This is a genomic window from Mucilaginibacter paludis DSM 18603 (assembly GCF_000166195.2).
GTDB lineage: Bacteria > Bacteroidota > Bacteroidia > Sphingobacteriales > Sphingobacteriaceae > Mucilaginibacter > Mucilaginibacter paludis.
This window is the reverse complement of the sequence record NZ_CM001403.1, coordinates 1,993,775-2,109,117: the sequence shown is the minus strand read 5'-3', so window position 1 is coordinate 2,109,117 and position 115,343 is coordinate 1,993,775. Positions and strand designations below refer to the sequence as shown.

The 115,343-nt window shown below is 43.0% G+C and carries 85 protein-coding genes (1 of these 85 cut by a window edge); 40 read left to right on the top strand and 45 right to left on the bottom strand.

Annotated features, from left to right (window positions below):
• The first annotated feature begins 4 nt into the window (after window positions 1–4).
• The 22 genes from MUCPA_RS35835 (at window position 5) to galA (ending at window position 39,378) form a co-directional block, all read left to right on the top strand.
• Window positions 5–1,261, top strand: a complete 1,257-nt coding sequence (locus MUCPA_RS35835; RefSeq protein ID WP_008505823.1) for a TlpA family protein disulfide reductase — start codon at window positions 5–7, stop codon at window positions 1,259–1,261.
• A 54-nt stretch (window positions 1,262–1,315) separates the two neighbouring features.
• On the top strand, window positions 1,316–2,812 hold the full coding sequence (locus tag MUCPA_RS08785; protein ID WP_008505822.1) for a redoxin domain-containing protein: 1,497 nt from the start codon (window positions 1,316–1,318) through the stop codon (window positions 2,810–2,812).
• A gap of 257 nt (window positions 2,813–3,069) precedes the next feature.
• Window positions 3,070–3,666: an RNA polymerase sigma factor gene (locus MUCPA_RS08780; protein ID WP_008505820.1), complete on the top strand. Its 597-nt coding sequence runs from the start codon at window positions 3,070–3,072 to the stop codon at window positions 3,664–3,666.
• Between the two features lie 220 nt (window positions 3,667–3,886).
• Window positions 3,887–5,080 (top strand): FecR family protein, encoded by a 1,194-nt coding sequence (locus MUCPA_RS08775; RefSeq protein ID WP_008505816.1) that lies wholly within the window; start codon window positions 3,887–3,889, stop codon window positions 5,078–5,080.
• A 268-nt stretch (window positions 5,081–5,348) separates the two neighbouring features.
• Window positions 5,349–8,756, top strand: a complete 3,408-nt coding sequence (locus MUCPA_RS08770; protein ID WP_008505815.1) for a TonB-dependent receptor — start codon at window positions 5,349–5,351, stop codon at window positions 8,754–8,756.
• A 12-nt stretch (window positions 8,757–8,768) separates the two neighbouring features.
• Entirely contained in the window at window positions 8,769–10,175 is a 1,407-nt protein-coding gene (locus tag MUCPA_RS08765) for a RagB/SusD family nutrient uptake outer membrane protein (protein WP_008505813.1), read from the top strand.
• Window positions 10,176–10,301: 126 nt separating this feature from the next.
• The gene (locus tag MUCPA_RS08760) at window positions 10,302–12,371 is read left to right on the top strand and encodes a beta-L-arabinofuranosidase domain-containing protein (RefSeq protein ID WP_008505811.1); all 2,070 of its coding nucleotides are present in this window, start codon (window positions 10,302–10,304) and stop codon (window positions 12,369–12,371) included.
• A 59-nt stretch (window positions 12,372–12,430) separates the two neighbouring features.
• On the top strand, window positions 12,431–13,708 hold the full coding sequence (locus MUCPA_RS08755) for a ComEC/Rec2 family competence protein (RefSeq protein ID WP_008505810.1): 1,278 nt from the start codon (window positions 12,431–12,433) through the stop codon (window positions 13,706–13,708).
• A 13-nt stretch (window positions 13,709–13,721) separates the two neighbouring features.
• Window positions 13,722–14,636 carry a glycerophosphodiester phosphodiesterase family protein gene (locus MUCPA_RS08750; RefSeq protein WP_008505809.1) on the top strand — a complete coding sequence of 305 codons (915 nt, stop codon included), beginning with the start codon at window positions 13,722–13,724 and terminating at the stop codon, window positions 14,634–14,636.
• Window positions 14,637–14,924: 288 nt separating this feature from the next.
• Entirely contained in the window at window positions 14,925–16,532 is a 1,608-nt protein-coding gene (locus tag MUCPA_RS08745; protein ID WP_008505808.1) for a glycoside hydrolase, read from the top strand.
• A gap of 161 nt (window positions 16,533–16,693) precedes the next feature.
• Window positions 16,694–20,749, top strand: a complete 4,056-nt coding sequence (locus MUCPA_RS08740; RefSeq protein ID WP_008505807.1) for a hybrid sensor histidine kinase/response regulator transcription factor — start codon at window positions 16,694–16,696, stop codon at window positions 20,747–20,749.
• A 248-nt stretch (window positions 20,750–20,997) separates the two neighbouring features.
• Window positions 20,998–24,015: a SusC/RagA family TonB-linked outer membrane protein gene (locus MUCPA_RS08735; RefSeq protein ID WP_008505806.1), complete on the top strand. Its 3,018-nt coding sequence runs from the start codon at window positions 20,998–21,000 to the stop codon at window positions 24,013–24,015.
• Between the two features lie 16 nt (window positions 24,016–24,031).
• The gene (locus MUCPA_RS08730; RefSeq protein ID WP_008505805.1) at window positions 24,032–25,663 is read left to right on the top strand and encodes a RagB/SusD family nutrient uptake outer membrane protein; all 1,632 of its coding nucleotides are present in this window, start codon (window positions 24,032–24,034) and stop codon (window positions 25,661–25,663) included.
• Window positions 25,664–25,835: 172 nt separating this feature from the next.
• Complete coding sequence (locus tag MUCPA_RS08725) at window positions 25,836–26,678, top strand: glycoside hydrolase family 16 protein (RefSeq protein WP_008505804.1); 843 nt, start codon at window positions 25,836–25,838, stop codon at window positions 26,676–26,678.
• Between the two features lie 43 nt (window positions 26,679–26,721).
• Window positions 26,722–28,038 carry a BNR repeat-containing protein gene (locus MUCPA_RS08720; RefSeq protein ID WP_040625799.1) on the top strand — a complete coding sequence of 439 codons (1,317 nt, stop codon included), beginning with the start codon at window positions 26,722–26,724 and terminating at the stop codon, window positions 28,036–28,038.
• Between the two features lie 26 nt (window positions 28,039–28,064).
• Window positions 28,065–29,552 carry a glycoside hydrolase family 88 protein gene (locus MUCPA_RS08715; RefSeq protein WP_008505802.1) on the top strand — a complete coding sequence of 496 codons (1,488 nt, stop codon included), beginning with the start codon at window positions 28,065–28,067 and terminating at the stop codon, window positions 29,550–29,552.
• Entirely contained in the window at window positions 29,549–30,562 is a 1,014-nt protein-coding gene (locus MUCPA_RS08710) for a family 43 glycosylhydrolase (protein WP_008505801.1), read from the top strand. Before MUCPA_RS08715 ends, MUCPA_RS08710 begins: the two co-directional genes overlap by 4 nt.
• A 5-nt stretch (window positions 30,563–30,567) precedes the next feature.
• A complete protein-coding gene (locus MUCPA_RS08705) occupies window positions 30,568–31,803 on the top strand; it encodes a DUF2264 domain-containing protein (protein ID WP_008505800.1) in 1,236 nt (411 codons plus the stop codon).
• 12 nt (window positions 31,804–31,815) lie between these two features.
• Window positions 31,816–32,949 carry a glycoside hydrolase family 43 protein gene (locus MUCPA_RS08700; RefSeq protein ID WP_008505799.1) on the top strand — a complete coding sequence of 378 codons (1,134 nt, stop codon included), beginning with the start codon at window positions 31,816–31,818 and terminating at the stop codon, window positions 32,947–32,949.
• A gap of 1 nt (window position 32,950) precedes the next feature.
• A complete protein-coding gene (locus tag MUCPA_RS08695) occupies window positions 32,951–34,807 on the top strand; it encodes a glycoside hydrolase family 2 protein (RefSeq protein ID WP_008505798.1) in 1,857 nt (618 codons plus the stop codon).
• Window positions 34,808–34,821: 14 nt separating this feature from the next.
• Window positions 34,822–36,654, top strand: a complete 1,833-nt coding sequence (locus tag MUCPA_RS08690; RefSeq protein ID WP_008505797.1) for a glycoside hydrolase family 35 protein — start codon at window positions 34,822–34,824, stop codon at window positions 36,652–36,654.
• 291 nt (window positions 36,655–36,945) lie between these two features.
• Window positions 36,946–39,378 carry a beta-galactosidase GalA gene (galA, locus tag MUCPA_RS08685; RefSeq protein WP_008505796.1) on the top strand — a complete coding sequence of 811 codons (2,433 nt, stop codon included), beginning with the start codon at window positions 36,946–36,948 and terminating at the stop codon, window positions 39,376–39,378.
• A 430-nt stretch (window positions 39,379–39,808) separates the two neighbouring features.
• On the opposite strand, the gene MUCPA_RS08680 is transcribed toward galA, so the two are convergent.
• The gene (locus tag MUCPA_RS08680; protein ID WP_008505795.1) at window positions 39,809–40,021 is read right to left on the bottom strand and encodes a hypothetical protein; all 213 of its coding nucleotides are present in this window, start codon (window positions 40,019–40,021) and stop codon (window positions 39,809–39,811) included.
• Between the two features lie 321 nt (window positions 40,022–40,342).
• On the opposite strand from MUCPA_RS08680, the gene MUCPA_RS08675 reads away from it, so the two are divergent.
• The 5 genes from MUCPA_RS08675 (at window position 40,343) to MUCPA_RS08655 (ending at window position 54,433) form a co-directional block, all read left to right on the top strand.
• Complete coding sequence (locus MUCPA_RS08675; RefSeq protein WP_008505793.1) at window positions 40,343–44,476, top strand: two-component regulator propeller domain-containing protein; 4,134 nt, start codon at window positions 40,343–40,345, stop codon at window positions 44,474–44,476.
• 585 nt (window positions 44,477–45,061) lie between these two features.
• On the top strand, window positions 45,062–48,262 hold the full coding sequence (locus MUCPA_RS08670) for a SusC/RagA family TonB-linked outer membrane protein (RefSeq protein ID WP_008505792.1): 3,201 nt from the start codon (window positions 45,062–45,064) through the stop codon (window positions 48,260–48,262).
• Between the two features lie 12 nt (window positions 48,263–48,274).
• Window positions 48,275–49,957, top strand: coding sequence for a RagB/SusD family nutrient uptake outer membrane protein (locus MUCPA_RS08665; RefSeq protein ID WP_008505791.1), 1,683 nt, complete (start codon window positions 48,275–48,277; stop codon window positions 49,955–49,957).
• Window positions 49,958–50,131: 174 nt separating this feature from the next.
• A complete protein-coding gene (locus MUCPA_RS08660) occupies window positions 50,132–52,594 on the top strand; it encodes a glycoside hydrolase family 2 TIM barrel-domain containing protein (protein WP_008505790.1) in 2,463 nt (820 codons plus the stop codon).
• Window positions 52,595–52,606: 12 nt separating this feature from the next.
• Complete coding sequence (locus tag MUCPA_RS08655) at window positions 52,607–54,433, top strand: glycoside hydrolase family 35 protein (RefSeq protein ID WP_008505789.1); 1,827 nt, start codon at window positions 52,607–52,609, stop codon at window positions 54,431–54,433.
• A gap of 221 nt (window positions 54,434–54,654) precedes the next feature.
• On the opposite strand, the gene MUCPA_RS08650 is transcribed toward MUCPA_RS08655, so the two are convergent.
• Window positions 54,655–55,401: a M17 family peptidase N-terminal domain-containing protein gene (locus tag MUCPA_RS08650; RefSeq protein ID WP_008505787.1), complete on the bottom strand. Its 747-nt coding sequence runs from the start codon at window positions 55,399–55,401 to the stop codon at window positions 54,655–54,657.
• A 267-nt stretch (window positions 55,402–55,668) separates the two neighbouring features.
• Between MUCPA_RS08650 and MUCPA_RS08645 the strand changes: the two genes are divergently transcribed.
• A complete protein-coding gene (locus tag MUCPA_RS08645; protein WP_008505786.1) occupies window positions 55,669–56,490 on the top strand; it encodes an alpha/beta fold hydrolase in 822 nt (273 codons plus the stop codon).
• 382 nt (window positions 56,491–56,872) lie between these two features.
• Here the strand turns inward: MUCPA_RS08645 and MUCPA_RS37640 are convergent, their stop codons facing one another.
• From MUCPA_RS37640 to MUCPA_RS38190, 10 genes are all read right to left on the bottom strand, one after another.
• Window positions 56,873–58,246 carry a DUF4236 domain-containing protein gene (locus MUCPA_RS37640; protein WP_008505785.1) on the bottom strand — a complete coding sequence of 458 codons (1,374 nt, stop codon included), beginning with the start codon at window positions 58,244–58,246 and terminating at the stop codon, window positions 56,873–56,875.
• Between the two features lies 1 nt (window position 58,247).
• On the bottom strand, window positions 58,248–58,526 hold the full coding sequence (locus MUCPA_RS08635; RefSeq protein WP_008505784.1) for a hypothetical protein: 279 nt from the start codon (window positions 58,524–58,526) through the stop codon (window positions 58,248–58,250).
• A 263-nt stretch (window positions 58,527–58,789) separates the two neighbouring features.
• Entirely contained in the window at window positions 58,790–59,077 is a 288-nt protein-coding gene (locus MUCPA_RS08630) for a DUF3892 domain-containing protein (RefSeq protein ID WP_008505782.1), read from the bottom strand.
• 42 nt (window positions 59,078–59,119) lie between these two features.
• Window positions 59,120–59,326, bottom strand: coding sequence for a hypothetical protein (locus MUCPA_RS08625; protein WP_008505781.1), 207 nt, complete (start codon window positions 59,324–59,326; stop codon window positions 59,120–59,122).
• A gap of 87 nt (window positions 59,327–59,413) precedes the next feature.
• Window positions 59,414–60,412 carry a DUF4407 domain-containing protein gene (locus tag MUCPA_RS08620; protein WP_008505780.1) on the bottom strand — a complete coding sequence of 333 codons (999 nt, stop codon included), beginning with the start codon at window positions 60,410–60,412 and terminating at the stop codon, window positions 59,414–59,416.
• 1 nt (window position 60,413) lies between these two features.
• Window positions 60,414–60,971, bottom strand: a complete 558-nt coding sequence (locus tag MUCPA_RS08615; protein ID WP_008505779.1) for a hypothetical protein — start codon at window positions 60,969–60,971, stop codon at window positions 60,414–60,416.
• A gap of 2 nt (window positions 60,972–60,973) precedes the next feature.
• Entirely contained in the window at window positions 60,974–61,375 is a 402-nt protein-coding gene (locus MUCPA_RS36900; protein WP_217220434.1) for an HNH endonuclease, read from the bottom strand.
• A gap of 81 nt (window positions 61,376–61,456) precedes the next feature.
• Window positions 61,457–62,122, bottom strand: coding sequence for a response regulator transcription factor (locus MUCPA_RS08610; RefSeq protein ID WP_008505777.1), 666 nt, complete (start codon window positions 62,120–62,122; stop codon window positions 61,457–61,459).
• A 10-nt stretch (window positions 62,123–62,132) separates the two neighbouring features.
• Window positions 62,133–63,794 carry a tetratricopeptide repeat-containing sensor histidine kinase gene (locus MUCPA_RS08605; protein ID WP_008505776.1) on the bottom strand — a complete coding sequence of 554 codons (1,662 nt, stop codon included), beginning with the start codon at window positions 63,792–63,794 and terminating at the stop codon, window positions 62,133–62,135.
• Between the two features lie 85 nt (window positions 63,795–63,879).
• Entirely contained in the window at window positions 63,880–64,050 is a 171-nt protein-coding gene (locus tag MUCPA_RS38190) for a hypothetical protein (RefSeq protein ID WP_008505775.1), read from the bottom strand.
• A gap of 341 nt (window positions 64,051–64,391) precedes the next feature.
• Between MUCPA_RS38190 and MUCPA_RS08600 the strand changes: the two genes are divergently transcribed.
• From MUCPA_RS08600 to MUCPA_RS08585, 4 genes are all read left to right on the top strand, one after another.
• Complete coding sequence (locus tag MUCPA_RS08600; protein ID WP_008505774.1) at window positions 64,392–65,330, top strand: hypothetical protein; 939 nt, start codon at window positions 64,392–64,394, stop codon at window positions 65,328–65,330.
• 516 nt (window positions 65,331–65,846) lie between these two features.
• Window positions 65,847–66,443 carry a Crp/Fnr family transcriptional regulator gene (locus MUCPA_RS08595; RefSeq protein WP_008505773.1) on the top strand — a complete coding sequence of 199 codons (597 nt, stop codon included), beginning with the start codon at window positions 65,847–65,849 and terminating at the stop codon, window positions 66,441–66,443.
• Window positions 66,444–66,501: 58 nt separating this feature from the next.
• Window positions 66,502–67,275: a sterol desaturase family protein gene (locus tag MUCPA_RS08590; protein WP_008505772.1), complete on the top strand. Its 774-nt coding sequence runs from the start codon at window positions 66,502–66,504 to the stop codon at window positions 67,273–67,275.
• A gap of 761 nt (window positions 67,276–68,036) precedes the next feature.
• Window positions 68,037–72,176, top strand: a complete 4,140-nt coding sequence (locus MUCPA_RS08585; protein ID WP_008505771.1) for a hybrid sensor histidine kinase/response regulator transcription factor — start codon at window positions 68,037–68,039, stop codon at window positions 72,174–72,176.
• A gap of 192 nt (window positions 72,177–72,368) precedes the next feature.
• Here the strand turns inward: MUCPA_RS08585 and MUCPA_RS35825 are convergent, their stop codons facing one another.
• From MUCPA_RS35825 to MUCPA_RS08495, 17 genes are all read right to left on the bottom strand, one after another.
• On the bottom strand, window positions 72,369–73,472 hold the full coding sequence (locus tag MUCPA_RS35825; RefSeq protein ID WP_008505769.1) for an RICIN domain-containing protein: 1,104 nt from the start codon (window positions 73,470–73,472) through the stop codon (window positions 72,369–72,371).
• A gap of 600 nt (window positions 73,473–74,072) precedes the next feature.
• Entirely contained in the window at window positions 74,073–74,732 is a 660-nt protein-coding gene (locus MUCPA_RS08570; RefSeq protein WP_008505768.1) for a hypothetical protein, read from the bottom strand.
• Window positions 74,729–75,067: a PadR family transcriptional regulator gene (locus MUCPA_RS08565; protein WP_008505767.1), complete on the bottom strand. Its 339-nt coding sequence runs from the start codon at window positions 75,065–75,067 to the stop codon at window positions 74,729–74,731. The genes MUCPA_RS08570 and MUCPA_RS08565 overlap by 4 nt, the downstream gene beginning before the upstream one ends.
• A 114-nt stretch (window positions 75,068–75,181) precedes the next feature.
• Complete coding sequence (locus MUCPA_RS08560; RefSeq protein WP_040625798.1) at window positions 75,182–75,499, bottom strand: sensor histidine kinase; 318 nt, start codon at window positions 75,497–75,499, stop codon at window positions 75,182–75,184.
• The gene (locus MUCPA_RS08555; RefSeq protein ID WP_040625797.1) at window positions 75,489–75,701 is read right to left on the bottom strand and encodes a hypothetical protein; all 213 of its coding nucleotides are present in this window, start codon (window positions 75,699–75,701) and stop codon (window positions 75,489–75,491) included. The genes MUCPA_RS08560 and MUCPA_RS08555 overlap by 11 nt, the downstream gene beginning before the upstream one ends.
• Before the next feature lie 96 nt (window positions 75,702–75,797).
• Window positions 75,798–76,190 (bottom strand): hypothetical protein, encoded by a 393-nt coding sequence (locus tag MUCPA_RS08550; protein WP_008505765.1) that lies wholly within the window; start codon window positions 76,188–76,190, stop codon window positions 75,798–75,800.
• Window positions 76,191–76,203: 13 nt separating this feature from the next.
• A complete protein-coding gene (locus tag MUCPA_RS08545; RefSeq protein ID WP_008505763.1) occupies window positions 76,204–77,145 on the bottom strand; it encodes a hypothetical protein in 942 nt (313 codons plus the stop codon).
• 37 nt (window positions 77,146–77,182) lie between these two features.
• Window positions 77,183–77,866 carry a histidine kinase dimerization/phospho-acceptor domain-containing protein gene (locus MUCPA_RS35820; RefSeq protein WP_008505761.1) on the bottom strand — a complete coding sequence of 228 codons (684 nt, stop codon included), beginning with the start codon at window positions 77,864–77,866 and terminating at the stop codon, window positions 77,183–77,185.
• Between the two features lie 259 nt (window positions 77,867–78,125).
• Window positions 78,126–79,991 (bottom strand): PAS domain-containing sensor histidine kinase, encoded by a 1,866-nt coding sequence (locus tag MUCPA_RS08535; protein WP_008505760.1) that lies wholly within the window; start codon window positions 79,989–79,991, stop codon window positions 78,126–78,128.
• A gap of 251 nt (window positions 79,992–80,242) precedes the next feature.
• The gene (locus MUCPA_RS08530) at window positions 80,243–81,124 is read right to left on the bottom strand and encodes a glycerophosphodiester phosphodiesterase family protein (RefSeq protein WP_050982049.1); all 882 of its coding nucleotides are present in this window, start codon (window positions 81,122–81,124) and stop codon (window positions 80,243–80,245) included.
• Between the two features lie 143 nt (window positions 81,125–81,267).
• Entirely contained in the window at window positions 81,268–82,176 is a 909-nt protein-coding gene (locus MUCPA_RS08525; protein ID WP_050982048.1) for a glycerophosphodiester phosphodiesterase family protein, read from the bottom strand.
• A gap of 15 nt (window positions 82,177–82,191) precedes the next feature.
• Entirely contained in the window at window positions 82,192–83,166 is a 975-nt protein-coding gene (locus MUCPA_RS08520) for a purple acid phosphatase family protein (protein ID WP_008505757.1), read from the bottom strand.
• 7 nt (window positions 83,167–83,173) lie between these two features.
• Window positions 83,174–84,487: a purple acid phosphatase family protein gene (locus MUCPA_RS08515; protein WP_008505756.1), complete on the bottom strand. Its 1,314-nt coding sequence runs from the start codon at window positions 84,485–84,487 to the stop codon at window positions 83,174–83,176.
• Window positions 84,488–84,586: 99 nt separating this feature from the next.
• Window positions 84,587–86,056 carry a SusD/RagB family nutrient-binding outer membrane lipoprotein gene (locus tag MUCPA_RS08510; protein ID WP_008505755.1) on the bottom strand — a complete coding sequence of 490 codons (1,470 nt, stop codon included), beginning with the start codon at window positions 86,054–86,056 and terminating at the stop codon, window positions 84,587–84,589.
• Between the two features lie 14 nt (window positions 86,057–86,070).
• Window positions 86,071–89,532 carry a SusC/RagA family TonB-linked outer membrane protein gene (locus MUCPA_RS08505; RefSeq protein WP_174316911.1) on the bottom strand — a complete coding sequence of 1,154 codons (3,462 nt, stop codon included), beginning with the start codon at window positions 89,530–89,532 and terminating at the stop codon, window positions 86,071–86,073.
• 142 nt (window positions 89,533–89,674) lie between these two features.
• Window positions 89,675–90,652: a FecR family protein gene (locus tag MUCPA_RS08500; protein ID WP_008505753.1), complete on the bottom strand. Its 978-nt coding sequence runs from the start codon at window positions 90,650–90,652 to the stop codon at window positions 89,675–89,677.
• A gap of 64 nt (window positions 90,653–90,716) precedes the next feature.
• Window positions 90,717–91,313, bottom strand: a complete 597-nt coding sequence (locus MUCPA_RS08495) for an RNA polymerase sigma-70 factor (RefSeq protein ID WP_008505751.1) — start codon at window positions 91,311–91,313, stop codon at window positions 90,717–90,719.
• A gap of 190 nt (window positions 91,314–91,503) precedes the next feature.
• On the opposite strand from MUCPA_RS08495, the gene MUCPA_RS08490 reads away from it, so the two are divergent.
• The 4 genes from MUCPA_RS08490 (at window position 91,504) to MUCPA_RS08475 (ending at window position 95,326) form a co-directional block, all read left to right on the top strand.
• Entirely contained in the window at window positions 91,504–91,926 is a 423-nt protein-coding gene (locus MUCPA_RS08490; protein ID WP_157543847.1) for a hypothetical protein, read from the top strand.
• Window positions 91,910–92,110 (top strand): helix-turn-helix transcriptional regulator, encoded by a 201-nt coding sequence (locus tag MUCPA_RS08485; RefSeq protein WP_008505749.1) that lies wholly within the window; start codon window positions 91,910–91,912, stop codon window positions 92,108–92,110. Before MUCPA_RS08490 ends, MUCPA_RS08485 begins: the two co-directional genes overlap by 17 nt.
• 173 nt (window positions 92,111–92,283) lie before the next feature.
• On the top strand, window positions 92,284–92,958 hold the full coding sequence (locus MUCPA_RS08480) for a class I SAM-dependent methyltransferase (protein WP_008505748.1): 675 nt from the start codon (window positions 92,284–92,286) through the stop codon (window positions 92,956–92,958).
• A 202-nt stretch (window positions 92,959–93,160) separates the two neighbouring features.
• The gene (locus MUCPA_RS08475) at window positions 93,161–95,326 is read left to right on the top strand and encodes a S46 family peptidase (RefSeq protein WP_008505747.1); all 2,166 of its coding nucleotides are present in this window, start codon (window positions 93,161–93,163) and stop codon (window positions 95,324–95,326) included.
• A gap of 105 nt (window positions 95,327–95,431) precedes the next feature.
• On the opposite strand, the gene MUCPA_RS08470 is transcribed toward MUCPA_RS08475, so the two are convergent.
• The 4 genes from MUCPA_RS08470 to MUCPA_RS08455 all read right to left on the bottom strand — a co-directional run bounded on the left by MUCPA_RS08470 (window position 95,432) and on the right by MUCPA_RS08455 (window position 99,269).
• Window positions 95,432–95,680, bottom strand: a complete 249-nt coding sequence (locus tag MUCPA_RS08470) for a hypothetical protein (protein ID WP_169316160.1) — start codon at window positions 95,678–95,680, stop codon at window positions 95,432–95,434.
• 337 nt (window positions 95,681–96,017) lie between these two features.
• On the bottom strand, window positions 96,018–96,941 hold the full coding sequence (locus MUCPA_RS08465) for a helix-turn-helix domain-containing protein (RefSeq protein WP_008505745.1): 924 nt from the start codon (window positions 96,939–96,941) through the stop codon (window positions 96,018–96,020).
• A 70-nt stretch (window positions 96,942–97,011) separates the two neighbouring features.
• Complete coding sequence (locus MUCPA_RS08460) at window positions 97,012–97,869, bottom strand: SDR family NAD(P)-dependent oxidoreductase (protein ID WP_008505744.1); 858 nt, start codon at window positions 97,867–97,869, stop codon at window positions 97,012–97,014.
• Between the two features lie 323 nt (window positions 97,870–98,192).
• Window positions 98,193–99,269, bottom strand: a complete 1,077-nt coding sequence (locus MUCPA_RS08455; RefSeq protein ID WP_008505741.1) for a serine hydrolase domain-containing protein — start codon at window positions 99,267–99,269, stop codon at window positions 98,193–98,195.
• A gap of 513 nt (window positions 99,270–99,782) precedes the next feature.
• On the opposite strand from MUCPA_RS08455, the gene MUCPA_RS08450 reads away from it, so the two are divergent.
• Entirely contained in the window at window positions 99,783–100,343 is a 561-nt protein-coding gene (locus MUCPA_RS08450) for a hypothetical protein (RefSeq protein WP_008505740.1), read from the top strand.
• Between the two features lie 464 nt (window positions 100,344–100,807).
• On the opposite strand, the gene MUCPA_RS08445 is transcribed toward MUCPA_RS08450, so the two are convergent.
• From MUCPA_RS08445 to MUCPA_RS08420, 6 genes are all read right to left on the bottom strand, one after another.
• On the bottom strand, window positions 100,808–103,009 hold the full coding sequence (locus tag MUCPA_RS08445) for an alpha-N-acetylglucosaminidase (RefSeq protein ID WP_008505739.1): 2,202 nt from the start codon (window positions 103,007–103,009) through the stop codon (window positions 100,808–100,810).
• A gap of 53 nt (window positions 103,010–103,062) precedes the next feature.
• Window positions 103,063–104,634 carry a glycoside hydrolase family 28 protein gene (locus MUCPA_RS08440; RefSeq protein ID WP_008505738.1) on the bottom strand — a complete coding sequence of 524 codons (1,572 nt, stop codon included), beginning with the start codon at window positions 104,632–104,634 and terminating at the stop codon, window positions 103,063–103,065.
• A gap of 11 nt (window positions 104,635–104,645) precedes the next feature.
• On the bottom strand, window positions 104,646–106,271 hold the full coding sequence (locus MUCPA_RS08435) for a sodium:solute symporter family transporter (RefSeq protein ID WP_008505737.1): 1,626 nt from the start codon (window positions 106,269–106,271) through the stop codon (window positions 104,646–104,648).
• 59 nt (window positions 106,272–106,330) lie between these two features.
• Window positions 106,331–107,545 carry an acyltransferase family protein gene (locus MUCPA_RS08430; RefSeq protein WP_008505736.1) on the bottom strand — a complete coding sequence of 405 codons (1,215 nt, stop codon included), beginning with the start codon at window positions 107,543–107,545 and terminating at the stop codon, window positions 106,331–106,333.
• Between the two features lie 229 nt (window positions 107,546–107,774).
• Window positions 107,775–109,454: a RagB/SusD family nutrient uptake outer membrane protein gene (locus tag MUCPA_RS08425; RefSeq protein ID WP_008505735.1), complete on the bottom strand. Its 1,680-nt coding sequence runs from the start codon at window positions 109,452–109,454 to the stop codon at window positions 107,775–107,777.
• Between the two features lie 19 nt (window positions 109,455–109,473).
• A complete protein-coding gene (locus tag MUCPA_RS08420) occupies window positions 109,474–109,911 on the bottom strand; it encodes a hypothetical protein (RefSeq protein WP_040625795.1) in 438 nt (145 codons plus the stop codon).
• A 98-nt stretch (window positions 109,912–110,009) separates the two neighbouring features.
• On the opposite strand from MUCPA_RS08420, the gene MUCPA_RS08415 reads away from it, so the two are divergent.
• Complete coding sequence (locus tag MUCPA_RS08415) at window positions 110,010–110,243, top strand: hypothetical protein (protein WP_008505734.1); 234 nt, start codon at window positions 110,010–110,012, stop codon at window positions 110,241–110,243.
• A 23-nt stretch (window positions 110,244–110,266) separates the two neighbouring features.
• On the opposite strand, the gene MUCPA_RS08410 is transcribed toward MUCPA_RS08415, so the two are convergent.
• Window positions 110,267–110,473 (bottom strand): hypothetical protein, encoded by a 207-nt coding sequence (locus MUCPA_RS08410; protein ID WP_008505733.1) that lies wholly within the window; start codon window positions 110,471–110,473, stop codon window positions 110,267–110,269.
• A gap of 181 nt (window positions 110,474–110,654) precedes the next feature.
• Between MUCPA_RS08410 and MUCPA_RS08405 the strand changes: the two genes are divergently transcribed.
• Window positions 110,655–110,945 (top strand): hypothetical protein, encoded by a 291-nt coding sequence (locus tag MUCPA_RS08405; protein ID WP_008505732.1) that lies wholly within the window; start codon window positions 110,655–110,657, stop codon window positions 110,943–110,945.
• 311 nt (window positions 110,946–111,256) lie between these two features.
• Here MUCPA_RS08405 and MUCPA_RS08400 read toward each other — a convergent pair whose 3' ends face one another.
• The 4 genes from MUCPA_RS08400 to MUCPA_RS08385 all read right to left on the bottom strand — a co-directional run bounded on the left by MUCPA_RS08400 (window position 111,257) and on the right by MUCPA_RS08385 (window position 113,989).
• Window positions 111,257–111,565 carry a hypothetical protein gene (locus MUCPA_RS08400; RefSeq protein ID WP_008505731.1) on the bottom strand — a complete coding sequence of 103 codons (309 nt, stop codon included), beginning with the start codon at window positions 111,563–111,565 and terminating at the stop codon, window positions 111,257–111,259.
• Window positions 111,566–111,774: 209 nt separating this feature from the next.
• Window positions 111,775–112,512, bottom strand: a complete 738-nt coding sequence (locus MUCPA_RS08395; RefSeq protein ID WP_008505729.1) for a uracil-DNA glycosylase family protein — start codon at window positions 112,510–112,512, stop codon at window positions 111,775–111,777.
• A 250-nt stretch (window positions 112,513–112,762) separates the two neighbouring features.
• The gene (locus tag MUCPA_RS08390) at window positions 112,763–113,707 is read right to left on the bottom strand and encodes an IS1595 family transposase (RefSeq protein ID WP_008505728.1); all 945 of its coding nucleotides are present in this window, start codon (window positions 113,705–113,707) and stop codon (window positions 112,763–112,765) included.
• Window positions 113,708–113,776: 69 nt separating this feature from the next.
• On the bottom strand, window positions 113,777–113,989 hold the full coding sequence (locus MUCPA_RS08385; RefSeq protein ID WP_040625794.1) for a hypothetical protein: 213 nt from the start codon (window positions 113,987–113,989) through the stop codon (window positions 113,777–113,779).
• Window positions 113,990–114,056: 67 nt separating this feature from the next.
• On the opposite strand from MUCPA_RS08385, the gene MUCPA_RS37635 reads away from it, so the two are divergent.
• Window positions 114,057–114,215 carry a hypothetical protein gene (locus MUCPA_RS37635; RefSeq protein WP_008505726.1) on the top strand — a complete coding sequence of 53 codons (159 nt, stop codon included), beginning with the start codon at window positions 114,057–114,059 and terminating at the stop codon, window positions 114,213–114,215.
• Between the two features lie 252 nt (window positions 114,216–114,467).
• Here the strand turns inward: MUCPA_RS37635 and MUCPA_RS08380 are convergent, their stop codons facing one another.
• On the bottom strand, window positions 114,468–115,343 hold the 3' end of the coding sequence (locus MUCPA_RS08380) for a SusC/RagA family TonB-linked outer membrane protein (RefSeq protein ID WP_050982047.1). The gene runs 1,704 nt beyond the window's last position; the window shows 876 of its 2,580 coding nt (coding positions 1,705–2,580); its start codon lies off the right edge, out of view; the stop codon is at window positions 114,468–114,470.

The following is a 115,343-nucleotide window of genomic DNA, read 5'->3' as shown; positions in this document are numbered from 1 at the left end:
AACCATGAAACTGAAATTAATCAGCATGCTAATCATGTTTATTAGCCTGGATAGCTTTGCACAACCGGTAAAGCCCGTTGTAACAGATGATTTATTACCAAATAAAGCCGCTGAGCGACACAAATATTTCCCGATGGCTAACAACGCGTATTTATTTAAAATGAATTTAATACCGCCTGATTCATTTATTAAAATGGTCAATAACTTCAAGGCGTCTTTCAATCCCGAAATCAATTCGGGGCATGATGATCAATTGAAAGAACTTCAGAAAAAAGATATCGATTACTATTGCCGTTACCTGATTTTTTACGATTATATAAATGGGTATGGTATTGACTCCGCAAAACTTGCAGAGTTTGGAAAATTCAGAGCTACTCTTCCTTCCTCCGATAATTATAAGCAGCGTATAGACTCGGCTTATAAAAATGTATATGTGAAAAAACTAACTCCGGAAGAAAGCGCCGGCCTGGAAGAATATGTTTGGGGCAATCCTGATCTGGATGATGCAGAATTATTTAAACGTTCCCTTGCTTACCGTAATTGGCTGAGTGATTACTACATGTTTAAAGTAAGAGGTACCAAATATAAAGCAATACCCGGAAGAGGTGGCTGGCTGGGCAATCCTGCGGGGATGCTCATCGTTGTCAATAACGAGGTTAAAAGCACTTTTATCAGAGAATATTATGCCTCGCGGATGGTGAACTCCATTATTAAACAAGTAAAAGACACAGCTGTGAAAGAAAAAGCATATCACGACTTTATGGCTGTAGTAACCGATCCTTATTATAAAGAGCAGGTTACCGGGATCTATAATAATTATAAAAACATGATCTCGCGGGCGCCCGCGCCTGATTTTACTTATACAGACATCAATGGCAAACAAGTGTCGCTAAAAGATTTGCGTGGGAAATACGTATATATCGATGTATGGGCCACCTGGTGCGCCCCTTGCAAAGCAGGGCTTCCGTTTCTTGCTAAAATTGAAGATGAATACCGGGGAAAGAACATTCAGTTTGTAAGCCTGGATGTGGACAAAATAGCCAATAAGCCTGAATGGGCAAGCTATGTGAAAGAACATAACTTACCGGGCATACAGTTGATGGCCGATAATGATTTTAACTCTGATTTTATCAGGAAGTTCAATGTCAATTCTATTCCTCGGTGCATCCTTATCGATCCGGCCGGGAATATCGTTTCCGGAGATGCCAGCGATCCCACCAGCCCTGAATTGCGAAAACAACTCGATGCCCTGGTAAAATAATATGGGTGATACCAAAGCAAAGTTTAAATGAATTAGGTCAATCCGATAAAAAAAATGAAAAACTATCTTACGTTATTGATGATATGGGCCATGTTTTTCCAGTCGGAAAATAGCCTTGCCCAAACCAATGGTTTAAAAGTGGATACCGCGATCACGCATTATAATTATTTAATAGCTTCAAAGAATCCGGCAGACAGGACCTTGTTAAAGCAGGAGCTTTACCAATTATTAGCATCAGATAATGAGAAGGATTGGGTAACGGCGCATCTGTTTTTTTCAATGATCAAAACCTCAACTGCCGACTCAATTTTGAGCGCCGAGGAAATGAAGTTCCCAACCGGTTTAGCGGTAAGAGACAAACAGGCTAAGGTTATTTACGATGAAACCGACGCGTTAAAGAAAGAAGAACTATATCAAAAATGGATCAAAGATTTTCCTCCTGAGAAATCCAGCATGGATAGAAACCAGTACGACTATGTGCGGACGGCGATATCGGTGGCCTTCGCGAAAGCGGATAATGTTCAAAAAGCGCTGCAATATGCCGGTATGATTGAGGCGGATTGGTACAAGGGCTCTTCGTACGCGGCTACGGCAGACGAATTATTGAAGCATGATCATTCAATAGATGCCCTTGTCTTGTATAAAAAAGCAAGGAATAACGCTTATAAATATTTAACTACCAACCGGCAGGACCGTTATGCCTCTAACGCATCCTGGGGCTTTGCAAGTTATGGCTACTCAATAGCTGAAATATTGTATAAGCAAAAGAAATACGAAGAGGCGTTAACTTATGCCAAACAGGCCCGCGATAGTTCAAAATATGAAATAGGTAATCAAAATCCTTACTATATCAAAACCTTAATGGCATTAGGCAAAAACCAGGAAGCCTTTGACGAAATTGAGGCTGCTATTAAACAGGGCAAAGCAACCGTTGAAATGAGAGAAGCCATTCAAACTTTATACGGAAAGGTAAAAGGAAGTATGGCCGGGTATGATCAATACATGGCATCGGTCAACAAAATTCTGGCAGATAAAAAAAGAGCGGAAATAGCTAAATCAATGATTAACCTGCCGGCGCCAAACTTTACATTGAAAGATGTAGACGGCAACACCGTTTCTCTGGCATCATTAAAAGGGAAGATAGTTGTAGTTGATTTTTGGGCAATTTGGTGTGTCCCTTGCAAGGCATCTATGCCGGCAATGCTTTTGGCGATAAATAAGTATAAAGACGATCCGGATGTGAAGTTTTTATTTATTCACACTTGGGAAAATCATCACCGGAATCAAAAATTTGATGATAGCCCAACTATTACCGCAAAAAAATATGTCGATGATAGTCATTACCCATTCCGGGTTCTCATGGACTTAAAAGATCCGGTAACGGGTAAAAACAATGTAGTGACAAGTTATAAGGTAACTGCCATCCCCACAAAATTTGTAATTGATAAAATGGGAAATATCAGGTTCCGTTTAACCGCTTTAACAGATGGCGATGATGCGGGGGCCGAAGAAGTTTCGGCAATGATCGATTTGACCAAAGGTGCAAAGTGAATACATTCACCACGCTAAACGGAGTTGAATTGATACCTTAGCCTCAAATAAAAAGGCCTGTTTCTTGATGAGAAAACAGGCCTTTTTATTGATTGTCTGTGGAATGTTGCATAGCTCGGCCATGCATCATATCAAGACTTTGGCTTAAATAAACACGATGGTTTGTTGATGAATTGCAAAGGCGAATTTTTGAGCTCGTTTAAAAACAAATTTTTGAATTAATGACAAGTTAACTTAAGAAGCCTAATTTCGCTGATGTGGATAATTTATCTGATTTAAGCCTGCTTGATTTAATGCAACATGATGATGAGCAGGCATTTGCGGTGGTTGTGCATCGCTATAGAAAACAATTATACCGCCAGATTTATAAAAGGTTAGGCTCAGAGGATGACACGAAAGACCTGCTCCAGGAAATTTATTTATCGCTTTGGAATAACCGCTCCACCCTTGTAATTAAAGATTCCCTGCTGCCTTATTTATCAAGAGCCGCACATTATACCATAGTAGATCAATATCTTTTCCGCAAAAAAAGAACAGCTCTTGAAGTATCACTGGCCCTGATGGATGAACCTGCTTATTCGCCTGTGGAGGATATCATTATGGCAGATGATCTCAAGAAGGAGTTTGAACGTGAGTTGGAGAAAATGCCTCTGACCGTACAACATGTTTTCCGGCTCAGCAGAAACGAAGGCCTTTCTGTCAAAGAGATTGCCGTTACACTCAACCTTTCGGAGCAAACCGTAAAAAATTACATATCAGCCGCCCTCCAGGCCCTTCGCGTCTATCTTGTTAAAGATAATCTTGCCTTTGTACTTGCCCTGGCATCTGCTTGTTTATTTAAGGAGATGAAGTAAGTTACTGGAAATTTGAGTCTTGAGCCCTGAGTCCGGAGCCGGGAGGTATGCTGGATTGGAGATGAATGACTTTTGACTTAGGCACAACCAGCATTTTATCGTTAACACGGCGGGCGGCGATAGTCATAATTCCTCAACTTATCCTGTTCATATTTACTTAACAATTAGATAGCTATTATTTAATGGTACCTGTAGCCATTTTTAAGGATTATACAGGTGAATGGCATTACAAGACGATACACTAAAGCAACTGGCTGAGAAATACAAAGCCGGTTTATGTACGGCCGATGAGATTGAACAGATCAGGGCATGGTACGATGATTTTGAAGCGAACGGATACCCCTTGCCTCCGGCGGATGAAATAGACAGGGCATCCATGGAAGCTGCCGCTAAAGTTATCCGGTTGGTAGCCGAGCAACAAAGTAGCAGGGCGGCTGCGGTGGGGCCGGTGGATGAGGAGGCGTTGAACACGCCGGTCCGCAAAATCAATAGTCAGGTTATGCGTTATGCCGCTGCGGCAGCTGTTTTAATTTTCTCTGCCATTGGCACTTACTTTTATCTCAAACCGGCACAACAACAACATGTGCTATCTCAAGCCGCAAAGAAAGATTTTACGCCCGGCGGAAATAAGGCCGTACTTACCCTGAGTAACGGCACTACAATCGTTCTAAACAATGCGCGTAACGGTAACCTTGCACAGCAGGGCTTTACGGCGGTACATAAAAAAAGCAACGGTTTGCTTGCCTACCAGGTTAACCCAGGCGACCATCAAGCCGGAGTGGTTGCCCCCAGTGGTTTTAACACCATTACTACACCGCGGGGTGGGCAGTACCAGGTAATTCTGCCCGATGGTACCAAGGTATGGCTCAACTCAGTATCTTCCATACGCTTCCCGGTTGCCTTCAACGGTAACAGCCGCCAGGTGGAAACAACAGGAGAAGTTTATTTTGAAGTAGCTAAAGATAAGCAAAAGCCGTTTATGGTGAGCTCGGGAGGGCAAATGGTAACGGTTTTAGGTACACATTTTAATATTATGGCTTATGCCGACGAGTATCATATCGTTACCACACTGCTGGAGGGCTCGGTTAAAATTAGCAAAGGCAACCTAAGCAGAATAATAAAACCGGGAGAACAAGCCTTGGTTGACGAAGGCATTACTGTAAGCGATGCGGACACCAACGACGCCGTAGCCTGGAAAAACGGTGTTACATCGTTCAACGAGGCCGATATTAAAACCATTATGCGCAAAGTTTCCCGTTGGTATGATGTGGATGTGGAATACCAGGGCCCGGTGTCTAACCGCTTGTTTACAGGTGCCATATCACGCCAGTCAAACCTCTCCGGCCTGTTAAAAATATTAGCGCTCAACCATATTCAGTTTTCCATGGATGGGAATAAACTGATTGTGAAATAATAAATAATTAACAAAAATGCTAAACACCTAATTAATTAACATGAAAAAGTAAACCACCTATTGAAAGGTAAGCCCATAAAAAAGCCGGAAGTGGTACGAACACTGCCGGCGTATGCTGGGTAAAACCTTCCCGATCAGATCGGGATAAAAAAAATCTTGTGACAGAAATTTACACATTAAACCCAAACACATCAAAAGTATGAAATTTTATACGCTTCCCGTTCTTCGGCGTGTCAATCGAAGACAATTAATTAAAACGATCCTGGTTATGAAAATCACTGTGTTTTTAATAGCTATTATGTGCCTGCGGGTATCGGCTGCTACTTATGCGCAAAACATCAGTATTTCCGAAAAAAATGCGCCTATTGAGAAAGTGATCGGCCAGATCAAAAAACAAAGTAATTACGTATTCTGGTACGAAAGCAAATTGTTAAAGCATGCGTTGCCTGTAAGCATTAACCTGCAAAATGGAACCATTCAGCAGGCCCTGGACATATTGGTCAAAGATCAGGCGCTGGTTTACAATATTGTTGATAATACAGTAGTCATCAACGAAAAAACAACGCCTTCAGGCCAGCCGCAGTTAACGTTAAATATAGAGGGAAAAGTAACCGATGATAAAGGCATGCCGTTGCCTGGCGTAAGCATTTTAATTAAGGGCACCCAAAAAGGAACCGTAACCGATAAAAATGGCAATTACAAATTAGCCGTTGAACGCGACCAGGTGCTTGTTTTTTCGTTTATCGGTTTTAAACGGAAAGAGGTTGTAGTTACCGGGCAGCAGGAAATCAATATCGCGCTCGAGGTAGGGCAATCACAATTGAATGATGTGGTCGTGATCGGCTACGGCAATCAATCGCGCGAAAAACTAACCAGTTCGATATCTAAAGTAAAGTCTGCAGACCTTAGTCGTTATTCGGGTGCCAGTTTTGCGCAGCAACTTGCCGGTAAAGCGGCGGGTGTTGTCATCAACGATGGCTCCGCTCAACCAGGTACAGATCCGCAGATCGTTATCCGCGGTATTGGTACCTTAACTGCCGGCCGCTCGCCTTTGGTAGTGGTTGATGGTTTTCCTATGTCTGAAGGGAGTAGTTTTAATTCGATCAATCCGCAGGATATCGAATCGATAGACGTACTGAAGGATGCCGCCGCAGGTGCCATCTATGGTTCGAGGGCGGCCAATGGCGTTATCCTGATCACCACTAAAAAAGGTAGTGCCGATAAAGTAAAAGTATCTTTAGATGTTTATTCGGGTTTCCAGGAAAGACATGATAACCTCAGGTACGTAGACGCTTACCAGGCTGCCGTATATTTTACCGAGGCCCGCGATAATGCTTATCTTTCTGAAGATCCTACCCACCGCAGCATTACTGATGACAGGGCTACCAGGGTATCCAAAGGTGCCAGCTTACGTGATTTGAGGTTAAATTATCTGCAACCTTACCTGGATAATCAACCCGGTTTAACCAATACCAACTGGCTCAATGAAGTTTTCCGTAAAGCGCAACTGAGCAGTTACAATTTTTCGGTATCTGGCGGAGCAGGGAAAACCACTTATTACATTTCGGCCAATTACTTTAAACAGGATGGTATCGTGATCAATAATGGTTTGGAAAGATTCAGCGGTACGGTTAAGATAGAATCCAAATTGTCTAAAATGTTCACCTATGGTATCTCCATTAATCCTTCGTATACCAAAGACAAATATTTTAACAATAACAGTAATAACTCCAATGATGTGGTAAGTGATATAACCATCAGCTATCCATTCTTCACGGCATACAACGCCGACGGCTCTCCAACGGTTAGCCAGCAAATCAAAGCCAACACACCCGAAGACGGCGCACTTGCCGAAAACCCGGTTGCCCTGGCGCTGCTGGTTAAGAACAACAGGAATGATTTCCGCACTTTTGGCAATACCTATTTAACTTTTGAACCTTTACCCGGATTGAAAATCAAAACGTTAGCAGGTGCCGATGTACGGACTAACTTTTACGATGTATACAGCCCCTCAACGGTAGGCGGCTACAGGCAGTCGGCCCCTAAGCCTGCTGTGGCTACTGAAACTGATGGTAATATATACAATTACATCAGCGAAAACACCATCAACTATTCCCAAAGTATAGGCCGTCACAACTTTGATGTATTGGCGGGGTATACTTTTCAATCAGAAACCGCATCATCAACCACCATTAACGGTTCGGGCATACCGGATGATAATATCACTAATATTGCAGGTGCAAGTGCCTTCACCGCATCTACCGACCGGTATACCTGGGCTCAGATATCGTACCTGGCACGTATACAGTACAGTTACCTGGATAAGTATTTACTCTCCGGTACATTGCGTCGCGATGGGTCATCCCGTTTTGGCGATAATAACAAATGGGGCAATTTTCCGTCCGTTACGGCGGGATATGTGATTAGTAAAGAATCATTTTTCCCTCAGAATAATATTGTAACCTTTGCTAAACTACGTGCAAGCTGGGGCGCGGCAGGTAATAACCAGGTTGGTAACTACAGTGCTAAAGCGCTGGTTGGCTCAACATCTGTTAATCCTAATAACGTAAATAATTATAATTACAACTATGTTTTTGGCAGCACCCTTGCATCTGGCTTTGCTGCAACTACTACAGCCAACAATAACCTGACCTGGGAAACCAAGACCTCGACAGACCTGGGTATTGATATAGGCCTATTTCAGAACATTAACATAGCTGCCGATTACTATAACTCAACTACAAAAAACCTGTTGCTTGATGTACCTATTCCGGAGCAGTCGGGCTTTGTGTCATCCATCCAAAATATCGGGAAGGTGAGTAACGAAGGTTTTGAGCTTGAGTTAACAGGCAATAATTTAAAAGCCGGTGCATTTGTGTTTGGCTTTAATGGCAATATAGCTACCAACCAAAATAAAGTATTGGCGCTGGCACCTGGCCAAACGCAAATTATAAAAGGGGCGGAAAGTAATTTTGTAACCAAGGTAGGTGGTCCTGTTGCCGAGTATTATGGTTATAACATTACCGGAGTATACAAAGACCAGAACTCGATCAATGCCACCCCACACCTGGCCGGTACACTGGTAGGTGATTATATGGTGGAGGATGTGAACCATGACGGTGTTATTGACAGCCGCGACCAAAAAGGTTTCGGAACCTATAACCCCAAATTTACCTATGGCTTTGGCGGTAGCGTAAACTATAAAAGGTTTGAACTGAATGTATCTTTCAACGGTGTAGCCGGACGGAAGATCTTTGATCGCGGTTTAGCCACATTAGATGATTCGGGCGAGGGCTTTTCTATGCCAAGCCAGTATTATTTTGATAACCGTTATAATCCTGTCAGCAATCCTAACGGTACTTATGCCGCGCCAAATCTGGGTAACCTGTCGGCGGCGCGCAGGCTAACCAAATCAGCAAGTTTTTCTTATGATGATGCCAGCTATTTAAGGTTGCGTAACGTTCAACTGGCCTATAACCTGCCTGATGCCTGGACATCAAAAATAAAAGTAAGCCATATCCGCTTATATACTACGGCAAATAATTTATTCACCTGGACAAAATACAGGGGCTATAACCCCGATGCCACCAGCAGCAACGTGCTCACTAACGGGCTTGCCAATACCAACTACCCCGTTGCACGCTCATTCATATTTGGTGCAAATGTTACATTCTAAGCAATCGCAAACATGAAAAAGAAATTTATCATCATCATCGCATTAATTTGTGTTAGTGCGGCATCATGCAAAAAAGAACTCTATCAAAATCCTTCTACTTCAAAAGATATCAGCAAGTTTCTGACTAATCAAACCGAAATGGAAGAATATGTTAATGCTGTTTATGGTAATCTTCAGTCCACCGGCTTGTATGGTTTATATCTGCCCGCCTTTGCCGAAATACCATCAGACAACACTTATGATCAGGTGCCATCAAATGACAACGGAAATTACGGTCAGCTTGATCAGTTTGCCATTATCCCCTCGAATGATATTGTTGAAACTACCTGGAGAGATTCATACCAGGCTATTCAAAAAGCCAATGTGGTTTTAAACCGGATAGATGCCATTGCCTACTCCACCGCGGCTTTAAAACAATCGCGTAAAGGAGAAATGCTGTTCATCCGGGCGCTGATGTATTTTAACATCGTGAGGTTATATGGTGATGTACCGTTAGTTACCACCGAGACCACCGACCCTAACCAGGCCTTTGGCCAGGGCCGCCTGGCAACCGCCAAGATTTACGATCAAATTAAAACCGACTTAACAGCCGCTATCGGCTTTCTGCCCGATGCGCCATCGCAGCCGGGCAGGGTGATCAAAACCGCAGCCGAAGCTTTATTAGGAAAAGTTTATCTGACGTTAAAAGATTATACCAATGCCGAAACACAATTGCTAACGGTAGTCAATTCAGGCAGGCATGCGTTGCTGCCAAAAGTACAGGATGTGTTTGCGGTAAGTAATGAAAACAATAAGGAGATCATCTTCTCTGTTCAGTTTACTTCCGGCGTTAACGGAAACTCCGAGGGAAGTGCTATGTACCAGCAATTTAGCCCTTCTGCTACTGTAAGCGGAGCTAAAGGCCATAATTTGCCAACCTTAAGTTTGTATAACCTGTATGCTGTCGGCGATTTGCGTAAAGGTGTTTATGTTACTTTAGCACCCACAGGCGCCCCGTTTGATAATAAGCTAAGTGCCCCTCCAAGTACAGTAATAACCGATGGACCGAGCGACTATGTGGTACTGCGCTATGCGGATGTAATACTGATGCTGGCCGAAGTTGAAAATGAATTGGGTAATTCAACCTCGTCAGCAGGTTATTTAAACATGATCAGGAACAGGGCGGGCTTAGCCAATACCGCAGCTACCGGTACTGTTGATCTGCGCGATGCTATTTCGTTAGAGCGGAGGCTTGAACTGATTGGCGAGGGTAGCCGTTGGTTTGACCTGCTCCGTACCGGAACCGCTGTAGGCATCATGAATCAGTGGTTTAAAGACAATAATATTTTGATCTCGATTGACCAGCATAACCTGCTAATGCCCGTTCCTCAATCACAGGTCAATACCGATCCTGCCATTAAGCAAAATCCGGGCTATTGATTTTATATGCGGGTTATCCTCTGATGGATAACCCGCTTTATTAAGAAAAAATAGAAACCTGACAGGTTTTTTGTATTCCGGATTTTCGGATCGTCAAACCAATCAACAGCTATATCTTCAATTCAGATGATGAAAATAAAATTTCACCAGATCATATCAATCCTCATGCCTTTGGTAATCGGGTTGATTTTTGGATCTGCTGCGGCCGTGGCTCAATCTGCTCAAGCTGTAATGGTTGCCCAAATTAGTAACCGGCCCGTTAATGCTTCATACATAAGCAACCGCTCTCCTTTGTCGCATATTTATTTTATTAAATTGCCTACGGGCAGTATCAAGGCAGGTGGCTGGTTAAAAAAAACACTTGAACTACAGCGCGACGGCCTTACCGGCAACCTGGGCGAAATTAGTATCTGGCTCTCAAAAACCAATAACGCTTGGTTAAACAAACAAGGAAAAGGCGAATATGGCTGGGAAGAGTTACCGTACTGGCTTAAAGGGTATGCAGATATAGGCTACATGCTGGGTGATCAAAAAATGATTGCCGAATCGAAATTTTGGATTGACGCTGTTCTGAATAATCAGCGCGACAACGGAGATTTTGGCCCCGACCGGAAAAAAAACGGGAACCGCGACTTATGGACCAATATGCCCATGTTATGGTGCCTGCAATCATACTATGAGTATTGCGGCGATGCCAGGGTGATCCCTTTCATGACCAGGTATTTTAAGTATGAATTAGCTGTACCCGACGATCAGTTTTTAAAAGATTACTGGGAAAAGAGCAGGGGCGGCGATAACCTGAGTAGTGTATACTGGCTTTACAACCGTACCGGAGATGCGTTTTTGCTTAACCTGGCCGCTAAAATAGACAGAAATACAGCCGATTGGCGGCAGGCCGGTAATCTGCCCAACTGGCACAACGTTAACGTGGCGCAGGGTTTCAGGGAACCGGCGGCATTTTACCAGCAGAGCCATGTTGCAAAAGACCTTGAAGCAACTTATCATGATTTTAATTTAATCAGAAGCCTTTATGGCCAAATGCCAGGTGGCATGTTTGCTGCTGATGAAAATGCCCGCCAGGGTTATAACGACCCGAGACAGGCTGTTGAAACCTGCGGTATGGTTGAGCAAATGACATCAGACCAAATGCTGCTGGGGATTACAGGAGATAGGTTTTGGGCCGAAAATTGTGAAGATGTGGCTTTCAATACGTTTCCTGCGGCTTTTATGCCCGACTACAAATCATTGCGGTATTTAACCGCCGCAAACATGGTAGTGAGCGATGGCAAAAATCATAACCCGGGTATTGATAACAGCGGTCCGTTTTTAATGATGAACCCTTTTAGTAGTCGTTGCTGCCAGCATAATCATGCGGCGGGCTGGGTTTACTATGCCGAAAATAGCTGGATGGCAACCCCCGATAACGGAATTGCTGCATTGCTATACACTGAAGGGCAGGTTAGTGCTAAAGTTGGTGATGGTACGGCCGTACAAATAACGGAAACTACCCGCTATCCTTTTACGGACCAGGTAAACTTTGTGGTGAAAACACCAAAGCCGGTAAATTTTCCTTTGTATCTGCGTGTTCCCGCCTGGTGCAAAACTGCCTCAGTACGAGTTAATGGGCTTGTTGTAAAAGTTGACACAGCCACCGGCGATTACATTAAAATTAGTAATTTATGGAAAAACGGCGATCAAATCACCCTCCATTTGCCTATGCAATTAACAGTAAGGCAGTGGGCAAATAATAAAAACAGCGTTAGCATCAATTATGGGCCGCTAACCTATTCTTTAAAAATTGAGGAGCAGTATCTTAAAAAAGAAAGCACCGCTACCGCTACGGGCGACTCGCGCTGGCAAGCAGGCGCTAACCCCGAAAAGTGGCCCTCGTACGAAATTCATCCGGCATCCGCCTGGAACTATGGCCTCATTTTAGATAAGGCACACCTGGAAAACTCTGTTGAAGTGATCAAAAGGGCATGGCCAAAAGATGATAATCCCTTCACCAACTTCAACGCGCCAATTGAGTTAAAAGTTAAAGGCAAAAAAATTCTCGCATGGACCATTGATCAATATGGTCTGTGCGGATTATTGCCCCCGAGCCCCGTAAAAACAGACGAAGTTGTTAGCCAATTAACCCTGGTGCCTATGGGAGGTGCCAGATTGAGGATTACAGCTTTTCCTGAAATTGAATGAATGAACGATGTGCTCATTCCATCCGGGCTACCCCTGCAATCAGTTTAAATAATAAAGCTATGAAATTGAAAATATTATTGTGCCTGGTATTTACTGTTGTTCATGTTTATGGGCAAAAGCAACCCAAAAACCAGGAGTTGCCGCCCTGGGAGGCTGGTATGCTGGATATCCACTTTATCAATGCAGGGAGGGGCAACGCCAGTTTTATGGTGATGCCAGATGCCACCACCATGCTGATAGATGCGGGAGACATGAACGCCGCTGAATTTGAAAAGGCAAATTTTCCGCTTAAAGTATCACCGGCATTGCCCAATAATTCACTAAGGCCCGGCCAATGGATTGCCGCTTATATTAAACAGGCGATGCCTTTAAACCGGAAACCGGCTATTGACTACGCGCTGATCACCCATTTTCATGGTGATCATTATGGCAATATTGAAAAAGAAAGCCCTTTATCGGCCAGCGGAGCTTATCAGCTATCGGGCTTAACCGATGTTGGCGATCAACTCCCTATCGCAAATTTGCTGGATAGGGGATACCCGGACTATAGCTACCCTGTGGATCTTAAAAAGTACTACAGCAACAATTTAACTTTTATCAATTACCTGGCATTTATCAATTATCAGCAAAAACACCAAGGCTTAAAAGCGGCGGCATTAATGGCAGGCAGCAATCAGCAGATCAAATTATTGTTTGATAAAAGCCGCTACCCGGATTTCTCAGTTCGTAATATCAAATCGAATGGATCAATCTGGTCGGGCCACGAGGATGGAATTTCGACCTGCTTTACTCAGGAGCAAATTCTTGAAAAAGGCAAGTTTAACGAGAATCCTTTAAGCAATGCCATTAAAATAAGCTATGGCCCCTTTACCTATTATGCGGGAGGTGATAATACCGGCTACGAAGGTGATTTTTATCCGGGCAGGAGGGATGTGGAAACACCGATGGCCAAAGCGATAGGTAAAGTAGAAGCCATGACGCTCAATCATCACGGAAACCGCGATGCCAACAACGATGCCTTCATCAAAACCTTATCGCCCAAAATAGTGGTGGAGCAAAGCTGGTGTTCTGACCAGCCGGGGCAGGAACTGGCTTTTCGCTTAACGCAAAAAAATACTTCCGGCGATAGCATCCAGGTTTTTAATACTTATATGCAGCCCGAAACCAGGGCTTATTTGGGCTTTTGGATTGCCAAAACATTTAAAAGCCTGGAAGGGCATGTTTTGATCCGTGTGATGAAGGGCGGCGAAACGTATGAGATATACCTGCTCGATGATCGGAGTACTACCTTAAAAGTAACCAACTTATTTGGTCCCTATACCGTGAACAAACATTAATAAACTTTACAAAATGAATAAACATCAAAATTTAGCTCTTGCATTTTTTCTGATCGCATTTAGCCAGATGACCAATGCCCAATCTTTAACCCGCGCCGATAGCCTGGTTAAACAACTGCATAACCCGGCAGATAAGAAGATTATGGTAACCGCGCACCGCGGCGATTGGCGCAACGCTCCCGAAAACTCGTTAGCCGCTTTTAAAAATGCCATCAAAATGGGCGTTGATATCATTGAGCTTGATCTCGCTCAAACCAAAGACGGTGTAATTGTAATTATGCACGACCAGACTATTGATCGTACCACCAATGGCAAAGGTAAGCCGGGCGATTTTACGCTGAGTGAAATCAAAAGCTTCCGTTTAAAAAATGGCCTGGGCAGGGTTACCGACCATACCATACCCACTTTACAGGAAGTGATGTTATTGGTAAAAGGCAAGGTGTTGATTAACCTGGATAAAAGCTATCCTTATTATAATGAGGCTTACGCGATATTAAAAAACACAGGTACGCTTAAACAGGCGATATTTAAAACGGATGAACGCTATGCAGAGGTGAAAAAAAGGTATCCGTCTATTTTAGATAGCATCACCTTTATGGCCGTAATTGACCTGGATAAACCTGATGCACGACAAATTTTAACCAACTATCAGCAATACATGCACCCGGTAGCTTTCGAACTTAATTTTAAAACCGATACATCGTCGTTGCTGCGCGATAACAAATTTATAAACACAAACGGATCAAGAATATGGATCAATTCGTTGTGGGCAAGCTTAAATGCCGGTCATGACGATGATACCGCCGTAGACAAGGGAAATACCAGGGATAGCTGGGATTGGCTGATTGCTCATGGTGCCACCATGATTCAAACCGACAGGCCCAAAGAGTTGTTATTATACCTGAAGCAAAAGGGCTTACACCGATAGGGCTCGAGGCCATAAATGACAGTAGCTTTCTTATACAATAACAGGCACTCATGGAGTGCCTGTTTGTTTTGTGGGCTTTTCTCCCGAGAACGTATAATAGCTGGTTGATTAATAACTATCCAACAATTGCCATGCTTGGTTTTTGTCTTTATATTTAATATTTTGTCGTTACAAGGCAGCAATTATAGGCTTCTAACCCCGTAAAAGTTAAAATAAGCTTAGTTGTTGTTAAATATGATCAACTTACATGCTGATTAAAGTTTTAATTTGCGGCAATTTAACTGGCAAATGACGAACAATAAAATAACGAATTTGAGATGGCTTTTAGTCATATTGATACTGGTTGGTGCCACTTCTAATGTTATTGCTCAGAAGCCGCCGGTAAAAAAAAGCATTACATCAGATACGGTATTTAACGTTACCATTGATTTAAATAAAATAGCTCAAACTATTGAAAACATTGGAGCCTCGGGTTGCTGGTATTCCGAATGGATAGGGAAATATTGGCCTGCTGCGAAAAAGGAGAAAATAGCCGAATTGTTATTTAGCCGAAGCTTTGATAAGCAGGGTAACCCAGCGGGAATTGGTTTATCAGCATGGCGGTTTAACATTGGCGCCGGTACTTTTGAACAAGGGGATACCAGCGGAATAAAGGATTTTGCAAAACGGACAGAAAGTTTTTTAGATAAGAACGGTACTTATGATTGGAATAAGCAAACAGGCTACCAGTTTTTTTTGAAAAAGGCACATCAATATGGCGTAAATACACTCATCGCGTTTTCAAATTCGCCGCCTGTACAGTTTACTAAAAACGGTTTGGGGTATAAAACCGAACGCGATTTTAAAGCTAATTTAAAAGAAGATTCGTATCAGCATTACGCTCGCTTTTTAGCTAATGTGATGAAACACTTTGATAAGCAGGGGATACATTTTCAATACATCAGTCCGGTTAACGAGCCGCAATGGGATTGGTCAAACAAATACATGCACGGCAGCCAGGAGGGTTCACCCTGGAAAAATGAAGACATTTACAAGATCACCAGGTTGTTAAACAACGAACTGGACAATGCCCATCTGGGTAGTGAAATTTTGTTAACAGAAGCAGGTATGTTAACCTATCTGTACGGCGGGAAAACCGGTGCATCGCACCAGATACAAGATTTTTTTAATGCCAAAAGCCATTTGTACCTGGGGGCATTAAGCCACGTTCCTAAAATAATAGGCGGGCACAGCTATTATACCGAATCAAATGATAGTTCGCTTGTGGCTACACGTAAAAATCTGGCCGATACCGCAGATAAATACCACGTTAAATATTGGCAGTCGGAATATTCAATGCTGGCCGATGGCTATAAAGAAGGAGCACAGGGCAAAGTATCTGCAATGGATTGCGCCCTGTTTTTAGCCAAAATAATCCATACCGACTTAAGTGTGGGCAATGCTACTGCATGGCAGTTTTGGAACGCTTATGAACCCGGCAGCGCCAAATACGATACCCGCTATTACCTCATCGCCCTTAAACCTAAGCCAGATTTTAAGAATGGAGATTTTGTAATTACTAAAAACCTTTGGGCCATAGGTAGTTATAGCCGCTTTGTGCGCCCCGGCATGAAACGGATAATTACCACCGTGAGTAACCACGGAAACCACGGTAAACTAATGCTAACATCGTACATTGACGATAAGGGCGGGCTGGTTATCGTTGGTATTAATTACGGTATGGCCGATGCACCAATTAACCTGGCTATAAAAAATCCAAAAAGAGCGTATCAAACGCTGTCGCGGTATCTTACAGCAGGTGCGGATGGTTTGGATATGAAAACATCTGGCATACAACCTTATCATAAACAAATTACGCTGCCGGCCAGGTCAATTTCAACCATCGTTATCAATTAAGTTTTAGATCAATAAGCGGCCATCTTTTATAGATGCTCTATTTACCCGGTTAACATCATGAAATTTAAGTTTGAAATGGGTATGACATTAAAGCTGAATTGTTAAATTTGATGTCTCTTAATATATAAACCCTGATAAATCTGTTTAAATTTTTTCGTGAAATGCGGCTAAAATCCTGGTTAAAATACTTCGGGTTAATTGTTTTCATTTTATCGGTTAAACCGTCGTGGGCCTTTCAGCAAATCAAATACATTGGTATTGAGCAGGGGCTTTCCAACAATTCGGTTAATTGCATTTTTAAAGATCACTACGGCTTTATGTGGATAGGTACCAATAGCGGTTTAAACCGTTATGATGGTAATAAATTTAAAGTATATAAAAATACCTGGGGTAACCCGGCATCGTTAAGTTGTAACTACATATCCTGCCTTACAGGCTTGGGTAATCATATACTGGTTGGCACTCAAAAGGATTTGATTTATTATGATTACGCCGACTCTAAATTCCAACCTGTTTATTATCAGCCTTCGTTAGGCGGCAAACTTCAAAAAGTACGTTCGGCAGTTTACAGCCTGTTTACCGATAAAAACGGGAAAACGTATGCTGCAACAGAAAGCTTAGGTTTGCTTGTTTTTGATAAGCATAGCAACCAAAGCAGGCAGGTAGCATTTGGCGGCAAAGGCAAACCTTATACGGTAAGTGCACTCAACATGGGTGATGATGGTGGAAATTTATGGTTGTTTATTAAGGACGTAGGTTTATGCCTTTATCATGCTGATACAAAAAAAATTGGCGTGGTAAACAATAACATTAAGCTGGCCAGTTGTTTATTGGCAGACAAAAAAAACAATATTTGGATAGGCACCGAAAACGGGCTATACCTTTACCATATAACTACAGGCATGCTCGACAGATTTGCAGTTGCCGGTGGGAATTTTACCAGTGAAAACATTGTAGACCTGAAGCTTGATCCGGATAATAAACTGTGGATAGCAACCAATGGCGGCGGTATAAATATATTTGATATCCAAAGCAAAAAATTATCGTACATCGTTCCCGGGGAAGAGAAAGCATCATTAAAGAGCGGGGCTATAAGCGTTATTTATGAGGACGACCAGCAACGTAAGTGGATAGGCACCCTTCGCGGAGGTATCAATGTTATTGAAGCAAAAGATAAACCCTTCAGTTTATTTACCCACGATCGTTTTAATAAAAACAGCGTGATCAACAATTTCATCCTCTCTTTTTGTGAGGATGAGGCCAATAATATATGGATAGGTACAGATGGTAGCGGGTTAAGCTACTGGGATGTTAAGAGCAATACCTATACAAGCTATTCGCATAGCCATTCTGCTGGCTCGTTAATCAGCAATTTTGTGGTGAGTATAGTTAAAGATTATACAAACCGGATATGGGTGGCTACTTTCAGCGGCGGCATTGATGCCTTTGATAAAGCCACAAAAACATTCAAACATTATACCTGCTATAATACGGTTGGTAAAAAAGAAGATAAAAACCTGTGGAAACTTTTTGAGGACGGCCAACATAACCTTTGGGCCGGCGCAACCAGGGGCGGCGCATTGTACTTATATAATCGCAAAAACGATCAATTTGAATTGTTTGATCATAACCTGGCTAACATCCACACGCTTTATGAAGACCGGAGCGGCAACCTCTGGGGCGGCGATTATAACAGGCTCATTAAAATAGATCGGGTAAACAAGCATCATCGTTTTTATACTATTGATAATGCCATACGTGCTATAACGCAAGGAGACGGTAACAACCTTTGGATTGGTACCGATGGTGCAGGTTTACTATTGTTTAATATGCTTTCGGGCACCTATACCAGGTATATGCAAGCCGATGGTTTGCCCGATAATTCGGTTTTGAATATTTTGGTTGATCGAACGGGCAATTTATGGTGCAGTACTTATAATGGTTTAAGCTGTTTTAATCCTAAAGCCAGGGTTTTTAAAAATTACGATGTATCGGATGGCTTGCAGAGTAAACAATTTAACTATAACGCGGCTTTAAAACTTAAAAGCGGCAAAATGCTTTTTGGCGGGATAAGCGGGTTTAATTTATTTGATCCGGATAGCATAGAAGCAGACATCCGGCGTTCACCAATCAGGCTTACGGGCTTACATATCAATAATACCGTTTTTGATCAAAGTTCTGAGTATACCGATAACCAGCCGTTGGTATCGCTAAAAAGTATCACCGTGCCGTATAGCCAGGCAACAATCGCTATTGATTACACTGCATTAGAGTATTCGTACCCGGATAAAATAAATTACGCCTATTATCTTGAAGGATGGGACCATGGCTGGAATTATGTTGGCCAGTTAAAATCAGCCTATTACACGCGTTTAAACGAGGGTACGTACACCCTGCACATCAAAGCAACCGATACTGGTGGCGCCTGGCTGCCCAACCAGCAGCTTAACATTATAATTACGGTACTGCCGCCGTGGCAACGTACCTGGTGGGCTTATTTAATTTATATCAGCATTACGGCAACTATTATTTATTGTTTCTGGCTTTACCGCAGTAGGCAAACAAAACTTAAATACGAGGTTGAAATTGCCAACCTTAAAGTGGAGCGCGAAAAAGAACTTAACGAAAAAAAGCTTTCGTTTTTTACCAATGTATCGCACGAGTTCAGGACACCTTTGACGCTCATCATTAATCCCATTAAGGACCTGTTGAATAAAAACGACTCCAATAAGGATGAATTGAACCTGATTTACCGTAATGCAAAGCGTTTACTCGGTCTGGTTGATCATTTGTTGTTGTTTAGAAAGGCTGAAAGCGAAAACAACCTGATGAAGGTATCCAAACTAAATTTTGTTAGCCTTTGCAACGAGGTTTTTATGTGTTTCACACAACAGGTTAAAGTGAAGAATTTAAAATATCAACTGCACACCACTCATGATGATATAGAAATATATGTTGACCGCGAGAAGATAGAAATAGTGCTCTTCAACCTAATATCAAATGCTATTAAGTTTACACCGGATGGAGGCTACATCCATTTAGCTATTAAGGAAGATGAACGATTTGTTTATTTTGAAATAGCTGACAGCGGGGTTGGTATAACCGAGGATATTGGTGAGAAGCTATTTGATAAATTTTACCAGGTAAAGGATGCAAACTCATTGAAAACTGGTTTTGGCATAGGTTTATACCTGGTAAAAACATTTATCGAGGATCATAAGGGGACTATCGCTTACAAGAGCTTAGTGGGTAGTGGTACAACGTTTGTTTTGTCGTTGCCAAAAGGTAAGGAGCATTTAACCGGGTACACTATACAAGAGTTGGCCGGCGAAAGTCATTCATACGCAGATGAATTAATAGATTACGATAATCAACAAGGTGATTCGAATTTGCCTGTAGTTAACGATCTTCCGTTGCTGATCTCGGACAAACAATCGGTTTTAATAATCGATGACAACCAGGAGATCAGAAATTATATCAGGAAAATATTTGCTGTAGACTATATGGTTTATGATGCCGGTAGTGGAGAGGAAGGGCTAGCGATTATAAAAAAATATTTGCCTGATGTCATTATAAGCGATATTGTTATGCCGGGACTTAGTGGGCTTGAACTATGCAAAATTTTAAAAAAGGATTCTGCCTTAAGCCATATCCCCATCATCCTGCTTACCGGCGAATCGGCGGCGGGCGTCCGTTTACAAGGAATTGAAGAAGGTGCTATTGATTATGTCAATAAGCCCTTTGATAAGGATTTGCTGGTTGCAAGGGTAAAGGGCATCATCAAAAACAAATCAGAACTAAAAAATTATTTTTACAGCGAGATCACTTCCAAGGGCAGCAGCCGTAGTATTTCAGAAGAACATAAGGATTTTCTTTACAGGTTCATAGAAATTATTGAAAATTCAATTATGGGCGCTGATCTGGATATAACTATGATTGCCGGTAAAATGGGAATGAGCCACTCCACCTTGTATAAAAAAGTAAAATTGGCTACAGGGCAATCGCTAACTGGTTTTATCCGTTTTGTACGTTTGCGCAAGGCTGCTGAGTTAATGATCAAAACTAACTGTAATGTTAATGAAGCCGCATTCAGAGTAGGGTTCAACGATATCAAATATTTCAGGGAACACTTTCAAAAGCAATTTAGCTTAAACCCTTCTGATTTTATAAAGCGCCACAGGCCTGCTTTTCAAAATTCATATAACCTCAACAATTAGAAATTTAATTAACCAGGGTACCGGTTAATTAAATTTACCCCCTAAGTTTACTAAATACCCCCCACGATTGTGTAGGAAATCTCATTACTTAGCTTTCACAATTATAAATACATAGCCTGTATTAGTTTTATTCATCACTTAAATTTAACGCATGAGGAGAAAATTTACTGCTTCAACTTTTACTATTCCTAAACCTTTTTACTTAAGGTTTAAAAACTAATTCCCCTAATAAAATTTAACCAAAAATCATGAGAAGAAAGTTTACTTATTTCAGTGTTTTTACGTTTATGCTAAACGTATTGCTCTGCGCAAACCTGCACGTATTTGCTCAGAAAACTGCCTATGTGTTAAAAGGCAGAGTAATTGATGCAAAAGGAAATCCCCTGCCTGGTGCTTCAATCAAGGTAGGAACTTCAACAATGGGTACTTTGGCCGATGCTAACGGTAACTTTACCTTAAACTTAACAGAACCCGTTAAGCTTAAGGTATCATTTGTCAGCTTTGTTACACGGGTTGTCGATGTCAGTAGCGCTAATAAGGTTATTGATATCACATTAAGCGAAGATGCTCATCAATTGAGCGATGTGGTTGTGGTTGGTTATGGTACTCAAAAACGATCAGACGTGGTTGGTTCTGTTACTTCGGTGCCAAAATCCAGGCTATCGGGATTACCGGCTACAAACGTATTACAATCACTGGAAGGTGCCGTGGCCGGGGTAAGCATTACAGTGCCATCAGGAATCCCGGGTACGCAACCTTCAACCCAATTACGGGGCCAAAATTCCATCAACGCGTCTTCTGATCCTTATGTTGTGGTAGACGGTATTCCGTTGAGTAAAACCGGCGGCTCTTTAAATGATATTAATCCGAATGATATTGCTTCTATTGAAATTTTAAAAGATCCATCGGCGGTTGCTATTTACGGTACAAACGGCTCCAATGGTGTAATTCTGGTTACAACAAAGCGCGGCAGTACAGGTAAGCCAGTTGTTCGTTACAGTGGGAGTGTAGGTTTGGATAATATCGCTCATTTACTAACGCCGCGCACCGGGCCCGAATATTACCAGAAATACCAGGATTATTTATCACAAAATAAGCTCACTAATACTTATCCTGTGCCTAACCTGAGCGAAGTGGCTGCTTACAACGCAGGTACAACTACCGACTGGATGAAAGAAATTACCCAGCAGGGCATATATCAGGATCATAATGTAAGTATTTCGGGAGGTTCGCCAGATGTTAAATATTATATATCAGGTGATTATCTTAGTGAAAAAGGTGATATAAAGGGTTACCAATATCAAAGAGTGAGCATTCGTTCCAATCTTGATATTAATGTTACTGATTATTTAACCCTGGGCACAAATATTTACTATGCCAACAATAACTATGATGGAGGCCGTGCTAATTTGCAAATGGCCAGCAATATGAGCCCTTATGGTGTTGAATATAATGCGGATGGTAGTTACAAGATTTATCCGATGGATCCGGAACAACTTTATACCAATCCACTACTGGGCTTAACAACAACTGCTATAAGGCGCAGTGTTAACGTGAGCGGTAATGGTTTTGCCGATTTGAAACTGGATGCGATACTAAAAGGACTAAAATATCGACTCAATGTAGGATACAACTTTGTACCTGGCAGAACCGATAACTACACTGGTCGGCTGGCCAATAATCTGGTTGGTAGCGGTAGCGCCAACAATACAGAATATAATACCTATACACTTGAAAATCTGTTATTGTATAATCGTGATTTCGGTAAGCATCATATTGATTTTACCGGATTATACAGTCAGCAGGAGAGTAATTATTTATCCTCAGGCGCCTCAGCAAGCGGGTTTGTAAATGATGAACTAACGTTCTACAATTTATCCGCCGGCACAACGCCGTCAGTAACCAGCTATGCCAGCCGTTCAGCACGCCGTTCGCAAATGGGCCGGATCAACTATTCTTTTGATAGCCGTTATCTATTGAACTTTACAGTCCGCCGGGATGGTTCTTCTGTATTCGGTGCTAATACCAATAAGTATGGCTGGTTTCCTGTTGGCGGCATTGGTTGGAACGTTAGCAACGAAAAATTTATGCAAAACGTAACCACCATTAATAGCCTGAAATTACGTGCCTCCTATGGCCGTACTGGTAACGAGGCTATTAATCCTTATGCTACTACTACTACAGATGGAACAGTGCGTTATCCTTTTGAAGGCGCCGTTTATACAGGTGTGCTTGCCGGCACAACTTTAGGTAATGCCAACTTGCATTGGGAAACTAAAACAGGTTTAAATATAGGTACCGATTTCGCTGTGTTAAAAAACCGGATCACAGGTACTATTGATTACTATAATACCACAACGAGCGATTTGCTGTTATATCGCAGTTTGCCGGCAATATCTGGTTACAATAATGTGCTTTATAATATCGGTAAAGTTGGCAATAAAGGTATTGAAGTAACATTGAACACCCGCAATGTGGATTCAAAGGATTTTCGTTGGGAATCGACTATTGTGTTTGCACAAAACAAAAATGCTATTAAAGATTTGTATGGCGACCAGAAAAGCGATTTGGGAAACCGCTGGTTCATCGGATCCCCAATCAGTGTTATATATGATTACAAAAAAGTGGGTATCTGGCAAACCGGTGAAGATGTTTCTAAACAAGATCCTACAGCCAAACCCGGTGATATAAAATTTGCAGATACAAACGGAGATGGAAAAATCACTGAAGACGATAAAGTTATCCTTGGCCAAACTGCGCCGAAATGGACAGGCGGATTCACCAACACATTTCATTATAAAAATTTAAGCCTGAGTGTATTTATACAGACAGCTCAAGGGCAGATGCGCTATAATTCCGATCTGAATAATATTGAGGCTCAGGGAAGGGCCAACACACCCGCAGCTATAGGTTATTGGACACCCACTAATGGCGAAAATTTCTACAATTCGTTAGCTTATACCAATAGCAGAGGTTATGGCTTTCCGCAGGATGCCAGCTACACCCGCATTAAGGATGTGACATTAAGTTATGTTGTTCCGCAACGTTATCTGGATAAGATACACGTTTCGGGGCTTACTGTTTTTGCAAGCGGTCGCAATCTACATACTTTTACAAATTGGATAGGAACAGATCCTGAAATCACTCAATATACCAGGGGCTCCGGTAATTCCGGATCAAACCAAGCTGCATTTGCGTCAAATTCTGATAATAATTATCCTTTAGTGCGGACAGTAGTCTTAGGCGTAACTGTTTCATTAAAGTAATTTTAAATACAATAACATGAAAAAATATTTAATAATCATTTTAGCTGTAGGCGCCACAATTATCGGGGCAACATCCTGCAAAAAGAATTTTTTAGCCGAAGTTCCCTATTCGTCCTACGCCCCGGTAACCCTGGCTGATTCGCTGGGTTTTGAAGCCGCTTTAGTGGGTTTGTATAATCAGCATAGTACGTGGCTAACTTACTCCAGCAATCAAGGCTACCATTGTTTGTTTCAGGTTGGAACCGATGTTGCCAACTCTACAGCAAATCAGCAAGGTATCGAAGTGCCTTATTATAATTATGCGACATTGACCAGTGCGGATGCGGGCTCGCAATATACCTGGAGTAAATATTATACTTTGATTAACAACGCCAACAATATAATTGACCAGGTAGAAGGCCCCAATGTAAAAGGTGTAACAGTGGGCAAAAAACGAATTGATGCCGAAGCGCGATTTTTCCGGGCGTTTGCATATGATTTCCTCGCCACATTATACGGCAGTGTGCCTTTAGTTACCCATGCGCTCACCGCGCCTAAAACCGACTATGTACGGGCACCGTTAACGGATGTTAATGCTCAAATTGTTACGGATTTAACCTTCGCTCTAACTTATTTACCTGACGTTGGTGCTGTAGGTGCTAAAGTTAATCCTACAACCGGTTTGCCTGCAAGCAGGGCTAACAAATGGATGGCATATCAGTTATTAGCGCAGGTATATTTACGTTCGGGCCAGTATGCTTTAGCCGAAACAACTGCGCAGGCAATTATCAACAGCAGTAAGTTCAGCCTGGTAAGCTCCAGGTTTGGATCTTATACCAGCGTTGGCGGCGACTATTATTCGGACATCTTCAAGTATGGCAATCAGCGCCGCTCACAGGGCAATCCAGAAGTAATATGGACTTTAGAACAGGAAAATCCATCTACGCTTGCAGGTGGTAATACTGATAACGCCCAACAAAGGCGCATTTGGGGTGCAGCATACTACAATATTGCAGGCATGTCTTTAGCCGATTCATTAGGTGGACGCGGAGTTGCGCGCATGCGCATAAGTAACTGGGTGATATATGGCCTTTACGGCGCAAACGATATACGTAACTCTCAATACAACCTAAAGAGAAGATATTATTATAACAACCCGGCATCTACCTATGCTTCCATTTATGGCAAGCAAGTACCTTATGCAGGGGCCGATACCTTGTTTAAAATCTGTCCATCCATCATGAAATGGGGGCAATTTGATCCTAATGATACCTTTGGGTATGCAATGATCAAGGACTTTATATTAATGCGTTTAGGAGAAACCTATTTGTTACTGGCAGAAGCTCAATTACAGCAAGGTAAAACAGCTGCGGCAGCTGCAACAATTAATGTGCTACATACACGTGCCGGAGCGGCACAGGTTTCTGCGTCACAAATGACGCTCGATTATATCCTGGACGAACGTGCCCGCGAACTTATAGGGGAAGAAAACCGCCGTATGACCCTTGCCCGCACCGGTACTTTAGTAACACGTGCATTACGCCTAAACGCAAACGACGCACAACATCCAATTACCGGTTTAACCAGTATAAATATGCTGCTTCCGATTCCGCTGAACGATATTCAATTGAATAAGGATGCGGTATTGACGCAAAATCCCGGTTATTGAGCTGTATGAACCACTTGCATATCAAATCAAGCTGTTTTTTGATTGCTGGAACCGGTCTCACGCTGCTGGCTTAACAATAAGAGCCGCATAAAGCCGGTGCTATAATTACACTTCTGTTAGAATCCCGGCCTTGAACTGGCCGGGATTACTTAATAATCAATAAACAAACCGCATGAAACTCAATATCTACTTCAATTGCCTTATGTTAGCCTGTGTGTCGTTATCAGCGTATGCTAAAAAAGCCACGCCACCTACCGACACGCCCAAAGTGTATAAATTGGTTTGGGCCGACGAATTTAACCGCAACGGCCCACCCAATGCGGCTAACTGGAAATTTGAAAATGGCTTTGTACGTAACAACGAGCTGCAATGGTACCAGCAGCAAAATGCCTGGTGTCGTAAAGGCTTGTTGGTTATCGAGGCGCGGAAGGAGCATCTGCCAAATCCAAACTACAGTGCGCAAAGCGATAACTGGAGAAATAGCAGGTCTTTTATTGACTACACGTCTTCCAGCATCAACACCGCCGGTTTACATAGTTGGAAATACGGACGCTTTGTGATGCGTGCCAAAATTGATACGAGCGCGGGCTTATGGCCCGCCTTTTGGGCTTTGGGCGTATCGGGCGAATGGCCGTCAAGTGGCGAGATCGATATGATGGAATATTATAAAAAGAAGTTGTTAGCCAATATAGCTTGTGGAACCGCCGTCCGCTACAAGGCCAAATGGTATAGCAACTCGAAGCCCATCAGTGAATTTACAGATAAAAAATGGGCGAGTAAATTCCATATCTGGCGCATGGATTGGGACGAAAAAGGGATCAGCCTGTATGTAGATGATTTCCTGATGAACCATGTTGATCTGAAGGACCTGGTGAACGCGGACGGTAGCAACCCGTTTAACCAGCCTCAATATTTATTGCTAAACCTGGCTTTGGGCGGCGATAATGGTGGCGATCCGTCCCTAACTAAATTTCCACGCCGTTTTGAGATAGACTATGTACGCGTTTATCAATAAAATTGCGGCGAATAGTTGATTTTAAGCATACTTTAGATTGGATATGAAGAGGAGTTTTTTTAAATATAGTATGTTGCTGGGCATGCTAATTTGCAACAGGGCAGTTGTGTTTGCACAAGATGCCAGCATGGTTACCATAGCCCAAAACGGCTGGGCAAATAACTCGGTCAATGCGGTTATCTTTCGCAAAAACTCCTTATTTACCTTTAAAGGGCAGCAGTACGCGGCTTATTATGATAACAACCAGTATGTGGTACTTGCCAAACGTAAATCCGGAAGTAAAGTGTGGCAAACCTTACGAACAGCGTTTAAAGGTGATGCTACCGATGCGCATAAATCAATCAGCATCATAGTTGATGGCGAGGGCTACCTGCATTTAGCTTGGGGGCAACATAACAACGCTTTAAACTATGCCAGGAGTACGGAGCCCGGGAGTTTAAGTATGACGGCAAAAATAAGCATGACCGGCAAAAAGGAAGGAAAAGTAAGCTACCCCGAATTTTATAAACTACCCGATGGCGATCTGTTATTCTTATACCGCGACGGCGCATCAGGCAACGGTAACTTGATGCTTAACCGTTACAGTGTAAAACAAAAAAGTTGGGTACAGGTACAGGATGGTATGATTGATGGCGAAGGCAAGCGCAATGCCTACTGGCAAATGGCTATTGATGGGCGCGGTTATATTCACCTTTCGTGGGTATGGCGCGAAAGCCCCGATGTAGCAAGCAATCACGATCTGTGTTATGCCTGCTCAAAAGATGGTGGCTTAACCTGGCAGAAGCTTAGCGGGCAGCAATATACACTGCCTATTACTGCCGCAACGGCCGAATATGCCTCCAAAATACCGCAACGCAGCGAACTGATTAATCAAACATCCATGTTTGCCGACGCTGCAGGTAATCCTTACATTGCAACTTATTGGCGCGAAGCCGGGCAAACGGTTCCACAATATCACTTAGTTTATTTTAACGGCAAGGACTGGAAAACACGCGATCTGGGTTTCCGCAGTACTTCCTTTAGTTTGAGTGGGGGCGGCACAAAAAGTATCCCGGTATCAAGGCCGCAAATTATTGCCTGGCGTAACGGTGAAAAACAGGCTGCTGCATTTATTTTCAGGGATGAAGAACGCGGTGACAAGGTTTCTATAGCGATCAATCAAGATCTTGAGCAAAATATTTGGAAGGTAAGTAACCTCACATCGTTTTCGGTAGGAGCCTGGGAGCCGAGCTATGATACGGGTTTGTGGGCGCAAAAACATGTACTGAACCTGTTTGTACAAAAGGTTGTACAGATAGATGGCGAAGGCCAAGCCAACAACCCGCCGGAGCCTGTGCAGGTGTTAGAATGGCATCCTTAAATTAATATGAACAGAATAATTATTAAATGGTAACACTCATTATCAATGCAATATACAAGGCAAGCGGTGGCCTGGGTGATTCCCCGCTTGAGAGGGGCGGCAACGCTATCAAATTAAACAGTTTAACATCGTGTTGCAGAGTTCGTCGCACGGCGAAACACACCCCACAGCCGCACATTCCAGCCCACCCCCTCTCAAGAGGGGAGCTAAAAAGTCACTCATTATCAATTAGATACATGAATAAAAGCGGCGGCCTGTGCGATTCCCCTCTTGAGAGGGGCGGAGGGGTGTGTTTTATGCGAGCGATTGTAAAAATTGTATTAGCTGGCTGCTTTGTTGCAGGCGTATTGAACTTCGGCAAGGCTAACGCACAGAAGCGGAGCTTTAAAGCTGATAAAGACCTGTTGCAAACTATTGATAACGACTATAAAAAAGCAACTGCCCAGTATAAGTTGATGGCAAAGGAGCTAAAGCCCGACAGGTTTCCTAAAACATACTATGCGGATTCGGCTAAGCTCGAAACCAGTAATTCGGGCTGGTGGTGCAGCGGCTTTTACCCGGGTACGCTGCTTTACCTGTACCATCAAACTAAAGATAAGGCCTTAATTGCCGAGGCTAACCGCATCATGGCTGTTTTGGCCAAAGAGCAATACAATAAAACCACGCACGATTTAGGTTTTATGATGTATTGTAGTTTTGGCAATGCCGAAAAGTTTGAACCTAAACCGGAGTATAAGCAAATACTCATTAACAGCGCTCAGTCCTTAGCATCGCGTTTTGACCCTAAAGTTGGCTGTATCAAATCGTGGGATTCTAAAAAACCGGAGTACCTGGTTATCATCGATAATATGATGAACCTCGAACTTTTGTTTTGGGCAAGCCGTGTTACCGGGGATAGCCGCTTTTACAAAATCGCGGTAACGCATGCCAATACTACGATGAAAAACCACTTCAGGCCCGATTATAGCTCATATCACGTTGTTGTGTACGATCCGCTTACCGGGGAGGTTAAACAAAGGCGAACGGCGCAAGGATATGCTGATGAATCTGCATGGGCACGCGGACAAGCCTGGGGTTTATATGGGTATACCGTAATGTATCGCGAAACAGCTGATAAAAAATACCTTGATCAGGCCCGCAATATTGCTAATTTTATACTCAGTAATCCTAATCTTCCCAAAGACAAGATACCTTATTGGGATTATAATGCGCCCAACATTCCCGGTGCTCTGCGCGATGCTTCTGCTGCTGCGGTAATGGCATCGGCATTTTTGGAGCTGTGCCAATATACAGATGCTAAAACCGGGCAGTTGTATTTCAACACAGCCGAAACCATCATACGTAACCTATCGGTTAAACCTTATATGGCAGCAGTGGGCACCAACGGCGGCTTTATATTGCAGCACAGCGTAGGCCATATGCCTAACAAAACAGAGATAGATGTGCCGCTTACTTATGCCGATTACTATTTTATCGAGGCATTGAACAGATACCAAAACTTAACCGGGAAATGAGAAAAACAGCCTTGATAACAGCAACTCTTGCAAGTGTCTCCATCTCGCTATTTACAGTGTTTGCACTATCTGCTCAGGTGAGCACTATAGGTGATGTTAAAAAAATAGCGTTGGTAAAAGGCTATATTATTGATACCGTACCACCTGCACCGGCATTACCAGGTTTGTTTGCCGACCCTAACATCGCTGTTTTTGGCAAAAAGTTTTATATCTATCCAACTACCGATGGCACAGAGGGCTGGCTGTCAACTCAATTTACCTGCTGGTCGTCAACCAATTTGGTGAACTGGAAAAACGAAGGTGTAATACTGGATTTGCCTAAGGATATTACCTGGGCGAAGGAGCGGGCCTGGGCGCCTACCATCGCTTTTAAAAATAACAAATATTACTATTACTACTCCGCCAACGTAAATATCGGTGTGGCCGTAAGCGATAAGCCAACCGGCCCTTTTATTGATCCAATCAAAAAGCCCTTGATAGCCAGGGGTACCAAACGCGGGCAAATGATAGACCCCATGGTATTTGTTGATGATGATGGTTCGGCCTATTTGTATTGGGGGCAGGGGCAATGTAACATGGTAAAGCTCAATGATGATATGGTATCCTGTGATACATCAAAAATCATCTCTATTAAGCCAACAGGTTACAACGAAGGCCCTTTTGTAATTAAACGGAAAGGAATTTACTACCTGATGTGGTCGGAATATGATACGCGCGATCCACGTTACTCTATCGCGTATGCCACTTCAACATCGCCGCTCGGGCCGTTTACCAAAGCAGTTGGTTACCCGGTTCTTAAAGGTAAGGGCGCGGTTAAAGGTGCGGGGCACCACTCGGTAGTGAAAGTTCCCGGTACGGACGAATGGTATATTGCCTATCACCGGTTTAAAATACCGGGTGGCGATGGCTACAACAGGGAAACATGCATTTCGGCCATGTATTTTGATGCCGATGGCCATATTTTGCCTGTAGATGTTTTCAGAAAAATTAAACCTGTTAAAATTAAATAGCCCGGATGAGGATAAAAAGAATCATTTTACCGTTTTTGTGCCTGCTGCCTTCCCTTTGCGTATTGGCCCAAAAAACTGCCGCTATAAGCGATAGGCAAATCTGGTTAAGCTACATGGATAAAGTGGCGCGCCCGGTAATGAGCAACCTGGCCGCCGATAAGCTGAAACAAAATATGCCCGTGGAGCTGGCTGATCATATTGATAACAAAGCAAGCCGGTCAAAAGTAGCCTATCTTGAGGCATTTGGCCGCACCCTTTGCGGGCTGGCACCATGGCTTAACCTTGAAGGCGGCGATGCTGATGAAGTTAAATTACGTAACCAATACAGGGAATGGGCGCTTAAAGCGATAGCCAATTCGGTTAACCCGAACGCGGCGGATTATCTGCAATGGCATGGCGCGCAGCCGCTTGTTGATGCATCATTTGTTGCCCTGGGGCTAATCAGGTGCCCCTGGTTGTGGGAGCATTTGGATAGCCAGGTTAAGCAACAACTTATTGATGCGCTGAAGTTAACCCGTAATACGGTACCCGTTTACAGCAATTGGCTATTGTTTAGCGGGATGATAGAAGCCTTTTTTTGCAAATATGATTTGGGTTACGATGCTTTACGCACCGATTATGGTATCCGCGAATTTACCAAACACTGGTACGTTGGCGATGGTATGTATTCCGACGGGATGGACTTTCATTTCGATTATTATAACAGCATCGTGATACAGCCCAGTCTTGATGTGATACTGCGTATTCAGGGCGAAAAAAAGAAAACTTATCTTAAAGATGCCGAACAGGTAAAAAAAATAGGCCAGCGTTACGCCGAAATTCTGGAACGGTTAATTAATACCGATGGCAGCTACCCGGCAACAGGCCGGTCTATAGTATACCGGGCGGGCGTGTTCCATCACCTGGCCAATATGGCTTATACACAACAATTGCCTTCAACTTTGCCACCGGCGCAGGTACGTTGCGCGTTAACCGCAGTGATCAAAAAAACGCTGGAGTCGCCATCTACCTTCAATAGTGCTGGCTGGCTTAATATTGGCTTATATGGTAAACAGCCCGGCCTGGCCGATTTTTATATTACTACCGGCAGTTTATATATCTGCAGCGAGATCTTTCTGCCCCTGGGCCTGCCCGCTACCGACGAATTTTGGAGCACCCCCGCCTTACCCTGGACATCGGTTAAAGTATGGAGCGGGAAGGATGCGACAGCCGATCACGCACTGGATATTAAATCAAACTAATCAATCTCAATAATGATAACATTGTTCTGTAAAAACACAATTTTGGCAAAAACGGCGGCCTTTGCACTGTTAGCCTTATTCAACTGTTCTGTAATGGCACAGCAAAAGCAATTTAGCCCGGGCCAGCTTTGGCCTGATGATAAAGGCGTACACATTAACGCGCATGGTGGCGGTTTGCTTTACCAAAAAGGCACTTACTATTGGTTTGGCGAACATAAAATTGCGGGCGGCGCAGGTAACAGGGCCATGGTAGGTGTACATTGCTACTCGTCAAAAGATCTGTATAACTGGAAAGACCAGGGCATAGCGCTTGCTGTATCAACCGATACCACCAGCGACATTGCAAAAGGTTGCATATTGGAGCGGCCAAAGGTTGTGTACAATAAAAAGACAAAAAAATATGTGATGTGGTTTCACCTGGAGCTGTTAGGGCAAAGTTATAAGGCGGCCCGTGCAGGGGTAGCCACAAGTGATAAGGTTACAGGGCCCTACACGTTTATACGCAGCTATCGCCCCAACGCAGGTTTTATGCCCTATTACCCACCCGGAACGCCGGATGCCGATACCGTTAACTGTGCACAACCAAAAAACAAGAGCGAAGGTTTTTTTTGCCGGGATGTGCCTGGCGGGCAAATGGCAAGGGATATGAATGTATTTGTTGATGATGATGGCAAAGCTTACCATATATTTTCGGCTGAAGAAAACTTTACCCTTGATGTTGCGGAGTTAAACGATACCTACACTGGCCATACGGGCAAATTTGCACGTGTATATGCCGGCCACCAAACCGAGGCTCCGGCTATTTTTAAGCACAACGGCATTTATTACCTTATTGGCTCGGGTACTACAGGCTGGGCGCCTAATCCGGCGCGTTGGTTTACGGCCAAATCCATTTATGGCCTCTGGACCTATCATGGTAATCCATGCAAAGGTAAAGGTGCCGAAATTACCTTTGGCGGCCAGAGTACCTATATTTTGCCGGTAGCCGGTAAAAAGGATGCCTTTATTTTTATGGCCGATAAATGGACCCCCAAAAATGCTATCGATGGGCGATACCTATGGCTCCCCATAACTTTTAAGGGCGACGATATGGAGATCAGTTGGTTTGATAACTGGGACCTGAAGGTTTTTGATAAAGAAAAGTAAAATGAAGAGAAGCATATTTACCTTAGTGCTGCTGTTGTTGTTAACAGGCAGCATTAAAGCACAGGACAATTTAATTACAAATATTAAACACCGCAAAACATTAAGCCTTAATGGTAAGTGGCACTATATTGTTGACCCCTACGAAACCGGTTTTTACGATTACAGGTATAAAGAACTTAAGGAGGATAATGGCGATGCTTATTGGAATACGGGGATCCCGGCCAATAAAACTGCGAAAAAAGAACACGGTTATAACGACAAATACACTATCGAAGTTCCCGGCGATTGGAACCATCAAAAGCCTGAGTTTGTATTTTATGAGGGCACCATCTGGTATCAAAAAACATTTGATTATAAAAAGCAGGATAGCGGTAATAAATACTATCTCTATTTTGGAGCTGTAAACTACCGCGCTGATGTTTACCTGAACGGGAAGAAATTAGGCATGCACAAAGGTGGCTTTACACCATTTAATTTTGAGTTGCCTGCGGCTTTATTGAAAGATACAGGTAACTTTTTAGTAGTTAAGGTGGATAACAAACGTTACGCCGATGAGGTACCTACTTTAAATACGGACTGGTGGAACTATGGCGGCATTACCCGCGATGTGGAACTGGTTGAGGTGCCTAACACCTTTATCCGCGATTTTATGGTGCAGCTTAAAAAACCTCATGGGGGTGCAATTCCGGCAAAACAACCCGAGGTAGAGGGCTGGGTAAAATTGGATCATCAGCCTTCGTCGGCACAAACCATCAGCGTAAGCATACCCGAACTCAAATTAACAAAGCAGTTTACAACTACCGACTCCATTATTCCGCTTAGTTTTAAATTACCCGGGCAGGTGAGGCTATGGAGCCCGCAGGCACCTAAACTTTACCGGGTTGTTATAAGCGCGGGTACCGACAAAACCGAAGATGAAATAGGCTTCAGAACCATTGAGGCTTACGGTAAAAAGCTTTTGTTAAACGGCAAACCCTTATTTATGCGCGGAATATGCATCCACGGCGAAATACCGCAGGATGTTAGGCGCGCCTATACCCAACAAGATGCTGCGCAACTGTTGGGCCAGGCACGCCAGCTGGGTTGCAACATGGTACGCCTGGCGCATTACCCGCACGACGAAAAGATGACCCGCATGGCCGATTCGCTGGGCATATTGGTATGGTCGGAAATTCCGGTTTACTGGACGATAAATTTTGGCAGTGCCGAAGTGTTAAGCAAAGCGAAGGCACAGCTTAACGAAATGATCACCCGCGATCATAACCGGGCCAGTATTATCATCTGGTCTGTAGGCAACGAAACTCCAATAAGTGCCACCCGTACCGATTTTATGCATAGCCTGATCACCAAAGCCAAACAGTTGGATAGTACAAGGCTGGTATCTGCCGCGCTCGAGGTTAACTACAGCGCCCTTAAAGATCAGAATATAGTTGACGATCCGCTGGGCCAGTTTGTCGACCTGGTAGCCTTTAACGAATACTTAGGCTGGTACGGCGGCCTGCCCGATAAGTGCCGCACCACTAACTGGAGCACGCCGTATAATAAACCCTTGTTTATAAGCGAAACCGGTGCCGGGGCTAAAGCCGGATTTCATGCCGACTCGTTGAGCCGCTTTAGCGAAGAGTTCCAGGAATGGTACTTTAAAGAGCAGGTAGATATGCTGAAACGAATGCCCGATAATTTTGTGGGCCTGTCGCCATGGGTGCTGGCCGATTTCCGCTCGCCAAAGCGCAATAACCCGGTGTACCAGGAAGGCTGGAACCGTAAAGGGCTTTATGATGATAAGGGCAACAAAAAGAAAGCCTTTTACATTATGCAAAATTACTACAAACAAAAAACTAAAGAAGAAGTCAAATAACCTACCTATTAATAATGAAAAAACAATTCTTAATTTTCTTAACGCTGATATTACTTTATAGTGTAAATACTTATAGCCAGCAAGCAAAGCATACTTTTACCATGGGCGATGATGCCTTTATGCTTGATGGCAAACCCTTCCAGATGATATCCGGCGAAATGCACTATCCGCGTGTTCCGCGCGAGGCATGGCGCGCCCGCATGAAAATGGCCAAAGCAATGGGGCTGAATACCATTGGCACTTATGTGTTCTGGAACCTGCACGAACCTCAGAAAGGTCATTTTGATTTTAGCGGCAATAACGATGTGGCCGAATTTGTGAAGATAGCTAAGGAAGAAGGCCTTTGGGTAATATTGCGCCCAAGCCCTTATGTATGTGCCGAATGGGAATTTGGCGGATACCCCTACTGGCTGCAAAACGAAAAGGGATTGGTTGTGCGCAGCATGGAAGCACAGTATATTGCCGAATACCGTAAATATATTAACGAGGTGGGCAAGCAGCTGGCCCCCTTGCAAATTAACCACGGCGGTAATATCCTGATGGTGCAGATTGAGAATGAATATGGATCGTATGGCAGCGATAAGGCTTATTTGGCCCTTAACCAACAATTGTTTAAGGCTGCGGGTTTCGATGGTTTATTGTACACCTGCGACCCCGGCGCTGATGTTAAAAACGGGCACCTGCCGGGTTTAATGCCTGCTATAAATGGCGTTGATGATCCCGCCAAGGTTAAAAAGATTATTAACGAGAACCACAATGGCAAAGGCCCCTATTATATTGCCGAATGGTACCCAGCCTGGTTTGACTGGTGGGGAGCAAGCCACCATACCGTTGCTGCCGAAAAATATGTTGGCCGTTTAGATACTGTGCTCGCGGCAGGTATATCCATTAACATGTATATGTTTCATGGCGGTACCACCCGTGCTTTTATGAATGGCGCCAACTATAAGGACGAAACACCTTACGAACCGCAAATAACCAGCTATGATTATGATGCGCCGCTTGATGAGGCTGGTAACGCAACCGATAAGTTTATGAAGTTTAGGCAGGTAATACAAAAGCATTTACCGGCAGGCCAAACACTCCCGGCTGTTCCGGCGGCTAAGCCTGCTATGGCTATTCCGGCGATAGGTTTTAGTCAGTCTGTTTCGGTGGTAGATAATTTGCCTAAAGCCAGGTTAAGTGATAGTCCGCTAACGTTCGAAGATCTTAACCAGGATTATGGATACGTGCTTTATCGTACAACTATACAAGGTGGCAAAACAGGTGTACTTAAATTAAGCGATCTGCGCGATTATGCCGTTATTATGGTTAACGGTAAAACCATCGGCACGCTCGACAGGCGTTTAAAGCAAGACAGCATGACGGTGACACTGCCTGCCGGGCCTGTAATCCTCGATATTTTGGTAGAGAATATGGGGCGCATTAATTTTGGAAAATACCTGCTGGAAAACAAAAAAGGTATAACCAAAGCGGTGTTTTTTAATGGAGCCGAAATTAACAAATGGCAAATGTTTGGTTTGTCGCTAAGCGATAGCAAGCAAATTGCGTTTAAAGCTGGCGTTGCTGCAGGTGGCAATTTGCCAACTTTTAAAAAGGGCACCTTTAATTTGCAGAAGATTGCCGATACCTATATCGATCTGAGCAAATGGGGCAAAGGTGTGGTTTGGGTAAATGGGCACAACCTTGGCCGCTATTGGAATATTGGCCCCGAGCAAACGCTCTATCTTCCGGCAGAATGGTTGAAAAAAGGCGCTAACGAAATCATCGTATTTGAATTGTTGAAACCGGAAAGCAGTAATTTATCAGCAATTGAGAAACCAATTTTAGATGTCATTCAACGATAGGCACGAAGATTTTTAACAACCTCCATCTTTTGATTATAACTTGAAGCTATGTCAAGAGCCTGTACGGTTAAAGATGGAGCATGGGTTAACGGAATAACTTTTTGTAATCAGGGCAATGGGCGTTACCAAACCTTTGGTTAAAATACAGCCGGGATAAGATAAAATGTCGGAGGCTTGTTATCGAAAACAAACATAAATTTGAAACATACCTGTTCATAATAAAAGGGGTGATGTCCAGGCTGAGCATGTTGAGCCTTTAGTCACCCCAAAACACTATATTTTAGATTCATCATGATAAAAAAACTTTACTTCAGGGCCATCATCTGTTTAAGCATCCTGCCTTTAGCGGTAAGCGGGCAAACGCAAAACAGGCGAACCCATGTCAATTTTGATGCAGGCTGGAAGTTTAGCCTGGGCAATGCCTCAGACCCTAAACGCGATTTTAATTACGGTATCGGGAATATTTTTTCAAAATCGGGCGAAACGGCAGGTACCTGTATAGCCACTGATTTTAAAGATTCTACCTGGACCAACGTAAAGTTACCGCACGATTGGGTTGTTGCGCTGCCTTTTCAATACGTAAAAAATGACGACATCGATTCGCATGGTTACAAACCGGTAGGAGCCTTATTTCCCGAAAATAGTATTGGCTGGTACCGCAAAACGTTTACGGTTAATAAAGCAGATTCGGGCAAGCGCTATGAAATTCAGTTTGACGGCGTTTACCGCGACAGCAAAGTTTGGTTGAACGGTTATTATATCGGCGGACATTTTAGCGGCTATAATAGCTTTTCGTTTGATATCACAGATTTTATCAAATTCGGCCAAAAGAACGTGATGGTGGTACGTGCCGATGCCACCCAAAGCGAAGGCTGGTTTTACGAAGGCGCAGGGATATACCGCCACGCCTGGCTTAACAGCTACAATAACGTTCATTTTAAAACAGCCGGTGGACTTTTTGCGCATGCCGAAGTATCGGACGGAAAAGCGCAGGTGACAATAGAAGCTGATATTGAGAACAGGGGTATTACTGCAACGGAGGCAACTTTATACAGTTATATAACCGACCGGAACGGCAAAATTATAGCTACAGGCAAACAGCTGCCATTTACCGAAGCCATACGGGAAAATAAAAAACTGACTGACGAGATGACCATCATCAATCCCCGCTTATGGTCGTTGGATGATGCCTATCTGTACAGGGCGGTATCATTGATTAAATCGGGTGGACATACCATCGATAGCGTGAACGTTAAATTCGGTGTACGCACTTTTAAATTTGATAGCGAGAAGGGTTTCTTTTTAAATGGCAAACCATTAAAGGTACAAGGTGTAAGCTGCCACCAGGATCATGCGGGTGTGGGCTCGGCACTGCCCGATGAATTGCAGTATTACCGCATTACATTGTTAAAAGAAATGGGCGTTAACGCCTACCGCACAACACATAACCCACCAACACCCGAATTGTTGGATGCCTGCGATAGCCTGGGTATGCTGGTGATGGACGAAACACGCTTACTAACAAGCGGGCAGGAGTACGAACAACAATATCGTGATCTGATATTGCGCGACCGTAACCATGCCTCCATTTTTATGTGGTCAATAGGTAACGAAGAGTACGCCACCCACCGGACAGATATCGGAAAGCGTATAGCTCAGAATCAAATATTATTACAACAGCAACTTGACCCTACCCGCACAAGCACCTATGCCGCCAATATGGGTAATGTTTACCGGGGGGTAAACGAAGTGATACCGGTGCGGGGCTTCAATTATAATTTATCGGGGATTGACGGATACCATAAAGAGCATCCTTTGCAGCCGATTATAGGTACAGAGGTAGCCAGTACGGTTACTACCCGCAGTATCTATGTTAAAGATACAGTGCATGCTTACGTGCCCGATTATGATGTCACTTTCCCACCCTGGGCATCAACAGCCGAAACATGGTGGAAAATTACGGATGCAAGGCCATGGTTTATGGGCGGATTTGCCTGGACAGGTTTTGACTACCGTGGCGAGCCAACGCCATACCGGTGGCCTAATATCAATTCGCATTTCGGCATTATGGATATGTGCGGTTTCCCCAAAAGCGTGTATTACTACTACCAATCCTGGTGGACAGATAAGGATATATTGCATATTGCACCGCACTGGAATTGGAAGGGAAAAGAAGGGCAACCCATTGAGGTTTGGGTAAACACCAATGCCGATGATGTTGAGCTATACCTTAACGGCAAAAGCCTTGGGAAAAAGGAAATGACACGCGATGGACATTTGGTTTGGACGGTGACTTACCAGCCCGGCAAACTTGTTGCTGTAGCCCATAAAAAAGGTAAGGTGATTGCTGCCAAAGTTGAAACCACAACGGCTGCTTATCGCATTGTGCTATCGCCATCCAAAAAGATATTGCTGGCCAACGGCGAAGATGCGGTGGTTGTTAATGCCACTGTAGTTGACAAGAGTGGTCGCGAAGTTCCGGATGCGCTGGATCTGCTGCATTTCGATATCAAAGGCGATGCCGAGATCATCGGTGTTGGCAACGGAGATCCAAGCAGCCACGAGCCCGATAAATGCTCGACAGGCCAATGGCAACGCAGCCTGTTTGGAGGCAAAGCGCAATTGATTGTAAGGGCAGGTACGCACGAAGGTAATGTAGCCATTGTTGCTACCGGTACCGGCCTTAAATCTATTGAGCTTCCATTAGTTCAAAAATTGAAATAGGCTTAGCAATAGGTTATTTGTGTAATAGCACCTACAAATATCCCTTTGGGATAAAAAAAAGAGCCTCAGCAATCCTGGAGGCTCTTTTTTTATGGCAATACTCACTACCCTGTCATCCCGACAGCGGAGGGACCTTTTGCAAGCGGTGAGTGTACACCAGATAAGCAGTTGCGCGCGAAAGGTCGTATGTGCGAAATGGCTCGAGAGAAAAGGTAAAAGAGTTTTTGAAAAAAGGCGCTGCGGCAGGCTCAATTAGCGCAGCTCCTGAGCGGTGACAACTTTTAAAAAGTTGTCAAAGCTGTTTAGAGCAGTCCTGCTGACACTCGGGCGCTGTATACACCGAATCTTTTCTTAGCTTCTTCATGACTGAAAGAATGGCCGTTGTCTAATTGCGCAAGCCCCTCAGCAACATCATTCTGCTGGCTTTTGCTTAAACTATCAAACCAATCCAACTCTCTATGCTGATCAATGATTTGATGTCTTTAATTAAGCTCATATCATTTGTATTGATGATTTGCTGTAATACATTTAGTTTTTCTGCCTGTATATTCATATTTAACGAATATTCTGCAATAGCTATACCTGGAAATGGCTCCCTTTCTTGTTTCCCCTCACTTTTACTAAGGGCGGTCGTTGTCCACATCTTTAGGCTACAGTACAACACTATGATGAAACACTTTGAGTTCCGTTAAAACGAATTCTGGCCATGTGCCGGGTTTTACTTATTTAACAAAGCTTGTAACTGGGGTAGCAAAAGCCGCTATTAACCTATTGAATGACTATCGCTTAAGCGGCTCATTCAATTAAAAGTTTTACTTTTTTACAATTTTTAAAGCAATTAAATGTTTATAGAAGTTCCCATTGTTGGTATTTTATATAGGAGTTTGTTTAAGGCAATTGAGGTTGAATATCAATTTAATTGGTTGTTTTGTGCAATTTAGCAAACATATTGCCTGTATTTTTTATGGATATCACTAAAGTCTTCCTTTGTTTGCTAACCTATATTGTTGGGTTAACTTTTACGGCCAATGGACAAAGTGCTAACAGACCCTCTGTTAATAATGTTGGTTATCAGCGTTATGCTATTAAAACCTATACCACGCACGAGGGTTTGCCATCTGACGGTACTACCGCAGCTTTAAAAGACAAACGTGGCTTTATGTGGATAGGCACCATGAACGGCCTTTGCAGGTTTGACGGCTATACGTTTAAAAACCTGGTGAATATTCCGGGTGATAGCACAAGCATCACCAGTAATTACATCAATGCGCTTATTGAAGACCGTGACGGACGGATTTGGGTTGGAACCATGGATGGCTTAAACATTCTGGACCCCGTTACCGAAAAATTTAAGCGTTTTTATCATAAGGATAACGCCAAGGGATCAATCAGCAATAACAAAGTATGGTCGATATTTTGCGATACCCGGGGCGTTGTTTGGGTTGGTACCGATAACGGCTTTAATCAATACGTCAGTAAAACAAATTCGTTTATCATTTACCAGCCTAACCCGCACGATGTTTACGCCATGAAGGGCAAATCGGTTAATGCTATTGTTGAAGATCAATATAATAACTTATGGCTCGGTAACTGGAGCGGCGGTTTAAATAAATTTAATATCACAACAAGGCAATTTACCAGTTACCCGCAGCTACAGCCCCCAAATCAAAAAAATCCGAACGATGTATGGAGTCTGTTTTACGACCGCGATGCCAACCTAATTTGGGTAGGTACCTATTGGAACGGCCTTTTTAGTTATAACCCGGCAACGGCTAAGTATACGGCTTACCCTGCCAATGACCCTGAAAACACAGCTGCCTACAGTATACTGCGGGCTGATCACGAAAATTTGATTGTGGGCGGCGATGCAGGCTTTTATTGGGTTAACACACGTACGAGGCTTTGGACTAAGATAGGCAATATAAGCAATATGGCCGATGGTAGTATGTATGACGATGAGGATGGCATTATCTGGCTCTGCGGTAAAGATGGCTTAACCAAAGTTGACTTTAAGCAGTATAAATTTAACTTTTTGCCCCTGGATATGAAACGCAGGGAAGTTAAAAGTTTGTTGGTTAACGGCACGGCAACCTGGATGGCTACCAACAACGGCTTGTTCAGGTATAGTGCCGATGGTAAAACATCGCGCTTATTTGTGCATACGGGCAACCCTAACAGTTTAACCAGCACCCGCATCAGCAGCTTATACCAGGATAATGAGAACAGGCTATGGCTTACTACCGAAAACGGCTTCGACCGGTACGACGAGCAAAAAGACGTTTTTATTCATCATTATCATCACTCGGCGCTGGGTAGTCTTTTTAACGAAGATGTGTTCAGGGATATACTTGAGGTTAATCCGCACGAGTACTGGCTTGCAACCGATGCCGGCTTAAAAATTTATAACGAGCAAACCAATCAGTACACCCATTATTATAACGACGATAAAAAGCCTTATACGCTGAGCAATAATCACCTTTATAAATTAATGAAGGATGATAGGGGCCAGGTTTGGATAGGTACCTATGGGGGAGGGCTCAACAGGTTTAACCCGCAAAATAAAAGGTTTTACGCCTATACTTTTAATGATAAGGTTAAAGGAAGCATTAGTAACAACATAGTTCACTACATCTACCAGGATTCGCGGAAAAATATCTGGATCTGTACATCCGATGGTTTAAACAAGTACGTACGCAAAACCGATTCGTTTGTGGTTTACTCGGTTAATGATGGTTTCGCCAGCAATGTATTTAATAATTTGGTTGAAGATCAGCAAGGCCATCTTTGGATCACTACGGCCACAGGCTTATCTGAATTTGACCCGGTTAAGTTAAAAGTGAAGAATTTTGACGAGGCCGACGGGGTATACTCGCATGCCACAATCTGTAAAAGCCCAAGTGGAGATATTTATTTGGCCGGCAATATGGGCATTGTATATTTTAATCCGCTTACCATAAAATACAACCAACTGATACCGCCTGTTTTCTTTTCTGATTTCCAGGTGTTTAATAAATCAGTAGTTCCGGGGGCGCAATCATCATTGAAGCAAATTATCAGCGCCGCCCAGGATGTTACTTTAAAATACGATCAAAGCGAATTTTCTATCGATTACGTTGCCCTTAACTATACCCATTCAGAAAAAAACGAATACGCTTATAAATTAGAGGGATTTGATAAAAAATGGAATTACGTTGGCAAACAGCGCAAAGCCACCTATACCAATTTAAGCCCCGGTACTTATGCTTTTAAGGTTATTGCAAGCAATAACGATGGCGTATGGAACAGTTACGGAAAATCGCTCACCATTGTGATCACCCCGCCCTGGTACCAAACCTGGTGGGCATACTTAATTTATGTTGCGCTGCTTTCGGGGGTAGTATACACTTATTGGTTGTATAAAGACAGGCAGGCCAAGCTGAGGTATGAAATTAAGATTGCCTATATTGAAAGTGAAAAAGAAAAGGAGCTGAACGAAAAAAAACTTTCTTTTTTTACCAATATCTCTCACGAGTTCCGTACGCCGCTTACCCTGATCATCAACCCGGTTAAGGAGTTATTGTATAAAGACGATAAAAACGTAGATACCACCAACCTCAATATCGTTTACCGTAATGCCAGAAGGCTGCTTAGTTTAGTTGACCAGTTGTTGTTGTTTAGAAAGGCAGAGTCAGAAGCCGATCATTTAAAAATTGTCAAACTTGACCTGGTGAGCTTGAGTAAGGAAGTGTTTTTATGCTTTACCCACCAGGCGAGGATGAAAAGGATCGGTTTTGAATTTCATGCCAATGCAGAATACCTTGAAGTTTATGCCGACAGAGAAAAAGTGGAGATAGCGCTTTTTAACCTTTTATCAAACGCGGTGAAATTTACGCCCGAAGGTGGGCAGATCACCATGTTGGTTAAAGATTCAGAAAATGCGGTGCACATCGAAGTTGAAGACTCCGGTTGCGGCATTCCTGAAAATATCGGCGAAAAACTTTACAACCGCTTTTACCAGGATCCGAATAACAACACCTCATTAAAGGGTGGATTTGGAATAGGCTTGTACCTGGTAAAAAATTTTATTGAACGCCACGGTGGTACCGTTGACTACAAAAGCAGTCCGGAAAAAGGGACAACATTCACCGTTGCTTTACTTAAAGGGACGGAACACCTTGAGCCAGGGCAGTTTTTAGAAGACACCGCCACCAGCTCTGTATTTTTAAAGGAACTGATAGAAGACGAAAGTACGGCAAATGCCATTATTGAAGCAGCCAACGAAGCCGTTTACGACCAGCAGCTTACTGCCGAACTGAAAACCCTGCTGGTTATTGACGATAACCAGGACATCAGGGAATACATCAGGCAGGTGTTTAAGCTGGATTATAACATTTATGAAGCCAACAATGGCGAGGAAGGGTATGAGCTGATTAAGGAACATTTGCCTGATATTGTGATAAGCGATGTGATGATGCCCGGCATGAGCGGCATTGAGTTATGCAGCCTCGTGAAAGAAGACATGGCCATATCGCACATCCCCGTTATCTTATTAACAGCCAGTTCCTCGCCCGAAATTAAGCTGAAGGGAATTGAAGGCGGGGCCGACGATTACATCAGCAAACCTTTTGATAAAGAGATACTAAAGGCCAGGGTAACCGGCTTGTTGAAAAGCAGGAACACCTTGCAGCAATATTTTTATAATGCCATCACTCTCAATACCAATGTGCATACAATTTCTATTGAATACCAGGGGTTTCTGGATAGCTGTATACGCATTGTGGGGGAGCATCTTAAAGATGCGGATTTTAACACGCAGATGCTGGCCGCTCACCTTGGCATATCTTATTCCAGCTTGTATAAAAAAATTAAGCTGATATCAGGCCAGTCTGCCAATAGTTTCATCAGGTTTATCCGTTTACGAAAAGCGGCCGAGCTATTTATACATACCAACAACAATATTCTCGAAACATCCTACGAGGTTGGTATCAACGACATTAAATATTTCAGGGAACAATTTAAAAAGCTGTTTAACATGAATCCCTCGCAGTACATAAAAAAATATCGCAAAACATTTACCAGTGATGTAGTTAACCGCGGTCATGTATCCAAGGGCGATTAGGCTTGTTATTTCAACCCTTCGCTATTCGAAGTCATAGAAATCGAATGCTTATGCAGTTCACGAAGTGTGCAGAGTTCGTCGCACGGTTAACACACCCCCTGCAGCCGCACCTCCCAATCCGCCCCCTCTCGAGAGGGGAGTCAAGCAGATATCTCATTATCAGTACGATATCAAAAAAAAGCGGCGGCCCGCGCGATTCCCCTCTTGAGAGGGGTGGAGGGGTGTGTACTATACGATCGATCATAAAGCAAAAGTTTTTGCTTCTCATTTCTTGGTATATTGGCACCTTTGCGTGACCCTTGATGATTTTCAGCAGCAATCAAATTGGGTAGGGATTAAAGGACTATGCATGCATAATAAATTGCAAAATGCCTTTTTGAAGCAAAAAATCCTGATTTACCCCTTCAAATTTGATGATTCCCCCCTTTTCTGGTCATTGTTTTTCGCTCACATTAGCAGTTGAATAACCAATTATAACAGGGATCCTTGATCCCGTCTCAGTTCAATTTTTGCCAAGGCTTAATCTCAGGTACCTGTGTGATTGTGTATTCGCTTGTCTATTTATAAACCAATTAAATTATAAAAATGAAAAGAGTAATACCAAACGAATTTCCACCACCACGTACTAACACAAAGTTTCAGGGTGCTATTGTTTTCTTATTTGTGTTGTTGGGCGCCTGTGTGCAGGCTAATGCTGCACGCTACCTCAATACGGCTTATGCGCCCCGTATAAACCGGGCGGATACGGTAATTAGCGGAACTATTGTTGATAACCAGGGATTGCCTTTGCCAGGTGCTACCATAGCTGTTAAAGGCACTACCCGCGGAACAACCTCTGGTATTGATGGTAAGTACTCCATCAAGGTTACAGCTCCTAACACGCATCTCATCTTCTCGATGATAGGCTTTGCTTCTCAGGATGTTGCAATTACGGGCCAGCGGGCATTAAATATCAAAATGCTGCCTGATTCAAAGTCGTTGAATGAGGTCGTAGTAGTTGGGTACGGTACCCAGAAGAAAGCCACCTTAACGGGATCGGTGTCCGTTATAAGCGGCGGCGACGTAGCTAAAAGCCCCGCGGTTAATTTAACCAACTCATTTGCCGGCCGTATCTCCGGCGTGGTGGCTAACAATACATCCGGCGAACCGGGCTATGATGGCTCGAATATCCTGATCAGGGGCCTTGCAACTACCGGTAGTAACGATGTGTTGGTGGTTGTTGATGGTATCCCTGGCCAGATAGGTGGTTTATCCCGTCTTGACCCTAACGATATCGAAAGCGTATCCGTATTGAAAGATGCATCAGCGGCAGTATATGGTAACAGGGCTGCTAACGGTGTAATTTTAGTAACTACTAAAAGAGGAAAAACAGGCAAGCCTTCGGTATCTTATAGTTTTAACCAGGGCTTTAGTTCGCCTACCCGCTTACCTAAGCTTGCCGACGCGCCTACTTACGCGCAGATTGTTAACGAAATAAGCTATTACAATTCACCTTCGGGGGGGATGAACCAGGTTTACAGCGCGGCACAAATACAAAAATTTGCAGATGGCTCAGACCCGCTGAACTACCCTAATACCGATTGGGAAAAAGTAACATTAAAGAGCGTTGCGTTGCAAAACCAACAAAATTTAACTGTTTCGGGCGGGAGCGAGGATGTAAAGTATTTTACCTCACTGGGTACTTCTTACCAGGATGGTCTTTATAAAAATGGCGCAACCAAATACAACCAATATAATTTCCGCGCCAATGTTGACGCGAATATTTCAGAAGGTTTTAAAATAGGTGTATCACTATCGGGTAGGGAAGAGGATCGGCAATACCCAACAACCAATGCCGGTGATAATTTCAGGGCTATATACCGTTCTTATCCTACAAGTGCGGCTTATTACCCTAACGGTTTGCCAACCACAGGTATAGACCAGGTTAACCCCGCGCTTACACCTACCTCTATAGGCGGCTTAAGCAATAACCCAACACAAACCTTTAATGGTATAGTTAAGGCCAGTTATCAATTACCGGGCCTAAAAGGCTTGTCGGTAGATGGTTTTTTCTCGGCAGATAAATCCGGAACTTTTAACAAAACGTTCTACACCCCTTATAATGTTTATACGTATAGCAGCAGTACCAATAGCTATACGCGAAGCACTGAAGGAGGCTCAAACGGCTTAGCCTATCTTTTCGAATCACAGCTCAATCAATCGTTAACAACATCCAATATTAAGTTGAATTTTGTTAGAGATTTTGGTAAACATAGTATCAACTCTTTTGTGGCTTACGAGCAAAGCAGTACCAAGTACGATTACTTTTGGGCACAACGAAACAACTTTCCGAGCACAACAACGCCCGAGCTATCACAAGGTGGTTCGGCAGCGGGCGATGCTACTAACGGCGGCAGCAGCAGCGATAATAACTCCGATCCAACCAAGTTGCGCAACAATTACAACCGCCGGAGCGTGATAAGCCGGGTGGCCTATAACTACGAGGAAAAATACTTGCTCGAGGGCCAATTGCGTGCCGATGGTTCTTCAATTTTTGCTGCCGGGCACCAATGGGGATATTTCCCTTCCATATCTGCCGGTTACCGTATTTCAAAAGAAGACTGGTTTCATGATCGTGTTAAGTTTATTGATGATTTGAAATTCAGGGCATCCTACGGTGTGCTCGGAGATGATAATATAAATGCATTTCAATACATTAATAATTATAGTTTCAATAATTATGTGGTGTTGGATAATGGCACGGGCGCGGCTGTGGTATCTGGTATCGATTTAACTAAACTGGCCAATGCTAATATCACATGGTCTACGGCTAAAAAAACCGACTTTGCCATTAATGCAGTGTTCTTAAAAAACTTTACCGTTGAAGCGATCTACTTTAACCAAAAACGGTCAAATATATTAGCCTACCGTACGTCTATACCTGCTACGTCCGGAATCGTGAACCCTTCTTCTGGTACGCCACTGGTACCTGCCGAAAATATCGGTAAGGTAAATAGCAATGGTTTTGAAGGAACTTTAGGTTATAACCATCCCGGCAAGTTTAATTGGGGAATATCAGGAAATGTAACCTATGCCAAAAGCAAAATTATATATATAGATGAGGCGGCGGGTACATTATCTTACCAGCGGCAAACCGGTGGAGCCTTAAATACCTATCTATTGTATAATGCTATCGGTATCTTCAGAACTCAAGCCCAACTGAACAGTACGCCGCATGTTGACGGTGCCCAGGTTGGCGATTTGATTTATGAGGATCACAATGGCGATGGCAAGATCACGGCCGCCGATCAGGTTAGAACTAAGTATGGAAATGTTCCGCAAATGACATTCGGTTTAACACTGACTGCAGCATACAACAAATTCGATCTGTCAGTGCTATTTTCAGGACAAGCTATGGTGAGTCAGTATGTGCTTCCCGAATCCGGAACAGTAGGTAACTTTTACAGCTCATGGGCTGATAACCGCTGGAGCCCGAGCAATCCGAATGGCAGCTATCCAAGAGTATCCAGTCGGGCATCAAGTGCCGTTAGCGGCGGGCAGTATCCCAGCACCTTCTGGTTAAACGATGCTTCCTTTGTCCGTTTAAAAAATGTGCAGTTAGGTTATACCCTGCCCGATAATATTTTATCCCGTATACACATCAAAGGGGTAAGAGTATATGCAAGCGGTTTTAACTTGTTCACGATAACCAAAGTGAAGGATTATGATCCGGAAGGAACAAACGGAAGCGGTCAGTTCTATCCGCAACAACGGATTATTAACCTGGGTGCGAATGTTAAATTTTAAGCAGTAAAAACTATGAAATCTATAAAATATACCATAGGTGGCCTGGCGCTGATAGGCACATTATTGTCGGCCTGTAAGAAAGATTTTCTTACAGTAACCTCTACAAGTGTGCTCACTAACCAATCTATATTATCAGATACTACCTTGTTTGAAGACTATGTGATTAACCGTTACCTGGGCGTAACCTTGCAGAGCAAAGAGGGCGACAGTTCGCCTCCTGGTTTTGGCCGGGGATTTGAATATGCCTTGTGGAGCTCCGTTTCTGATGAATCTATGTATACCAACAACGATGGTACATGGGTACAGCAGCAAGGACAGTTAGCGGCAGATAATACCGGCATTGCCGGCACTTTCTGGGCGCGCAGCTACCGAAGTATCCGTGAGTGCAACTATGCATTAAATACCATCGACAGTACCGGCTTGAGCAAGTCTCACAAAAATAAATTGATCGGCGAACTTGAGTTTATCCGGGCATTTCGTTATCATGATCTGATCAGAAACTATGGCAAAGTAGTATTGATAGGTAACAGAGTAACCCAGTTGACTGATAATTTGCAGGACCCGACCTTGTTTGCACGGGCCAGCCTTGCCGAATCAATTAACTATGCTGTAGCGCAGCTCGATGATGCGGCTCAAAAACTACCTTTAAACAACGATGGCAGTTGGGCCCTGGGCAGGGCAACTAAAGGTGCCGCGCTGGCGCTTAAAGCACGTTTGTTATTGTATGCCGCCAGCCCTTTGTATAACGTAGGCACCTGGACAGCCGCCGCCGCTGCTGCTAAAGCGGTGATGGATTTAAATAAATACTCGTTATACCAGGGAGGGTACACCCAGTTGTTTTTAACGCCCAGTAACAACGAGATTATTTTTGAAAGGCTTTACTACCCTAATACCGCGCCGCATACCCGCCTTGAATTGGCTAACGGCCCTAACGGATATAATGGTTGGGGAGGTAATACGCCATTGCAAAACCTGGTTGACGATTATGAAATGAATAACGGAAAAGCGATTACCGATGCGGCATCCGGTTACGATGCGCAAAACCCTTATGTTAACCGCGATCCGCGCTTTTATGCCTCCATTTTATATAACGGCGCACCATATCGCAGCAGGTCGGTAGAAACCTTTCTGCCGGGCGGTCAGGATAGTAACCAGGGCCCATCTAACTGGAATACAAGTTTAACCGGTTATTATTTACGTAAGTTTTTAAACGATGCCTATCCAATCGACAATCCATGGAGCGTTGCGGGTGCACAACCCTGGATCTACTTTAGATATGCTGAGATATTGTTAGATTATGCCGAAGCTCAAAACGAAGCTGTAGGGCCGGATGCAACGGTATACCAGGCCATCAACAGCGTCAGGGCCAGGGCATCAGTTGCTATGCCGGCACTTTCGGGCCTGTCGAAAGATGACATGCGTTTAGCCATCCGTCATGAAAGACGTATTGAGCTGGCCTTTGAAGAACACCGGTATTATGATGTACGCCGTTGGCAAATTGCCGCCCAAACCGAAAACGTACCGGCTTATGGTATCTCGGTTACGGTAAACAAAGCCAATCCTTCTGGTTATACCTATGCACAAAAAGTGGCATTAACAGGCCGTGCATTTAAAACGCAGCATTATTGGTTGCCTATACCATTAACAGAAATACAAGCATCAAATTATCAATTGAAGCAAAACGACGGATATTAAAATCCTGAAGCCCCCTCTAAATCTCCCCCGGTAGGGGGAGACTTTTTTCTTTTTTCTTTTTTCTTTTAAGCCCTCCCTACCGGGGAGGGTTTGGGTGGGGCTTAAGCCCGATAACCGTAACCAATAGTGCAGCAAATAATTTAGCCATACGATCTCAAAAAGTACCGCCTACTGATGATGATAGAAAAACATATCGCGAAACTGCTGTTAGCAACTTTATTGCTCTTGACTGCACCTTACCTTGCCCAAGGGCAAAAGCAAGAAAACGCAGCGCATGTGCCGGGTAAACCCCAACTGTTTAATAACGGGTGGGGTTTTTATAAGGGAGATTTACTGGAGCAATACCGGGATAAGCCTTCTGCCATTCAATGGCAGCCCGTAGAATTGCCACACGATTGGAGTATTGAAGGCCCTTTTAGTGAAGAATGGGCAAGTGCCACCGGATTTTTACCCGGAGGTATCGGCTGGTACCGCAAAACTTTTGCCGCCAATACCGACTGGCACGGAAAGCAGGTTTACATTTACTTTGATGGCGTTTACAAAAATAGCGAGGTTTGGATAAACGGCCATTTTTTAGGGAAACGCCCCAACGGTTTTATTCCTTTTGAGTATGATATGTCGCCTTATCTCAATTACAAGGGCAACAACACGATTACCGTTAAAGTTGATCACCACGATTTTGCCGACTCCAGGTGGTACACCGGTTCGGGAATTTATCGAAACGTATACCTCATTGTTAAAAACCGCGTGCAGGTAGGCTTATGGGATGTGGCATTTACAACACCCCAGGTTACCGTACAAAAGGCTTTGGTGAATGTTGATGTCAATGTCTCAAACTATACCCCATCGGCAGCTCCGGTTAACGTTAAAATCAATCTGCTTGATCATCTTGGAAAAATAGTCCTTACCGTTCAGCAAAACATTGTGGTTAAACCTGGCGCGCAAATGGCCAAGTTTAACGGCCAGGTTATAGAGCCCCGGTTATGGAGCCATGATGATCCGGCTTTATACCGGCTACAGGTTTTAATAAGCCAGAAGGGCAAACTTGTGGACGAGGTAAGCCAGCCCGTAGGCATACGCAGCATGCATTTTGATAAGGATAACGGCTTTTTTTTAAATGGAAAGAGCCTGAAGCTAAAAGGGGTTTGCATCCACGATGATGCAGGCGCTTTAGGTGTGGCGGTGCCGGAGCAGGTTTGGATCCGCAGGTTAAATATATTAAAGCAGGCCGGCGTAAACTCCTTGCGGATGAGCCATAACCCCCATGCAGATTACTTATACGATCTGTGCGATAAAATGGGCTTCTTAATAATGGATGAAGCTTTTGATGAATGGGAGCTCGGTAAAAATAAATGGGTAAAAGGCTGGAATGCGGGCACCCCCTCTAAAGCCGGTTACCATGAATATTTTAAGGAATGGGCAAACCGCGATCTTGGCGACCAGGTGCGACGCGATCGTAACCATCCATCCATCATCATGTGGAGCATCGGCAATGAAATTGATTATCCTAATGATCCTTATACCAACGAAGTACTCAACACGGGTAAAAACCCGCAAATATATGGCAAAGGTTACCTGGCAGATCATCCAGCGGCGAGCCAGATTACACCTATAGCCAAACAATTGGTAAGCGTTGTAAAGCAATTCGACCAGTCGAGGCCGGTAACGGCAGCCCTGGCCGGTGTAGTGATGTCTAACGAGGTAGGTTTTCCTGAAGTTTTAGATGTTGTGGGCTATAACTACCAGGAATATCGTTACACCCAGGACCATGCCAAATATCCGGATCGCATTATTTACGGAAGCGAAAATGGCATGGGCAGGTCGGCCTGGAACGCGGTAGACAGCAATCAGTACATTTCGGCCCAATACCTCTGGACGGGTATTGATTATTTAGGCGAGGCAGGTAGTTGGCCGCAACGAAGCAATGGCGCGGGCTTGATTGACCTGGCTGGGTTCAAAAAAACAGAATACTACTACCGCCAAAGTTTATGGTCTGATAAACCGATGGTTTACCTGGCCGTAAAAAAAGCGCAACAGGCCGAAGAAAACGGCACCTGGAGCCACCGGGGCGCAGAGCCTACCTGGAACTGGCCCGACAAAGCAAGTGTAAGGGTGGAGTGCTTCACCAATTGCCAGGAAACGGAGCTGTTTTTGAACGGTAAATCGTTGGGTAAAAAGACACGCGCTGGCGGGGATGGCCAAATCCCATCATGGATAGTCAGCTTTATCGCCGGTAGGCTCGAAGTCAAAGGATTTAACGAAGGCAAAGAGGTTTGTCATCATAGCATCAATACCTCTGGTGAAGCTGCGGCAATCAGTTGCACTGCCGACCAGCAGGTTTTTAGTAGGCATGATGATGGCCTTAGCCAGATCGAAATCCAGGTAACAGACCAGGATGGTAATCCGGTTTATAGCGCGGCTAACCAAATTAAAGTAACAGTTACAGGGCCCGGCAAACTGATAGGCCTTGAAAGCGGGAGCCATACCAGCCACGAAGATTATCAGGGCGATATGCGCCAAACGTTACATGGCCGCTTACTATGCTATGTTAAAACAATAGGTAAGCCTGGTATGATAAGTATTACGCTCAACTCTGCTGGTTTGCAAACAAAAACTATCCAATTACAAGTGAAATAATATAATATGACTATGAAGTTTAATTTATCTGCAATTGCTTTACTGATGCTTTTATTTGTGTTTCCGGCCGTGGGGCAGGTTAACCATACTTTTGCACTGGGCGACGAGGCATTTTTACTGGACGGAAAGCCTTTCCAGATGATAAGCGGCGAAATGCATTACCCGCGCGTACCCCGCGAAAGCTGGCGCGCCCGTATGAAAATGGCTAAGGCTATGGGCTTAAATACAATAGGCACCTATGTGTTCTGGAACTTGCACGAACCACAAAAAGGAAAGTTTGATTTTACCGGCAATAATGATGTTGCCGAGTTTGTGCGGATAGCCAAGCAAGAAGGATTATGGGTAATATTACGCCCGAGCCCTTATGTATGCGCCGAGTGGGAATTTGGCGGATACCCTTATTGGCTGCAAAACGAAAAAGGCCTGGTTGTACGCAGCAAAGAAGCGCAGTACTTGAAAGAATACGAAAGTTATATTAAAGAGGTGGGCAAACAGTTAGCCCCCTTGCAAATTAATCACGGTGGCAATATCCTGATGGTTCAGATCGAGAACGAATATGGCTCGTATGGCAGTGATAAGGATTACCTGGCCATTAACCAAAAGTTGTTTAAAGAGGCCGGTTTCGATGGGCTGCTTTACACCTGCGACCCTGCGGCCGACCTGGTTAACGGGCACTTGCCAGGTTTGCTGCCTGCCGTAAACGGGATTGACAATCCCGACAAGGTAAAACAAATCATTAGCCAAAACCACAATGGCAAAGGTCCTTACTATATAGCCGAATGGTACCCGGCCTGGTTTGACTGGTGGGGAACTAAACACCATACCGTACCCGCCGCGGAATACACCGGCCGTTTAGATTCGGTACTGGCTGCCGGTATATCCATCAATATGTATATGTTTCATGGCGGTACTACCCGCGGGTTTATGAACGGGGCTAATTATAAGGATACCTCACCTTACGAGCCCCAGGTAAGCAGCTACGATTATGATGCCCCTTTAGACGAGGCCGGCAATGCTACACCCAAATTTATGGCTTTCCGTAGCGTGATTGAAAAGCATTTACCTGCCGGGGTAACTTTGCCACCTGTACCGGCTGCCAAACCGGCTATCAGTGTTGCCGCTATTAAACTGACCCGGTCGGCTGGTATTTTAGACATTTTGCCCCAGGCAAAGGTGAGCAAAACGCCACTAACATTTGAAGATTTACACCAGGACTATGGTTTTGTATTGTACCGCACCACGCTGAAAGGCGGCAAAAGTGGTTTGCTCAAAATAAAGGAATTGAGAGACTATGCTGTTGTAATGCTTAACGGCAAAACCGTAGGTACTTTAGACAGGCGCTTAAACCAGGACAGCCTGCAAATTAAGCTTCCCGTCGGCGCTGTTGTTCTGGATATTTTGGTAGAAAACCTGGGCCGCATAAACTTTGGTAAATACCTGTTGCAAAATAAAAAGGGCATTACCGAAAAGGTATTGTTTAACACGCAGCAAGTAAACAACTGGCAAATGTATAGCCTGCCCTTTAACCATGCCGAAGCCATTAATTTAAAAAGCGGCAGCAGCACCATGGGGACAGCCCCGGTTATAAAAAGCGGCTATTTCAATTTACAAAAAACCGGCGATACCTATTTAGATATGCGTAAATGGGGTAAAGGCTTAGTTTGGGTAAACGGCCACAATTTAGGCCGTTACTGGCAAGTTGGTCCGCAGCAAACATTATATGTACCGGCAGAATGGCTTAAAAAAGGACAGAATGAAGTGCGGGTGTTGGAGTTGTTAAAGCCAGAGCAAAATACGTTGTCGGCTCTTGATAAGCCAATTCTTGATGTGATGCAATAATTAAAATAGTGAACCAAAAGGGGTAATTATTAAATGTGCAGATCACTTTTGGTATGCCCTCCGGTTAACAGGCATAGGGAGGTGTTTTTGAAAATCTGGCTGTGAGAATAAATCAAAAGCGCCTCCCTATAACTATAAACAATGTTTGGAAATTGGTAGCAATGCTGCGTATATCCGCTTACCATTATTGTTAAAGTTTGTTATAAATTCACTTCGATTTATTAGTCGATTGCTTTTTTCAATGCATCCCCGGTAATTTGGTAAAAGGGCTGGCCTGCCAATAAGGTTATTTTTTTGATGGGCTTAAAATTCGACATCTGCTTGCTTTTAAGATATACCTGGGTACGATAGGCATCTATAGCCCCTTTAAGTACATTTGTCGCAACCAATCCGGTTGGCGAATCAACGCCTCCATCTTTCAGATCACTGGCGTGGGCATAGCTATCCACACCTAAGCGCAGAGCCTCGCGCATCCCTATGGCACCCACGGTTTTCATCATTTCAGCATCAAATTTCCGCCTGTCGCCAAGTCCTACCAGCAAAAGTTTTTGCGGTGCAATGGTCCCGTTAGGCACGTCTATGAGTAAGGTTTCAAAAGCCTGGCCAGTGAATTTGCCACTTTTTCTTAACCCTGTTATTATTCCATTTAAGCCTTTATCCAGGTGAACCATGCCGTTTGCTTCTTGTGGCAACGCCGGTGGGGCAAAAATATCATTGTCGTTATATTCAAAAACACAGGCTATTTGTAATGGTGTGTTCTCTGCTGATGGGCTCTGTACGGCTACTTCGATATTAATGCCGTCAATATTCCCAAGGATGGCTTGCGTACCCACCGCCGGTAAAGGTGCCTTAGTTTGTGCCGGCAATATAAATGGAGCGGTGGATAAGCCCAATGTCATAACTACGCCGTATAGGTATAACCTTGTTTTTTTTAGAACTGTCGCACGGTAGTTTGTGATTGTTTTCATGTTGTTTGATTGATGTGTGTGTTAACTACGGCAAAGTTAATTTGACGAAGCCCTAAGAAACATAATGTAGATCAAGAAAAGTCAGTCAGGTTTCAAACAGTCATAAAGCAAATTCGTTTATTAATATGAAGGGTTATCTGAGAAGAATTTTTATTTGGTAATGATTTCTTAATCTATATCAAGTTTATCGATCCCAAAAAGCCTCAAATTTGTATCAACAACGCAAAAACATACAAATTATTCATTTTTTACATTAAAAATTCGATCATGAGCACAATCACAGTAAAAGACGGAACAGAAATTTATTACAAAGACTGGGGAACAGGACAACCACTTTTTTTTCATCATGGCTGGCCATTATCAAGCGATGATTGGGATGGGCAAATGATGTTCTTCCTTGAAAAAGGATACCGGGTTATCGCACACGATCGTCGGGGTCATGGAAGATCCACCCAAGCTTCAGGCGGACACGATATGGATACCTATGCAGCCGACGTGGCAGCAGTTGCAGAGGCTCTTGATCTGAAAGATGCCATCCATATAGGTCACTCTACTGGAGGGGGTGAGGCCATTCATTATGCTGCTAATCTTGGAAAAGGCTGGGTAGCTAAAGTTGTGTTGATCAGTGCTGTTACGCCATTGATGGTTCAAACCGAAAATAATCCTGATGGTGTGCCTATGTCGGTATTTGATGAGATACGCCAGGGTACCGCATTTAACAGGGCCCAGTATTTTGAAGATTTTACAATCCCGTTTTATGGTTATAACCGCGAAGGTGCCAAAGTATCGCAGGGTGTGAGAAATAACTGGTGGAGACAGGGAATGATGGGTGGTGTAAAAGCCCATCACGACGGTATCAAAGCTTTCTCGGAAACAGATTTTACCGAAGACCTTAAAAGTGTAGATATCCCTGTACTTGTTCTGCACGGCGAAGATGACCAGATCGTTCCGTTTCCTATTTCGGGCGCAAAAGCGATTAACTTATTAAAAAATGGAAAACTGATTTCTTATCCAGGTTTCCCTCATGGCATGCCAACCACAGAAGCTGCCACCATCAATAAGGACCTTTTGGAGTTTATCCAATCTTAAAAATCCGTCTTCATAAAAGAGCTGTCGGCCTGGGCTGGCAGCTTTTTATGTGTTGCGTTGTGGCGCTACCTGCGTGTTCCGCAGTTCCGATAGGCCCCGATTACCTTGCTGAGCTTTTTCGCCCGCGGTGTTATAGGTATAGCTGATCAAAGCGCCGCCGGCCTGCCTTGGGAAAGCCCACTCTTGCAGTTGCTCATATCGCAAAAGGTATCGCCAGTAACTATTTCCGGGCTTTTTTTTGATAGATTAATATTACACCCAGTATAAATACTGCCGCAAGTATGATATAGATCGAACTGTCAATTGAAGGCATGGTTTAGGTTAGTATTCGTGACGATCTAAGATACATATTTGCAGTCAGTTGATTTCACTATAACATGCGTTAACTTATGGCCATTTTTGATTGCAGCTGGCCAATCTGTAACAGAAAGTTGGCAAATGCATCCATTGCGCCTTGTTTGGATGTGGTTAGTACTTCGTATATACCTGTATCAGATGTTAATGTGTATTGCGAATACGCGCAAATCGGTATCTGGCGATTATTGTTGAATCGCCTGTCAGGGCCACCGCTTTTATTGACATAGCGCCAGGTGTGACCTATGATTTTCGCGTCACGGGGCACCAATTCATCTTCTATAAACTGGCTGGTATATCCATTGATGTTTAAGTTTTTATAGAAGACAGCAGCAAAAGTATCTCCGCGTTTAATAAGTAATCTTTCAGGTAAAAAATAGAATTCGATATTGCTCAATCTAAGGTGCGGTATGGCAATGTTGGTAATGAAATGCGGGAGTGGTGCCTGGTTAACAGAAATCCCGTGAATAGGAGTTCTTTTGATCAGGTTGCCTGCGCCGCCATTGCGCTTGTAATCCAGCGTGCGCTGCGCGTTGAGGTACTGCCATATTCGGGCCGAACTTGAAAATGTGGCGAAATGATTGCCGAATTGCTGGTATACTTGTTTGAATTGTTCATCCATGTCGTATTGCAGCTCCATCTCAAAACGGGTTTTGTCGAGTCTTTGCAATCTGATGATCAGGAAGACAAATCCGATAATGCCGATAACCAGAATATAGCCTGCATAAGGGTTAGCAAGATAGGTTTCTTCTGATGTAGCCTCATTATGATGCACATGCGCAATCTCCGCGAATTGCCGGTGGATATACCCCTCCGCACTGGCAATATTCACTTTAAGCCATTTACGATTGGTTGAATCGGCCAGTTGGAAAGTTTGCCCGTAAGTTGCTGATGTAAGAATAGCAGATCTGGCATCAGCGTTTTTGCGGATATTTACCCCCACGCCCGAGGTAACCCTAACCAGTGTGCTGTCTGTTGCCGGATTGATTACCCTCGTTTTGGTGCTGAAGGAGGTAAACAAAAGGATGACCAGAAAAACAATAAATGGAAAGATACCGAACCATTTGGTGTAGGATATCTGCCCGGCCTTTTGCGTTAGTTCTGCGATGAAATCTTTTGAGTCCGTATCCGTCAGTTGCCCGATATCTGCAGACGCAATATGATGCACCGCCTCCAAAGTGGGCGACGAAACTTGCTGTGGTACAGATTGATGTGATGGTAATGTGCCGTTAGCTATCTTCCGCCTATAACTGATTCCATGTGAGCTTAAGTTTACATAGGTGCCCATGGGGCCCATATTTACGCGCGCTCCCTTAACACCCACAGAATAGCTGATGCCACTTTTGGAAAAATTGATCCGGAACGGACCGGCACCAAATGATTTGCGATATGACCAGCCCATATTATTGCCCGTTCCAGTTAAAACCAGTTGCCAGTTGTGCGCAAAATACCCGGTCAGGTTCGCCATTATGTTTATTAATCACGCCGATAACCTGGTCAAGGCATGTTTTTGTACTGGCTGCTCCATATTTGATCAGTGTTGTATTCGGTAACTCTTGTACTGCGGGCTTATTATCGTTTATACCCACTCCCGTTATGGTGTCTTTGTAATCCAAACGCTTAAGCTCTGTTTTGATTTCCGTATGATTCCTTTTGATATCGTATGTAATGATGACGTCCATTTTTTTAATTATTTGTTTTCCCAAGTGCACAGGATTTTTTTACTTCTTCTTGCATCTTTCAGAGTTATTTGCGTAAGCCGGTGTGAGCAGTCGCTCAACCCCCGGCAATCCGCCCTTAAATGATAATTGTTCGAGTGGTGACTATCGCATACAAAAACTATAGCAGTATCGTCTGTGCAGCCGGTACCGCATAGTACCAGTAAAGCAAGTAAAAGCAATTTCATATTTGGCTGTTACAATTTGCTTGTATAACGATTAGTTTATCACGGGCACTCCGGAAGACTCAACAGGTTATCAGGACTGTATCCATCCGCTATCGTTCTCAAATACTTACACCCCTGATAGGAGGCGACGATCACATCCGAGGATCGCCCATTCACTAATACATAAAATTCGTATTGCTTGTTTTCGATGTCTTTGATCGCTTGGTCTTCTGTTAACTTCCAGCGTGTGTTATCATGATTAATTCCGCCGATGTGTGAGATGCGTTCATGAGCGCTGTAGTGACTGCCTCTTTTGTTGATGCAGCTTACTTGACGTTTTGTTGCCATTTTTCTTGATTAAATTATTGACTGATTGAGATTGCTTTTTTCTTATCTGGTATGGCAGGTGGGAGAACAGGTGCTACAGCCATCTGCGGTTGGGTAAGTTTTTTTTGCTTCTTTTACCGCGTCTTTACAATCCGAAAAAGTACCCAGGTATTTTCTGTTCGATTCGCTGGGTAGATAAGGGCAAGTTGAGGTGTGTACTTCATGGTCGCCATTGCTTTGTGCATGCTTGTTTACATAATACGTTTTCATGTTATTAAATATTTAATGATTAATATGTTCAAAAGTACACCGCACTTGTTTAGCTATTTTACGGGTAGCCGTAAGCCTGGCATAATTTTAAGAACCAGGATGGTACATGGCCAATAAATGCAGTTTTCTTTTTTGCAGTTCCATGTGGTGTTGAATGGTTACGTCATAATCCGTTTCTGCATTGGCAATTTTGTTAACCAGGATAAAGACTTCCAGGCCGAGTAGTAAAAAGAACCATAATAACCAAATCACCAAGGCCGGGCCCGATTCGTTAAGTATCTTTTGCATCACCTGTAGTTCCTGAAGAAAACCTCTGTTGGTTTTAGCCTCCCGTTCAACATCACTGCGTAGCCTGATTAACCGTTCTTCAAGTAAAGCTTTTATAGCCCCCATATCCTTAATCTGCTGGTCAATAGAATTGACCATTGATGATTTTGGATTTGGAATGGAGTTAACAATATTCGCGGTCTTTAAGACCTGGTTGGTCCTGGTGATTGATCTTTTATTGGAATCTACTACAACGGTTGATATCGGGACCGGAACATCTTGCCTCGTCACTACTTTGATAAAAGGATTCCGTGTCAGTTCGGTGATCAGCGTTGTGCGTTCCCGTTCTTTTTTAGCCAATCCGGAATCAGCCTCATTGATCTGGCGTTTCAGTTCCGCTTGTTTGGAGGGCATCAGGGAATCCACTTGTGCATTCAGTTCGAAAAGTTCTTTGTGGGCGATATCCTCCCTGAAAATATATTGATCGATTATGATCGAGCCGATGATAGCCATAATAAAAGCGATGCTACCCCGTACCCAATATTTTGCTTTACCGCCTGGATCCGACAGGATGATCTGCCGCTCTACCTGTAAAATGATCAGGACGAAAAGTGCTCCGCCGAACAGGCTCATATGCCATTCGCCCTTTAGATATTTACCAACAAAGGTGTAACCTATAAACCCCCACAAGGTACAAATGATGATTAATGCAGCGGTATATCGCTTAACTGCACGGTGAGCTACCTCGCTACAGCCTTGCAGTATGCGGTATTTGTAGCCCGTTAAAAAACAGCCGAATTTAACCCAATGGTTTTCCATATCAGAATCTCCTTGTTAAAATCTGGTGGTGTGAAATGGCAGCCAGCCCGTTTTTAAATCCTCTGGCATAACTCAGTAAGATACCCTGGCAGTCGCCTGCTTCCTTAGCAGTTTTATCCTCAATCTCTCTTACTTTATCAATATGGCCCAATGCGATAGTTTTCTTCATTTCAAGCTCCTCAACAATATCCACCATACCGCTACGCGAACGGCTGAGGATATGAAATTCGGTTTCCCTGATAAAGTCCTCGTAAAAGGTCTTCACTTTATTGATTGTGCGAACCAGTTCGTTCTTGAGCGAATCCAGGTTTTGCGCCAGGTGGCTCGTATCCGGGTTAAGTAAGGCATCGTCGTAGCCTTTCGCTTCATGATTTCTATCCAGAAATGCGTACAACAACATGATATTACTATCGGCGGCAGCAACAGCCGGTTTAATGGTGTTGTCTGGTTTAGCTTCAGAGAACACGCGTTCCTCGATCTCTGGTAAAGGTTGACTTGTTGTTTCGGCGGTCGTGGCAGGAGAAACTTGTTCTCGTTTAAGAAAATGAAATAAGCTCATGATTATAAGGTTAAGATTGGAATTTTGAATTTATTGTGGCCCCGTACATGGCAGTTTTTGCAGAGGGTAATCATCAGATGAGCCGGATAATCCCAAGGTGGTTTGTATTGATTATCGGCTTTGATGAAGTGATATTGCCGGTGATGAACCTGAAGGTCGGCCTGGGTATTGCAAATCACGCAGCGGTTGCCATCACGGATTAGTATTTCTGCCCGCTTTGATTTCCAGCGCGAATCGAACAGTAGTCCCCGATACGTACCATGTGTGGGTAATTGTTCAATCGTCCCGGGCCCAAGCTTATCCGGCGGTGGTTGTTGCGGATAACGCTCATTGGGGATTCGCCTGTCTTGCTGTACGGATGGATAACGATACCTTAATATTGAATTAGTGTCAGTTTTTGCCATAGTCATTTTGATGTTTTCAGACATTCAAAAGTATCCCTATGGTGAGTATTATTTTTACGGGAAACCGTAAACCTAAGGCAGTCAGGCCAGCCCTGTTTCCCGGCAATAAACTATAAGCTGTTCATTATTCGAAAAACCGTATGCCTCTCTCATTAAGGCAAGACGTTTTTCAATTGTACTTAGACTGGAAGGCTTGATTGCGTTTTCGGTAAAATAGGCTGAGATTTGCTTTTGACTCTTGCCCTCCGAAATTAAGCGAACAATAGTCAGGTCGATTTCAGAAAAATCGTGGGCATTGATTTGTTTGACCGCGTGCCGCAAACCTGCGGGAATGTGCCGCCGACCTTTGGCAATGTTTTCCACTGCCTGGCGGAGTTCCAAAGCGTCTTCGCGGCCTTTTCCCACATAACCGTTGATCTTCAGTTCGTCAAAAAGCCTTTCAATAACGATGGGCTTATTTTCTATCGAGAAAACCAGGATTTTGAGGTCGGGCTGTACTTGCCTGGCAGCTGCAATAAGCGCGGCACCGCCGGTTAATATTTGACTATGGCTCCCTGGGCCAAAGGAAAGGTCTGTGATCAGGAGTTCATAAGCTTGCCCGCTGGCTTGCTCATTGCGGATCCTCGTCAATGCCTCGTCGCAATAATACGCGTAGTCGCAATTTTGAATCCTCAGTTCTGCCAGTATCTGTTTTACTGAAATACTTGTGGTTTGATGGTCTTCGGCTATTAATACTTTTTCGAACATAATAAATTATTTAAAGGAGGGGTAAACACAAAGTGATCCTGATACCCTTATCCAGTTTGTTGTCGAATGTAAGCACACCGCCGATACCAATAATACGGTTTTCCGTATTATTCAATCCATTTCCAAAAACTGTATCTTCCGGGAATCCGATCCCGTTATCCGTATAAACAATCTCGAACTTTCCTGGAGACTGTTTGAAATTGATGGCTACGCTGGTAGCATGGCTATGTTTACTCATGTTGACCATCAATTCCTGTAGAACATATTCCAACTCCCGTTTAACAGGTTCGCTAATCTTCTTCCATAATTCGGCTTTATTGCCTACGATAGCCACTTTGATTGCCGGGCTGGCGAAACTGGTTAACAGTTCATTGATTTTTTCATTAAAATCATGCTTTATATTTTCAGGCGGTTCGTAAGAAATATCGCGGGATTGCAGGTAAAGTAGCTCAATTTCGTCCAGCAAAGGTTCAGGGTCGAGATTTTTTTGATTTTCGATATGCTTCATCAGCCGGTATAAGCCGTTGGCAACGCCATCATGAACTTTTTGAGAAAGCCGGAGTTCCCTCTCCCGGGCCTCTAAGGCCAAACGTTGTTTTCGCTTGCGATACCAAAAAAATGCAATCCCGGTAAGCAATAAAAAAACGGAGACTATAGTAACTAATAAGATATTTTTTTTGAAGATCTCATATTGCTTAACTGTATTTTCTTTTTGCAGCTTTAAATTATCTGCTTTCCTCTTTTCCGTATCATACCGGATCAAGGCAAACTGGTTTTTAGCAGCATTCCGGGCAGTTTGTAAGCTATCGCTCAATTTCTGGTAATTGGCAAAGTATATTTTGGTTTGCCTGGGCTCACTTAACCTGATTAGTTTCTGCAAGGCTTCCAGTTGGTCGTCAGGGCTATGGAGGGATATGGCTGTTTCGTACATGGCCTTTGCATAAAATAAGGCCGAATCCGGGCGGGATTGCATATAATAAACCGACAAATGATCGTAGCTGGCATTTTGCCCCCACCGATCTTTAATGTTTTTACGGATGGATAAAGCCCGATTTAAAAGTGGTGCGGCTACATAGCCGGGATGTGCACGCCATTTGGTGATCGCCATATTGGACAGGCTCCTGGCAAATTCCTTTTGACTTTTGCCGGCGTGAGGAAGGATAGCCTGGTAGATGGCCAAAGCCTGCAGATATTCTTTCTTTCTGCTAAAGGTTAAAGCCTTATTGTTGAGATAAATTCGTTTCGCGTCGTCGCTGGTCGAAAATTTAATAGCTTGACCATATAAAGGCAAAGCAGCGTCGTAGTTTTTAAGTTTCATATAGGTAAGCCCAAGCTCGTTGAAATCAGAAGAAAGGCAACGATAGTCTTTTTTATTTTGCTCATTGAGAAATTTCAGGGAGTGGATCAACATTTCCTGGGCACCGAAATAGTCTCCGGCTTCGTATTGAAGCACTGCCATATTGTTATAGGATCTTGCGATCTGTAAACTATCTTTTGTTCCGGCAACAACTTTGTTGAAATAATAATAAGCCGAATCGTTTTGATTATCTAAAAACGATATAGCTTTATCGTAGTTCTCGTTGCGTGGAATAGGAGAGGGCGGGAGTTGTTGCTGGCAGGCATACGTAGATACCATTAATATCAACAAGAGAAAGTACCACTTATTTATCATGATCTTAACTAAAGTATTAAAAGTAATGAAAATAAGGGGTAAAAAAATAAGGCAAGATTGCTCTTGCCTTATCGTCTAAAATAAATTAGCAGGGCCTTCCTGTCCTGCCGATATTTGCGGAAGGAGGAACGTGCCCCTCTTCGCCTCCGCTACCGTCCTGGGGAGCTATGGTTGTATTTGCCTTATTTGAAGGTTGGTGAGTACGTGCAGGCATTGCCAGGCCGAAAAAAACGGCCAAAAATATTTGGAAAAACATGATCTTAAAATTTAAATGTTGATTAAAAAGCAGCCGCCCGCCAACCGTATGGGAGCGGCACTGCAAGCTGTTGGTCAGAAGCGCTTCTGACCTGTTTTGGGAAGTACCCAGAGCATGATCGCGGAAACTTTTAACCGCTTCCCAAGCCAGTTATCGGCTCCGCTTTCATTGCTCTGAAAAGAATCCGCGCTGTACATCTCGCTGATTCCGAAACAAATGTAGATCGCCAAAAAAGGTTTGCAGCACGGAATTCCGGTATTTCCGATCCTTCCGGCCGGATTCCGGAAAACCGTAATTCGGAATTTGGAAATTCCTATAGCTTTACTTTTTAATTATTTAAAATGTCTGAGTTTCCAGTTTATAAGGAACAAGTCCTGGCGGACTATGATCGAAAAATAGCTTCGCAAGAGCTCTCGTCAAAGCTTATCCATATCACTCCGGGAAACTTAAAAAAGGAGAGTGTAAGGGTTTGTGAAGAGCGGTTTCTCCCCAAGGACAAACATTTTCTACGACCGATATTCGGTCAAAAAGATGATGCATCGGGCTACCGGAATGCAATCCAAAATGGTAATGCTAACCCATTCAGGCCCCTTGTTAATTTTCTGCGGGACAGATCTATCAATACGGATGAAAATAATATCGAACTTTTGGCCTGGCTGATCAATTTCGAACCGAGACCTTACATGACCTGGTTAAAAGATCCTAATCGTAATCATAAAAAAGAAGAGCATGAGGCGCCAGATCAAACCCCTGATGAAGATATTGTTGTTGAACCGGAAAAAAACAAAAAACAGCCGGATGAAGATCAAATAGCACCTCCGTTACCAGCTATGGAGGATGATTTGCCCAAACCATTTTTAAATGGCAAGAAGATTATTATCCTGGTGGCTTTCTGGATAGTATTAGGTGGCGGAATTTATTTGATCAAGTATGAGGGAGAGAAGCCACTCACAAAAAATACAGAAAAACTCAATCATATCGAGATCAAGAAAAATACATCTGGTTGTATGGTATGGAACAAAGATCATTATGAACAGGGCAGCTGCGATCAAACCAATGATGGTCGCTTAATAGTTAAGCTTGACCCCTATAGGCTCGCCCACCTCAAAAAGATCACTGATACCAGTAACATCAACTGGAATTCAATAGGTCATACCTGGTATTTCAGGGCACCCAAAGAGGTAGAATGTTTTACAGCAGCAGGACCGTATCCTCCGGATACCACCAGGCGGTTGCTTCCAATAACCGAGTATATTATCAGGAAATATTTTCATTGGTAAACAAGATGTTGTAAGGCTTAACCTGGTACATCATGATAATCATAATACTGCAGCGCAACAGATAATTAATAAGGCTCCGTTAAAACATACTCATGTTTTTGTATGAAAATGTATGCCATTATTACCGTAATGCTTGCAATAGTCACACTTGTTTGGGACCTCGTTATGTTTAATGTGAAAACAGAAAAAAATGCCGGAATACCAGCAATAAATTAAAAATGAAAAAAACATATTGTTAATGTTTTTTATTTGCTTTTTTGTAAATGCGTCGGCCTAAAAATGTGGTGCTATTTAAGTAATTGACTGGGTGCTACAAAAGAAGGGCATATTGGGATCTATAAATAAAAAGGCGGAAATATTGGGGCTTAACTATACGAAGATGGGATAGTATACTATGATAAGCGCGGCAAAACCTTTAGCTGTGCATTGGCCGTTACAGGGGACCTTTAACTGTTACAGCTTATATGGGCATTGTTTGCCGTTGGTACCGAAAAGTTAACAAGAATTAAATAAGCTATGCTGAACGAAGAAGATATTAATTTTTACTTGGGTGCTTTTAAAGAACTGGAGCTGACTGATATTGCAGAATTATCAGCATTGGGCCAAAGCAGGCAACTCAGGGCCGGAGAGGTTTATATCAAGGAGGGCTCGTTGCAAAGTAAGCTGTCGTATATTAAGCAGGGGCTGATCAGGGCTTATTACCCTAAAGAAAACGGTGATGAGGTAACAGTAATGCTCAGATGGGAAAGCCAGTTTATGGCGCCCGTAGATAGCGTTATTTATCAGAAACCTTCGCGGTTTATTTACCAGGCTCTTGAAGATACCGAGTTAATTGAATTTGATTACCAAAAGGCGCAGGATATTATTGATCATAACCTTAAACTATCATCAACCCGCAATTTGTTTATCCTGGATATGCTTGCCGAGGCTATGGCACGGATAGAAACCTTTTTATTATTATCACCCGAGGAACGGTACCTTAATCTGATCAAAGAAAAACCCGATATCTTTAATCGTGTTAATAACAAACATTTGGCAACTTTTTTGGGCATTACCCCAGTATCATTAAGCCGCATCCGTAAACGGATCTCGTCTCCGCGAAAGCGTAATTAACCTTTGTTAATTTATTCCGGCTTGCTTAGCCGTAGCTTTGTAACCATAATTAATAGGTATGGAACAGGCATTCAAAATATTTCTAAACCTTTTTGCCATTTCGGCGGTCCGTTATTTTGTAATTGCAGGTATCGCTTTTGTGGTATGCTATAAGCTGTTGGCTAAATACCTGGTTAAAAATAAAATACAAACTCGTGAGGCTCAGCAAACAGATTTTTTACGCGAGATATTGCATTCGGTACAAACCACGGCCGTATTAGCTGTAATAGCATATGTGGTGTTATATACCTCGTTTAAGCAGTACACACTTGTTTATACTAACCCGGCCGATTACCCAACCTGGTGGCTTTGGCTTAGCGTACCTGTTTGCCTGGTTATTCACGACACCTATTTTTACTGGATGCACCGGCTGCTGCACCACCCCAAACTTTTCAGGTATACCCATTTATTGCATCATAAGTCAACCAATCCAACGCCATTCGCCTCGTATTCGTTTCATTTCATCGAAGCCTGGACCGAGGGCGCAGTATTGCTGCTCATCGTATTCATCATACCGGTACACGTAATTGCTATCGCCCTTTTCACAGTTTTAGGCTTTATAATTAACGTATATGGGCATTTGGGATACGAAATTGTGCCCAGGCGGTTCCGCAGCTCGCCGTTATTCAGCTTTTTTAATACCTCCGTACATCACAACCTGCATCACAAAAAGTTTAACGGCAACTATGGCCTGTACTTTAGGGTATGGGATAGGTTGATGGGAACAGAACATCCCGATTACGTAAAAGAGTTTGATAAAATTCAGCAAAGCAGGTTTAGTAACGAAAAATAGCGTTAGAGCTAAACAGTATAGCCAATTTATCCATAGATAAAAAAGTACCCACAGCTATGTCGGGGTCAATGCAGCCCCTAAAGAAGGATTTCGGCGCTGCGGTATAAACGTATAATCATGTAAGTGTAAGGTCACCCTGGTACTGTAAGGTATTGTGAAAGTTGAATTGATGGAATAAAAATCAACCTTAACCTTCCAATTAATTTATAAAGCAAGCGGCAAAAATAAGTGTGTTGGCCGTGAGTTCTTTTTTTTGGCTAACCCCCTAACCCCAACCCTATATCGCCTATAAATAATATTAATTTGCTCAATATAAAATATATTATTTATTGTAAATTGTGCTTCACAACTGCCACACTCCATGCACCTTTTAAGAAGAAATCCAATTAAACCACCAATTGAACCTGCCAGGGTACCGCTATTATATCAAAAGATTGAAAAACGATACCGCGTGGTTACAGGTATTTACGCTAACGTTTCCCGGTTCTGGAGGGCTGCGTTACATTCTGTTCGTTTGTTTAACATGGGGAGAGCATTACGGTTTAATCTCTTAGTTTAATGCTCATTGAGGTATTCAGGCTTATGGCACAATCATGGTTGTATTTTATCAATGTTTACATATCTGGGCATCCGGATTGTATTGGGTAACGCTGTTGCTTGGTGGCTGATCCCGTATCTGTAATGATGTGCTTTTTATCGCTGATGCCTTGACCGGTTTTTTATCGGTAGCTCGATTATTGAACCAATACCAATCAACGGATATGTATTTTAACACTCGCGCTATATTTTTATTTATTCTGTTAAGCATTATTGGAGCGGGCTGGGGTTTTTCACAAAATCATCCGCCTGTTACCAGGTTGTCTATCACCGAGGGATTGTCTAACAATTCTGTACGCTGTGTTTTTCAGGACAAAAAGGGATTGATGTGGTTTGGCACCTTTGACGGCCTTAACCGGTATGATGGATATGGGTTTAAGATATACAGAAACCAGCCCAAAGATTCCTCATCCCTGTCGCATAATTATATATACGCCATTGCGGAAGATAAAAATCAGAATATATGGATAGGTACCGGCCAGGGAGTGAATATTTTAGATCCGGAGGTTGACCGTTTTAGTTGGGCATATTACCGGGATTGGTATACCCATCAAATACTAAAACTCAGTTATAGCATTACTTACATTAAAGCCGACCATTATGGAAACCTGTTTATTGGAACTAACAATGCAGGCTTATACATCAAACCCCGATACAGCAATTTATGTGTTCAGCTTCCAGCTGCGGTGGGGCCTAATGCCTACAGGGCGCTTACTTGTGAAGGAATGGCTGTAAGCAAAAATAATACAGTATGGATATTTATGGCTGATGTTGGCCTTTGCCGTTATAATTACCGGTTGGGAAAGTTAGATCTGGTCAATAACTCGCTCAAATCGGTTAATTGTATTAATGCTGCCGATGATGGGGCAGTTTGGCTTGGCACAACGAAGGGCCTGTTTAAGTATGTTATCGACGGCAATAGTATAACAGGCGGCTATCGTGTAGGCGCTGGGCATCTTTCAGGCGATAACGTTGTTAGCCTGCTATTTACTGATAAGCGGCAACTCTACATCGGTACTGATGGCGGAGGGTTAAGCATCCTGAATCTGGCTACTAACAGGTTTAGTTATGCAGATGGTGAAGGGATGCCGGGGCTCGTTAAAAGCAAGGTGATTATGGACCTTTACCAGGATGAGGATTTACGGATCTGGATTGCAACGATGAGATCGGGTATCAATATTATTGATCCCAAAAAATCAAATTTCGGCTTAGTTGCACATCAGGAAGGAGTGGCCAATAGCCTCATCAATAATTTTGTATCGTCTTTTTGCGAATATGATAATGATAATATTTGGATAGGGACTGAAGATGGGGGCCTTTCTGTCTGGAACAGGAAAAAAAATCAGTTTAAAAATTTCACCCACCTCGGCGGGAATACCGCAACGCTCAGCAGCAATGCCGTTACTTCTATTTTAAAGGATTATTTGGGGCGAGTATGGGTGGCTACTTTTGCAGGCGGAATTAACCGCTATGGGGCTGCCGGTAAATCGTTTGAGCATTTTGAATGTAAAAATAATTCAACAGGCGAAGTAAATAAGGATGTTTGGTTATTGTTTGAGGATCGCCATAAAACCCTGTGGGCGGGTACTTTTTCAAACGGCAGGCTGTATCGGTTTAACCGGAAGAAAAACGAGTTTGATGTGTTTGACCAAAAAATAAGCGATCCTTATGTTTTTTTTGAAGACAGGCGAGGGCAATTATGGTGTGGTACCTCCGAGTTCCTCATCAAGGTGGATACCGTTAGTAAATCCCACACTTTTTATAGAATTGACAAACCGGTGCGGGCAATTTACGAGGACCGCTCGGGCTTGTTTTGGCTCGGCACTGAGGGCGGTGGCCTGTGTTTGTTTGACCGTATAGCCGGCAAGGTAAAACAGCGTTTTACTGACGCCGAAGGCTTATCAAACAATGCGGTGCTCAATATTCTGGAGGATAGGGCGGGTAAATTATGGCTGAGCACCTTTCAGGGTTTAACAAGTTTTGATTATAAACATTTAAGTTTTAACAACTATTATCAGAGTGATGGCCTGCAGAGCAACCAGTTTTCATTTAATGCGGCCTTACGGTTAAAATCGGGCCAACTTGCATTCGGCGGTATCAAGGGGTTTAATATTTTTTATCCCGATTCTATTGTTACGCACGATGATATGCCCAATATCGTTTTCACAAATATCAATGTGAATAACAAAAGGATAAGCGACGTTAATTTTATTAAAGATAACGGATCCGGAATTCCCCGGTTGAAGGTTCCGTACAATGATGCCGTATTATCTTTCTCTTTTGCGGGCTTGGAGTATTCTTCGCCCGAACACATCAAGTATGCCTATTATCTTGAGGGCTGGGACAAAAATTGGGTGTTCTCGGGAGCACAGCGCACCATCAACTACAATAATCTTCCCGAAGGGAGTTACACCCTGCATGTTAAATCTACCAATACCTCGGGCAAATGGAATACCAAACAAATAGTGCTGAATGTAATTGTGCTGCCGCCCTGGTTTAGAACGGTTTGGGCTTACCTGATTTACGGGGCACTGGCGGCGGCCCTTGCTTATATTTACATCAGGTACAGAACGATCCAGGAAAACCTGAAACATCAAATTAAACAGGAACGCCTGAATAGTGAGAATGAGCATCAAATGAATTTAAGGAAAACATCGTTCTTTACACACGTTTCGCACGAATTCAGAACGCCGTTAATGCTGATTATTAACCCGTTGCAGGAAGTTTTATCCAGAAATGGCCAGCGGAAAGATCCGGAACTCGGTATCGTTTACCGAAACGCCCGCCGTTTAATCAGCTTGATTGATCAGTTATTGTTGTTTAACAAAACCGAGAACGATGCAACCGACCTGCAGATCAATGAGCTAAATTTTTACGCCTTGTGTAAATTAACATTTGAAAGTTTTGTTTACCAGGCAAAAAACCGGAACATCCGGTACGAGTTTCATTCCAACCTTGATCATATCGTTTTATTTGGGGATAAGGCCAAACTGGAAGTTATCCTTTATAATTTACTGTCGAATGCATTTAAGTTTGTAAATGCCGAAGGCGTAATTTTATTTAAGCTCCGGGAAACGGGTAACACTGTGGAGGTTTCTGTTTGTGATAACGGCTGCGGTATTCCGCCGGAGGCAGGCAACCGCCTGTTCGAAAAATTTTACCGGTCGTCCAATCAGCAATCCGGATTCGGTATCGGCTTATATCTGGTCCATCAATTTGTGCAACAGCATAAGGCCCAGATAAGTTATGTAAGCAATGCCGAACAAGGGACTACATTTTTTGTAAACTTAAAAAAGGGGAGATTGCATTTTCAGGACATGCCGGTTTGGGAAACGCCGAATGAGGATGCTGTTTTTTTAAATGAACTTTCGGGCGACCAGGAGCTTGTCAATTGGACTGAACTTGACGATACTCCTGATCAGGATATCCATCATCATTCTAAGGCGGTAGTTGATGACGATGATAATTTAACAGGGCCGCAACTCACTTATTCAAAAAAAACCATGTTAGTAATTGATGACCATCCCGACATGAGAACTTATATCAAACAGATTTTTCGGGATCAATTTATTTTACTTGAAGCGAGTGATGGTGCACAAGGTATACAGTTAGCAAAAGAATATATCCCCGATATTATACTCAGCGATATTATGATGGACGTTAAAGACGGGCTCGAATTGTGCAGGGATATCCGAGAAAACCCTTCTTTGGCGCATATACCGCTTATTTTAATTACGGCCAGCCCGTCTGCAGATATTAAAGTAGGCGGTATTAAAGGCGGTGCCGATGATTATTTTACAAAACCCCTCAATAAGGAATTATTAACTGCCCGCATAAATACTTTATTACAAAACCGCAATAACCTGCAAAATTACTTTTACAGAAAGGTAACGCTAAAGGAACATCATGTTAAAATATCAGAAGAAGAAAAGCGCTTTATCGATCAATGTATTGTTATTATAGAAGGCAGGCTTGAAGATGATGATTTTAATGTAGATCAGTTAGCGCGAGAAATTAACATGAGCCGCTCAAATATTTTTAAGAAAGTTAAGGCAATTTCAAACCAAACACCCAATAATTTCATCAAATACGTCCGTTTGCGGCGGGCGGCAGAACTCTTCATCAATTCGTCTCATAACGTAAACGAGGTTTCCATGTTAGTTGGTTTTAAAGACGTTAAGTATTTTAGAGAACAGTTTTTTCAGCTTTTTGGCCTCAATCCGTCCGAATATATCAAAAAGTATAGAAATCCATTCTCAAAGAAAATTTCCTTTCACTTTGCCCAGGATGGAAAATCAATTTAAGATGAATAAATCAATACTGCCAGCCTTTTACTTTAGGATCGTTGATAACGGCGACCATTTTAAGAAAATAAAAAAAGTGCCAAGCTTTGGAAAGCACTATCGGTTCCCAAAGCTTAACACCATAAAAATAACAGAAAGGGAATTTAAAATCGCCCAGGAAAAGTCAAAACTATTTCCCGGTTTTAATTCAGGCTACATACCATCTGCGCGCATGGCGTAAACAATTTTTACCTGCCTGAAAGCATTGGTTTCCGACCACTCATCATCGTAGTTTAACCCATACGGCCAAAAATGCCCGCCACCGGTATGAATAGCACTTGTAGAGGTTTCAAGAGCGTGAATAGTTGCAACGGTATTTGTTCCCAAAAAATCACCGCTGCTGGTGTTAGAATACCAGCCGCCGTTTTGGCCCACGCCGTAAGTATGCGCTATTTCGTGCATCACAGTTCTTACCGTCTGGTAGCTTGCGTTTGATCCGAACCGGATGTTTCCGGTCGAGGCGTTGCCATCTGCTGTGGGCACGTCAGTATTATATTCTACGGTTAAGGTACGCGCAGGCCAGTCGGCACCTGCGTTATAGCGCGCGCAGGCGTCATTCATAGCCGTTGTTATCCTCTGTTGCACGTCGGTAGGTACGCCGGTGGTGGTTAGTGTCCATGTTAAATGCCCATTGGCTGTTACTCTTAACAAGGCCCATTGTTGGTTCTCACCTCCCCAGTAGCTCCATTGCTGCACATTAGCAAGATCGTCTAACGACTGGCCATTTACATCCAGATCTTTTCCGCTGTTTTTGTTTACAATGCGGTAATAGCCGTTGCCGATTGAAATGAACTGCCATTGCTGATTATTAGCCGAACTGGAATACGTGCCAATATTTACATTGCTGCCATCGGCGGTGCCGGATTGATCAACTTGAAGGGCTTTGCCGCTGTTGTTATCAATAATAGAATAATAGCCTCCTGTAACTTGGGTTAACGTCCACTTTTCATTTGCGCCTCCCGTTGCGCCATACTGAACTACATTAGATCCTTCGGATGTTTGCAATCCTGAAACGTCCAGTACTTTGCCGCTTTTAAGATTGACGATAAAAAAAGTTCCATTGGATACTGTTTGCAAAACTTCGGTAGGCGAAATAGCTGCAAACGACGATTTGGTGTTGATTGATACATTTGCCGGTAATTTTAGGCCGGTTGCACTTTTTTCTACCGAGCCATCTTTTTTACAGCTCGCTAATAACAGGCCGATTGATAAAAAAATCAACCTTAGTGCGGGTGACGTGATGAATTTGTTTTCCATAAATGGTTTATTTTAGTTTTTGGACATGCATACTTACTGTCCGGTTGGTTAATGTTTACAGGTATATGCACAACTTTCTTTTTTATCAGAGAGCCCCCTGTAAGGTTTGGTTAGTAAAGGATGCGTGGCCGAAAAACTTAAGATTGTTTAAAGATTAACCGGCTTAGCTTTACAAACTTATGTAGTGGGAGGTGATTGGCAGGGGGGATATTATCTCAAAATTGGGGGACTAAAGTCCATTTCGCCCTTTAAGGGCCGGTGAAAATATAAAATTGAAATAGAGTGATCGTTTTTTTGTCGGGGGAGGGCCGGCTGGTCTCAATAAGTTTTCTTGTGAAGGCGGAAGAGTACGAGAGGGTTTGGAAATGATTTTAGGTAGCAGCGAAACAATAATTTCCAGTATGTTTGGTCTGCGGGTAACCATAAATAGCGTACAAGGCGTTTACCCTGCAATGCTGATGATGCCCGAGGTAAGCAGAAGGCCCTGGCTTCCTCTGCGATAAAAACTAATCGGATACAAATCGGATGACCTACAGATGCGCCTTTGTCCGGAAATTCGCGGCATAAAGTCAAGGTATCGGCGCATTGGTAACATAGCATTTATGCATTACTTGCCTGCATCTCTTCATTCATGACGCGGTAACAGCTGTACAAATATAGCGCCGTGAAATAAAACAACATTATGGGGATAGCCGGATGAGATAAAATGACGGTGGGTTTTACGTGGCTAAATCTGGCCGCTATAACAGCGACGTTCAACAGGGTCATCGGTATAAAAGCCTGCCAAAAAATTGTCGTACGCAACAAAGAGTATTTTTTGTGGTCGGTTTGGATAACCCGCATGCGGTAGCCAATGTACAAAGATGAAGAAAGCAGCAATAAAGCCAGCAGCGCAAATACCGTGATGGTGGTTGCTGTTGAATCCGGTAAATAAGTGCTAAGGATAAAACAAACGGTCATTGCAGCAATCGTTTTTAAGATCAAATGTTTACGGTAGACCTTACCAATGCGTTGGTTCAGCTTGACCCGGAATAGCCGGGCGTGTTCCAGTGCCATATTTTTGATTCCCTCTGTGCCGCCCATAACGTGGATAACATCTTCTATCATCAGTTCCGCCGGTCGTGCATCCCCTTGGGTACGCCTGTTTTCCATATCGCTGAACACATGGTCGAGCAATTCGTTATAAACTTCCTGGTAAACAATTTTAAAATCCAGCAAGCGTTTCCGGGCAAATGCGTATTCTTCGGTGGTAAGCCTCATAGCAAATCGGGTTTTAAGTTGAGTAATAATTGCAGTTGGTTAATAAATTCTTTGGCTTCTTCAACTTTGCTGATAGCTTCTTTACCACCAGATTCGGTCAGGTGGTAATATTTGCGCACACGATTACCCGCCATTTCTGTCGTGGTTTCCAGCAGGCCCGCCGCTTCCAGCTTATGAAGCGCCGCGTAAAGCGCTGCCTCGGTCAGTTCGATACCTCCGGAGGTAAGGGCTTTCACTTTCTGGCTGATCTCGTAGCCGTACATACGCTTACGGTCTTCCAGCAGTTTGAGGATAATGGTCTGCAAAGTGCCTTTCAACAAAGTGTTGGTGCTCATGCAATAAAGGTAAAAAAAAATAGCAATACCCAACTAAATTGGGTATTGCTATTTTTTTCTGCTTCCCAAGTTGGTGCGCGCGTGTCGCGCGTTCCCTAATAGGTATAAAAGCTGTTATGGCACTACCAGTATCGTGAAATTAAAAGTGCTGCCCTTTCCGGGTTCACTGTCTGCCCATATCTCGCCGCCATGCCCCTTAATAATCTCGCTGCACAGGTATAGCCCAATGCCGAAACCAGCGATATGCCTTGTTTCATTGCCTTTTACCCGGTAATAGCGCTCAAAAAGCCTGGGCAAATCGTCTGCGTTTATACCTATTCCTTCGTCGCTCACACTTACCTGTACTATACCATCGGCCTTTACGCAGGATAGCCGGATAGTAGAACCTGCCGCGGCATACTTAACGGCGTTACTAACCAGATTATTGACCACCTGCCCTATCTTTTACCTGTCGGCGTTTACCCAGTTCATTGCAGCCGGTTGGAACACCAGATTGATGGCTTGATATGGACGCCATTGATTCCTCCTCAGCTTCTTTGATTAGCAGGGATATATCAAACCTCTGGCGGTCGATGTAGATCTTCCCCAATTCGAGTCGCGACAGGTTGAGGAAGCCGTTGGTGATGCTGGTCATTTCTGATGCGCTTGCAGAGGATCAAGCAGGCACTTTATTGCAAGTTAACGATATAATTGACTTAAAATTGAGCCAAATTGGAAAAAGAGCGTTGCTCTAAAACACCCAGCTCTCTTTTTCATACCGGTACCAGATATATAAGTGTCGGTTATTGCTTTGAGTAAAACTGAGCTCGCGTATTTTAATGAAAGGCGAGTAACGGCCTGTTTTGCTTATACGATTATAAATAGAGATGCGAAATTCTGGTAAAGGAGTTGCCAGTGTAAACACGGTATCTCCAGTGGGTTTGCCAAAGGCTGTTACCACTTGTTGTAACGTAAGTGTATCTATTTTTGCGGTATCGATCTCAATACGGCTGATGTTTATTGCACTATTTTTAACTTTTTTATCCGAACAGGATAATGCCATGCCCATTGCGAAGAACATCAAGCTCCATAGCAGGAAATAGCAAAACGAGCATTTTTTATTGTTGGATAGTTGTTTCAACATGTTTTTCAAAATACTAACGGATCACTTCTAACGGCGCACCGGGCTTAGGCCTGTACAAATAAAGGCCATAAAAATTTTCTTTGTCTTTCATCTCCCCATATATGGCTGGAAAGTCCCGGTCGCCGCCTTTAGTTTGCAAAAGAGTCACTACTTTTCCATCCCCCAAAATACGCATGGTGTAGCCATTGATCAGCTTCATTTCAGTGATAGCGTTCGCCTCCTGTTCTAACCGCTCCCAGCCATGATCGTAATTATTAGCTTCTCCTGAAATGAAGAAGAATGCCTGCGCTACTTCCTTTTCCCGGTTATAGATCATGCTGGCAATCGTTTGTACATCTTTTTTTTTGAAGGCGGTGATATACCTGTCTACTAATGTTTGTACTTCTTTAACTAATACTTTCGGGTCTTCCTTCCGGAGATCCGTCCCACTGCTCCAACCTTTTAAGATGTAAGGTACCTCAGCATTAAATTCGCCATTCCATTCGTATGTCGTGGTTTTTTTTGTCAACGCCGGTAATTTAGCGTGATAAACCTCTTTTGCTTCTTTAAGTTTTTCGTTACCATATTCCGAATGTACCACCCTTATAGAAAATACGGTCTCAGGTGACAGAAATGGTTCTGTTTTTCCCTTGGTAGTCGCTGGGGCATACACTCTAACTTTGATTTTTTGAACACCGCTTTTTAAAATGTACTGCGGAAAATCAATGTTCTGTTCGCCAGTAGAGCGCCCCGTAGCAAAAGAAAAATCAACCAGCATATCATTCACATAGATCTCATAAGTACACAATGCCCAATTGATCCTTAGCGCGTAAGTTGGATTGTAAGCGTATGTTTTTACACTTTTTGATATGCTATTGTATTGTTGTTTATTAATAGTAGTGACCCCCATTTGCCCATAACTCAGCTGGCTAATAATCAAACAGGCGGCTATTAAGGATATTTTAAGTCGGTTCATAAGCTAAAGCAAAGTTATTTGATTTATAGTAGATTGGTTATGTTATTTGGTACTTAATGGGAACCTGCTTTTTGAAAAAGCGGAATCTGCCAATGACATATTCAAACGAAGCTTTAACTCTCATGCTAAATATGAAAAACATTGACAGCATTACCAAACAGATTTTATTGATCACCTGGCCTATCTTTTCCCTGTCGGCGTTTACCCAGCTCATTGTAGCCCGTTGGAACACCAGTTGATGGCTGGATATGGATACCATTGATTCTTCTTCGGCTTCTTTGATTAACAGGGATATATCAAACCTTTGGCGGTCGATGTAGATCTTGCCCGATTCGAGCCAGGATAGGTTGAGGAAGCCGTTGATGATGCTGGTCATTTTTCTCAACTGTTTACCGGCCCGCTCCAACATGCCCGATGTAAGTGTATCACCGCAGGTTAATGCTTTATTTTGAGAAACCTGTATATAGCTGATGGCAGAGGTAAGGGGTGTTTTAAACTCATGGCTTACCATGCTGATGAAGGCGTTTTTACGCTGTTCATTTTCTTTGATCTCTGTAATAGCTACAGTAGAGCTAATATAACCCGCGAAAGATCCATAGAACCGGAAACGGGGCATACCCCTGGCCAATAACCACCGGTGCCTGTTTTGATTGTCGGGTACGCGGAATTCCCATTCACACGTTTTTTTTTCAATAAGTGCCGTCGAAAAGTTCCTGATCACCTTATATTCATATGAAATGGAAAAAGGAATAGATTAAAAACGAGAAAAGATAATAATTTTTTTCACAAAGGGAAACTAACAATTGGCCGGATAGTTTGGGTTAGAATAAATTGCCTGCTGTTTTGTTGAAAAAAATGGATTTTGCGGGCCTACCGAACCCTTGTGGGGGCTCAAGTAGGCTGGCGAAGCAATGTTTCAAAATACATTAACCCGTTCTCCCACGCTGGTGCGCGCGTGTCGCGCGTTCGCCAATAGGCTGTTACCGAACTATCGGTATCGTAAAACTAAATTTACTGCCCTTACCCGGCTCGCTTTCCGCCCAGATCTCGCCGCCATGGCCTTTGATAATTTCGCAGCACAAGTATAACCCGATGCCAAAGCCCGCAATATGCCTGGTTGCATTGCCTTTTGCCCGGTAATAACGCTCAAAAAGCCTGGGCAAGTCCTCTTGGCTTATGCCCATTCCGTCATCGGCTACGCTTACCTGCATCATGTCGTTGGCCGTTGTACAAGATAGCCGGATGGTTGAACCTGCCGGGGAATATTTAACGGCGTTACTAATCAGGTTATTGATCACCTGGCTTATCTTCTCCCTGTCGGCATTTACCCAGCTCACGGTAGCTGGTTCAAACACCAGGTGATGGCTTGATATGGACGCCAGCGATTCTTCCTCGGCTTCCCTCATCAACAGGGATATATCAAACCTCTGGCGGTCGATGTAGATCTTGCCCGACTCGAGCCGCGACAAGTTGAGGAAGCCGTTGATCATGCTGGTCATCTTGCCCAACTGTTTGGCCGCACGCTCCAACATGCCCGATGTTAGTGTGTCATCATACGTTAATGCTTTCTTTTGGGAAACCTGGATATAGCTGATGGCCGAGGTAAGCGGTGTTTTTAGCTCATGGCTTACCATACTGATGAAGGCGTTTTTACGCTGCTCATTTTCTTTGATTTCCGTAATATCCACCGTAGAACTGATGTAACCCGCAAAAGATCCGTCGGACCGGAAACGTGGGGCGCCCCGGGACAGCAACCACCGGTACTTGTTCTGACTGTCGGGGATGCGGAATTCCCATTGCCATGGTTTTTTTTCGAGAAGCGAGGTGGAAAAGTTTTTGATCACCGCTTCTTTATCCTCGGCGTGTATCAGGTCAAACCAGCCATCCTTCAATAATTGGGTGGTAGTGCGTCCCGTTACCCTGGCCCAGGCTTCGTTGAAGTAAATTATGCTGCCTGATTCGTTCCCGACGCTAATCATCACATCTGTACTATCGGCCATGGTACGGAAACGTGCCTCGCTTTCCGAAATAGCTATTTCGGCATTACGGATATCGGTAATATCACGCGTTGTGCCGGCTACGGCTTCTACTTCGCCATACTCGTTAATAACCGGGGTGAAAATATAATCGTAGATGCGCCTGCCTAATGTAGCGTGCGGAAAAGAGACTTCACCGCGAATAGGTTGTTTGGTTGTTTTAACCTGGTCAATCTCCCTGTGGTGCATCTCGGCATGCCAGGGCTCGTAGCCGTTGTCAAGTAAACCTTTTCCAATAGCATCGTCCCAGCTTTTGCCCCACATAGAAAGCAAGGCACCGTTAGCGTAAGTGAAACGATAATCCTGGTCAAAAACATAGATCAGGTCGGGCGTGCTTGAGGTAATTGTTTCGTATAGCCTTTTTTGTTGTTCTGATTGTTCTTTGGCCTCGCGCAGGGCTTCTTCGGCACTTTTACGTTGCGTAATATCACTGGCCGCGCCAAACCACTCTACAATTTTGCCATTGCTGTCCAGAATGGGCACTGCGCGCGAGAGCGTCCAACCGGGTGTGCCGTCAGCCCGTAGTACCCGGTGTTCCAGCTCAAATATTTTTTTTGCCTCAATGGCTTCGCGAATAGTCGTTTTTACTTTTTCATAATCATCGGGATGAACGTATTTTGTTATCCAGTTAGCTATCGGTTCGTGGGTATCCAACAAAAATCCCCGGCCATCTAATTGCCGCATCACCCGCCAGTCGGCACTCATGCTATACACAATGTCGGCGGTAGCTGTAACCAGCGCACGGAAACGTTCCTCATTGGTAGCAATTGTTTGCCCATTTATAATGGGTTTGGGTGATAGCTTATTCATATGAAAATGGAAAAGAAACAGATTAAAAACGATAAAAGATAATAATTTGTTTCATAAATGAAAACTTACAATTGTCCGGATAGGATGGTAACAATTAATTGTCAACTTTGGTTGAAAAAAAAGGCTTTTAGCAAGCCTACCGGGCTATTGGGCGCGCAAGCCAAGTAGGCGAGGCTATGGTTTCAAATACTTTAATCCGCTTATCTTTTATTAGTAAGCTTTAACCGGTTTATCACCCCGTTAAATACGTGTTAGTGCAAGCCTTCCTTTTTTAAATACTTAAGCCATGCTTCGGGTAAGTTGGTTTGTATCACGTTTGCATACCTTTCATTGGTGAGTAAAGCCTTAAAGCCTGTATTGGAGGTTTCTTCCATGTCGTCGTATTTGCCCAGTGCATTGGTCCATACCCTTACGTGCTGGTCTCTGATGGTTTTCATTAAGCCATCGCTATAAAATGATTCGTCGATATGGATGAGTTTGGCAATCTTTAAGGCCAGTATCTGTTCAACATCGTCCTGGCTGTAAGCTCGGGGCATTATCTTAATTTGAGGGTTTAAATTATTTACCCAAGCCATGTCTTTATATCCATACAAAAAAAACAATATTTGCCTTTGGGTATTGGTTTGCTCTATTGCCTGGTAAGTTCTTTTTAAGGCATCGTGATCGTCCAATTTATAATCAAGATCAACGAGTATTTTATCTTTGGCAGCTTTTAGAAACTGCAAAAGTGTAGGTACCCTTTCTTCAGTTGGCTTGCCATCCTGGGTAAGACGTAACCTGAGCAATTGCTTATAGGTGTAATTGGCAAGTTCGCCTTTTCCATTAGTGGTCCGGTCAACCTTGGCATCGTGCATCATGACTAACACGTGGTCTTTAGTTTGCCTTACATCGGTTTCAACAATATCCACCCCCAGCCTGATGGCCTCTTTGAGTGCCTTCAAAGAGTTTTCCGGGTAATGCTCGTGTGCACCACGATGTGCGGTTACCATAATCCGGTCAGGGTGATTCATAAGCACATCAACCAATGAATCCGTACGGTTGTTTTGAGAGCGGCATGGCCCGGCAATAAGCAGGAATGGCAATGCCAATAGTAAAAGGGCATATTTTACAAGTGCTGTTATTTTAAGCATCATTAATGTTGTTAGTATCAGCTTAGTGTCGTGTCAACAATAAAACTCGGTTATCGTTAGTCAAAGTCATTCATACTTAACCAGGAATTCCGAATTTTTGACTCAAGACTCCGGACTAAGTACTCTTGATTTAGTACTATAGCAGGTTATCTTAAACCTTTTTGGGTTAAGTAGTTGATAAAAGCTTCCGGATGATCGGTTTGTAAACCTGTTAAACCCCTGGCTACGGCCATATCCCAAACTTCCGGACCTTCAGCCCCGCTTTGGCCATCGGGCCATGCCGGTAAGTGATGCTTTTTAGCCCAGGCTACCAGTTCGTTATTATATTGTTTAAAATCGCCGTCCAATACATCGGGGTGGTATTGATCCATAAACCGCATTAGGGTAACGCTGTCTTTCACGTCGTCGGGCAGGCTTAACATTAATGGCATTTGAGGTGCAACAGCTCTCCACTGTGTAAATTGCTCGGGCTTGTTAATATAAACCAATACCTGTTTTTCCATTCCGTATTGTTTTAACAAGGGATAAACTACAGCCGGGTCTGCTTCTTTAAAATCAATGTAGATGTATATTTTGTTTTTACATAGTGCCAGTATCTGTTTAAATGTGGGGATATGCAGGTTTAGTGTTTTATCTTTTGTTTTGATGCTAAGTTTTTCAATATCGGCAAGCATTTTGTTCTTAACCATTCCGGTATCATTCGTCATCCTGTCAATGCGGGCATCATGCAAACTTACCAGCTCGCCATCCTTTGTGGTTCGCAAATCTATTTCAACATAATCGGCTCCATGTTTAATGGCCTGCTCGTATGCAGCCAAAGTATTTTCCGGAAATAACACATGATCGCCGCGGTGAGCTATCACTGTAAACCGGTGCCTTGGTGCGGGTATAGGGTTGGCGGTATAATTATCTGCGCCGTCAGCTGGGTTTAGTTGATAGGCAGAAGCAATTTGCTGCCTGGATAAATCACTGGTTATAGTTTTTATTTTTAGTTCGGGTGCGGCAAATAATTGCCATAAGCTAATTGCCGGAATTAGCAGGATCATGTTTTTCATTATAATATAAATGGCCTATTTATTAATTATCGTTTCGTACAATACTTTTCCGCTGTCGTTTACGGCATTAACCTTCAATTGCGTTGTGTTTATGGAGAAATACATAAACCCATGTTCAGAAGCCTGGAAACGGCTGTAAGGAATCCCGGTAGTTACTTCTGTTAGTTCCGACCCTGCTCCCGAGATGAACTGGTGGGTGTAACCTTCTGGTTTTAGATGTTGAAGGGAATGGTCGTGGCCCGACAGGTAAACATCAACTTTGTGTTTTTCAAACAAACCTGCCAGGGCTTTCCTGATGGCCAGGGTATCATAATTTGTGATACGGGGGCCTACAGTATAAGCCGGGTGGTGGCCGATTACTATCTTCCACTTTACATCAGGTGAAGCATTTGCCAAAGTCTGATCAATCCAGGCTAATTGTTTTTCAGGTTCTCTTTCTTTCAGGTCGTAAACAATAGGTTGGGTGTCAATAAATACAAACAGTACTTTTCCGCCTGCTTTGTCGATATTTACCTCTTTGGAGTAGTAAAGGGCTGGCATGTTCCACCGGCGGCTTACTTTGCTGTAACGTACCTGGGCATCCGGGTCTGTACCGTAATCATGGTTGCCCAGCACAGGGTACCAGTCGTCCTGTAAAGAGTGGGCGGTATAAACGTTCTCAAAGGAGTAGTGCCATAGCGGGTCGTTTTCGCTTACAACACCTTTGGGGTAAAAATTATCACCGACAGAAATGATAAACTTGTTAGGGTGTGTTGCGGCCCAGGCCCCCATTTGTTTGGCTACCTCGTTCTGGTGATACTCGCCGTTACGGCCCCAATCGCCAATGGCAACAAAGTTGAGCGGAAAGTCATTGGCAAAAATAGCCTTGGGCGAAACATCTTCGCTCTCCAGATGTGTTTCCCGGGTACCGGCCAGGCTTTCAAACGGATTGATTAACGATGTGCCGAGCGCAGTTAACGCTGTGCTGATCACAAAATCTCTTCTTTTCATGTGGATCTTATTTTTTGTTTATGAGTTTGTTGGGTTTACCCTTTTCTTTCACCAGGTCGAAGGCGTCAAACAACTCCCCGGTGGCCAGATAAGCTTTGAAAGATAATAAGTTATCGTCAATATCTATGGTCTGGTAAACCTGTAAATGACTTCCAATAATATCAGCCCATTCCATTGGCTCGGTTTCGTACATTTTTGAACCACTTACCGAAACCACGTATACCGTACCAGAGTGCGCCCCGGCTACGCCTTGAGTTAGCGGAACCTTAGTCATGCCCCGCGCATAAGCGTGATCGTGGCCTTGTAATACGATATCTACGCCATATTGATCGAAAATTGGTTTCAAATGCTCTCTCGCCTTTTTATTGTCCCGGCCCTTTTTGGTGGAGTAAATAGGATGATGCATCACAATGCAAGTCCATCGTTGGCTGTTTTGCGTTAATACCTGGTGTAACCAGTCAACCTGCCTGCTGATACAATCGTCTGTAATAGCTTCCTCAATCATTTGGGTATTTAAGGATATCATTCTTACTCCCTGGATATCGGCATAGTAACAGCTTCCTTTCAATAGCGTATCGTCGGGGCCGTTCATCGGGAGCGCAAATTGTTCATTCCAATATACGGATAAATGCGGTTTCCCATCTTCGTGGGTGTACTCATGGTTGCCGGGCGTCATCAAAGCCGGGGTGCTGGCGTGTATGTAGCCGCCTGCGGCAAACCAGTCTGCCCATTCATTATCCTCATTCGCCCGGTTAACCAGGTCACCGGCATGAACTACCAGTTGCGCGTTTGGCATGGCAGAGTATGCTTTCCTGATCACCCTGCTCCACAAAGGCTTAATACCGACTTGGGCATCACCCAGATAAATAAACGAAAGTTTAGGCCGGGCCACATTGCTTTGAGCTGTACGGAACTGGAACCATTCGGTCCAATTATTCTGCTTACCTATCCGGTAAGCATATAAAGTATCGGGTTGAAGGTTATTGATGGTTGCCCTGTTGTTAATTGCGCTGATTTTTTCAAAACTGAAAGGCTTTGCGTTAGCGTTTACCCGGATCACGTTCGAAACAAATTCGGGGTGGGCATCGGCAATGGCATATTCAACAATGGTTGGTTCGGATGTGTTTGCAGTTCGCCAGTTAATGGTAACGCTTGTAGCCGGGTCGGGCGTAATTGTCAATATTACCCTATCGGGGATATCGTTCGGCAAGTCGTTCTGCGTATCGTTTGCCAGTAGTTTTGCAGGTGAGCCGATAAGAGGCAACATGGCGCCTATCTTTACCGTACGCCCTAAAAAGCTCCTTCTCGCTATTTTTTTCATGATGGATGATTGGTCTTTATACTAAAAAAGATGAGATAAAAGGCACATCGTCCCTGATATCCCATCTTTGGCATAACTAAATTGTGTAAGGTTTAAAAATTATTTAAGGTACCACATTTTGGTGTTGATGTCATCCGGTCCGAATACGGCTATCGCGGCTTTATAGCTATCGTAGTTTACATTGGGCTCGCTTGTTGGCCAGCCATACCTCACAGGGAATACTGGTTGAAAAGCCGCCGGGCCAACCACAAATTGAGGAAAGCCGGTACGGCGGAAATCAAACCAGCCCTCTGATCCGCGGAATAACATTGCCAGCCATTTCTGAATGATCAATTGTTTTTGAGTACCATCGTATTTTACCAAAGGCGAATCGTAATAAGCCTGGCTTACGGCTTGGGCCTTAACACCATAATAATCCATAGAAGCTTCGATACCATCGTGGTAAAGTGATTCGGCAGTTTTAGCGGGTACGGAAACTTTACCGGTTTGTACGGCCTCGGCCAGTATAAAGCACACTTCGGAGTAAATCATAAAGCTGGCTTTTAACCCGGTGGCTTTATCTTGCCTGAAGAACGACGAGAATACCGACTGATGTGTTTCGCCGCCGTTATAATCTGCCGGATTGGTTAGGGCATGTGGCACGCCCACATATTGATTGTGATCAACCGTAGAGCCGGTGGTTGTAGCTACCGGTGCTACCCAAACTGCCAACCGTGGGTCGTTACGTTGTAACAGCACGTCAACCAGTTCTTTGCTTGCTTTGGTTTTGGCAAAATCAGCATCAATCATATTTTTGGCGCCGCCGGGCCAGCTGTCATCTTTCTTAACGCCCTGGTATATCACCTCGGCATTATCAGTATTGCTGGTAAAAATGGGATACAGGTCGCTGTTGTTAATAATCTCCTGCATATCCGAAAAAGCGTTGGCATATACCTTGGAGCATCGCATCAGCATACGCAAACGGAGCGAGTTTGCCAGCTTGCGCCATTGCAACGCTTTACCTGCGTAAAGGGCATCGGCGTTTGCATCAATACCGGTGCCGCTTGTTTTTAACTGCAAGTTAGCATCTTTTAACAATTGCAGTAAGCTCATGTAAATATCCTGCTGCTTATCGTAAGCGGGTTTAATGTTACCCGTAGATACAGATTGCAAAGCTTGCGAATAAGGGGCATCGCCATATAAGTCGGTAAGATAACAGATGTTAAAAGCCATCAGGATATTGCCTGTGGCTACATACACGGGCTGTGATGTAGTAACGGCTTCCTGCTGCATGGTTTTAATAATCATGGCGCGGGTATAAATATCGTTCCAGTCTACCGCCGTCCACCTAAAATCTTCGTAATCGTTGTTTCTTACCAAGGTGATATACCTGCCCAGTGCGGCTGGGCGGCGGTCGAAGGCATTTTCCTGGTAAGCATACGCGGTTTGCGTAATTGCTTCGGTGAAATGATATTCGGGCCTGGTTGTTGAGGGGCTGTTGTTGTTGGTGTTGATTTTTTGAAAATCCTTGGTGCAGGAGCTCATCACCGTTGCAACTACTGCTAAATATAAGATAGAGAAAGCTTTCATGGATTGGTTTTGAATTAAAAGTTACAACTTAATTTAAAGCCGTACGATCTGATGCCCGGCAAGGCATATTGCGCTACACCCTGGTACCTTAAAGTTGATATGCTGATGGTGCTTTCCGGGTCAAAGCCATTATTGGCTGCTGTCCAGATAAATAAATTGTAACCGATGGCAGAAATGGCCAGGTTACTCATAAAGGGAAGGTGGCGCATTATATTTTTATTGAAGTTGTAGGTTAGCGACACCTCTTTCAGTTTGATATAGGTGGCGCTAAAGGTATCGTTCTGGTAGTATTTCCAGTACTTGTTATCGTAATAATCGGCCGCGGCTATAATCACGTTATTTTGCCTGTAAGTGCCATCGCCATTGGCAATAACTCCGGGCATAATCATACCGTCGGTCCTTTTTACGCCGTTGGCATCTGTCCAGCTTAAACCACCGTGCTCGGCGTCGCGTCCGGGTATTGTAGTATCCAGGTAACCGTCGTCAATCAAGGTTTTTACCGCGTACGAATAATATTGCCCACCTTTGCGCCAGTCTAACAGTGCATTCAGCGTAAAGCCGGCATAGCTAAAGCTGTTATTAATGCCCAACATAAAATCGGGGTTGTAATTGCCTATTTTCTCTAACGTGGTTGATTGCTGCATCAGCCCGCCGCTGGTTAACAAAGGCTGGCCGGCATTAGGGCCGCTGGGTACTTTTTTCCAGCTTGTGGTATAAAAGTCACCCATTTGTGTTCCTTCGCTTATCAGGTAATTCACATTGCTGCCATCGGTACTGCCCAATAAATAATTGGTTATACCCGGTGTTAGCGAAATAACTTTGTTGCGGTTGCGGGTGAAATTAAATTCGGTTTTCCAGGTGAATTTTCCTTTAACAGGTACCGCGTTAAGCGTTAATTCAATACCCGAGTTCTGGATATTTCCGGCGTTGATCAGTTTGGTGCTGGCTCCTGATGCAATAGTGGTAGGCACCTGGATAATCTGGTTTTTGTTGTTGGTTTTATACCAGGTAAAACTTAAGCCCAACCTGTCCTGAAAAAAGCTGACGTCGGCTCCGGTTTCGTATGATGTGGCGATTTCTGGCTTTAACTTGCTGTTCTTTTGATCATAACTTAAGGATGCCCGCTTTACACTCCCCCAATCGGTATCAAAGGGAATAACATTGTATAGTTGGTAGGGGTCGGTGTCAGAGCCCACCTGCGAGATGTTTCCGCGAAGTTTTAAGTAAGATAGCTTATCCCATTTAATACCAAGCAGATCGGAGGCGATCACGCTTAACGATGCCGAAGGGTAGAAATATGAACTGTTTTCTGGAGGCAGCGTGCTGCTCCAGTCGTTGCGCGCGGTCAGATTTAAAAATATCGATTGTTTGTAGCTGATCTCGCCGAGGCCGTAAATGCTGTTAATGCGTTTGTGCCCGGCGCCTTCGGAATAGATCATGGAACCCGCTGCCGCGTTCGCAAGGTTGTAGATACCTGGCAAAGTTAACGTACCGGTGTAATTTTGAACCGATCGTGTTTTTTGATCCATCTGGTTGCCACCTGCCGAAACGGAGTAAGCAAACTGGTTGTTGATTTTCGATTTATAGGTCAGCAAAAAGTCACTGTTCTGCTCTTTAAAATAATCATTCTCGGTGAGGTAAGCACCGGTAGGGTTACGCTTGGCGCTAAACGGGCGCTTTTGGTTAACATCTGTTGAATAATAATCCAACCCGGTACGTGCGGTAAGGGTAAGGTTAGTTAACAGATCTACAGCCAATTGAACATGCCCGGTTAACCGGTTGCGGTTATAACCATTGGTTTCTTCATTAGCGATTAAAAAAGGGTTGTCATCGCTTGATAAGGGGTTGTATTGTTTAACACCTTCTTTGCCGGGTACCCAATAATTACGCAGATCGTTGATGTTGATATTGGGAGTAAGCTTGTAAACCTCGTAAGTTACGCTTTCGCTGTTAGCCGACGGGCGGTTATCGCTCTGGTTGTTAGTATACGCTATGTTTGTACTTAACCTGATGGATGGTTTAATGTTGTAGTTACCAGCAAAGTTCAGCGTGTTACGTTTCATGTCGGTATTGGGCACAATACCTTTATTTTGCATGTTTGAGAAAGATAGCCTGAAATCGCCCGCCTCACTTGATTTGGCAACCGCAATATTGTTTGTCAAAGTATGGCCGGTATTAAAAAAATCTTTCACACGGTTAGGGTATGATACCCAGTCGGTTGGTATAGCTTTACCATTAGCATCTAACGGGCTATTCCATTGTACCAGTTTGATGCCTGTGTTTAAACGCTGCCCCCAGGCGCTGGTGCTAATGGTACTGGTAGATACGGGCGAATCTCCGGAGCCATATTCATTTTGTAAATGAGGAAAAAGGTAGGCCTTATCAAATACCGTGGTTGAATTGAAGCTTATACCAAGTCCCTTTTTCTCTGCGCCTGATTTGGTGGTGATCAATATAACACCCGAGCCGGCACGGCTGCCGTATAAGGCGGCTGCACTGGCACCCTTTAACACGGTAATGCTGGCAATATCATCCGGACTTAAATCGCTTATCGGGCTTCCGTAATCTATGTTTTGCTTACCATCTATCCCGGCAGTTGGATTTTGCAGTGCCGGTGCCACGGGTACGCCATCTATAACATACAGGGGCTGATTGTCTTTGGTTAAAGAGGATTGGCCCCTAATGGTGACCATCACGCTGCTACCCGGATCTGCTGCCGAACTTCTCACATTTACACCTGCAATACGGCCGGTAAGAGCGTTAAGCACATTGGGCTGGGGTACATCGCTCACCTCGGCAGACGTTAACTGGGCACTGGCATAGCCCAGCGACCTTTCCCGTTTTTTGATACCCAGGGCGGTTACCACCACCTCGTTCAACGAGTTGTGTTGTGCCTTTAAAATAACGGTATTACCGGTATAGTTACCTTCGGTTACTACAATGTTTTTGATGGTTTCTTTTTCAAAAGATATAAAGCTAATTTCGATTGAGTAAGTGCCTGGCTGAACAGGGATACTGAACTTTCCATCATTGCCCGATACAGCAGACCGTCCGCCTTCAATTACCTTTACGGTTGCTCCGGGCAGTGGTTCCCGCGTTTCATCTACCACCTGGCCTGTAATATGGCCCGTGCCAGACGACGCGGATTTGTCTTTATTCGACAGGCTTAGTATCACATAGTTATCAATAATCTTATACTTAATGGCTAAATCGGTGGTTAGCCATTTCAGCGCATCATTAACGGTAACTTTCTTTTTGCGGATGGCAATTTTTTTTGACATCATCGAGTTAACTTCCTTGTCGAACGTAAATTCAAACCCGGCTTGTGATTTTACCTGGGTGATGAACTGTTCCAGCGTTTCGGAACTGGTATTGAACGAGACTACTCGCTCCGTACTTTGAGCCAAAGTATGCTGCCACACGGCGCATACCAGAAAAACAAGCATCAAAAATTGATGGCTTAAAATCTTTTTCATTACTTTAGTGTTGAATTAGTGCAGGTTGTTGAAGCCTGCGTGTTTGTTAATTGAATCTCCAAATTCAGTTGATAGCCAAGCGTCCTGCTCCAACAGGGCGCTTATTTGTAAAATGTTCTGTCGGTACCTCCTTGTTTTAGGGTTAATTGATATGTACTTCATTTTTATGGATGACGTAGTTAAAGCCTGCTGTTTGGGATAAGATCTCCAAAACCTGCGGCAATGTTTTGCGATTAAAGTTGGCGGTAACCTGTTTTTCGGGCTTTTGCTCGTGGTCAATGTGAATAGTAATGCCGTAATACCGCTCAAGTACCGGTACAATGTCATGAATGGTTTCTAGGTGGAAGCTCAGGATTCCCTTTTGCCATCCCATGATCTCGTCAATGCTGATGTTATCTTTTTTAAATTCGTTTTTGCGATTGTAAGAGAGCCGGTCGCCGGGTAGCAGCATATAAGTGCTGGTTGGTTTGGCACCGTTAACACCAACTTTTCCGCTGGCCACGCTAACAACGGCCCTGTTATCTGCCCGGTATGATTGTACGTTGAACGAGGTGCCTAAAACCTGTACGTTTAAGCGCCCGGTATGCACTATAAATGGCTTTTTATCGTCGTGCTTAACATTAAAAAAGGCTTCCCCATCCAGGTATACTTCACGTTTGTTACCGTCAAATTGTGCTGTACAGGTAAGGGTGCTTCTGCAATTCAAAATAATCTGGGTGCCATCGGCAAGTGTAATTTGCTTCTGTTGCCCGGCCAGAGTAGTCAATTGCAGAACCGCCGGATGATTGAAAGATGTAGCCTGGTTATTTAAAAACAGGTAGCCAATGGAAAGTGTGATCAGCAAAGTGGCGGCAACGCCAATCAGCCAGGGTTGCATTTTTATCTGCCGCGCCGGTTTTATAGTTTTGTTTATTTTTTTAAATACGCCTTCCGCATCAAAAGCCGGGTCATGGGTACTCGCGTCGTCGGCCATGTCGGCTGCGGCTTCTTCCCGGAGCACCAGTTCCCACTCATCCTGAAAGTTGCCCGATTTCATCAGCTGGCTTACCTTTTTAAGCTCATTTGGGCTGCAATTGTTGCTGATGTATTTTTTTAATAACTCAATTATTTCCTGATCCATGGTCTTGTGCTACATACATAAGACAACTTGAGGAAGGACTATAACTATCCGGATTGAAAAAAAATTATTTATGGAAGAAATTAACGAAAGTTAACAAAATGCCTACGGAACCGCTGATTAGTAAATGCTCTTTAATGGTTTTAAGCGCCTTTACTATTTGATTGTTAACTGTGCTGTCGGCAAGGTCCAATTCGCGTGCAATTTGCCTGTGGCTCATCCCTTCGTTGCGCCCCATTTCAAAAATTAATTTTCGCTGAGGTGGCAGGCTATCTATTGCACATTGTACATGTTTTAAAGTTTCTTTAAACAAAACTTTTTCCTCGGTACAATGGCTCAGTTGGGCAGCACTATACATTACCTCGTCCACAAAACGTTCTTGAACAGCGCCACGCTTTATTAAATTCATTAAATGAAAATAAGTGGCTTTGTATAAATAAGCCTGTAGCGATGTTTCGATTTGAAGCGAGGAGGCATTATCCCAAAGTTTAACAAAAATGTCGTGAACGGTATCTTCGGCAATCTCTGTGGACTTAATGATTTTTACGGCGTACCGGAAAAGTTTTTTGGCGTATGCGTTATAGATAATAGAAAAAGCTTCCTTGTCGTGATTGCTTAGCTGCACCAAAAGTTGCCGCTCGTTAACTATTTCATTATTGATCATCACAGCCTGCTTTTTTACGCAGGCAAAAGTATCAAAGCTAAAATTGCAGCCATGATAAGGAATGTTTAAGTTATTGTAAACAAAATGCCGGGATGAGGTAAATAATTTGACTTGTTAAATTGCTGATCTAAGAATGTATTATCCAAAAATTAATTTGTTTTATTCATAAATGTAAACTATGTTTGTCATTATGGAAATTAAAGTTTACAAAAAAGAAGGTTTGAGGCTATTGCCAAATTCCTTTAAAAAGATCGGCTTGATGGTCATCCTGGTCCCATTGATCATTTCAGTAATGTTCAGGATATTTTTACCCGAATTCGGCAGATCCGTTATGGCGCTCCTGGTGATCGACTTCATTATTATCGGCTTATTATTAATAGCATTATCAAAAGAAAAAATTGATGATGAGCGGATCCTGACGATCAGGTTAAAGGCGGTATTGTCTTCCTTCATTGTTGCCGTTATCTATACGGTTGTAAGCCCCTTGCTTAATCCCCTTTTTGGCGATGCTATTAAAGACATCAACGGGCAATTAGTGGTATTTACCATGCTACTCATGTATCAAATTTGGTTTTGGCTACTCAAGCGCGCAGATAATGAAGAACACGCTTAAAGTTGAAAGGGCAAAATTAGATATGACCCAGCAGCAACTGGCGGATGTGGTAGGCGTATCCCGCCAAACTATTAACTCTATCGAAGCGGGCGGCTATACACCGTCTACCATATTGGCATTAAAAATTAGTGGGGTATTTAAACTTAGCGTTAACCAAATTTTTTTGTTAGAGGATGATGATTGATGCGTTACTTGATAGCGGATTTGGCATAATACAGCCTTAAATTATTAGCAATTGGTAGATAGTTGAACTTAAATCAACAGGTTTTGAGCTGAATTCATGATGATCAACTGGAATTAAAGTCGATTTTTGGTTTTTTAATTCAAAATTTAAAGGTCGATAGCAAAATATTATTAATGAGCACTATTCAAGATCAGTTTAACAGGGTATCTAAAAACTACGATGCGCAACGCAGATACCTTATTCCTTGTTTTGATGATTTTTATCAAAGTTGCCTGCCCCTGGTGGCGGAACGCGCCGCCATAAAAAATGTACTGGATATTGGGGCGGGCACGGGTATATTTTCGCAAACAATTTATCAGCAGCGGCCCGATCTGCATTTCACACTGATGGATATCTCCGGCGACATGCTGAAAGTGGCCAGGGAGCGTTTTGCCGGTCTGCCAAATTTTAAGTTTATAGAGATGGATTTCTCAGCCAATCCTATTGCTGAGAAATATGACCTCATTATCTCCGCGCTGGCTATCCATCACCTGGAAGATGAACATAAGGCTGTGCTTTACAACCGCGTGTACCAGGCGCTCAAACCGGGTGGATTGTTCATTAATGCCGACCAGGTAGAAGGGCGTAGTGCTGGTTTTGACGAATTTTATAAATCTAACTGGAAAGAAACCGTCAACCGGTCGGAGCTTGCCCCCGAGGCCATTGAACGGGCTTTCGAGCGAATCAAACTGGATAAATTCGCCAGGTTGGAAACCCAATTGAAAATGCTCGAAACGGCTGGCTTTAACGATACCGATTGCATTTATAAGTATCATAATTTTGTAGTGATGGCAGCTTTCAAAGCATAAAACTGAAGTTGATAATTTCGCGATTGATATGATCAGAGCATGGCGCGTATAAGTGCTAATCAAAATACCCGATTGCTTATCAAACCATTCATTAACATCTTAACCTGCCATAGCTGTGCTTTCTGTTTTTGCAACTATGCTTTGTGCCAAATAAACACTTATTTTGTGCAGGGAATATCTCTCAACACATTAAAGTTTATTAATGAAAAAAATTAGAATTTTTGTTTTGCTATTTACAATAGCCTCTGTTTTTGGAGGTATTGCTAAAGCCGACGAGGGCATGTGGATACCTATGCTCATCGGCAAGAATTACGACCAGATGAAAAAGCAGGGCTTTAAATTAACGCCCGAAGATCTGTATAGCGTTAACAAGGCGAGTATCAAGGATGCCATTGTTTCTTTAGGCGGCTTTTGCACTGCGGAAGTTGTATCAAACAAAGGCTTGTTGTTTACCAATCACCATTGCGGTTATGAGTCGGTATCATCAAATTCAACTCCCGAGAACGATATATTAGACAATGGCTTTTACGCCAAAAGCTTTGCCGAAGAGAAGCCTATTAAAGGTTTGTTTGTGCGCTTTTTGGTAAGAGTGGAAGACGTTACCGACCAGGTGATGGCCGGTTTAAAAGATGTAAGCGAAGCCAAGCGCGCCGCTACATTATTGGATGTTAATAAGGCTATTGTGGCCAACGCAACCAAAAACACCAGGTATGATGCCGCGGTAAGTACTTTTTTTGGTGGCAACCAATATTTACTGTACATCTATCAAAAGTATACCGATATCAGGCTGGTAGGTGCTCCACCGCAGTCAATTGGTAAATTTGGCGGTGATACTGATAACTGGATGTGGCCCAGACATACCGGCGATTTTTCGATTTTCAGGATCTATGCCGATAAGGACGGTCAGCCTAATGATTACGCTGCCGATAATGTTCCGTATACGCCTAAAAAGTTTTTACCTATCTCGTTAAAAGGTGTTAAAAACGGCGACTTTGCCATGGTATATGGTTACCCCGGCCGTACCGACAGGTTTTTAACATCCAACGGCGTAAGGTTGGCTACCGAGGAAACCAGTCCGCTGATTGTGAAGCTGCGTGATATCCGTTTAAAGGCATGGAAAGAAGAGATGAATAAAAGTGTGGATACACGGTTGAAGCTGTCCTCCCAATATGCCAAAATAGCCAATTACTGGAAATATTATATTGGCCAGGGCGAGCAACTTAAACGCCTGGGTATTTATGAGCAAAAAAAGAAGCAAGAAGCAGAGTTTACCAAATGGGCTGCCAACAAACCCGAATATGTCGGTTTAATGGAAAAGTACCAAAAGTTATATGCCGATTACGAGCCTTACGCCATCCACCGTACCTATGTTAACGAGGGTTTGCGTGCCCCTGCCTTTGTTGTGAATACGCTTAATATTTTTTATACACAGAAGGAAAAAGAAGCCCGAAAGGATGATGCCGCCGCTGTAGCGGGTTTTGATAAGGATTTGAAAGAATACGCTGAAAATTATGCTAAAACTTATAACGAGATAGCCGATAAAAAAACCTTTGCACAGCTGATGGCCTCTTATTATAATGATGTGCCTAAAAACCAGCACCCAGAGTTTATTGAAAACATAGTAACCAAGTTTTCGCCAGGAAATGCTCCGCAGGCCTTTGCGAAATTTGCCGATTACCTTTGGGCCAATAGTAACCTGATTGAGCCCGGAAAATTGAAAAGTGCTATAGGAAACCTATCGGTAGAATCATTAAATGCCGATCCGGCGGTGATGTATGCCATAAACCTGGTTCCGCAAGTTTATATTAAAAAAGTTTTTGGTGATAAGATAAGCGATTTTGACAGTAAGAAGGCCGAATTAGACAAGCTCTATCAAAAGGCGCTTCTGGAGAAAAATCAAGGTAAACTGATGTACCCCGATGCTAACTCCACTATGCGGATAACCTATGGCAATGTGCAGGATTATACCATGAAAGGTAATAGGAAGGCACCTCTGAAAACAACGTTGGACGGGATGATGGCAAAATATAAGCCCGGCGACAGCGAGTTTGATTTACCAGCTTCGTTGGTTACCGCTTATAAGAAAAAAGATTTCGGCCAGTATGCAGAAGGCGGTACTGTACCGGTTGACTTTATAACTAATGATGATATTACCGGTGGTAACTCCGGTTCGCCGGTTATTAATGGCAAAGGCGAACTGATCGGCCTTGCTTTTGACGGCAACTGGGAAGCCATGAGTGGCGATATTGCGTTTGACAAAAAGTACAAGCGGACTATCTGTGTGGATGTGAGATACGTATTGTGGTGTATTGATGTTTTAGGACATGCCAACAATCTGATCAGCGAATTGGAAATCCATAAATATTAACATAAACAGACCAAGCAAAAGGCCTTCAGAATTTCTGAGGGCTTTTTGTTTGCCCGTTAATCAGACGATCTCCTGATCAAATTTATTCTATAGCGTTGATGATAATCAGAAATCTAAGTCTTTTTTTACTTGCAAAACAAAAGAGTCGGCAACGTTTGCGAGTGATGCGATTTTGGTTATATCAAAATCGGTGTCTAAAAGAAGGTTCTTTACAAACTCATACTGCTCCTTTTTACGTCCTTCCTCACGCCCTCTTTCAAGTCCTTTCTCAAGTCCTTCTTCCAGCGCTTCTTCTCTTGTGATGAGCTTGATTGTTTCTATAATTCCCATAGCTTTTTCATTACCTGTTAACAAATCGATCTCCTGATCAAATTTAATATTTATTTCCGGGTCGCTGTACTTAAAATGAGTATATCTCAACCCGTAGCCGAAAGCGAAGTGTATTCAGCTCGCCGATATATGCCGATTTGTAGGCCAGATCATTTATATCTACTAAGGGTCTTCTGTAAGGTTATAATCGCCAAACAGCACATCAGCCATTGCATTGGAAAAATAAGACTGGATGCCAACGACAAATAATAACGCGAGCTCTAACGTTAACACAATTGCCGAATCTTTTATAATGTGATCTGAGCGCTTAATGCTAATCAATTGGTGCGGGTAGAACGGTAATTGGTAATTAAAGGAGCCATTAGTTAAATGACTTCCTGAATTCTAAAGGTGATGTTTTAGTTTTCGCTTTAAACAGCTTGTTAAAAGATTGCGGATGCTCAAAACCTAATTGATAGGCAACTTCGCTTACCGACAATCTTGTTGCTGATAGTTTTTCCTTAGCCTGCTCGATGATCTTTCGATGTATCAGGTGCTGGGCATTTTGCCCGGTAAGTGACCGTAGCATGTCGCTTAAATAGCTTGGTGATATATTTAGTTTCTCCGAAAGGTATTGCACTGTAGGTATGCCGAGGCTTGAGGATTTATCGCTTGTAAAATATTCATCAAAAATATCTTCCAGTTTTTGGAGCAGGCCGTTGCTTACTACTTTCCTTGTAATAAATTGCCTTTTGTAAAAACGGTTAGCATAATTTAAAAGCAACTCGATCTGAGAGATGATCACATCCTGACTAAAATCATCTATCCTGCTATTTAGCTCTTCTTCAATGATTTTAAAGATGGAAATGATCGTTGTCTTCTCCTTTTCCGACAGGTGCAAGGCTTCATTTGCCGAATAGGAAAAGAAGCCATACTGCTTTATCTTTTTTGCCAGCGGATAATTCCATAAAAAGTCGGGGTGTATCAGCAAAGTGTATTCGGAACATGCTTCTGCATCGTTGGTGCCATGGTTCCCGATAACCTGGTTAGGTGCGGCAAATAGCAGACCGCCTTCATCAAAATCATAATAATCCTGGCCATATTTTAGTTTGCCGCTTAAACCTGGCTTATAGGATATTTTGTAAAAATGCAGTACATGGGCGTGGGGCAGGTTGGATAAGATGACGCGGTTAGTGGCCGCATTGATAAAACTGATTAGCGGATGAGCCGGCGCAGGTAAACCGAAAGCCCGGTGCATATCTGATAGCGACTCCATTTTAACATGGACGATCTCCTGGTTTTTCATTTTTAAATTTAATTAATTATAACCGGCAATGTTGTACATGGCCGGTTATAAACCATCTTTTACCGGAAGATTACTTTGAAGTGCCCTGGGCCGCTATGGAAACTGCATCCCACTCTTCCCAGGTTGCCAGCCTTTCGGCATAGGCGGCGCGTGTCCACGACAAGTTTTGACTGCCCAGATTAATTCTCAAAGGCGGGTTTTCCGCATCAACTACTTTAAATATCGCTTCAGGTGTCGCATTAGGATTACCTCTTTCCATACTTCTTAGACTATCGAAAAACTGCGTTTTAAAATCCTGGTAAATATCAAGGCCTGCAGCAAATTTTAACGACTCTGCGCTACCGAACTCGGTGGCGTAAGCACCCGGCTCGATGATCGTCACTTTAATTCCGAACGCTTTAACTTCGAGGGCTAAACTTTCGTGAATAGCTTCGAATGCCCACTTGGTAGAGCAGTAGTAGCCGATAACAGGTAAGGTAACATGGCCAAGGTTGCTTGATGTACCGAGGATATGGCCGCCGCCTTGCTGACGGAGCAAGGGTAGGGCAGCCTGGATAACTGCAATTGCACCGAAAACGTTTGTTTCATACATCGCCTTTATTTCATCGGCACTTGCTTCCTCTATTGTGCCGACTAACGAATAGCCGGCATTGTTAAGTATGATATCCAGCCTCCCGAAGTGGGCATGAGCTTGTTCAACGGCGGCTTTTACCTGTTCGGCTTTGGTGACATCCAATTCCAGGGTCAGCACGTTAGCGCCATATTTTTCGTTAAGTTCGGCAATACTGGCTAATTGGCGCGCAGTTGCTGCTACTTTATCGCCTCGCTTAAGGACCGCTTCGGTCCAAACCTTTCCAAATCCACGGGAACTGCCTGTAATGAACCAAACTTTTTGGCTAACCGGATGATTATTTTGTTGTGTGGTCATATTGTTTTTTTATTTAACTCAACAAATGTCGATAACGGGTATGACCTTAACGTAGCCAAATTGAGGGCATTTGTAGTCGAATTGAGAATAGCCGGATTTGACCTTCCGCACAGCCAAGTCAAAGCGCATACCACGTATTAACCCCAAAATAGATTATGTATATAATACCCTTTTGTAGCCGGTTTTGTAGATTTACATAGTTTATCCGCCTAAAAGCATAACGTATACTTAGCAGGCGGGCCACAAGGGGAACCCTTGCGGCAGCGGCTTTATCCAACAATTTTAACTTAACATGACACTCGGAATATTGAGGTTTCGAATCATTATTTAAACTCTGGAATTGTGTATGGCTTGTTAAAGTATATGCGTATAGCATCTACCATTATATTATGTATAGGGATTCGCATTCCATTACAAGTATAAGCTATTGCTAACTTCTCTTGTGGTAAATAAAAAAGTTCGCTATGAAATCCGTCAATGTCTCCACCATGTCCATAGCCTTTTTTATCAGAAAACAACATGGTATACATGGCCATACCATATTGGCCGTTCATCGTTTTCATCAGTTCTAAACTTTTCTGGCTAATGAGTTTTCCTGCGAAAAGTGCATATATAAATTTAACAAGGTCAGTAGATGTAGATACAATAGCACCTGCCCCACCGGGAATACTCATATCTGTTTCGGGTATTGGCATCCATTGTCCTGCATATTTATAAGAGTATGCTTCATTTTTGGAAGGGTTGATTTTAGCACCGTAATAGGTATCGGCCAATCCTATTTTTGAGGTGATACGTTTTTTTAATTCCTGGGCATAAGTTTTACCCGTCAATTTCTCAATGATATAACCCAGCAATACGAAATTGGTATTGCAGTATTCGAATTTTTCATCCGGCTCAAAATCAGGCTTCTGCTTGGCAAAAATGGCAATCATTTCGGCTTCTGATTTGGGAGTGGTCATATAACGAATAAAAAGCGAATCACTCGTAAAGTTATGAAGACCGCTGCGATGGTCGAGCATTTCTGCTATGGTGATTTTTCCGGCATTAGGGAGTTGCGGGAAAAAAGTGGCCAATGGCGTTTCAAGGTCAAGTTTGCCTTCATCGATCAATTGGAGAACCATTGTACCGGTAAACATTTTACTGATAGAGCCTATACGGTATTCAGTTTTAATTGTCGATAGTGTTTTTAATCCTTTATTTATCTGCGTGTAACCAATTGCATTTTGATAAACCAATACGCCGTTAACGGAGATAGTGATACTACCCATACTTTGGTCATGCGTATTCAGCGCGACAAAAAAGCTGTCTAACTTGGCCTTATTAAAAGTTTGCGAAAAGGTGCAACTCTGTAAGAGCGGGAGCATGAATAAAAATAAAAACGCGTGAGTTTTTTTTATCATCGGATGTGATTTGAAATGTTAATATAGTGTTTATCCTACTAATATAAAACTTGCATTTAGGAGGATGGTAATGGATGCGGCTGTATTCCCTGTTTAAATTTAATCTACTGCGTGACGGGGGGATATTTCAGGAAAATGTTAATAATGTCAGTAAATAAATCCCTCCGCTACCGAAAGGGTCTCCCGTGTGGGCTCCCCGCATGCTAAGTATTGAATAAGTCAAATCGTGATGTTATCCTATTTTGCAATTTTGTATTTTATAAATGAGCCGTAATTGTAAATTCGGGAAGGATTATATTTTGTGAGTTTAGTGGCTATGTTTTGCATAGATGTTTTTATGCGACTGCTATATTTTGATGGTTTTTACGAAAAGCATAGTGCATATTTAGCATGCAGGCCACAAGGGGGATCCTTGCGGCAGCGGGGGAGGAATTGTACAATTAGGAATACTCACAGATTTCAGTAGAAAGATGTGAAATAAAATTTGGTTAATATATCCACAACTATAAACTTATGAACAGACAAAAACAGGAGGAAATATCACTTAAGGTATCTTATTATTGTTCCTATAAAGAATTTGCTATAAAGGGAGGTTTGGCATATTGGCCATTTTTTGTTGTTCTTATTTTGATGATTTTGACCGGACTAGTGGCGGGCAGCTTAAGTGTAACAATGTTTTTTTTGTTTTTTAGTGTATTTGTAGGTTTTTTTTGTGCATTTGCGACAAGGTTTTATGCTAATTCTCTTTTAGTGATTTCTGAAAATAGTTTGTTAATAAAAAGAAAGGATAAAACAATAAATTATAATTGGTCGGATATATCTAAGGTTGAATATCTTATTCCTTTTCATGGGCTTGCTTATCTGGAAATTATAATGGTTATCTATATGATTAATAATGATTTAGAATATGTATTTATTGAAAGTTTATACTTTAAGACAGCTAAAACAAGGGTGAAAATTATTCAATGTGCAATCGGAAAACATTTAAAAAAGCATGATTGTATAATTAAAAAGAGCGACTTCCAAACAAATCTATTGAATAAAAAACTTGGGCCACCCAATGTCTTTTCTTAAATAGTCCTGGGCAGTCCCTCAACTGGCGCGAGGTGTGTTCCGCGCTACCGCAAGGGTCACCCTTGTGGTCTGCATGCTAAGTATTGAATAGCCCAATCCGGGATGTTATATTATATTTCGCGATTTTGTATTTTTAACAGGTGAGCCGTAGATTTATAAATTCAAAATCGGGAAGGATTATATTTTGTGAGTTTGGATAGATGTATTTGGCGACTTTTATATTTTGATGGTTTGGTATATACATAACAACGCTTGCAGTCGATTTTGAAAAAAAACTACGATTATCTGCACAGCAGCGCACGCGGCTATGCAGGGGCTCAAGGGTTGGTGAAAGGTATAATCACATAGGCCACCTGAAAGCATAATGTATACTTAGCAGGCGGGCCACAAGGGGGACCCTTGCGGCAGCGGACGGTACTGCAAAAGATGTAAACATCCAGCCCATTACATCCATGTCACATGGATTACACATTTATCCTGCCCCAATACTTCTTATACAGCTTCCTTGCCTCTAAAACCGGATCGCCCTGCGGCTTTACCGGGTAATCTTTCCGGGCGTTTACCCACTGCCATTCCCAGCTTTTTATTTTCCGTTCAAAGGCTTCTTTATCAAATGGTTTTTTGCCGGTTAGGTCGAGGTTTATCTGTTCAAAATATTGTTGCCAGCGGGGTTTGTAAAAATCGTTGAGCAGGCCGCTCCATTGCCTGCAGGCGTACTCGTTCAGCGGGCAATCCTTATCGCCCCATAGGGTAATCAGGTCTTTGGCGTTCATTTCGTATAGCGCCTTTTCGCTAACGGTTGCGCCGCAGCGGCGGGCATCGGCAACCCAGGGGCCCAGTAAAAAATCTTTGCGGGTAGCCAGCAGTTGGTCCATATCCTGTATCAGCTCAATAAATTCGGCACTGTGTTTTTTAAAGGCTGCTGCGTCTTTTTGCTGATGGGCCAGTACAAACCGGCGCTGTAGGGTGAAGGCATAATTAGCCAATACCTGCCGGGAGAGGTCAACCAGGTCGAACCGGAAACCGTCGCTCGTAGATAAATCCTCCGATGCTTTGATCATGGCTTGCCAGGCCGGAAGCAAAGCCTTGGGTTCATAGTTTAAGGTTGTACGTGCCCAGCGGCTCGAGCTATCGGTAGTTGGGCGCGCCTGTATGATGGATTCGGCACCGTCGCGTATGTAGCGGTCGGCGAGGACGCTGTACACCGTTTTTCGTAAAATATTCCAGGCTTTTTGGGCTTGGGCGTTAGGCTTGCCGTAGCGGTTAAGTACGTATTTTGGTAGCCATTCATCCACATTAATGGGCTGGTTTCGCCAGGTATTATCTGTCAGCAAATCATACAATACCGGGTTTTGTTCAATACCCTCCATGGTGAGGCCAATACCTTTCATCTGGCCGCTTTTAGGGTCATGGTAAGCTTCGGCAGGCCCCTTTGCCGCCGAATCCATCCTGCCGAAAAGGTTGGTGTTAGCGCCAAAATTGTTCAGCATGTTCCAAATCCAGGGTTTGCCGTAAAAGGCCTCGGTGCGCTTCCATACGGGTTCAATTTCGGTAGCCAGGTCGAGGATGATCATTTTATCATCGGGTACGGCCTTTAATAAGGCTCGTGTTTGCTCGGGTTTCCAAAATTTACGATCACTGTAAAACAACCAGCCCTGCATTACCCATACAGCAGCGGTATCTGCTTGGTGCATGCCCTGATATACGCGTTCGGATAATTTGCCCAAGTATTCGGGTTCGTCGGATGGTGGCTCGTTCTCGTTAAAGGTATCAGCCGAGTATAAATGATCGGTACCCAGCAGGGCGGTTTGCTTCTGTAAAAATAACTGGCCTATGCGGGCAAACATCGGGTCGGCCGAGTCAAGGATGTAGGTATCGGCAAAGCCGTTTTTCCAGTTGGTGGTTTTAAGCTTGGCTGTTGGGTATTTGTTTTTAAAGGCGGCAGGCACGTGCCCGGTAAAGGCGGGCAGTACGGGTTTCATGCCCAGGGCCCTTTCGCGCGCTATGATTTTCTTTTGCAAATCAAAGTGGGTTTGCATCCAGCGCAGCGGCAAGGGGCCGCCCCAGCTATCCATATTGCCCATCCAAAACCACGAGAAGTAGGATGGGCCGGTAAAAAAGCCTTTTAAATCGTCGCCGGTAAAACCGAGTTCGGTATATACCTTATACCAGGTATACTCTTCGCCGGTAATAGCAAGCGGCATATTAATGCCGTGCAGCGCCATCCAATCAATCTCTTTTTCCCAGCGCTGCCAGTCCCACCAGCTCATGCTGTAGTTAAAGGTGCAGTAGTTGAGGTAATAGCGGTATTGGTAAGGCGTTTCTTTGCGGATCTTGTTTTTTACCAGCGGCAATTTGGCTGGTAGTTTAAGGTTGGTGCCGTTCCATGTAACCTGGCAATGGCCATATTCGGTAAGGTAATAGTACAGGGCAGATGCTATGGCTACGCCATTATTGCCCCGCAAAATAATTTTGCCGTTTTTACTTTCTATTTCAAAACAATCATGGCCGGAACTCATACCCGTAGTTTGAACAACAAAGCTTTGAGCCCTTTGCGGGATAAGCCGTTTAATAAGCGCGTACGACTCTTGTTGCGGGTTTTGAGCCTGCGCAAAAAAAGGAAGCATGAAAAGCGCGCAAAAAACCGATATTTTAGATATGCTCATGATATACGAAATGTTTAAGCTCAAATATGCCAATAGCCCCTGGGGCAATCTGTTTACTTGATCAGGATTTGCTTGTCTGTTTTACCTGCTACGGTGATGCGTTTAACGGTTGGTGTTGTTGAATTGCTGATCACAACCGTTGGCTTGCTTTGCATTTTATTGATGCGGATACCGTCGATATTCAGTTTATTCACATCATCAAAAATGCAGGCGGTACGTAAATCGTTCTTCAGGTAGCTAAGCTTGATGTTTTTTAGCGTTACACCATTGGCATGCCTTGCATAAAAGCCCCATGCAGGTAATTCGCCAAACATGGAAAACTCTGGATAATCACTAATAGCTTCGGGAATATTGGCCAGGTTATCAAAGTTGTATTTGGTATAATCTGTTTTTGAAGTGCCCTCATATGTTATGTCGATATCCTCTAAAGTAACATCCTCTACCTGGTGCCCGGGGATGCCCGCGATGGATGATGGGAATACGTGGTGTTTAAACCTCACCTCGGGGCCGTCCATGGGGTATCCCTTGTCGGGTTTTCCCGCAGGCACCTGGGCTTTTACCTGGCCTATATAAACCCTGCGCAATATACCGGGGGCAGCTTTTTTATTGCGTTGGCCTAAGCGGATAAAAATGGCGTTGCCCGTATTTCTGGCGGTTACATTCCTGATATCGATATCCTCAATCAAACCCCCGTCAACGGTTTCAATGGCGATGGCCGAGCGGAAGGTATCGTAAACCTCAATATCGCGCACCTTTATTTTTTTAAAGCCACCGAAAGACGCGGTTCCCATTTTAAAGGCGCTGGCACTCGAGCGGATGCGGCAATGCGATATATCAATGTTTTCGCAGGCCCCGTTCGGGTCGGAAGATTTTAAGCAGATGCCGTCATCGGCCACGTTAAAAAAACTATTGCTTAGCTTAACATTTTTGCAATCAACCAAATCAATGCCATCGTTGTTTAAAAAGGTATTGCTTACAACGGTAATGCTGTCAATCACCATATCCTGGCAGCTTCGGTAATCCTGTATCCAGCATAAGCCGTTTTTAATGGTGATGTTTTTAATGGTTACATCGCTGCACTTTATAAAATCAATAAGATGGGGGCGGTTACTTTCGGCAGGGCGCATTTGGTGCCAGTCGTTATAAGTTTGCCATTCATCATCCTTTAAGGTACCTGCGCGAAGCATGCGGTAGATGTCTTTCAGCAAATCGTCGCCACGGCCATCTATCGTTCCTTTGCCGGTAATAGCTATGTGCTGAGCATCGGTAGCCACAATTAATGCCGATGCCTTTTGCGGGCCATAATCTGCACGGTTGGTGGTGGCCAGCAGGGCCGCCCCGTTTTCAAAATGAAGGTTGATGTTTGATTTAAGGTTGATAACACCCGTAACAAACTGGCCTGCCGGTATCAGTACCGTACCGCCTCCATTTTCTGCAGCGGTGTTAATGGCCTTTTGTATAGCCAGCGTATTATCGGTTTTACCATCGGGCAGTGCGCCATACCGGGTGATAGGGTAGGGGCCGCTTTGGGCGAAGCAGGTTGTTACCAGCGCAAAAGGCAAGTATAAAAAGGCCTTTGCATATAAGCCGCGCAAGGCAGCAAAATTGTTATTCCTGTTTTTCATTGAAAATGTATTTACCAAAAGATAGTGTATAAAGCGGTTAGCACGCCGCAAATAATGATGGAGCCTACGGCAAAACTCCTGTTGATGCGGAACATGGATGTATCTACCTCGATCACATGTTCTGCTGATGGTTTTTTAGTAGTTAAGCTGATGATGGCCATCACCACAACAATCACCACAAAATCAATGGTCATACGGTCAAGAAACGGATAATCCGGAAACGCCCCATGCGTCCATACGGGTAAAAATTTAAGAACGGTTGATAAGGGTATGGTGAGTATAGCGCCTGTTAAAGCCGCAGTGGCAGTAGTGCGTTTCCAAAAGAAACCTAACAGGAAGATAGCCAGCACGCCCGGCGAAATAAAACCGACATACTCCTGGATAAACTGGTAAGCCTGATCTAAAGAGCGTAGCGACGGCGTAACAATGGCGGCAATTACCATGGCTATAACTACCGCTATTCGGCCTACAAACACCATCTTTTTTTCACCGGCATCTTTATTAAGGTATTTTTTGTAAATATCCAGCGAAAAAATGGTGGATATGCTATTTGCCTTTCCCGCCAGCGATGCTACTATGGCTGCGGTGAGCGCGGCAAAAGCTACGCCTTTTAAACCGGCAGGTAGCAGGTTAATCAGTGTTGGGTAAGCATGGTCGGGCTTAACTACGCCGCCGTCGCTCATTTGGGCGGTAAACATGCCTTTGCTGTGCAGCAGGTACATAATAATGCCGGGCAGCACGGCAATTACCGGTACTAACAATTTTAAAAAGGCGGCAAAAAGTATCCCCTTGCGGGCGGTAGGCAAATCGGCACCCAGGGCGCGTTGTACAATGTACTGGTTACAGCCCCAGTAGGCCAGGTTGTTGATGAGCATACCGCCAATTAATACCGAAATGCCGGGCAACTCTTTATAATTGGGGTTTGATGAATCGAATATCATGTGAAAATGCTCGGGTGCATCTCTGCGTAATACCGTCAGGGCCTTAAAAATATCATTTCCGAAGCCGTAATGCTGGGCCAGCAGTTCTAAAGCCAGGTAGGTAGTAATAAGGCCGCCAATAATTAATACCAGTACCTGTATTACATCGGTATAGCCAATAACCTTCATGCCACCCAAAGTAACGATCATGGAGAAGAAACAAAGGCCGGCTATGCTCCAGCCGAAACTGATGGTTGATATGGACGATATGGCCAGCGCACCCAGGTAAATGATGGAGGTAAGGTTGACAAAAACATATACCAATAGCCAAAATACGGCCATAATAGTGCTCACATGGTCGTTATACCTTAACGAAAGGAACTGCGGCATGGTGAATATCCTGTTTTTGAGATATACCGGGATGATAAAAATAGCTACCAGGATCAGCGCGGCAGCAGACATCCACTCGTAAGACGAAATGGCGAGGCCAAGGGCAAAACCGGAGCCCGACATCCCGATAAAATGCTCAGCTGATATATTTGAGGCGATTAACGAGGCCCCAATGGCCCACCAGGTTAACGATCCCTCGGCCAGGAAATACTCCTGGGCATTTAAGCTTTGTGAGCGTTTTTTGTTATAAATATAATAGCCGTAACCGGATACTATGATAAAGTAAATAGCAAAAACAACGTAGTCGAGAGTTTGTAGCTGATTCATTAATGGGTTTATATTTTGTTTATACGTTTTTGTTGGGCAACAATGTCCAACAATTCAGCTTATAATTTAAGAAAAATTTTTCTGCGGTAAAGAAAACGCAACAATAAAAGCTGTAGTATGAACACACCTATCCAAATAAGGGCGTTTTGCCATGGCCCGGGCACCTTGTCAATTAGCCCGCCAAACAGAAATTGCGAGCTTGATTCAAAGTTGATGAACCCATGCGCGGCCATATAAATGAGTATGGAATTAGTGCCTATCCAAACCATGGGTTGGCACCATTTTTTATATCCGGCAACATCAATAATGCCATAAAATAAGGTAAACAGTAAAAGGCTCCATCCACCGGCATACAAAGTGAACGAGCTTGTCCACATATTTTTATTGATAGGGAAGGCCATATTCCAAATTAGGGCAATTAGAATTAAAGAAATGCCTGCAGCAGCCATGATGCCAATTTTTTTTAATGGCGATAATCTTTCGCCCGGTTCCCACTGTAAAAAATGACCGGTAAATATCCCCATCATAGCGGTTGCTATAGCGGGGATGGTTGAGAGCAAGCCTTCAGGGTCGTACACTTTGCGGTGCAACTTTCCGGGTAAAAAATGCTGATCTATCCAGGCTGATAAATTTGCGCCGGGTGTTAATACTCCGGCACCGTGGCCTGGTACCGGCACCAAAGCCATCAAGAGCCAATAGCCTAACAAAATAACGGCAAACCAAATTATTTGCCACCTTAACGAGCTGTTTAAATAAATAACAGCCGCAAAAAAACAGGCAAGCGCTATTCGGCCCAATACACTGGCAAACCTGGTTTGCTGGTACCCCGCAAAATGCAAGGCTCCGTTTACTACGGTGCCCAAAAGTATCAGCAAAACGGTACGTTTAATTAAACGCACATAAATTTGTTTGTTGGAAGATGGGCTTTGTGCAACTTGCCTGTTGTAAGAGAATGGCATAGAAATGCCGGCAATAAAAATAAAAAGGGGAAAAATAAGATCGTAAAAGGTGAATCCGTTCCAGGGCGAGTGATGGAGCTGATTGCTGATGGCTACCGCTATCCGCTCCAATACCGATAAATTGCCATTGGTTGCTATTTGCCAGGTAAGGGAATCTTGTACCAGGTTATATTTGTTTTTAACCACACCTGCAAACCCATGAAATATCTCCTCGCCGCTGATAATCCAAAACATATCAAAGCCACGTAAGGCATCGAGTGATACAAGCCTGGTTTTTGGCTTGCCTTGGTTGGTAACGGGAGTTTCTTGGGCCATAATGGGATTTAAACGCGGTTTAATAAAATTAACTATAGTGGTGCAAGTAAATGAGCCCCACCCAAACCCTCCCCGGTAGGGAGGGCTTAAAAAAATCTCCTCAACTGGGGCAGGGGCCACACCCGGTATGGAGGGCTTAAAAAATTTTCCTCAACTACAGAGGGTTTAAAAAGTCTCCCCTGCCAGGGGAGATTTAGAGGGGGCTATAGCTTTTTAGTATTATGTTTTTTTAGTAACCCGTGTTTTGAACCAGTGCCGAGTTGGCCGACATGGCAGTACTTGGTATCGGGAAGATCCGGCGGGTAACATCCGCGTTGGTTTTGCCCAAGCCATAACTGTTTTCAAACATACCAAAACGGATCATGTCGTTACGGTGCCAGCCTTCCCAGGCTAATTCTTTGCAGCGCTCGCTGTAAATGGTGCTCAGGGTAACGCTGCCCAAAGCGGCTGTGGTGGTACGTACCGCTTTAATTTGGTTTACCAATGATAAGGCGGTGGCCCCTAAGGTTGGTGCGCCACCACGCAGAATGGCTTCAGCTTTCATTAAAATAATATCTGAGTACCTGAAAATAGGCATATCATTATTTTGATTCCTGCTGATGGTATTGGTATAATCCGGAAAGAATTTGATGTTGCGGTATCCAATGTTCCAGGCAATTTCATCGTTACCCAAATCAAACGAAGAGGCAGTACCGGAGCGTACCGAACTTGATGTAAGCGGGCTAAGTACCAAAGAATATACGTAAGTTGTTTTTGGACTACCACCGGTGTAGAATTGGTTGTATCCCAGGTTAGTGCTCGACACCATGATGGGGGTACCATCTTGCCAGTATTGTTGTCCGGTTAACCATTGTTTGTTACGCACATCATTGGCGTCATCAAAATAAGCATAAAACTCGGATGTGGTCATACGTGGGCCGCTCGGAGAATTGTTAACCAAGCCGTTGCCTGTGCTTTGGTTAATAACAGGATCGGTATATGCCCCGGCTGTTGAGCCTGAATAGGAATAGCGGATACCCAGGTTACGATTTAAATCGTACCGGGCGAAAAACATATTACCATTTGAGGTGGATGCGTCATACGGAATAGCAAAAATAAATTCCTTTTGCGAGGGGCCGTTTGTAGGATAAAACATTTGAAGATAAGTAGCCATAGGCTCTAAAGAGTACAGGCCCGAACTGATGATCTGATCGCAGGCAGCAATACAGTCGTCGTACCGCGATGTGCCGGTATAAACGGCGGCATTTAAATACATTTTAGCCAGTATGGAGTAGGCAAGCCATTTGGTAGGCAAGCCGTACGTAGCAGTTGCAACCGTTGTTTTAAGATATGGGAGAGATGCCTTAAGCTCGCTTTCCACAAAATTAAATACCTCGCTTCTTTTAGCGTTTGTTTTTAAGTCTTTTGAACCGTAAAGGGTATCTAATGGAACATTACCATACGAATCCATCATCATGAAATAAGCCAGTGCTCTCACGGTTTTCAACTCAGCCAGGCTTGTGCTTTTTGCAGCTCCCGCCGGTGCCGAAGCCCTAAAGATGGAGATAGTTTGGTTGGTTGTACCAATGATGTTGGTAAGGTAGTTCCAATTAGAGGTTACCCAGGCATTATCTTTAGTCCAGGTATGTCTGTGCAGTTCCAGGTATTTGTTGCCATCTATCCAGTTTGGGCCAAAGCTTGGTAAAACAGCTTCATCGGTAGAACAGCTTTGTGTAAACCAATACGAGCCAGCATAGTCAGCACGAAGTGCAACAAAAACCGGTCCCTCAGCCGAGGTAAGCTGAGCCGCCGTTTTAGGATAAGTGTCGGGCGTTATTTCAGAGGTAACCGCAACATCGGTTTTTTGGCAGGATGGTATGATGGTGGCAACAGCCAGCATACTCAATATCCCTAAAATTATCTTTTTCATGTCTTTTTTAGCTATTGTTTTAAAATGATACGTTAACACCAACTAACAATGTGCGTGTTTTAGGGTAAAAGTTATTATAGTCGATACCCGGAGAAACGCCACCCTGGTTAATTTCGGGGTCGATGCCTTTATATCCTGTTATCGTAAATACGTTATTTGCAGTAAAGTATAACCTCACGTTACTTACATTTTTAAAAGGGTTTTTAAGGTTATAGCCTAATGTGGTGTTGTCTAAACGTACATACGAACCATCTTCAACATACCTGTCAGAGTAATACGAGTTTCTAATGTCGGTGATTTTATCGTTCGCGGCAGTTACCAGTATGTTGTTTACAGTGGCTGCCGAAACGTTGGATAGGTCTGCCCGGGTGGCATTGAATATCTTATTGCCAAAAGTGCCCCTGAAGAAGAAGCTTAAATCAAAGCGTTTATAAGTAAAAGTATTGCTCCAGCCCATCAGTATGGATGGTTGCGGGCTGCCTAAATAAAAATAGGCAACGATATTGATAACGAACCTAAGTAAGTTAGAGTAAAAAATTCTTTATCTTTAGGTGTATGGAGAATAAAGAGTTAATAAAGGAACAATTTACAAAGTTTCAAATCCAATTTCTTGAGCTTATTAAAGAAGCACCAAAAGAATTTCATGACTATTGGGATAAGCGTATCGATTATATTGAATATCCATTTTTAACAATAGGTATTAAAGCTGGTTCAATAGACTACCTCCCAATAGAATTGCAAGGTAAATATTATGAATTAAGAGATAAATTTAAAAATTTGAAATTATAATTCTTTTTAAAATTCCATTTTATCTAAAGGTAATAGCTCTTCTTTAAATGCTCTCTATAAGAGTTGCCTTTTAATGATATAAATTTTTGATCTTCAATTTTATTCCCTTCTTCTAATAAAAGTAAATATTCCACCGACTCAAGTCTATTTTCTAAGATATTCATTACAGGTATCAATACTTCAACATTTTCCATTTCTAAAAGCTTCATAGCTAATTCGTGACTTTTCATAAGTCTATTAACTCTGATAAAGAGCCTTGAAAATTAGAATATTAGTAATGTATTTAGCATATCTAAAAATGTGGAAAACTATATACTAAATATATTAGTAGCTAATTTTATCTTTGAATATGTGATTTTAAATGAAGTCGTATACATTTATTAGTTTAATTTTATAATTATTAACATTTTTATGAGTAAAAAAGAAGATCCAAACAAAAAGATATGGATTAAAAGATTCCTACCTGATAGAAATCCTGACCATATTCAAATTTCTTTGAGTGGTTACAATTCTATAGTTGAAAATGAAAAGCAGCTTAAAGAAAATAATCAGCCGATACAGTTAAAATTTGAAAAATCCCCTTGGTATTATTCATTATATAAAGCAATCCCTGCATATATAAATAGTTGGTTCTTTAAGCTTATAATAGCAGCATTGGTCTCCGCGTTTTTTACTTTAGTGATAAAGTATTATTTTCCTTGATCATTATTTTCGTAATGTGTTTATTTAAAAATGAGTAATTGTAGTATTTTGGTTTATAAAAATTCAATTTTAAATCACAGTTATTATAAATAGCAAAAAGGGAATAAAGATCGAAGCCTCCATTCCCTTTTGATCTTATTACTTTTGACTATCGGAGTTGCTGAGAACTGCGGTCGAATTTCGTAAGAATAGTTTTTTAATACTTTTGACCATCGAGGCATCAGAGTAGCCACGGTCGAATTTCTTAAAATTTGCAAAACAAATATAGCCAACGATTTTTATTTTTACAAATAAGGACGTTGGCTATATTGTTACTTTTCAAAATTAGTGCTATCAACGATAAGTTTCTTTTCAAATAATTTTTGAACTATTGGATCAAGTCTCATTAAGCGTTGTTGGTTTGCATTTGCTTTATTATACCGACTTATAAATGTATCTATTTCGCTCTCGAAAATAAATGTATTTTTCATAGTAAGATTTTCTTTAGGAAATACTATGAATTCATAAGGCACGTAATGAAATGGGAGTGTGATCCCCAATAATAAAGCTATAATAAAAATTAGAACCGTATAATTTAGTTTTATTTTAAACGGTTTATTTTGTTCTATTTGTTCTTCCATAAAGTATGGCTTTTAATAGTAAAGCAATTAATCAGAGTTAACAGTGGTATGGAAATGAATCAGGAAATTAAAAACGAAGTGAAAGCTTTAGAAAATGAAATCAACAGGCTAATTATAGAGCTTCAAAACAAATATCCTACAGGTTATTTAACTATCGTTCCGGTTACCGAAGATCATTCCGTTTTTAATGGTGAATCAATTGGTCCAATTCAATTATTGGAACTTATTAATGACTCGGATTCTTCAAGTACCCCTTCCATATAGTTTCGTAGTCTTAACCAATCTTGAGCTTGAGTTTCTATTGAGCGTTTCATTAGACCATTAGGAGAACAATGACTTACAATAAATAAATCAGAACCATTAGGTAATTTACGTTTTCCATTATTAGCAATAGCTTCGTAAACTGATTTTTCAAGCTTTAAATTATATATTGAACCAATTGCTTTATAAGCTACCATACTCATGGCTATAATGTGTTTTGGTTGGATTATATCGATAAGTGCTTTTAAGTACTCCCTACAAGTTTCTTTCCACCATTCATCTTTTACAGGTAAACTCATATTTTGATTATCGGTAACTTTTATACCCAATATGGCGTTCGTAAAAAAGATGGGGTATTTGATTTGATTATTATAATCCACTTTATCGAAGTTATAACCATAACCTAAAATGCTAAATAAGTCGATAAGATTGTTATTGGTTGAACTACTTTTTTCTTTCTTCCAATTGTTTTTGAGATTGTGTTCTAAAGAAGTTGTATCGCTAAAATCTTGACCGATGAAGAGGATTTTAGCATCGAGATTATTATGCCATAACTCCCAAGGGTTTATTACATCAAAATTAAAACCTTCGATATGATGAGGATTTTTAAGACGTGGATCTTTAAAAACATGAGTTTTGAACTTCGTTATCAACTCAAGATAACGTTCTGATTTGGTTTGTTCCATTGTGGTAATTTTGAACTATTTGTAAATAAATAAGGCGTAACTGAAAATCTTACGCTGTTCAAGGCTTACCACAGCCTACCCTACGCAAAGACCCAGCTACGCCTATTTGGGCGCATCCGTAATCGTTACATTGCGTAGGGTTCATTTGTGGTAATTTAGAACAGCAATATTATTGGAGCAATATTTTTAATATACTTTATCTAACCATAAGCATTCACTTTATGGTTATAAAGTTCTACAATTAATAGGTTTATTGCAAACGTTTAGGAGAAGCAATTAATTCTTTATACATCAATCGACAATCAAAACATAGAAGCAAATTATCGTCAAATATTTCTTCGTTGCCTTTTGATCTTTGATTATATCGAAAACTTATTTCTCGACAGTATCGCATCAAGTGCTTTTTACTTACATTATGGTAAATACCGAAAATGCTTCTTTTAACCCAACTCCAAAAGCCTTCAATGGAATTAGTATGGTAATCGCCAATACAATATTGAGATTTACCGTGTTGAACTACCCCGTGTTCAAAATAGTTATGTAGACCTTTATAAACTAAAAATTCGTCTGTATTAACGATTGAACCAGGTGCTACTCGTGACCTAATTAGAGCTTGTAAGCCAACTTTAGGTAATTGCTTGGGATTATAGGTGAGGATACCACCTCCACGTGTTAGAATGCCGAATACGACAGATTTATCGGCTAATGATCGACCTTGAGAATTTGGAACTTTTTTATCCCAATGGCGGTTTTTATTTTTACCTCCAATATAAGTTTCATCAACTTCAATAACTCCGCTCATTACTTTTCGAAAATCTTCGCAATGGTTCATAGCATAACGTATTCTTTGAAGCATAAACCAGGCATTAGCTTGAGTTATATCAATATCTTTAGCTATTTGATGAGAAGAAATTCCTTTCTTATGAGAAGCGAATAAGTAAATGGCAATAAACCATTTTGTAAGGGGGATATGAGAGCGCTCAAAAATAGTTCCCTTAACTACAGAGAAGTTTAATTTACATAAGCCGCATTTATACGTCTTATTGTTTCTAAACTTATAGATTTTATCGGGTTTAAAACAAAAAGGACAATGAACTATATTGCCCCATCTTTGATGTTCTAAATATGCTCTACATTTTTCATCTGTAGAAAATTTAGTAAAAAATGCGTGGATTCCTTTTTCTTGATTTTTCATGAACTTTTTTAGAAATATTAACCTTAGTATTTTTAATAATGGTTCTCTTTTCTAAAAAAGTTTTGCAATTTATGGCTTTAAAAGCTCATCACCTAACACACACACTTCATCGATAATATCATCAATTTTAAGCATTAATTGGTCTTTTCGGTCTTGAGGTAAATTTTTAATTAAAACTTCCATAGCCTCTATAATTTTGATACCTGCAAATTCTTTCATTGCTAAATGGATATCTGGTTGAGAAGCTAAAATGGTTTGAGGAGTAATTTTCATATTTTTCATAGTTGAGATAACTATGGGTTTTTATAAACTGAAAAGTATCAGAGTTAATAATTGAAAAACTATAAAAATGACTGAAAAAGAAATTAGATTTGAGTGTTTGAAAATGGCTGAAAGAAATTATGAAAAAACTAAAGGCGATAAGACCTTAATAGAATTAGCTGAATTGTTTTGTGAATTTGTATTTTCTGAAAAAGAGTCAGAAGACAATAGATTATTTAAGGAGTGAGATTATCTAATTTTGATTTCACTTCTTGTATGTTTGATTGTAAGTCATAATTATTTAAAACTCCAATCACTCCACCACATTTAGAGCATTGAATAAATACAAAAGGCTTTCCACCGACGTTAGTGATCTTATGCTCAAAGGAAGTATTATTGCATTTTACACAAGTAGAAGTAGCCATATCTTAAAGATACGGAAATAATTATTTAACTTCAAAAATCTAAACTTACTTAGGTTCGTTATCAATATCGTTGCCTAAAAATAATCGGTTTTTTGTGATGGTTGTGTAGTAGTGGTACCGTCAGCTTTGTAGAAAAGCGAGATACCGTTGGCATCTTTGCCGGCATATTTATAGCTGTAAAACTCACCGATAGGTTGCCCTACCTTTAATACCTGCAAAGTAGCGTTGGTTTGGCCCGCGCCTTCAGGATCGGTATATAGCGTTAAATCGCTATTGCCGTAAGCACCTTGCAGGCTGGTGATCTTGTTTTTATTATAAGCCATGTTTAGCGACGATGTCCAGGTAAAATCCTTTTTTGATATGGCGTTAACATTTAAACCAAGCTCGATACCTTTATTGTTGATGCCTCCACCATTGGCATAGATATAACCACCCGGAACCAATGACGAAGGTACAGTGTAACCAAATAGCATATCGCTGGTGTTTTTGTTATAAACATCTATTGTACCCAACACTTTGCCCTTTATTATACCAAAATCAAGGCCGATGTTGGTTGTGGCCGTTTTTTCCCAACGTAAATCAGGATTTGAGCCCTGTGTTGGGCCATATGCTGCTGCCTGAACGCCGTTGTTATAATAAGTACCTGTAATACCATAAACCAGTTTGGCAGTGTAGGCGCCAATACCCGCTGAGTTACCTGTTACACCGTAGCTTGCACGCAGTTTTAGGTCAGAGAAAAATGATTGGTTTTTCATGAAGCCTTCTTCAATTATTCTCCATGATAAACCAACCGCCGGAAAATATCCCCAACGGTTGTTTTCACCAAATACAGAGCTACCGTCTTTCCTCACTGATCCTTGAAAAATATATTTGTTTTTATAATTGTAATTTACCCTTAAAAAATCTGAAACCAATACCGTTTCGCCGTAGGTAAGGTCATTACCAAGGTT

What these genes read in the sequence shown, in the direction of transcription:
- MUCPA_RS08700 (WP_008505799.1), top strand. Translation starts at nt 31,816, where the DNA reads ATGATAACATTGTTCTGTAAAAACACAATTTTGGCAAAAACGGCGGCC.
- MUCPA_RS08655 (WP_008505789.1), top strand. Translation starts at nt 52,607, where the DNA reads ATGAAGTTTAATTTATCTGCAATTGCTTTACTGATGCTTTTATTTGTG.
- MUCPA_RS08595 (WP_008505773.1), top strand. Translation starts at nt 65,847, where the DNA reads ATGCTGAACGAAGAAGATATTAATTTTTACTTGGGTGCTTTTAAAGAA.
- MUCPA_RS08425 (WP_008505735.1), bottom strand. Translation starts at nt 109,454, where the DNA reads ATGAAAAAGATAATTTTAGGGATATTGAGTATGCTGGCTGTTGCCACC.
- MUCPA_RS08720 (WP_040625799.1), top strand. Translation starts at nt 26,722, where the DNA reads ATGAAGAGGAGTTTTTTTAAATATAGTATGTTGCTGGGCATGCTAATT.
- MUCPA_RS08615 (WP_008505779.1), bottom strand. Translation starts at nt 60,971, where the DNA reads ATGAGCTTATTTCATTTTCTTAAACGAGAACAAGTTTCTCCTGCCACG.
- MUCPA_RS08475 (WP_008505747.1), top strand. Translation starts at nt 93,161, where the DNA reads ATGAAAAAAATTAGAATTTTTGTTTTGCTATTTACAATAGCCTCTGTT.
- MUCPA_RS08610 (WP_008505777.1), bottom strand. Translation starts at nt 62,122, where the DNA reads ATGTTCGAAAAAGTATTAATAGCCGAAGACCATCAAACCACAAGTATT.
- MUCPA_RS08710 (WP_008505801.1), top strand. Translation starts at nt 29,549, where the DNA reads ATGAGAAAAACAGCCTTGATAACAGCAACTCTTGCAAGTGTCTCCATC.
- MUCPA_RS08390 (WP_008505728.1), bottom strand. Translation starts at nt 113,707, where the DNA reads ATGAAAAATCAAGAAAAAGGAATCCACGCATTTTTTACTAAATTTTCT.
- MUCPA_RS08505 (WP_174316911.1), bottom strand. Translation starts at nt 89,532, where the DNA reads ATGAAAAAGATTTTAAGCCATCAATTTTTGATGCTTGTTTTTCTGGTA.
- MUCPA_RS37635 (WP_008505726.1), top strand. Translation starts at nt 114,057, where the DNA reads ATGACTGAAAAAGAAATTAGATTTGAGTGTTTGAAAATGGCTGAAAGA.
- MUCPA_RS35825 (WP_008505769.1), bottom strand. Translation starts at nt 73,472, where the DNA reads ATGGAAAACAAATTCATCACGTCACCCGCACTAAGGTTGATTTTTTTA.
- MUCPA_RS08635 (WP_008505784.1), bottom strand. Translation starts at nt 58,526, where the DNA reads ATGGACGTCATCATTACATACGATATCAAAAGGAATCATACGGAAATC.
- MUCPA_RS08630 (WP_008505782.1), bottom strand. Translation starts at nt 59,077, where the DNA reads ATGGCAACAAAACGTCAAGTAAGCTGCATCAACAAAAGAGGCAGTCAC.
- MUCPA_RS08675 (WP_008505793.1), top strand. Translation starts at nt 40,343, where the DNA reads ATGGATATCACTAAAGTCTTCCTTTGTTTGCTAACCTATATTGTTGGG.
- MUCPA_RS08690 (WP_008505797.1), top strand. Translation starts at nt 34,822, where the DNA reads ATGAAAAAACAATTCTTAATTTTCTTAACGCTGATATTACTTTATAGT.
- MUCPA_RS08775 (WP_008505816.1), top strand. Translation starts at nt 3,887, where the DNA reads ATGGCATTACAAGACGATACACTAAAGCAACTGGCTGAGAAATACAAA.
- MUCPA_RS08410 (WP_008505733.1), bottom strand. Translation starts at nt 110,473, where the DNA reads ATGAAAAGTCACGAATTAGCTATGAAGCTTTTAGAAATGGAAAATGTT.
- MUCPA_RS08625 (WP_008505781.1), bottom strand. Translation starts at nt 59,326, where the DNA reads ATGAAAACGTATTATGTAAACAAGCATGCACAAAGCAATGGCGACCAT.
- MUCPA_RS08600 (WP_008505774.1), top strand. Translation starts at nt 64,392, where the DNA reads ATGTCTGAGTTTCCAGTTTATAAGGAACAAGTCCTGGCGGACTATGAT.
- MUCPA_RS08645 (WP_008505786.1), top strand. Translation starts at nt 55,669, where the DNA reads ATGAGCACAATCACAGTAAAAGACGGAACAGAAATTTATTACAAAGAC.
- MUCPA_RS08740 (WP_008505807.1), top strand. Translation starts at nt 16,694, where the DNA reads ATGCGGCTAAAATCCTGGTTAAAATACTTCGGGTTAATTGTTTTCATT.
- MUCPA_RS08525 (WP_050982048.1), bottom strand. Translation starts at nt 82,176, where the DNA reads ATGAAAAACATGATCCTGCTAATTCCGGCAATTAGCTTATGGCAATTA.
- MUCPA_RS08785 (WP_008505822.1), top strand. Translation starts at nt 1,316, where the DNA reads ATGAAAAACTATCTTACGTTATTGATGATATGGGCCATGTTTTTCCAG.
- MUCPA_RS08500 (WP_008505753.1), bottom strand. Translation starts at nt 90,652, where the DNA reads ATGGATCAGGAAATAATTGAGTTATTAAAAAAATACATCAGCAACAAT.
- MUCPA_RS38190 (WP_008505775.1), bottom strand. Translation starts at nt 64,050, where the DNA reads ATGTTTTTCCAAATATTTTTGGCCGTTTTTTTCGGCCTGGCAATGCCT.
- MUCPA_RS08415 (WP_008505734.1), top strand. Translation starts at nt 110,010, where the DNA reads ATGGAGAATAAAGAGTTAATAAAGGAACAATTTACAAAGTTTCAAATC.
- MUCPA_RS08495 (WP_008505751.1), bottom strand. Translation starts at nt 91,313, where the DNA reads ATGATCAATAATGAAATAGTTAACGAGCGGCAACTTTTGGTGCAGCTA.
- MUCPA_RS08770 (WP_008505815.1), top strand. Translation starts at nt 5,349, where the DNA reads ATGAAAATCACTGTGTTTTTAATAGCTATTATGTGCCTGCGGGTATCG.
- MUCPA_RS35835 (WP_008505823.1), top strand. Translation starts at nt 5, where the DNA reads ATGAAACTGAAATTAATCAGCATGCTAATCATGTTTATTAGCCTGGAT.
- galA (WP_008505796.1), top strand. Translation starts at nt 36,946, where the DNA reads ATGATAAAAAAACTTTACTTCAGGGCCATCATCTGTTTAAGCATCCTG.
- MUCPA_RS08590 (WP_008505772.1), top strand. Translation starts at nt 66,502, where the DNA reads ATGGAACAGGCATTCAAAATATTTCTAAACCTTTTTGCCATTTCGGCG.
- MUCPA_RS08435 (WP_008505737.1), bottom strand. Translation starts at nt 106,271, where the DNA reads ATGAATCAGCTACAAACTCTCGACTACGTTGTTTTTGCTATTTACTTT.
- MUCPA_RS36900 (WP_217220434.1), bottom strand. Translation starts at nt 61,375, where the DNA reads ATGGCAAAAACTGACACTAATTCAATATTAAGGTATCGTTATCCATCC.
- MUCPA_RS08510 (WP_008505755.1), bottom strand. Translation starts at nt 86,056, where the DNA reads ATGAAAGCTTTCTCTATCTTATATTTAGCAGTAGTTGCAACGGTGATG.
- MUCPA_RS08765 (WP_008505813.1), top strand. Translation starts at nt 8,769, where the DNA reads ATGAAAAAGAAATTTATCATCATCATCGCATTAATTTGTGTTAGTGCG.
- MUCPA_RS08460 (WP_008505744.1), bottom strand. Translation starts at nt 97,869, where the DNA reads ATGACCACACAACAAAATAATCATCCGGTTAGCCAAAAAGTTTGGTTC.
- MUCPA_RS08760 (WP_008505811.1), top strand. Translation starts at nt 10,302, where the DNA reads ATGATGAAAATAAAATTTCACCAGATCATATCAATCCTCATGCCTTTG.
- MUCPA_RS08715 (WP_008505802.1), top strand. Translation starts at nt 28,065, where the DNA reads ATGGTAACACTCATTATCAATGCAATATACAAGGCAAGCGGTGGCCTG.
- MUCPA_RS08565 (WP_008505767.1), bottom strand. Translation starts at nt 75,067, where the DNA reads ATGAGCACCAACACTTTGTTGAAAGGCACTTTGCAGACCATTATCCTC.
- MUCPA_RS08665 (WP_008505791.1), top strand. Translation starts at nt 48,275, where the DNA reads ATGAAATCTATAAAATATACCATAGGTGGCCTGGCGCTGATAGGCACA.
- MUCPA_RS08450 (WP_008505740.1), top strand. Translation starts at nt 99,783, where the DNA reads ATGAACAGACAAAAACAGGAGGAAATATCACTTAAGGTATCTTATTAT.
- MUCPA_RS08405 (WP_008505732.1), top strand. Translation starts at nt 110,655, where the DNA reads ATGAGTAAAAAAGAAGATCCAAACAAAAAGATATGGATTAAAAGATTC.
- MUCPA_RS08395 (WP_008505729.1), bottom strand. Translation starts at nt 112,512, where the DNA reads ATGGAACAAACCAAATCAGAACGTTATCTTGAGTTGATAACGAAGTTC.
- MUCPA_RS08550 (WP_008505765.1), bottom strand. Translation starts at nt 76,190, where the DNA reads ATGTTGAAACAACTATCCAACAATAAAAAATGCTCGTTTTGCTATTTC.
- MUCPA_RS08745 (WP_008505808.1), top strand. Translation starts at nt 14,925, where the DNA reads ATGACGAACAATAAAATAACGAATTTGAGATGGCTTTTAGTCATATTG.
- MUCPA_RS08385 (WP_040625794.1), bottom strand. Translation starts at nt 113,989, where the DNA reads ATGAAAAATATGAAAATTACTCCTCAAACCATTTTAGCTTCTCAACCA.
- MUCPA_RS08400 (WP_008505731.1), bottom strand. Translation starts at nt 111,565, where the DNA reads ATGGAAGAACAAATAGAACAAAATAAACCGTTTAAAATAAAACTAAAT.
- MUCPA_RS08620 (WP_008505780.1), bottom strand. Translation starts at nt 60,412, where the DNA reads ATGGAAAACCATTGGGTTAAATTCGGCTGTTTTTTAACGGGCTACAAA.
- MUCPA_RS08585 (WP_008505771.1), top strand. Translation starts at nt 68,037, where the DNA reads ATGTATTTTAACACTCGCGCTATATTTTTATTTATTCTGTTAAGCATT.
- MUCPA_RS08530 (WP_050982049.1), bottom strand. Translation starts at nt 81,124, where the DNA reads ATGATGCTTAAAATAACAGCACTTGTAAAATATGCCCTTTTACTATTG.
- MUCPA_RS08535 (WP_008505760.1), bottom strand. Translation starts at nt 79,991, where the DNA reads ATGAATAAGCTATCACCCAAACCCATTATAAATGGGCAAACAATTGCT.
- MUCPA_RS08480 (WP_008505748.1), top strand. Translation starts at nt 92,284, where the DNA reads ATGAGCACTATTCAAGATCAGTTTAACAGGGTATCTAAAAACTACGAT.
- MUCPA_RS08730 (WP_008505805.1), top strand. Translation starts at nt 24,032, where the DNA reads ATGAAAAAATATTTAATAATCATTTTAGCTGTAGGCGCCACAATTATC.
- MUCPA_RS08695 (WP_008505798.1), top strand. Translation starts at nt 32,951, where the DNA reads ATGAAGAGAAGCATATTTACCTTAGTGCTGCTGTTGTTGTTAACAGGC.
- MUCPA_RS08725 (WP_008505804.1), top strand. Translation starts at nt 25,836, where the DNA reads ATGAAACTCAATATCTACTTCAATTGCCTTATGTTAGCCTGTGTGTCG.
- MUCPA_RS37640 (WP_008505785.1), bottom strand. Translation starts at nt 58,246, where the DNA reads ATGGGCTGGTCATATCGCAAATCATTTGGTGCCGGTCCGTTCCGGATC.
- MUCPA_RS08545 (WP_008505763.1), bottom strand. Translation starts at nt 77,145, where the DNA reads ATGAACCGACTTAAAATATCCTTAATAGCCGCCTGTTTGATTATTAGC.
- MUCPA_RS08570 (WP_008505768.1), bottom strand. Translation starts at nt 74,732, where the DNA reads ATGAGGCTTACCACCGAAGAATACGCATTTGCCCGGAAACGCTTGCTG.
- MUCPA_RS08485 (WP_008505749.1), top strand. Translation starts at nt 91,910, where the DNA reads ATGAAGAACACGCTTAAAGTTGAAAGGGCAAAATTAGATATGACCCAG.
- MUCPA_RS08650 (WP_008505787.1), bottom strand. Translation starts at nt 55,401, where the DNA reads ATGAAAACAATCACAAACTACCGTGCGACAGTTCTAAAAAAAACAAGG.
- MUCPA_RS08660 (WP_008505790.1), top strand. Translation starts at nt 50,132, where the DNA reads ATGATGATAGAAAAACATATCGCGAAACTGCTGTTAGCAACTTTATTG.
- MUCPA_RS08670 (WP_008505792.1), top strand. Translation starts at nt 45,062, where the DNA reads ATGAAAAGAGTAATACCAAACGAATTTCCACCACCACGTACTAACACA.
- MUCPA_RS08705 (WP_008505800.1), top strand. Translation starts at nt 30,568, where the DNA reads ATGAGGATAAAAAGAATCATTTTACCGTTTTTGTGCCTGCTGCCTTCC.
- MUCPA_RS08555 (WP_040625797.1), bottom strand. Translation starts at nt 75,701, where the DNA reads ATGACCAGCATCACCAACGGCTTCCTCAACCTGTCGCGACTCGAATTG.
- MUCPA_RS08420 (WP_040625795.1), bottom strand. Translation starts at nt 109,911, where the DNA reads ATGGGCTGGAGCAATACTTTTACTTATAAACGCTTTGATTTAAGCTTC.
- MUCPA_RS08455 (WP_008505741.1), bottom strand. Translation starts at nt 99,269, where the DNA reads ATGATAAAAAAAACTCACGCGTTTTTATTTTTATTCATGCTCCCGCTC.
- MUCPA_RS08680 (WP_008505795.1), bottom strand. Translation starts at nt 40,021, where the DNA reads ATGTGGACAACGACCGCCCTTAGTAAAAGTGAGGGGAAACAAGAAAGG.
- MUCPA_RS08465 (WP_008505745.1), bottom strand. Translation starts at nt 96,941, where the DNA reads ATGAAAAACCAGGAGATCGTCCATGTTAAAATGGAGTCGCTATCAGAT.
- MUCPA_RS08735 (WP_008505806.1), top strand. Translation starts at nt 20,998, where the DNA reads ATGAGAAGAAAGTTTACTTATTTCAGTGTTTTTACGTTTATGCTAAAC.
- MUCPA_RS08605 (WP_008505776.1), bottom strand. Translation starts at nt 63,794, where the DNA reads ATGATAAATAAGTGGTACTTTCTCTTGTTGATATTAATGGTATCTACG.
- MUCPA_RS08750 (WP_008505809.1), top strand. Translation starts at nt 13,722, where the DNA reads ATGAATAAACATCAAAATTTAGCTCTTGCATTTTTTCTGATCGCATTT.
- MUCPA_RS08445 (WP_008505739.1), bottom strand. Translation starts at nt 103,009, where the DNA reads ATGAGCATATCTAAAATATCGGTTTTTTGCGCGCTTTTCATGCTTCCT.
- MUCPA_RS08520 (WP_008505757.1), bottom strand. Translation starts at nt 83,166, where the DNA reads ATGAAAAGAAGAGATTTTGTGATCAGCACAGCGTTAACTGCGCTCGGC.
- MUCPA_RS08490 (WP_157543847.1), top strand. Translation starts at nt 91,504, where the DNA reads ATGGAAATTAAAGTTTACAAAAAAGAAGGTTTGAGGCTATTGCCAAAT.
- MUCPA_RS08755 (WP_008505810.1), top strand. Translation starts at nt 12,431, where the DNA reads ATGAAATTGAAAATATTATTGTGCCTGGTATTTACTGTTGTTCATGTT.
- MUCPA_RS08515 (WP_008505756.1), bottom strand. Translation starts at nt 84,487, where the DNA reads ATGAAAAAAATAGCGAGAAGGAGCTTTTTAGGGCGTACGGTAAAGATA.
- MUCPA_RS08440 (WP_008505738.1), bottom strand. Translation starts at nt 104,634, where the DNA reads ATGAAAAACAGGAATAACAATTTTGCTGCCTTGCGCGGCTTATATGCA.
- MUCPA_RS08430 (WP_008505736.1), bottom strand. Translation starts at nt 107,545, where the DNA reads ATGGCCCAAGAAACTCCCGTTACCAACCAAGGCAAGCCAAAAACCAGG.